117 protein-coding genes and 1 riboswitch (2 of these 118 running past the window's edge) are annotated in these 111,011 nt (G+C 59.4%); of the genes, 41 read left to right on the top strand and 76 right to left on the bottom strand.

The features are described 5' to 3' along the window. Positions 1-288: the 5' end (the start) of an ATP-dependent DNA helicase gene (locus ACJ8QF_RS13250; protein WP_442537573.1), read on the bottom strand. It extends 1,629 nt beyond the left edge of the window; only the first 288 of its 1,917 coding nucleotides appear in the window; the start codon lies at positions 286-288; the stop codon falls past the left edge of the window. 133 nt (positions 289-421) lie between these two features. Here ACJ8QF_RS13250 and ACJ8QF_RS13245 point away from each other — a divergent pair, with 133 nt between their 5' ends. Continuing rightward, positions 422-766: a RidA family protein gene (locus ACJ8QF_RS13245; protein ID WP_004932322.1), complete on the top strand. Its 345-nt coding sequence runs from the start codon at positions 422-424 to the stop codon at positions 764-766. Between the two features lie 63 nt (positions 767-829). On the opposite strand, the gene mdtI is transcribed toward ACJ8QF_RS13245, so the two are convergent. The 4 genes from mdtI to zwf form a co-directional block, all read right to left on the bottom strand. After that, positions 830-1,159, bottom strand: coding sequence for a multidrug/spermidine efflux SMR transporter subunit MdtI (mdtI, locus tag ACJ8QF_RS13240; protein ID WP_004932324.1), 330 nt, complete (start codon positions 1,157-1,159; stop codon positions 830-832). Further along, positions 1,146-1,514, bottom strand: coding sequence for a multidrug/spermidine efflux SMR transporter subunit MdtJ (gene mdtJ / locus ACJ8QF_RS13235; RefSeq protein ID WP_100395680.1), 369 nt, complete (start codon positions 1,512-1,514; stop codon positions 1,146-1,148). The genes mdtI and mdtJ overlap by 14 nt, the downstream gene beginning before the upstream one ends. 552 nt (positions 1,515-2,066) lie before the next feature. Beyond that, a complete protein-coding gene (locus ACJ8QF_RS13230) occupies positions 2,067-2,708 on the bottom strand; it encodes a bifunctional 4-hydroxy-2-oxoglutarate aldolase/2-dehydro-3-deoxy-phosphogluconate aldolase (protein WP_004932329.1) in 642 nt (213 codons plus the stop codon). A gap of 154 nt (positions 2,709-2,862) precedes the next feature. Then, on the bottom strand, positions 2,863-4,338 hold the full coding sequence (gene zwf / locus ACJ8QF_RS13225; RefSeq protein WP_028127476.1) for a glucose-6-phosphate dehydrogenase: 1,476 nt from the start codon (positions 4,336-4,338) through the stop codon (positions 2,863-2,865). A 447-nt stretch (positions 4,339-4,785) separates the two neighbouring features. On the opposite strand from zwf, the gene ACJ8QF_RS13220 reads away from it, so the two are divergent. The 3 genes from ACJ8QF_RS13220 (at position 4,786) to ACJ8QF_RS13210 (ending at position 8,257) form a co-directional block, all read left to right on the top strand. After that, a complete protein-coding gene (locus tag ACJ8QF_RS13220; RefSeq protein WP_004932335.1) occupies positions 4,786-5,658 on the top strand; it encodes a MurR/RpiR family transcriptional regulator in 873 nt (290 codons plus the stop codon). Positions 5,659-5,847: 189 nt separating this feature from the next. Continuing rightward, positions 5,848-7,290 carry a pyruvate kinase gene (gene pyk, locus ACJ8QF_RS13215; RefSeq protein ID WP_004932339.1) on the top strand — a complete coding sequence of 481 codons (1,443 nt, stop codon included), beginning with the start codon at positions 5,848-5,850 and terminating at the stop codon, positions 7,288-7,290. An 85-nt stretch (positions 7,291-7,375) separates the two neighbouring features. Continuing rightward, a complete protein-coding gene (locus ACJ8QF_RS13210) occupies positions 7,376-8,257 on the top strand; it encodes a leucine-rich repeat domain-containing protein (protein ID WP_049186199.1) in 882 nt (293 codons plus the stop codon). 49 nt (positions 8,258-8,306) lie between these two features. Here ACJ8QF_RS13210 and lpxM read toward each other — a convergent pair whose 3' ends face one another. The 3 genes from lpxM to znuA form a co-directional block, all read right to left on the bottom strand. Continuing rightward, entirely contained in the window at positions 8,307-9,275 is a 969-nt protein-coding gene (gene lpxM / locus ACJ8QF_RS13205; protein ID WP_004932345.1) for a lauroyl-Kdo(2)-lipid IV(A) myristoyltransferase, read from the bottom strand. A 149-nt stretch (positions 9,276-9,424) separates the two neighbouring features. Next, positions 9,425-10,747 (bottom strand): murein DD-endopeptidase MepM, encoded by a 1,323-nt coding sequence (mepM, locus tag ACJ8QF_RS13200; RefSeq protein WP_049186201.1) that lies wholly within the window; start codon positions 10,745-10,747, stop codon positions 9,425-9,427. 21 nt (positions 10,748-10,768) lie between these two features. Continuing rightward, on the bottom strand, positions 10,769-11,713 hold the full coding sequence (gene znuA, locus ACJ8QF_RS13195) for a zinc ABC transporter substrate-binding protein ZnuA (protein ID WP_004932351.1): 945 nt from the start codon (positions 11,711-11,713) through the stop codon (positions 10,769-10,771). Positions 11,714-11,791: 78 nt separating this feature from the next. Between znuA and znuC the strand changes: the two genes are divergently transcribed. Further along, the gene (gene znuC, locus ACJ8QF_RS13190) at positions 11,792-12,550 is read left to right on the top strand and encodes a zinc ABC transporter ATP-binding protein ZnuC (protein ID WP_004932357.1); all 759 of its coding nucleotides are present in this window, start codon (positions 11,792-11,794) and stop codon (positions 12,548-12,550) included. Continuing rightward, a complete protein-coding gene (gene znuB / locus ACJ8QF_RS13185) occupies positions 12,547-13,332 on the top strand; it encodes a zinc ABC transporter permease subunit ZnuB (RefSeq protein WP_015378131.1) in 786 nt (261 codons plus the stop codon). The genes znuC and znuB overlap by 4 nt, the downstream gene beginning before the upstream one ends. A gap of 61 nt (positions 13,333-13,393) precedes the next feature. Here znuB and ruvB read toward each other — a convergent pair whose 3' ends face one another. The 7 genes from ruvB to ACJ8QF_RS13150 all read right to left on the bottom strand — a co-directional run bounded on the left by ruvB (position 13,394) and on the right by ACJ8QF_RS13150 (position 18,984). Then, a complete protein-coding gene (ruvB, locus tag ACJ8QF_RS13180; protein ID WP_004932364.1) occupies positions 13,394-14,398 on the bottom strand; it encodes a Holliday junction branch migration DNA helicase RuvB in 1,005 nt (334 codons plus the stop codon). A 19-nt stretch (positions 14,399-14,417) separates the two neighbouring features. Continuing rightward, positions 14,418-15,032 carry a Holliday junction branch migration protein RuvA gene (ruvA, locus tag ACJ8QF_RS13175; RefSeq protein WP_442537572.1) on the bottom strand — a complete coding sequence of 205 codons (615 nt, stop codon included), beginning with the start codon at positions 15,030-15,032 and terminating at the stop codon, positions 14,418-14,420. Between the two features lie 112 nt (positions 15,033-15,144). After that, on the bottom strand, positions 15,145-15,666 hold the full coding sequence (gene ruvC, locus ACJ8QF_RS13170; RefSeq protein WP_004932367.1) for a crossover junction endodeoxyribonuclease RuvC: 522 nt from the start codon (positions 15,664-15,666) through the stop codon (positions 15,145-15,147). Positions 15,667-15,723: 57 nt separating this feature from the next. Then, positions 15,724-16,467 (bottom strand): YebC/PmpR family DNA-binding transcriptional regulator, encoded by a 744-nt coding sequence (locus ACJ8QF_RS13165; protein WP_004932370.1) that lies wholly within the window; start codon positions 16,465-16,467, stop codon positions 15,724-15,726. A 20-nt stretch (positions 16,468-16,487) separates the two neighbouring features. Continuing rightward, positions 16,488-16,934 carry a dihydroneopterin triphosphate diphosphatase gene (gene nudB / locus ACJ8QF_RS13160; protein ID WP_004932373.1) on the bottom strand — a complete coding sequence of 149 codons (447 nt, stop codon included), beginning with the start codon at positions 16,932-16,934 and terminating at the stop codon, positions 16,488-16,490. Continuing rightward, positions 16,934-18,718 carry an aspartate--tRNA ligase gene (gene aspS / locus ACJ8QF_RS13155; protein WP_442537571.1) on the bottom strand — a complete coding sequence of 595 codons (1,785 nt, stop codon included), beginning with the start codon at positions 18,716-18,718 and terminating at the stop codon, positions 16,934-16,936. The genes nudB and aspS overlap by 1 nt, the downstream gene beginning before the upstream one ends. A gap of 74 nt (positions 18,719-18,792) precedes the next feature. Further along, the gene (locus tag ACJ8QF_RS13150; RefSeq protein ID WP_033632845.1) at positions 18,793-18,984 is read right to left on the bottom strand and encodes an FmdB family zinc ribbon protein; all 192 of its coding nucleotides are present in this window, start codon (positions 18,982-18,984) and stop codon (positions 18,793-18,795) included. 254 nt (positions 18,985-19,238) lie between these two features. Between ACJ8QF_RS13150 and ACJ8QF_RS13145 the strand changes: the two genes are divergently transcribed. The 5 genes from ACJ8QF_RS13145 to cmoB all read left to right on the top strand — a co-directional run bounded on the left by ACJ8QF_RS13145 (position 19,239) and on the right by cmoB (position 22,998). Beyond that, positions 19,239-19,817: a hydrolase gene (locus ACJ8QF_RS13145; protein WP_004932381.1), complete on the top strand. Its 579-nt coding sequence runs from the start codon at positions 19,239-19,241 to the stop codon at positions 19,815-19,817. Between the two features lie 53 nt (positions 19,818-19,870). Then, positions 19,871-20,686, top strand: a complete 816-nt coding sequence (locus tag ACJ8QF_RS13140) for a DUF72 domain-containing protein (protein WP_325962359.1) — start codon at positions 19,871-19,873, stop codon at positions 20,684-20,686. Positions 20,687-20,788: 102 nt separating this feature from the next. Continuing rightward, positions 20,789-21,184 (top strand): MAPEG family protein, encoded by a 396-nt coding sequence (locus ACJ8QF_RS13135; RefSeq protein ID WP_004932387.1) that lies wholly within the window; start codon positions 20,789-20,791, stop codon positions 21,182-21,184. Positions 21,185-21,286: 102 nt separating this feature from the next. Then, positions 21,287-22,030, top strand: coding sequence for a carboxy-S-adenosyl-L-methionine synthase CmoA (gene cmoA, locus ACJ8QF_RS13130; RefSeq protein ID WP_004932389.1), 744 nt, complete (start codon positions 21,287-21,289; stop codon positions 22,028-22,030). Then, complete coding sequence (gene cmoB, locus ACJ8QF_RS13125) at positions 22,027-22,998, top strand: tRNA 5-methoxyuridine(34)/uridine 5-oxyacetic acid(34) synthase CmoB (RefSeq protein WP_004932392.1); 972 nt, start codon at positions 22,027-22,029, stop codon at positions 22,996-22,998. The genes cmoA and cmoB overlap by 4 nt, the downstream gene beginning before the upstream one ends. Before the next feature lie 36 nt (positions 22,999-23,034). Here cmoB and ACJ8QF_RS13120 read toward each other — a convergent pair whose 3' ends face one another. The 3 genes from ACJ8QF_RS13120 to cutC form a co-directional block, all read right to left on the bottom strand. Then, positions 23,035-24,879: an FKBP-type peptidyl-prolyl cis-trans isomerase N-terminal domain-containing protein gene (locus tag ACJ8QF_RS13120; RefSeq protein ID WP_442537570.1), complete on the bottom strand. Its 1,845-nt coding sequence runs from the start codon at positions 24,877-24,879 to the stop codon at positions 23,035-23,037. After that, positions 24,876-25,280: a hypothetical protein gene (locus ACJ8QF_RS13115; protein WP_004932398.1), complete on the bottom strand. Its 405-nt coding sequence runs from the start codon at positions 25,278-25,280 to the stop codon at positions 24,876-24,878. The genes ACJ8QF_RS13120 and ACJ8QF_RS13115 overlap by 4 nt, the downstream gene beginning before the upstream one ends. A 430-nt stretch (positions 25,281-25,710) precedes the next feature. Continuing rightward, positions 25,711-26,469 carry a copper homeostasis protein CutC gene (gene cutC, locus ACJ8QF_RS13110; RefSeq protein WP_004932400.1) on the bottom strand — a complete coding sequence of 253 codons (759 nt, stop codon included), beginning with the start codon at positions 26,467-26,469 and terminating at the stop codon, positions 25,711-25,713. Positions 26,470-26,570: 101 nt separating this feature from the next. Between cutC and ACJ8QF_RS13105 the strand changes: the two genes are divergently transcribed. Beyond that, positions 26,571-27,719 carry a MalY/PatB family protein gene (locus ACJ8QF_RS13105; RefSeq protein WP_131164776.1) on the top strand — a complete coding sequence of 383 codons (1,149 nt, stop codon included), beginning with the start codon at positions 26,571-26,573 and terminating at the stop codon, positions 27,717-27,719. Here ACJ8QF_RS13105 and ACJ8QF_RS13100 read toward each other — a convergent pair. Beyond that, positions 27,716-28,282, bottom strand: a complete 567-nt coding sequence (locus ACJ8QF_RS13100) for a VOC family protein (protein WP_004929646.1) — start codon at positions 28,280-28,282, stop codon at positions 27,716-27,718. The two genes, ACJ8QF_RS13105 and ACJ8QF_RS13100, sit on opposite strands and share 4 nt — an antisense overlap. 830 nt (positions 28,283-29,112) lie before the next feature. Between ACJ8QF_RS13100 and argS the strand changes: the two genes are divergently transcribed. Further along, positions 29,113-30,843, top strand: coding sequence for an arginine--tRNA ligase (argS, locus tag ACJ8QF_RS13095; RefSeq protein WP_015378141.1), 1,731 nt, complete (start codon positions 29,113-29,115; stop codon positions 30,841-30,843). Between the two features lie 62 nt (positions 30,844-30,905). Here the strand turns inward: argS and murJ are convergent, their stop codons facing one another. From murJ to rimJ, 4 genes are all read right to left on the bottom strand, one after another. Continuing rightward, positions 30,906-32,441, bottom strand: a complete 1,536-nt coding sequence (gene murJ / locus ACJ8QF_RS13090) for a murein biosynthesis integral membrane protein MurJ (RefSeq protein WP_325961760.1) — start codon at positions 32,439-32,441, stop codon at positions 30,906-30,908. A gap of 106 nt (positions 32,442-32,547) precedes the next feature. After that, complete coding sequence (locus tag ACJ8QF_RS13085) at positions 32,548-33,468, bottom strand: Gfo/Idh/MocA family protein (RefSeq protein ID WP_004929639.1); 921 nt, start codon at positions 33,466-33,468, stop codon at positions 32,548-32,550. After that, the gene (locus tag ACJ8QF_RS13080; protein WP_004929637.1) at positions 33,461-34,108 is read right to left on the bottom strand and encodes a YceH family protein; all 648 of its coding nucleotides are present in this window, start codon (positions 34,106-34,108) and stop codon (positions 33,461-33,463) included. Before ACJ8QF_RS13080 ends, ACJ8QF_RS13085 begins: the two co-directional genes overlap by 8 nt. Positions 34,109-34,117: 9 nt before the next feature. Next, positions 34,118-34,702 (bottom strand): ribosomal protein S5-alanine N-acetyltransferase, encoded by a 585-nt coding sequence (rimJ, locus tag ACJ8QF_RS13075; RefSeq protein WP_004929636.1) that lies wholly within the window; start codon positions 34,700-34,702, stop codon positions 34,118-34,120. Positions 34,703-35,048: 346 nt separating this feature from the next. Here rimJ and mdtH point away from each other — a divergent pair, with 346 nt between their 5' ends. The 5 genes from mdtH (at position 35,049) to ACJ8QF_RS13050 (ending at position 39,740) form a co-directional block, all read left to right on the top strand. Then, entirely contained in the window at positions 35,049-36,254 is a 1,206-nt protein-coding gene (gene mdtH / locus ACJ8QF_RS13070) for a multidrug efflux MFS transporter MdtH (protein WP_021503887.1), read from the top strand. Between the two features lie 73 nt (positions 36,255-36,327). After that, positions 36,328-36,576 carry a hypothetical protein gene (locus ACJ8QF_RS13065; protein ID WP_004929632.1) on the top strand — a complete coding sequence of 83 codons (249 nt, stop codon included), beginning with the start codon at positions 36,328-36,330 and terminating at the stop codon, positions 36,574-36,576. Between the two features lie 127 nt (positions 36,577-36,703). Further along, entirely contained in the window at positions 36,704-37,351 is a 648-nt protein-coding gene (gene grxB, locus ACJ8QF_RS13060) for a glutaredoxin 2 (protein WP_004929629.1), read from the top strand. A 32-nt stretch (positions 37,352-37,383) separates the two neighbouring features. Beyond that, positions 37,384-39,024 carry an ABC1 kinase family protein gene (locus tag ACJ8QF_RS13055; RefSeq protein ID WP_442537569.1) on the top strand — a complete coding sequence of 547 codons (1,641 nt, stop codon included), beginning with the start codon at positions 37,384-37,386 and terminating at the stop codon, positions 39,022-39,024. Between the two features lie 152 nt (positions 39,025-39,176). Further along, a complete protein-coding gene (locus ACJ8QF_RS13050; RefSeq protein ID WP_131164782.1) occupies positions 39,177-39,740 on the top strand; it encodes a lipoprotein in 564 nt (187 codons plus the stop codon). Positions 39,741-39,797: 57 nt separating this feature from the next. Here ACJ8QF_RS13050 and yebF read toward each other — a convergent pair whose 3' ends face one another. From yebF to cspE (ACJ8QF_RS13025), 5 genes are all read right to left on the bottom strand, one after another. Next, positions 39,798-40,157: a protein YebF gene (gene yebF, locus ACJ8QF_RS13045; RefSeq protein WP_004927560.1), complete on the bottom strand. Its 360-nt coding sequence runs from the start codon at positions 40,155-40,157 to the stop codon at positions 39,798-39,800. A 71-nt stretch (positions 40,158-40,228) separates the two neighbouring features. Further along, positions 40,229-40,537 carry a N(4)-acetylcytidine aminohydrolase gene (gene yqfB, locus ACJ8QF_RS13040; RefSeq protein WP_004927562.1) on the bottom strand — a complete coding sequence of 103 codons (309 nt, stop codon included), beginning with the start codon at positions 40,535-40,537 and terminating at the stop codon, positions 40,229-40,231. 39 nt (positions 40,538-40,576) lie between these two features. Continuing rightward, complete coding sequence (locus ACJ8QF_RS13035) at positions 40,577-40,900, bottom strand: YebG family protein (RefSeq protein ID WP_049240288.1); 324 nt, start codon at positions 40,898-40,900, stop codon at positions 40,577-40,579. Between the two features lie 88 nt (positions 40,901-40,988). Beyond that, the gene (gene dbpA, locus ACJ8QF_RS13030) at positions 40,989-42,371 is read right to left on the bottom strand and encodes an ATP-dependent RNA helicase DbpA (RefSeq protein ID WP_131164783.1); all 1,383 of its coding nucleotides are present in this window, start codon (positions 42,369-42,371) and stop codon (positions 40,989-40,991) included. A 147-nt stretch (positions 42,372-42,518) separates the two neighbouring features. After that, entirely contained in the window at positions 42,519-42,728 is a 210-nt protein-coding gene (gene cspE / locus ACJ8QF_RS13025; RefSeq protein WP_004927572.1) for a transcription antiterminator/RNA stability regulator CspE, read from the bottom strand. 246 nt (positions 42,729-42,974) lie between these two features. Between cspE (ACJ8QF_RS13025) and purT the strand changes: the two genes are divergently transcribed. Next, on the top strand, positions 42,975-44,153 hold the full coding sequence (gene purT / locus ACJ8QF_RS13020) for a formate-dependent phosphoribosylglycinamide formyltransferase (RefSeq protein ID WP_004927575.1): 1,179 nt from the start codon (positions 42,975-42,977) through the stop codon (positions 44,151-44,153). A 34-nt stretch (positions 44,154-44,187) separates the two neighbouring features. On the opposite strand, the gene ACJ8QF_RS13015 is transcribed toward purT, so the two are convergent. Both ACJ8QF_RS13015 and ACJ8QF_RS13010 read right to left on the bottom strand, forming a co-directional pair. Further along, complete coding sequence (locus ACJ8QF_RS13015; protein ID WP_015378151.1) at positions 44,188-44,427, bottom strand: YoaH family protein; 240 nt, start codon at positions 44,425-44,427, stop codon at positions 44,188-44,190. Between the two features lie 70 nt (positions 44,428-44,497). Further along, entirely contained in the window at positions 44,498-45,499 is a 1,002-nt protein-coding gene (locus ACJ8QF_RS13010; RefSeq protein ID WP_004927582.1) for a glycosyltransferase, read from the bottom strand. 522 nt (positions 45,500-46,021) lie between these two features. On the opposite strand from ACJ8QF_RS13010, the gene pabB reads away from it, so the two are divergent. The 4 genes from pabB to ACJ8QF_RS12990 all read left to right on the top strand — a co-directional run bounded on the left by pabB (position 46,022) and on the right by ACJ8QF_RS12990 (position 51,636). Then, entirely contained in the window at positions 46,022-47,395 is a 1,374-nt protein-coding gene (gene pabB, locus ACJ8QF_RS13005; protein ID WP_004927584.1) for an aminodeoxychorismate synthase component 1, read from the top strand. Further along, on the top strand, positions 47,392-47,970 hold the full coding sequence (locus ACJ8QF_RS13000; RefSeq protein WP_004927587.1) for a CoA pyrophosphatase: 579 nt from the start codon (positions 47,392-47,394) through the stop codon (positions 47,968-47,970). Before pabB ends, ACJ8QF_RS13000 begins: the two co-directional genes overlap by 4 nt. A 446-nt stretch (positions 47,971-48,416) precedes the next feature. Next, complete coding sequence (gene sdaA / locus ACJ8QF_RS12995; protein ID WP_004927589.1) at positions 48,417-49,781, top strand: L-serine ammonia-lyase; 1,365 nt, start codon at positions 48,417-48,419, stop codon at positions 49,779-49,781. 268 nt (positions 49,782-50,049) lie between these two features. Then, positions 50,050-51,636 (top strand): EAL domain-containing protein, encoded by a 1,587-nt coding sequence (locus ACJ8QF_RS12990; RefSeq protein WP_004927593.1) that lies wholly within the window; start codon positions 50,050-50,052, stop codon positions 51,634-51,636. Between the two features lie 16 nt (positions 51,637-51,652). On the opposite strand, the gene ACJ8QF_RS12985 is transcribed toward ACJ8QF_RS12990, so the two are convergent. After that, entirely contained in the window at positions 51,653-53,197 is a 1,545-nt protein-coding gene (locus tag ACJ8QF_RS12985; protein ID WP_044031058.1) for a TerC family protein, read from the bottom strand. Between the two features lie 562 nt (positions 53,198-53,759). Here ACJ8QF_RS12985 and manX point away from each other — a divergent pair. The 5 genes from manX (at position 53,760) to mntP (ending at position 57,930) form a co-directional block, all read left to right on the top strand. After that, the gene (gene manX, locus ACJ8QF_RS12980; protein WP_004927601.1) at positions 53,760-54,719 is read left to right on the top strand and encodes a PTS mannose transporter subunit IIAB; all 960 of its coding nucleotides are present in this window, start codon (positions 53,760-53,762) and stop codon (positions 54,717-54,719) included. A gap of 56 nt (positions 54,720-54,775) precedes the next feature. Then, positions 54,776-55,576, top strand: coding sequence for a PTS mannose/fructose/sorbose transporter subunit IIC (locus tag ACJ8QF_RS12975; RefSeq protein WP_015378156.1), 801 nt, complete (start codon positions 54,776-54,778; stop codon positions 55,574-55,576). A gap of 15 nt (positions 55,577-55,591) precedes the next feature. After that, positions 55,592-56,434, top strand: coding sequence for a PTS mannose transporter subunit IID (locus tag ACJ8QF_RS12970; protein WP_015378157.1), 843 nt, complete (start codon positions 55,592-55,594; stop codon positions 56,432-56,434). Between the two features lie 54 nt (positions 56,435-56,488). Then, on the top strand, positions 56,489-56,947 hold the full coding sequence (locus tag ACJ8QF_RS12965) for a DUF986 family protein (RefSeq protein ID WP_004927610.1): 459 nt from the start codon (positions 56,489-56,491) through the stop codon (positions 56,945-56,947). 218 nt (positions 56,948-57,165) lie between these two features. Continuing rightward, a riboswitch (yybP-ykoY riboswitch) is annotated at positions 57,166-57,349 on the top strand. An 11-nt stretch (positions 57,350-57,360) separates the two neighbouring features. Then, positions 57,361-57,930 (top strand): manganese efflux pump MntP, encoded by a 570-nt coding sequence (gene mntP, locus ACJ8QF_RS12960; RefSeq protein ID WP_004927615.1) that lies wholly within the window; start codon positions 57,361-57,363, stop codon positions 57,928-57,930. A gap of 62 nt (positions 57,931-57,992) precedes the next feature. On the opposite strand, the gene rlmA is transcribed toward mntP, so the two are convergent. Beyond that, positions 57,993-58,811 (bottom strand): 23S rRNA (guanine(745)-N(1))-methyltransferase, encoded by an 819-nt coding sequence (gene rlmA, locus ACJ8QF_RS12955; RefSeq protein WP_131164785.1) that lies wholly within the window; start codon positions 58,809-58,811, stop codon positions 57,993-57,995. A 161-nt stretch (positions 58,812-58,972) separates the two neighbouring features. Between rlmA and pgeF the strand changes: the two genes are divergently transcribed. Continuing rightward, positions 58,973-59,689: a peptidoglycan editing factor PgeF gene (pgeF, locus tag ACJ8QF_RS12950; RefSeq protein ID WP_440484262.1), complete on the top strand. Its 717-nt coding sequence runs from the start codon at positions 58,973-58,975 to the stop codon at positions 59,687-59,689. Positions 59,690-59,741: 52 nt separating this feature from the next. On the opposite strand, the gene cspE (ACJ8QF_RS12945) is transcribed toward pgeF, so the two are convergent. After that, positions 59,742-59,951 (bottom strand): transcription antiterminator/RNA stability regulator CspE, encoded by a 210-nt coding sequence (gene cspE / locus ACJ8QF_RS12945; protein ID WP_002221949.1) that lies wholly within the window; start codon positions 59,949-59,951, stop codon positions 59,742-59,744. A gap of 41 nt (positions 59,952-59,992) precedes the next feature. Then, positions 59,993-60,109, bottom strand: coding sequence for a DUF2627 domain-containing protein (locus ACJ8QF_RS12940; protein ID WP_002211058.1), 117 nt, complete (start codon positions 60,107-60,109; stop codon positions 59,993-59,995). A 306-nt stretch (positions 60,110-60,415) separates the two neighbouring features. Here ACJ8QF_RS12940 and ACJ8QF_RS12935 point away from each other — a divergent pair, with 306 nt between their 5' ends. Beyond that, positions 60,416-60,706 carry a hypothetical protein gene (locus ACJ8QF_RS12935; protein WP_152733810.1) on the top strand — a complete coding sequence of 97 codons (291 nt, stop codon included), beginning with the start codon at positions 60,416-60,418 and terminating at the stop codon, positions 60,704-60,706. A gap of 84 nt (positions 60,707-60,790) precedes the next feature. Here the strand turns inward: ACJ8QF_RS12935 and ACJ8QF_RS12930 are convergent, their stop codons facing one another. Further along, on the bottom strand, positions 60,791-61,825 hold the full coding sequence (locus tag ACJ8QF_RS12930; RefSeq protein WP_015378161.1) for an MBL fold metallo-hydrolase: 1,035 nt from the start codon (positions 61,823-61,825) through the stop codon (positions 60,791-60,793). 219 nt (positions 61,826-62,044) lie between these two features. Here ACJ8QF_RS12930 and ACJ8QF_RS12925 point away from each other — a divergent pair, with 219 nt between their 5' ends. Then, positions 62,045-62,335 carry a hypothetical protein gene (locus ACJ8QF_RS12925; RefSeq protein WP_004927675.1) on the top strand — a complete coding sequence of 97 codons (291 nt, stop codon included), beginning with the start codon at positions 62,045-62,047 and terminating at the stop codon, positions 62,333-62,335. A 46-nt stretch (positions 62,336-62,381) separates the two neighbouring features. Here the strand turns inward: ACJ8QF_RS12925 and ACJ8QF_RS12920 are convergent, their stop codons facing one another. From ACJ8QF_RS12920 to ACJ8QF_RS12910, 3 genes are all read right to left on the bottom strand, one after another. Next, entirely contained in the window at positions 62,382-63,743 is a 1,362-nt protein-coding gene (locus ACJ8QF_RS12920) for an amino acid permease (protein ID WP_004927677.1), read from the bottom strand. A 175-nt stretch (positions 63,744-63,918) separates the two neighbouring features. After that, positions 63,919-64,155, bottom strand: coding sequence for a DUF4060 family protein (locus tag ACJ8QF_RS12915; protein ID WP_004927680.1), 237 nt, complete (start codon positions 64,153-64,155; stop codon positions 63,919-63,921). A 74-nt stretch (positions 64,156-64,229) separates the two neighbouring features. Then, positions 64,230-64,532, bottom strand: coding sequence for a phage protein NinX family protein (locus ACJ8QF_RS12910; RefSeq protein WP_004927682.1), 303 nt, complete (start codon positions 64,530-64,532; stop codon positions 64,230-64,232). Between the two features lie 170 nt (positions 64,533-64,702). Here ACJ8QF_RS12910 and fos point away from each other — a divergent pair, with 170 nt between their 5' ends. Then, positions 64,703-65,110 (top strand): fosfomycin resistance glutathione transferase, encoded by a 408-nt coding sequence (gene fos / locus ACJ8QF_RS12905; protein ID WP_049186231.1) that lies wholly within the window; start codon positions 64,703-64,705, stop codon positions 65,108-65,110. A gap of 39 nt (positions 65,111-65,149) precedes the next feature. Here the strand turns inward: fos and ACJ8QF_RS12900 are convergent, their stop codons facing one another. Together ACJ8QF_RS12900 and ACJ8QF_RS12895 are read right to left on the bottom strand one after the other, a co-directional pair. Further along, on the bottom strand, positions 65,150-65,425 hold the full coding sequence (locus ACJ8QF_RS12900) for a YebO family protein (protein ID WP_033640075.1): 276 nt from the start codon (positions 65,423-65,425) through the stop codon (positions 65,150-65,152). 81 nt (positions 65,426-65,506) lie between these two features. Further along, positions 65,507-65,665 carry a PhoP/PhoQ regulator MgrB gene (locus ACJ8QF_RS12895; RefSeq protein ID WP_004927688.1) on the bottom strand — a complete coding sequence of 53 codons (159 nt, stop codon included), beginning with the start codon at positions 65,663-65,665 and terminating at the stop codon, positions 65,507-65,509. Positions 65,666-65,826: 161 nt separating this feature from the next. Between ACJ8QF_RS12895 and ACJ8QF_RS12890 the strand changes: the two genes are divergently transcribed. Continuing rightward, positions 65,827-66,060: a YobH family protein gene (locus ACJ8QF_RS12890; RefSeq protein WP_004927690.1), complete on the top strand. Its 234-nt coding sequence runs from the start codon at positions 65,827-65,829 to the stop codon at positions 66,058-66,060. Between the two features lie 40 nt (positions 66,061-66,100). Here ACJ8QF_RS12890 and ACJ8QF_RS12885 read toward each other — a convergent pair whose 3' ends face one another. Next, positions 66,101-66,340, bottom strand: coding sequence for a DUF2766 family protein (locus ACJ8QF_RS12885; RefSeq protein ID WP_004927692.1), 240 nt, complete (start codon positions 66,338-66,340; stop codon positions 66,101-66,103). Positions 66,341-66,524: 184 nt separating this feature from the next. Here ACJ8QF_RS12885 and ACJ8QF_RS12880 point away from each other — a divergent pair, with 184 nt between their 5' ends. Both ACJ8QF_RS12880 and ACJ8QF_RS12875 read left to right on the top strand, forming a co-directional pair. Then, on the top strand, positions 66,525-66,737 hold the full coding sequence (locus tag ACJ8QF_RS12880) for a YccJ family protein (protein ID WP_004927694.1): 213 nt from the start codon (positions 66,525-66,527) through the stop codon (positions 66,735-66,737). 445 nt (positions 66,738-67,182) lie between these two features. After that, positions 67,183-67,569: a helix-turn-helix domain-containing protein gene (locus ACJ8QF_RS12875; protein ID WP_004927697.1), complete on the top strand. Its 387-nt coding sequence runs from the start codon at positions 67,183-67,185 to the stop codon at positions 67,567-67,569. Positions 67,570-67,590: 21 nt separating this feature from the next. On the opposite strand, the gene ACJ8QF_RS12870 is transcribed toward ACJ8QF_RS12875, so the two are convergent. The 5 genes from ACJ8QF_RS12870 to lysM all read right to left on the bottom strand — a co-directional run bounded on the left by ACJ8QF_RS12870 (position 67,591) and on the right by lysM (position 70,474). Beyond that, positions 67,591-67,944 (bottom strand): DUF1304 domain-containing protein, encoded by a 354-nt coding sequence (locus tag ACJ8QF_RS12870; protein ID WP_044031053.1) that lies wholly within the window; start codon positions 67,942-67,944, stop codon positions 67,591-67,593. Positions 67,945-68,371: 427 nt separating this feature from the next. Beyond that, entirely contained in the window at positions 68,372-69,313 is a 942-nt protein-coding gene (locus ACJ8QF_RS12865) for a pirin family protein (RefSeq protein ID WP_015378168.1), read from the bottom strand. A 105-nt stretch (positions 69,314-69,418) separates the two neighbouring features. Beyond that, a complete protein-coding gene (locus tag ACJ8QF_RS12860) occupies positions 69,419-69,583 on the bottom strand; it encodes a hypothetical protein (RefSeq protein ID WP_004934557.1) in 165 nt (54 codons plus the stop codon). Positions 69,584-69,606: 23 nt separating this feature from the next. Continuing rightward, on the bottom strand, positions 69,607-69,762 hold the full coding sequence (locus ACJ8QF_RS12855; RefSeq protein ID WP_004934560.1) for a hypothetical protein: 156 nt from the start codon (positions 69,760-69,762) through the stop codon (positions 69,607-69,609). A gap of 265 nt (positions 69,763-70,027) precedes the next feature. After that, entirely contained in the window at positions 70,028-70,474 is a 447-nt protein-coding gene (lysM, locus tag ACJ8QF_RS12850; RefSeq protein ID WP_015378169.1) for a peptidoglycan-binding protein LysM, read from the bottom strand. Between the two features lie 228 nt (positions 70,475-70,702). On the opposite strand from lysM, the gene ACJ8QF_RS12845 reads away from it, so the two are divergent. Together ACJ8QF_RS12845 and ACJ8QF_RS12840 are read left to right on the top strand one after the other, a co-directional pair. Continuing rightward, the gene (locus ACJ8QF_RS12845) at positions 70,703-70,894 is read left to right on the top strand and encodes a YebW family protein (RefSeq protein ID WP_004934567.1); all 192 of its coding nucleotides are present in this window, start codon (positions 70,703-70,705) and stop codon (positions 70,892-70,894) included. 123 nt (positions 70,895-71,017) lie between these two features. Beyond that, positions 71,018-71,242: a biofilm development regulator YmgB/AriR family protein gene (locus ACJ8QF_RS12840; RefSeq protein WP_197753215.1), complete on the top strand. Its 225-nt coding sequence runs from the start codon at positions 71,018-71,020 to the stop codon at positions 71,240-71,242. Between the two features lie 81 nt (positions 71,243-71,323). Here the strand turns inward: ACJ8QF_RS12840 and ACJ8QF_RS12835 are convergent, their stop codons facing one another. From ACJ8QF_RS12835 to ACJ8QF_RS12810, 6 genes are all read right to left on the bottom strand, one after another. Further along, positions 71,324-72,406, bottom strand: coding sequence for a porin OmpC (locus ACJ8QF_RS12835; protein ID WP_015378171.1), 1,083 nt, complete (start codon positions 72,404-72,406; stop codon positions 71,324-71,326). A gap of 568 nt (positions 72,407-72,974) precedes the next feature. Beyond that, positions 72,975-73,958: a succinylglutamate desuccinylase gene (gene astE, locus ACJ8QF_RS12830; RefSeq protein ID WP_160125567.1), complete on the bottom strand. Its 984-nt coding sequence runs from the start codon at positions 73,956-73,958 to the stop codon at positions 72,975-72,977. Positions 73,959-73,968: 10 nt separating this feature from the next. Next, a complete protein-coding gene (astB, locus tag ACJ8QF_RS12825) occupies positions 73,969-75,309 on the bottom strand; it encodes an N-succinylarginine dihydrolase (protein ID WP_048323896.1) in 1,341 nt (446 codons plus the stop codon). Positions 75,310-75,361: 52 nt separating this feature from the next. Beyond that, positions 75,362-76,834 carry a succinylglutamate-semialdehyde dehydrogenase gene (gene astD, locus ACJ8QF_RS12820; protein WP_197753434.1) on the bottom strand — a complete coding sequence of 491 codons (1,473 nt, stop codon included), beginning with the start codon at positions 76,832-76,834 and terminating at the stop codon, positions 75,362-75,364. Next, positions 76,834-77,868: an arginine N-succinyltransferase gene (gene astA / locus ACJ8QF_RS12815; RefSeq protein ID WP_004934585.1), complete on the bottom strand. Its 1,035-nt coding sequence runs from the start codon at positions 77,866-77,868 to the stop codon at positions 76,834-76,836. The genes astD and astA overlap by 1 nt, the downstream gene beginning before the upstream one ends. A gap of 52 nt (positions 77,869-77,920) precedes the next feature. Then, the gene (locus tag ACJ8QF_RS12810) at positions 77,921-79,135 is read right to left on the bottom strand and encodes an aspartate aminotransferase family protein (RefSeq protein ID WP_015378175.1); all 1,215 of its coding nucleotides are present in this window, start codon (positions 79,133-79,135) and stop codon (positions 77,921-77,923) included. Positions 79,136-79,801: 666 nt separating this feature from the next. Between ACJ8QF_RS12810 and ACJ8QF_RS12805 the strand changes: the two genes are divergently transcribed. Continuing rightward, positions 79,802-80,776, top strand: coding sequence for an alpha/beta hydrolase (locus ACJ8QF_RS12805; RefSeq protein ID WP_325961757.1), 975 nt, complete (start codon positions 79,802-79,804; stop codon positions 80,774-80,776). A gap of 2 nt (positions 80,777-80,778) precedes the next feature. Here the strand turns inward: ACJ8QF_RS12805 and ACJ8QF_RS12800 are convergent, their stop codons facing one another. From ACJ8QF_RS12800 to ACJ8QF_RS12775, 6 genes are all read right to left on the bottom strand, one after another. Continuing rightward, the gene (locus ACJ8QF_RS12800; RefSeq protein ID WP_442537568.1) at positions 80,779-81,747 is read right to left on the bottom strand and encodes an ABC transporter ATP-binding protein; all 969 of its coding nucleotides are present in this window, start codon (positions 81,745-81,747) and stop codon (positions 80,779-80,781) included. Further along, entirely contained in the window at positions 81,737-82,723 is a 987-nt protein-coding gene (locus ACJ8QF_RS12795) for an ABC transporter ATP-binding protein (RefSeq protein ID WP_197753217.1), read from the bottom strand. Before ACJ8QF_RS12795 ends, ACJ8QF_RS12800 begins: the two co-directional genes overlap by 11 nt. Next, positions 82,720-83,652 (bottom strand): oligopeptide ABC transporter permease, encoded by a 933-nt coding sequence (gene opp4C / locus ACJ8QF_RS12790; protein WP_049186240.1) that lies wholly within the window; start codon positions 83,650-83,652, stop codon positions 82,720-82,722. The genes ACJ8QF_RS12795 and opp4C overlap by 4 nt, the downstream gene beginning before the upstream one ends. Before the next feature lie 4 nt (positions 83,653-83,656). After that, positions 83,657-84,613 (bottom strand): ABC transporter permease, encoded by a 957-nt coding sequence (locus ACJ8QF_RS12785; RefSeq protein WP_442537567.1) that lies wholly within the window; start codon positions 84,611-84,613, stop codon positions 83,657-83,659. Positions 84,614-84,661: 48 nt separating this feature from the next. Next, complete coding sequence (locus tag ACJ8QF_RS12780) at positions 84,662-86,317, bottom strand: ABC transporter substrate-binding protein (protein ID WP_049186242.1); 1,656 nt, start codon at positions 86,315-86,317, stop codon at positions 84,662-84,664. A gap of 187 nt (positions 86,318-86,504) precedes the next feature. After that, positions 86,505-87,923, bottom strand: coding sequence for an aminotransferase-like domain-containing protein (locus ACJ8QF_RS12775; RefSeq protein ID WP_004934613.1), 1,419 nt, complete (start codon positions 87,921-87,923; stop codon positions 86,505-86,507). A 144-nt stretch (positions 87,924-88,067) separates the two neighbouring features. On the opposite strand from ACJ8QF_RS12775, the gene ACJ8QF_RS12770 reads away from it, so the two are divergent. Genes ACJ8QF_RS12770 through ACJ8QF_RS12760 form a run of 3 tightly spaced genes read left to right on the top strand, consistent with a single transcriptional unit; the run spans position 88,068 to position 90,645 of the window. Then, positions 88,068-89,468 carry a cytochrome ubiquinol oxidase subunit I gene (locus ACJ8QF_RS12770; RefSeq protein ID WP_004934615.1) on the top strand — a complete coding sequence of 467 codons (1,401 nt, stop codon included), beginning with the start codon at positions 88,068-88,070 and terminating at the stop codon, positions 89,466-89,468. Between the two features lie 2 nt (positions 89,469-89,470). Beyond that, positions 89,471-90,478, top strand: a complete 1,008-nt coding sequence (gene cydB, locus ACJ8QF_RS12765) for a cytochrome d ubiquinol oxidase subunit II (RefSeq protein ID WP_131164797.1) — start codon at positions 89,471-89,473, stop codon at positions 90,476-90,478. 14 nt (positions 90,479-90,492) lie between these two features. Continuing rightward, the gene (locus ACJ8QF_RS12760; RefSeq protein ID WP_004934619.1) at positions 90,493-90,645 is read left to right on the top strand and encodes a DUF2474 domain-containing protein; all 153 of its coding nucleotides are present in this window, start codon (positions 90,493-90,495) and stop codon (positions 90,643-90,645) included. Positions 90,646-90,654: 9 nt separating this feature from the next. Here the strand turns inward: ACJ8QF_RS12760 and ACJ8QF_RS12755 are convergent, their stop codons facing one another. The 18 genes from ACJ8QF_RS12755 to ACJ8QF_RS12670 form a co-directional block, all read right to left on the bottom strand. Beyond that, entirely contained in the window at positions 90,655-90,921 is a 267-nt protein-coding gene (locus ACJ8QF_RS12755) for a hypothetical protein (RefSeq protein ID WP_442537566.1), read from the bottom strand. Beyond that, positions 90,918-91,142, bottom strand: a complete 225-nt coding sequence (locus ACJ8QF_RS12750) for a hypothetical protein (protein WP_016927372.1) — start codon at positions 91,140-91,142, stop codon at positions 90,918-90,920. The genes ACJ8QF_RS12755 and ACJ8QF_RS12750 overlap by 4 nt, the downstream gene beginning before the upstream one ends. 106 nt (positions 91,143-91,248) lie before the next feature. After that, a complete protein-coding gene (locus ACJ8QF_RS12745; protein ID WP_442537565.1) occupies positions 91,249-92,334 on the bottom strand; it encodes an acyl-CoA desaturase in 1,086 nt (361 codons plus the stop codon). Beyond that, positions 92,331-93,413, bottom strand: coding sequence for a fatty acid desaturase family protein (locus ACJ8QF_RS12740; protein WP_442537564.1), 1,083 nt, complete (start codon positions 93,411-93,413; stop codon positions 92,331-92,333). The genes ACJ8QF_RS12745 and ACJ8QF_RS12740 overlap by 4 nt, the downstream gene beginning before the upstream one ends. Continuing rightward, positions 93,406-94,539, bottom strand: a complete 1,134-nt coding sequence (locus tag ACJ8QF_RS12735; RefSeq protein WP_442537563.1) for a sterol desaturase family protein — start codon at positions 94,537-94,539, stop codon at positions 93,406-93,408. The genes ACJ8QF_RS12740 and ACJ8QF_RS12735 overlap by 8 nt, the downstream gene beginning before the upstream one ends. Next, the gene (locus ACJ8QF_RS12730) at positions 94,536-95,153 is read right to left on the bottom strand and encodes a phosphatase PAP2 family protein (RefSeq protein WP_049186252.1); all 618 of its coding nucleotides are present in this window, start codon (positions 95,151-95,153) and stop codon (positions 94,536-94,538) included. Before ACJ8QF_RS12730 ends, ACJ8QF_RS12735 begins: the two co-directional genes overlap by 4 nt. Then, positions 95,150-96,436 (bottom strand): F390 synthetase-related protein, encoded by a 1,287-nt coding sequence (locus tag ACJ8QF_RS12725; protein ID WP_442537562.1) that lies wholly within the window; start codon positions 96,434-96,436, stop codon positions 95,150-95,152. The genes ACJ8QF_RS12730 and ACJ8QF_RS12725 overlap by 4 nt, the downstream gene beginning before the upstream one ends. Further along, positions 96,433-97,239: an MBL fold metallo-hydrolase gene (locus tag ACJ8QF_RS12720; RefSeq protein WP_044031040.1), complete on the bottom strand. Its 807-nt coding sequence runs from the start codon at positions 97,237-97,239 to the stop codon at positions 96,433-96,435. The genes ACJ8QF_RS12725 and ACJ8QF_RS12720 overlap by 4 nt, the downstream gene beginning before the upstream one ends. Then, complete coding sequence (locus ACJ8QF_RS12715; protein WP_131164798.1) at positions 97,232-98,248, bottom strand: NAD-dependent epimerase/dehydratase family protein; 1,017 nt, start codon at positions 98,246-98,248, stop codon at positions 97,232-97,234. The genes ACJ8QF_RS12720 and ACJ8QF_RS12715 overlap by 8 nt, the downstream gene beginning before the upstream one ends. Then, on the bottom strand, positions 98,245-99,252 hold the full coding sequence (locus tag ACJ8QF_RS12710) for a 3-oxoacyl-[acyl-carrier-protein] synthase III C-terminal domain-containing protein (protein WP_049186257.1): 1,008 nt from the start codon (positions 99,250-99,252) through the stop codon (positions 98,245-98,247). Before ACJ8QF_RS12710 ends, ACJ8QF_RS12715 begins: the two co-directional genes overlap by 4 nt. Positions 99,253-99,525: 273 nt before the next feature. Further along, positions 99,526-100,203 carry a respiratory nitrate reductase subunit gamma gene (gene narI, locus ACJ8QF_RS12705; RefSeq protein ID WP_004934642.1) on the bottom strand — a complete coding sequence of 226 codons (678 nt, stop codon included), beginning with the start codon at positions 100,201-100,203 and terminating at the stop codon, positions 99,526-99,528. A 2-nt stretch (positions 100,204-100,205) separates the two neighbouring features. Next, the gene (gene narJ, locus ACJ8QF_RS12700; protein WP_131164799.1) at positions 100,206-100,928 is read right to left on the bottom strand and encodes a nitrate reductase molybdenum cofactor assembly chaperone; all 723 of its coding nucleotides are present in this window, start codon (positions 100,926-100,928) and stop codon (positions 100,206-100,208) included. Then, positions 100,925-102,469: a nitrate reductase subunit beta gene (gene narH / locus ACJ8QF_RS12695; RefSeq protein ID WP_131164800.1), complete on the bottom strand. Its 1,545-nt coding sequence runs from the start codon at positions 102,467-102,469 to the stop codon at positions 100,925-100,927. Before narH ends, narJ begins: the two co-directional genes overlap by 4 nt. Then, the gene (locus ACJ8QF_RS12690) at positions 102,466-106,227 is read right to left on the bottom strand and encodes a nitrate reductase subunit alpha (RefSeq protein WP_442537561.1); all 3,762 of its coding nucleotides are present in this window, start codon (positions 106,225-106,227) and stop codon (positions 102,466-102,468) included. The genes narH and ACJ8QF_RS12690 overlap by 4 nt, the downstream gene beginning before the upstream one ends. 292 nt (positions 106,228-106,519) lie before the next feature. Then, positions 106,520-108,379, bottom strand: coding sequence for a carbohydrate-binding protein CenC (locus ACJ8QF_RS12685; RefSeq protein ID WP_442537655.1), 1,860 nt, complete (start codon positions 108,377-108,379; stop codon positions 106,520-106,522). 11 nt (positions 108,380-108,390) lie between these two features. After that, positions 108,391-109,134, bottom strand: a complete 744-nt coding sequence (locus ACJ8QF_RS12680) for a glycosyltransferase family 2 protein (protein WP_015378195.1) — start codon at positions 109,132-109,134, stop codon at positions 108,391-108,393. Between the two features lie 7 nt (positions 109,135-109,141). Further along, a complete protein-coding gene (locus ACJ8QF_RS12675; RefSeq protein ID WP_004934660.1) occupies positions 109,142-110,197 on the bottom strand; it encodes a glycosyltransferase family 4 protein in 1,056 nt (351 codons plus the stop codon). A 1-nt stretch (position 110,198) separates the two neighbouring features. Then, positions 110,199-111,011 carry the 3' portion of a glycosyltransferase family 2 protein gene (locus ACJ8QF_RS12670; RefSeq protein ID WP_004934661.1) on the bottom strand. 93 nt of this gene lie beyond the right edge of the window, so the window shows 813 of its 906 coding nt (coding positions 94-906); its start codon lies off the right edge, out of view; the stop codon is at positions 110,199-110,201.

The following is a 111,011-nucleotide window of genomic DNA, read 5'->3' as shown; positions in this document are numbered from 1 at the left end:
CTTGCCTTTGTACTTCAGCGCCTTGGCGACGGTGGGCAGATCGCGCGCATACAGCTGATCCTGCAACGCTTTCGAACCGGTCGAGATGATCACTTTGCGATCGGCGCGCAACGCCGGCGCCAGATAAGCGAAGGTTTTGCCGGTGCCGGTGCCGGCTTCCACCACCAGCTCCTGCTTGAAATTGATCGCTTCGGTAACGGCTTGCGCCATCTGCCGCTGCGGCTCACGCGGTTTGAATCCCTTGATAGCCTGCGCCAATGCGCCGTCTGTTGCAAAATCGTCTGTCACGCTGTCTCTCTGCCGGTGTCATTCAGCGGTGATTATGCCAAGCCTGCCGCCCGGCTACCACCCACTTTATCGCCGCGCTTTTTCATCACCGGCTGTGCTACCCTTAGCGGGACTATGATATGGAGATAAGCAAATGAATATCGAAAGAATTGATCCCGATCAGCGCTGGTCCGAAGCCGTGGTGCACAACGAGACCGTTTACTACACCAGCGTGCCGGAGAACCTGGACGATGACGCGACCGCGCAGACCGCCAACGCTCTTGCAGCCATCGACGTGCTGCTGGAACGTGTAGGGTCGGACAAAAGCCGTATTCTGGATGCCACCATCTTCCTGGCCAATACCGCCGACTTCGCCGCGATGAACGCCGCCTGGGACGCCTGGGTCGTCGCCGGCAGCGCGCCGGTACGCTGCACCGTGCAGGCGCAGCTGATGAATCCGAAATATAAAGTGGAAATCAAAATCATCGCCGCGCTGTAAGCCTGAGCGCAGACGAAAAAAAAACCGCAGACGGCAACGCCTGCGGTTTTTTATTGCCCGCTATCAGGACAGTTTAAGGATCACCATCCCCGCCAGCAACAACGCCAGGCCAATCCAACCTTTGGCGTTCAACCGCTGGCCGAACATGATCCAGCCTGCGGCGATGGTGGCGGCGATACCGAAACCGCCCCACAACGCATAAGCGATCGACAGATCGATGCCCTTCACCGCCTGCGCCAGGGCGCTGAACGCGCCGAGCACCGACAGCAGCGACAGCAATCCCAGCCAAATTTTACGGAAGCCGTCCGACATCTTCAGGAAGATGTTGGCGATGATTTCCAGCACGATGGCCAGCCCCAGGAACCCAATGTGGTACAACTCAAACTGTTGCATGGTTGTCACCTCGCGGGCTGGCCTGTTTTCGCTCTTTGCGGGTACCGGATTTCACCAGCATGATGCCGGCGATCAGCGTAGCCAGGCCCAGTACTTTCAGCGCCGAAATGGGTTCGTCGAACCACAGCACGCTGAACAGGGTGATGAACAGAATGCCGATACCTTCCCACAGCGCATAAGCCACGCCCAACGCCACGCGTTTTACCGCCACCGACAGCAACACATAAGACGCGGTGATCATCACGTACATCACGATATGCCCAATCATGCCGCCATTGACGCTGGCGTATTTCATCGACAAGGTGCCGATGATTTCGGTCATGATGGCCAAACCTAAAAAGATCCAATAAATCATAATTTTTCTCCCAAACGGCGAATAACGCGCGCCAAGGCATATTTATCCCGATTTATCTCGTCGAACGGCCGCAGTACGGCGCGCAAGACGCAGAGATCCCTGGGGATAAACTGACCCAAACGCAAAAAGAATGTTTGCCCGGCTGAACGGTAGAGCGAAGGCCTAAGCCCGCTACCTGCACCGGTTAAGGGAGAAAGACGCTATAGCTCGCTGCACCAGTGATGCTCACTGGCAAGGATCGCAGACAGGAAGAGTTGGCACGTAGAGGTTCTGAGGGTAGTTCCGTTAATAGTCATCATAATAGTTCTCTATTATCAGCCGCACACCGTGCGATTTGCCCAATATCCTCATAAAAGTAAAATTTTCAACTGAGATATTTTTACCACAGCCAAAATAAGAAAGCAAACTGCCGTTTTCATCAAAAAGCAGAAAAAAACGGGTTAAAAATAAGAAAGTTAATCGCGATAAAAATTAAAAAAGGCTCAACGGAGCGTTGAGCCTTGCGATATCCGCGGGTGAGCAAATAAGCGCCAACCCCAGGCCTGGCGCGGGTTACAACGCGGCGCCGCTGACGGCGCTGCGCGCCAGTTCAGTGATGCGCGCATAGTCGCCTTTTTCGAGCGCGTCCGCCGGCACCAGCCAGGAACCGCCGATGCAAAGCACGCTTTTCAGCGCCAGATAATCGCGGTAATTGTTTGGCGTAATGCCGCCGGTCGGGCAAAAACGCACCTGCGGGAACGGGCCGCCGATCGCCTGCAGCGCCTTCACGCCGCCGTTGGCTTCCGCCGGGAAGAATTTGAATTCCCGCAGACCGTGATCCATGCCCTGCATCAGTTCAGACACGGTGCTGATGCCCGGGATCAGCGGGATGGGTCCCGCCGTCGCCGCCTGCAGCAAGGCCTCGGTCAGCCCTGGACTGATGGCGAACTGCGCCCCGGCTTCGGTCACCTGCCGCAGTTGCTGCGGGTTGATCACCGTACCGGCGCCGATGATCGCCTCCGGCACCTCTTCGGCGATAGCGCGGATAGACTCCAGCCCGCAGGCGGTGCGCAGCGTCACCTCCAATACCCGCACGCCGCCGGCAACCAGCGCTTTCGCCAGCGGTACCGCCTGCTCCAGCTTGTTGATCACGATAACAGGCACCACCGGCCCCGCCGTCAGGATCTGCTCGGCGCTGGTTTTCCAGTTTTTCATCGTTATTTCTCCATTACTCGCGGTTAACAATGGCACGCCCCTGCCACAGGGCTCCGCACAAATGCGCGGACGTCCGGCCGTACCGTAAGTGATGTGGCCCACGCGCAGATCGCAGGCAAAAAAAAGCCGGCAGACAGGCTGCCGGCATTACGCATTATTCGAACTCGTTCCAGGAGCGGCCGTCACGGGTGATCATCGCCACCGAGGCCACCGGCCCCCAGGTGCCCGCCTGGTAAGGCTTAGGCGCCTCGTTGTCGGCTTTCCATGCGTCCATGATGGAGTCGACCCACTTCCAGGCTTCTTCCACTTCATCGCGGCGCACGAACAGCGCCTGAATGCCGCGCATGGTCTCCAGCAGCAGGCGCTCATAGGCGTCCGCCACGTGCTCCTGGTTGAAGGTTTCCGAGAAGCTCAGGTCCAGCTTGGTGGTCTGCAGACGGTGCTTGTGATCCAGCCCCGGCACCTTGTTCAGCACCTGAATTTCGATGCCTTCGTCCGGCTGCAGGCGGATGGTCAGCTTGTTCTGCGGCAACTGCTGGTAAGAATCGCTGAACAGGTTAAGCGGCGGGTTTTTGAAGTACACCACCACTTCCGAACATTTGGTCGGCAGACGTTTACCGGTACGCAGGTAAAACGGCACGCCGGCCCACTGCCAGTTGTCGATATCCACGCGGATAGAGACGAAGGTTTCGGTGCTGCTGCTCTTGTTCGCCCCTTCCTCTTCCAGATAACCCGGCACTTTCTTGCCCTGGACGAAGCCGGCGGTGTACTGACCACGCACGGTGGTTTCCCGGACATTGGTCTGATCGATGCGGCGCAGCGAGCGCAGCACCTTCACCTTCTCGTCGCGGATGCGGTCGGTGGTCAGATCCGCCGGCGGCGACATGGCGATCATGGTCAGGATCTGCAGCAGGTGGTTCTGGATCATGTCGCGCATCTGGCCGGCCTGGTCGAAGTAACCCCAACGCCCTTCGATGCCCACCTCTTCCGCTACGGTGATCTGCACCGAATCGATGGTGCGGTTATCCCAGTTGGAGGCGAACAGCGAGTTGGCGAAACGCAGCGCCAACAGGTTCAGCACTGTCTCTTTGCCGAGATAGTGGTCGATACGGTAAACCTGGGATTCGTTGAAGAACTCCGCCACCTGATCGTTGATCACGCGTGAGGACGCCAAATCGGTGCCCAGCGGTTTCTCCATCACAACGCGAGCCGGCTCATGGTTCAGCTTGGCTTCGCCCAGCCCTTTGCAGATGGCGCCGAAGGTGCTTGGCGGCATGGCAAAGTAGTTGATGGTGGTGCGGTGCTTCTGATCCAGCATTTTACCCAGTTTGGTAAAGTTCTTGCTGTCGTTGACGTCCAGGTTGCAGAAGTCCAGGCGCGCGCTCAGCGTAGCCCAGAGTTCGTCATCCAGTTTTTCCTTCATGAAGGTGCCAAGCGCTTCCTTGACCACTTCGGTATAGGCTTGTTTATCCCACTCCGCGCGGCCGACGCCGATGATCCGCGTATCCGGGTGGATGTGTCCGGCTTTCTCTAACTGGTACAGGGAAGGCAGCAGTTTACGGCGCGCCAAATCACCTTTCGCGCCGAAAATAACCAGGTCACACGCCTGGGCTGTAGAGGTTACCGCCATGTTCATCTCCTCGTTGCAGGATATTTGTAATTTTCTTACATTACTAATGTACTCTGTTTAACTACGGCCAGCAAACCCGGAGCAAAGCAGAAAAAAAGGCCTCAAGATTCCAGTGGAAAGCGCCAATGTACGCCAACGCCCTCACCACGGGCAAAACTGTAATTTTTCGTCTTTTTTGACGCTCTGTTACCATTATGAAAGTTAGACACAGGTCATATTCTGGTGAAAAAACCCTGCATACGCCGTGTCGAGACTGCCAACGGTTACCAGCACGTAGTATATTTTCACTAAACCGGCATTGATTTCTCCTTTGTTTGAAATCGACATACCCTATCGATTCCAGGTTACAGCCGCTCGTTTGGCGTCTGCTTGCACGGCGAACACGGGCGAAATTCGACACTGTTGCTTGAAAGCCACAGGGATAAAACCATGAGTGACTCTCGTTATATGAATACGCTGGACAAAATCCAGAGCCATCTGGAGCTCCTGAGCAAATCTGAAAGGAAAGTCGCCGAGGTGATCCTGGCCTCCCCGCAGACCGCCATTCACTCCAGCATCGCCACGCTGGCGCGCATGGCCGACGTCAGCGAACCTACCGTCAACCGTTTTTGCCGCCGCCTTGATACCAAAGGCTTTCCCGATTTCAAACTGCATCTCGCCCAAAGCCTGGCTAACGGCACGCCCTACGTAAACCGTAACGTTGAGGAAGATGACAGCGTCGATTCCTATACCAGCAAGATCTTCGAATCGGTAATGGCCAGCCTGGATACAGTAAAGGCAAATTTGGATATTGCCGCAATCAATCGTGCGGTTGACCTGCTCACCCAGGCAAAAAAGATCTCTTTCTTCGGGCTGGGCGCCTCCGCGGCGGTGGCGCACGATGCAATGAACAAATTTTTCCGCTTCAACATTCCGGTGGTCTACTTTGATGACATCGTCATGCAGCGCATGAGCTGCATGAACTCCAGCGAAGGCGACGTGGTGGTGCTGATCTCACACACCGGCCGCACCAAGAATCTGGTGGAGATGGCCCACCTGGCGCGGGAGAACGACGCCACGGTACTGGCTATCACCTCGCGCGACACCCCGCTCGCCCAGGCGGCGACCCTGGCCCTGCTGCTCGACGTGCCCGAAGACACCGACGTTTACATGCCGATGGTGTCGCGGATCGCGCAATTAACGCTCATTGACGTGCTCGCCACCGGATTTACCTTGCGCCGAGGGGCTAAATTCAGAGATAACTTGAAGCGGGTCAAAGAAGCGCTCAAAGAATCGCGCTTTGATAAAGGCGTGGTCATTCCCAACAGTTTTGATTCGTGACCCGACGAAGAAAAAATCGCCGTTCAACAGACATTTGAATGACGGCATCAGAGGCGGTACCCTGTTAACATGCTCATACGGGTAACCCGGGTGAAATATCAGTGTTGTAAAATTACATTTCACGCCTGGTTTCGTTATCCGACGTTATCGCAACACCAATATTTGCTTCACCAGTCAACGGAGTAATACATGTCCAGACGGCTCAGAAGAACCAAAATCGTTACCACCCTGGGTCCGGCTACAGACCGCGACAATAATCTGGAAAAGATCATTGCCGCCGGCGCCAACGTAGTTCGGCTTAACTTCTCCCACGGCAGCCCGGAAGATCATCAGGCTCGCGCTGACAAAGTACGCGAAATTGCTGCCAAGCTGGGGCGTCACGTCGCTATCCTCGGCGATCTGCAAGGGCCGAAAATTCGCGTATCCACCTTCAAGGAAGGCAAAATCTTCCTCAACGTGGGCGATAAATTCCTGCTGGACGCCAACCTGTCAAAAGGCGAAGGCGATAAAGAAAAAGTCGGTATCGACTATAAAGGCCTGCCAGCCGATGTGGTGCCGGGCGACGTCCTGCTGCTCGATGACGGCCGCGTTCAGCTGAAAGTGCTCGAAGTTCAGGGCATGAAAGTGTTTACCGAAGTGACCGTCGGCGGCCCGCTGTCCAACAACAAGGGCATCAACAAACTCGGCGGTGGCCTGTCGGCCGAAGCCCTGACCGAAAAAGACAAGGCGGACATCGTGACCGCCGCCAAGATTGGCGTCGACTACCTGGCGGTCTCCTTCCCGCGTACCGGTGAAGACCTGAACTATGCCCGCCGCCTGGCGCGCGATGCCGGCTGCAACGCCAAGATCGTGTCCAAGGTTGAGCGCGCCGAAGCGGTGTGCACCGACGAAGCGATGGACGACATTATTCTGGCCTCCGACGTGGTGATGGTGGCCCGTGGCGACCTGGGCGTAGAAATCGGCGATCCGGAACTGGTCGGCATCCAGAAGAAACTGATCCGCCGCGCCCGCACCCTGAACCGCGCGGTGATCACCGCGACCCAGATGATGGAGTCGATGATCACCAACCCGATGCCGACCCGCGCCGAAGTCATGGACGTGGCCAACGCCGTGCTGGATGGCACCGACGCTGTCATGCTGTCGGCGGAAACCGCCGCTGGCCAATACCCGGCGGAAACCGTGGCGGCGATGGCGCGCGTTTGTCTGGGTGCCGAGAAGATCCCGAGCATCAACGTTTCCAAACACCGCCTGGACGTACAGTTCGACAACATCGAAGAGGCGATCGCCATGTCTTCGATGTATGCCGCCAACCACCTGAAGGGCGTCACCGCGCTGATCGCCATGACCGAATCCGGCCGCACTGCGCTGATGATGTCGCGCATCAGCTCAGGCCTGCCGATCTTCGCCATGTCGCGTCATGAGCACACGCTCAACCTGACCGCGCTGTATCGCGGCGTGACGCCGGTGTATTTCGACAGCCACAAAGACGGCGTGATCGCCGCCAATGAAGCCGTCAATCGCCTGCGTGACAAAGGCTTCCTGGTCTCCGGCGATCTGGTGATCGTCACCCAGGGCGACGTGATGGAAACCGTCGGCACCACCAATACCAGCCGTATCCTGCGCGTCGAGTAATCCACGCCGCAGACGACATGCCGGCCGGCTCACGTTGGCCGGCATTTTTTTTGCTCTGACACTGCCATAAACGACGGAGAACGCCATGCTCCACCAACGCAATCCAGCCTCGACCGGTGATGCGCTCGATCTCGATGGGCGCGGTCTGACGCAGCTCGACGAATCGCAGCTAACCGGCCACGCGCTGCGCAAAATCAGCCTGTACGACAATCAGCTGACGGCCTTCCCCGCCTCCATCTTGCAACACCGCAACCTGCAGGTGCTGAACATCTCCTGCAATCAGCTCGACCGCCTGCCGCCGGAGATTGGCCTGTTGCAACAGCTTGAGATGTTCGACTTCGGTCACAATCGCGCCAGCGAACTGCCTGAAACATTGGGGCAACTGCACCGGCTGAAATACCTCTACCTGAGCGATAACGGCTTTAGCGACCTGCCGCGTGCGCTGGCGCAACTGCAGCTGTTGGTTTACCTCAACGCGACCGATAACCAACTGACCGCCTTGCCGCAGGCAATACCGAATCTGGCGGCGTTGCAGGAGCTGCGTTTATACAACAACCGCATCGGCAGCCTGCCCGCCGAAATCGGGCAGCTGCGCGCGCTGCGCGAGTTGCATATCATGAAAAATGCCCTGACCACGCTGCCGGCGGAAATGGCTCTGCTCGGCGAGCTTGAGATACTCGACGCGGCCAGCAACGCCATCGCCGAACTGCCGGCAGCCTTCTGCCGGCTGCCGCGGTTGAGCGAGTTGAACCTGCGTTTCAACCAGCTGACGCGCCTGCCGGAAAATATCGGTGAGCTGACGGCGCTGAGAAGCCTGGATCTGCGCGCCAACCGCCTGAGCGACCTGCCGGAAAGCCTCGGTGAACTGAGCCGGCTGCGCAAGCTGGATCTGCGCTGGAATGATTTCACCCACATACCTAAAATCGTCGACATCCTGCGGGCTCGCGGCTGTAGGGTGCACATCTGAAGAGACGCCGGCCAGGTTGTGGCCCTGCCGGCGTTAGCGGTAGAAAGGATTAACGATACAGATCGTCGCGCGAGTAGGGTTCAATCTCCCCTTCTTTGCGCGTCTTCAACAGTTTGAGGATCCAGGTGTACTGCTCCGGGTTCGGGCCCACCAGATTCTCAACCTCTTCGTTCATGCGGCGGGCAATGCGCGGATCGTCCGCTTCGGCCAGATCGTCCATCGGCTCGCGAATATAGATATCCAGCATGCTGGTTTTGCCGTCGTACACCGGGAACAACGGCACGATCGCCGCACGGCATACCTTCATCAGCCGCCCGACCGCCGGCAACGTCGCCTTATAGGTGGCAAAGAAGTCGACAAACTCGCTGTGCTCAGCGCCGTGGTCCTGATCGGGCAGATAGTAACCCCAATATCCCTGGCGAACCGAACTGATAAACGGTTTGATGCCGTCATTGCGTGCGTGCATGCGGCCGCCGAATTTACGACGCACGGCGTTCCACAGGTAGTCGATCAGCTGATTGCGCTGGTTGTGGAACATCGCCGCCATCGGTTGGCCGCGCGCGGCCATCAACATCGCCGGCACATCCACCGCCCAGCCGTGAGGCACCAGGAAAATCACGTTGCGCCCTTCCGCCCGGATCTTGTCCAACACCTCTTCACCGTGCCAACGCACGCGCTTGAGCACTTTCTCGGGCTTGGTGCAGGCCAGCTCCGCCATCAGCACCATCGACTGTGGCGCGCAGGCGAACATCTGGTCGATAATGTGCTCACGGTCGCTTTCCGGCAATTCCGGCAAGCAATACAGCAGGTTGATGCGGGCACGACGGCGCGCGCCCTTCGCCAGCTTGCCGGCCAGTTTGCCAACCGCACCCAGCACCGGATCGCGCAGGCGCGCAGGCACCAGCGAAATGCCGGCCATCAGACCGGTTCCCAACCACACGCCCCAGTAGCGCGGATATAAAAAGGCTTTTTGAAACTGCGGAATGAACTCTACGTTCGATTTCTTCTCGTTTTGCATGCACATGCTCTTGGCTTAGCGATTCGGCTAATCATAATTGCCAGCACCGATTTTGCAATTAACAACCGCGAACCGCCCAGATAAAACAGCATCGGCCCGCAATCAGGCCGATGAAATTAACGGCGCCGAAGCGCCGGAAAAAGGGGGCGTTAATCCAACTGCAGCTGAGGAATCACTTCCTTCACCTGCGCCAGATAATCGCTGCGGTCTTTGCCGCCCAGCCCTTCGGAACGCGGCAGTTTGGCCGTCAGCGGATTCACCGCCTGTTGGCCGGTCCACAGTTCAAAGTGCAGATGCGGCCCGGTGGAACGGCCGGTGTTGCCGGAGAGCGCAATGCGATCGCCGCGTTTCACCTTCTGGCCTGGTTTCACCAGCAGTTTTTTCAGGTGCATATAGCGCGTGGTGTACTGACGACCGTGGCGGATCGCCACATAGTTACCCGCTGCGCCGCTGCGTTTGGCGATCACCACTTCACCGTCACCGACCGCCAGCACCGGCGTGCCGACCGGCATGGCGAAATCGACGCCCTTGTGCGGCGCCACGCGGCCGGTCACCGGGTTCACGCGGCGCGGGTTGAAGTTGGAGGAGATGCGGAACTGTTTCATGGTCGGGAAACGCATGAAGCCGCGCGCCAGGCCAGAGCCCTGGCGATCGTAGAATTTGCCGTCTTCGGCGCGGATCGCATAGTAATCCTTGCCGCCGGTGCGCAAACGCACGCCCAACAGCTGGCTTTGCGATTTCTTACCGTCGAAATGCTCACGCGACATCAGCACGGAGAACTGATCGCCTTTGCGCAGCTTGCGGAAATCGAGCTGCCACTGCAACGCCTTGATCACCGAGTTGATTTCGTTACGGCTCAGCCCGGCGTCGCCGGCGCTGCTGACGAAGCTGCCGTTGACCCGGCCGCTGATCACGTTGTTGCGCCATTCGCCCTGCTGCGCCTCTTTTGACTCCTTGAAGCTGTTGCCGACGCGATCATAGGTGCGAGTTTCGCGGCGGGAAACCTCCCAGGTCAACTGCTGCAAATCGCCTGCGTCGTTCACGGTCCACGACAGCTGTTGGCCGATCTTCAGGTTACGCAGATCGCGGTTTTGCGAAGCCAGCAAAGTGACATCCGACATATCGATGCCGTACTGCGTCAGAATGCTGCCAAGGGTGTCGCCGGTGGAAACCACATATTCATGCACGCCATCATCGCCGGCATCCTTCTGGTCCAGCTCATCCTGCGGGATTTCGTCATCGGGGGTGGGTTGGTCGACATCTATCGGTTCACTGGCTTCAGGGAGCAATGACCGCATCTGGCTGGATTCTAACTCGACGCTCTTGGCGATGGGGTTGTGTTCTGGGTGGTAAACAAAAGGCCGCCAAACAGCGACGGCCAATGTGACGACTGTCAGCGACCCCAGCATGACGCGGTGGGGCCGTGGCAGGTTGTTATACGCCAGAGCGATAGTTCGGACTATCTGCTGCACTCGATATTATCCTCATAAGCTTTACTTCAGGCAGCTCACGTACTGGTTTGACAGCTGAGTCAGGAATTTCCCGTAGCTGTCCTTCTCCAGCGCGATGCCGGTGCCCAGCGGGTCCAGCGTTCCGGAACGCACTTTGGTACCCTTGGCGACGGCATTGATTACGGCCGGCCTGAATTGTGGCTCAGCAAAAACGCATACCGCTTTCTGCTCAACCAACTGTGTTCGAATTTGGTGTAGGCGCTGTGCTCCAGGCTGAATTTCGGGATTGACGGTGAAATGGCCCAGCGGACTCAAACCGTAGTGTTTTTCAAAGTAGCCGTAAGCATCATGAAAAACAAAATAACCCTTACCTTGCACAGGCGTAAGCATGTTACCAACATTTTTGTCAGTTTGCGTCAGCAGATTCTCGAACTGGCGCAGGTTTGCGTCTAATTTGTCCTTATTTTGCGGCATAAGTTCCAACAATCTGTCGTGAATCGCGATCGCGGTCACTTTTGCTATCTCCGGCGACAGCCAAACGTGCATATTGTACTCGCCGTGATGATGCCCGTGATCGTCATCGGCATGGTTATGCGCTTCGCCTGCATGTTCATGATCGTCGTCCTCTTCGCCTTTCATCAGCAGCGGCTTCACCGCCGGCAGTTCGCTGATAGCCAGCTTTCGCGTCGCCGAGATCGGCACCAGCGCCTTGGTCAGGAACGCTTCCATGTCCGGCCCGACCCACAACACCAGGTCAGCGGAACGCAGGCGCTGGATATCGGAAGGACGCAACGCAAAATCGTGCGGCGAAGCGCCGTCCGGCAGCAACACCTCGGTCGGCGTCACGCCGTCGGCGATGGCCGAAGCGATAAAGCCTAAGGGGCGAATCGAGGTCACCACCGCAGCGGAAGCGCTGCTCAGCGGGCCGGCCATCAACAGTGCGCTGGCCAGCAGCGTGCGCTGCAGCCATTTATTTTTCTTTGCCATCATCAGTAATCCCATCGTTTTCATCAACAAGGCGTGATATTATAACATCCGCTTCGTTCTGCAACCTGTAATCTCGAGATGTCTACACTGATAACGCTAAAAAATATCTCCGTCGCCTTCGGCAGCCGCAAGGTGCTGTCGAACATTTCCCTCAGCCTGCAGCCCGGCCGTATTCTCACGCTGCTTGGCCCGAACGGCGCGGGCAAATCCACACTGGTACGCGTGGTGCTGGGATTGGTCAAACCAACCGCCGGCACGCTGGAGCGGGAGCCCGACCTGCGCATCGGCTACGTGCCGCAAAAACTCCACCTCGACGCCACCCTGCCGCTGACCGTCAGCCGCTTTATGCGTCTCAAGCCCGGCGTAAAGAAAGCCGACATTCTGCCGGCGCTCAAGCGCGTGCACGCCGCCCACCTGCTCGACCAGCCGATGCAGAAGCTCTCCGGCGGTGAAAACCAGCGCGTACTGCTGGCGCGAGCGCTGCTGAATAAACCGCAGCTGCTGGTGCTGGACGAACCCACGCAAGGGGTGGACGTCAACGGTCAACTGGCGCTGTACGATTTGATCGATCAGCTGCGTAAAGAGCTGGGCTGCGCCGTGCTGATGGTCTCGCACGATCTGCATCTGGTGATGGCGAAAACCGACGAGGTGTTGTGCCTCAATCAGCACATCTGCTGCTCCGGCGCGCCGGAGGTGGTCTCGATGCATCCCGAATTCATCGCCATGTTCGGCAACCGCGGCGCAGAGCAGCTGGCGGTGTATCGCCACCATCACAACCACCGCCACGACCTGCAGGGAAGAATTGTCTTGAAGAAAACCGGGAGCCGCGAAGCATGATCGAATTGTTACTTCCCGGCTGGCTGGCCGGGGTGTTGCTGGCTAGCGCCGCCGGGCCGCTGGGCTCCTTTGTGGTTTGGCGCCGCATGTCCTACTTCGGCGACACCCTGGCGCACGCCTCGCTGCTCGGCGTCGCCTTTGGTCTGCTGCTGGACATCAATCCTTTCTATGCGGTGATCGCCATTACGCTGCTGCTGGCCCTGGCCCTGGTGTGGCTGGAACGCCGCCCGCAGCTTTCGGTAGATACCCTGCTCGGCATTCTGGCCCACAGCGCCCTGTCGCTGGGTCTGGTGGTGGTGGCGTTGATGTCCAACGTGCGGGTCGATCTGATGGCCTACCTGTTCGGCGATCTGCTGTCGGTCACGCTGAGCGACATCGTGATGATCGCCGGCGGCGTCGCCGTGGTGCTGTTGGTGCTGTGGTGGCAATGGCGCGATCTGCTGTCGATGACCATCAGCCCGGAGCTGGCACACGTCGACGGCGTCAATTTAGCGCGGGCACGCACCGTGCTGATGCTGGTCACCGCGTTGACCATCGGCCTGGCGATGAAATTCGTCGGCGCGCTGATCATCACCTCGCTGCTGATCATTCCGGCGGCGACCGCTCGCCGCTTCGCGCGCACGCCGGAGCAGATGGCGGGTGTCGCGGTACTGCTCGGCATGGTGGCGGTTACCGGCGGCCTGGCCTTCTCGGCATTTTACGATACGCCGGCCGGCCCTTCGGTGGTGCTCTGCGCTGCCGTGCTGTTCACGCTGAGCCTGTTCAAAAAACAACAGGCTTGATTAAAGCCGGGATATGACAAGGGCCGCATCTGCGGCCCTTTTTTATTGGCGGATTAAAAATTTACTCTTCGCGTTCGAGACCAAAGTGCCGGTAGGCGTGCTGCGTCGCCAGACGGCCACGCGGCGTGCGCTGGATAAAGCCCTGCTGGATCAGAAACGGTTCAATCACGTCTTCGATGGTTTCGCGCTCTTCACCGATCGCCGCCGCCAGGTTATCCAACCCGACCGGGCCACCGGTAAACTTGTCGATAATCGCCAACAGCAGTTTGCGATCCATATAGTCGAAGCCTTCGGCATCGACGTTGAGCATATCAAGCGCCTGCGCCGCCACCGAACCGCTGATCACGCCGTTGGCGCGCACTTCAGCGAAATCGCGCACCCGGCGCAACAGGCGGTTGGCGATACGCGGCGTGCCGCGCGCGCGGCGGGCCACTTCATGGGCACCCTCGTCGGACAGCTCCAACCCCAGGCACCCGGCGCTGCGCGAGACGATGTGCTGCAGATCCGCCACCTGATAAAACTCCAGCCGCTGGACAATGCCGAAGCGATCGCGCAGCGGCGAGGTCAGCGAACCGGCGCGGGTGGTGGCTCCCACCAAGGTAAACGGCGGCAGATCGAGCTTAATCGAACGCGCTGCCGGCCCTTCGCCGATCATGATATCCAGCTGGTAGTCTTCCATCGCCGGATACAATACTTCTTCCACCACCGGTGACAAACGGTGAATTTCGTCGATGAACAAGACGTCGTGCGGTTCGAGGTTGGTCAGCATCGCCGCCAAATCGCCCGCCTTCTCCAGCACCGGGCCGGAAGTGGTGCGCAAATTTACGCCCATTTCGTTGGCCACGATGTTGGCCAGGGTGGTTTTCCCCAGCCCCGGCGGGCCGAAGATCAATAAATGGTCGAGCGCGTCGCCGCGCTGCTTGGCCGCCTGAATGAAGATCTCCATCTGCTCGCGCACGTGCGGCTGGCCGACGTATTCAGTCAGCAGCTTGGGACGAATGGCGCGATCGAGGATCTCTTCTTCGTTGATCGGTTCGGCGGAAATCAGGCGATCGGCTTCAATCATTATCTACCTCTTAGCGGCCTTACAAAGCAGCGCGCAACGCGTCGCGGATCAGGGTTTCGCAGTCGGCGCCCGGCTTGGCAATTTTGCTGACCATGCGGCTGGCTTCCTGCGGCTTATAGCCCAGCGCCACCAGCGCCGAGACGGCTTCGGCTTCCGCGTCCGCTTCCGGCGTTTTGTGGGCGGCGGCCGGCAGGCTGATCTCGCTGCTGTTGTTGAACAGATCGCCGTTGAGCCCTTTGAAGCGGTCTTTCATCTCGACCACCAGACGCTCGGCGGTTTTTTTGCCCACGCCCGGCAGCTTGACCAGTGCGGTGATCTCTTCGCGCTCCACCGCGCTGACGAACTGCTGCGCGGACATGCCCGACAGGATAGCGAGCGCCAGTTTCGGCCCGACGCCGTTGACCTTGATCAGCTCGCGGAATAGCGCACGCTCCTGCTTGTCGTTGAAACCGTACAGCAGCTGCGCGTCTTCACGCACCACGAAGTGGGTAAACACGATGGCCTCTTGCCCCAGTTCCGGCAGCTCGTAAAAGCAGGTCATCGGCATGTGCACTTCATAACCCACGCCGTTCGCCTCCAGTAACACCAGCGGCGGCTGCTTTTCCAGAATATTTCCTCTGAGACGACCTATCATTTACCCTCCTGCAGAATTACCGGGCATGGCGCCCTGCCATGCCGTTGCTGGTAAAGCTTATAACATAAAAAAGGCTGGATGAATATCCAGCCTGAGCAATCATCGTTTCGCGTCAGCGCAAACGCCCGCGCGCCAGGTTCAGCCGCCCTTCGCTCATTCGCAGCACGTTCTGGCTGAGGTGGCAGTGGGTGATGGCGATGGCCAGGGCATCCGCGGCATCCGCCTGCGGGTTTGCCGAGAGTTTGAGCAGCGAGCGCACCATGTGCTGTACCTGCGCCTTTTCGGCCGCGCCGGTGCCGACCACGGTTTGTTTGACCTGCCGCGCCGCATACTCGAACACTTCCAGGTTCTGATTCACCGCCGCCACGATCGCGACGCCGCGCGCCTGGCCGAGCTTGAGCGCCGAATCCGGGTTCTTGGCCATAAACACCTGTTCGATGGCGAAGAAATCGGGCTGGAACTGGGTGATGATCTCGCTGACGCCGGCGTAAATCAGCTTCAGCCGCGTCGGCATGTCGTCCACCACCGTGCGGATGCAGCCGCTGGCGATATAGCTCAACTGGCGCCCCTGCTGGCGGATAAGGCCATAGCCGGTGACGCGCGAGCCGGGATCGATACCGAGTATGATCGCCATATCTACATCCACCTTACATGCACGGCGCCGCCGAACGGCGGCGCCCGTTTTACCGAATTACAGCGTCGCCGCTACTTCGTCGGAGATTTCACCGTTATGGTAAACTTCCTGCACGTCGTCGCAGTCTTCCAGCATATCGATCAGGCGCAGCAGCTTAGGCGCGGTTTCCGCGTCCATGTCGGCCTTGGTCGATGGGATCATCGACACTTCCGCCGCTTCGGCTTCGAAGCCCGCCGCGGTCAGTGCGTCTTTCACCGCGCCAAGGCTTTCCCAGGCGGTGAACACGTCGATGGCGCCATCGTCATAGGTCACGATGTCTTCCGCGCCGGCTTCCAGCGCCGCTTCCATTACGCTGTCTTCATCCAGGCCCGGTGCGTAAGTGATCACGCCCTTCTTGGTGAACAGGTAGGCAACGGAACCGTCGGTGCCGAGGTTGCCGCCGCATTTGGTGAAGGCGTGACGCACTTCCGCCACGGTGCGGTTGCGATTGTCGCTCAGGCATTCGATCATGACGGCGGTGCCGCCAGGGCCGTAGCCTTCATAGATGATGGTTTCCATGTTGGTGTCATCATCACCGCCCACGCCGCGCGCGATTGCACGGTTCATGGTGTCGCGCGTCATGTTGTTCGACAGCGCCTTGTCCATCGCCGCGCGCAGACGCGGGTTGGAATCCGGATCGCCGCCGCCCAGCTTGGCGGCCGTGACCAGCTCACGAATAATCTTGGTGAAAATTTTACCGCGCTTGGCGTCCTGCGCCGCTTTACGGTGCTTTGTGTTGGCCCACTTACTATGACCTGCCATAAAAAAATCTCCGAAAAAAACTACTGGACTGAATTGATCACGAACTCTTCAATCGCCTGCTGATTGCTCCACGACTTGGTCAACTTCACGGCCTCTGCCGCCTCAAGCCATTGGTAAGCGTGATGCTCGGTAATCACCGGATCGCGCTCCTCGGGCAACGCCAGACAGAACCAGTGCTCTTTATTGCGCGTGGTTCCCGGCGCATAGCGATGTCGCAAATGGACAAAGAGTTCAAACTCCACGCAGCGCTGGCAATCGAACAACGGCAGGTGCTCTGCTTCGATATCGATACCGACTTCTTCCATGACTTCACGCCGCGCGGCATGCGGCGGCGACTCATCCTGCTCCAGGCTGCCGGTGACCGACTGCCAGAACTCGGTATCGTCGCGCCGCTGTAACATCAGCACCCGACCACTGGATTTCGCGTAAATCACTACCAGGATAGATTCAGGGCGCTTGTAACTCATCACTCGCTCTCTTGTTCCGCACCGGCTTTCTTTACCACGCTGATCGCCAGCTCCTGCAGCGCCGCCGGGTTGGCGAAGCTCGGGGCGTCGGTCATCAGACAGGCCGCCGCGGTGGTTTTCGGGAAGGCGATCACGTCGCGGATATTGTCGGTGCCGGTCAGCAGCATCACCAGACGGTCCAGGCCGAAGGCCAGGCCGGCGTGCGGCGGCGTGCCGTACTTCAGCGCGTCCAGCAGGAAGCCGAACTTCTCGCGCTGTTCGTGTTCGTCGATGCCCAGAATGCTGAATACCATCTGCTGCATTTCGCTGCGGTGAATACGCACCGAACCGCCGCCCACTTCGTAGCCGTTGATCACCATGTCATAGGCGTTGGCGATGGCATTGACCGGCGCGGCGGCCAGCTCTTCCGGGCTCATGTCGCGCGGCGAGGTGAACGGGTGGTGCATCGCCGCCAGGCCGCCCTCTTCGTCTTCTTCGAACATCGGGAAGTCGACCACCCACAGCGGCGCCCAGCTGTCGAGTTGGGTCAGCCCCAGATCGCGACCCAGCTTCAGGCGCAGCGCGCCCATCGCATCGGTGACAATCTTGAAACTGTCTGCGCCGAAGAACAGGATGTCGCCGGTCTGCGCATCGGTGCGCGCCAGGACGGCTTCCAGCACTTCCGCGCTGAGGAATTTGGCGATCGGGCTCTGCACGCCTTCCATGCCGGCGGAGCGGTCGTTGACCTTCAGCCAGGCCAGGCCTTTCGCGCCGTAGATGTTGACGAAAGCGCCGTACTCGTCGATCTGCTTGCGGGTCAGCTGTGCGCCGCCCGGTACGCGGATCGCCGCCACGCGGCCTTTGGCGTCGTTGGCCGGGCCGGAGAACACTTTAAACTCGACGTCCTTGACCAGGTCAGCCACGTCCACCAGCTCCAGCGGGTTACGCAGGTCCGGCTTGTCGGAACCAAAGCGACGCATCGCTTCGGCGAAGGTCATGACCGGGAAATCGCCCAGATCCACGCCCTTCACGTCCAGCCACAGTTCACGCGCCAGCTTCTCCATCACTTCACGCACCTGCTCGGCGGTCATGAAAGAGGTTTCGACGTCGATCTGGGTGAATTCAGGCTGACGGTCCGCACGCAGGTCTTCGTCGCGGAAGCATTTGACGATCTGGTAGTAACGATCGAAGCCGGACATCATCAGCAGCTGTTTAAACAGCTGCGGAGACTGCGGCAGCGCGTAGAATTTGCCCTTGTGCACGCGGCTCGGCACCAGGTAATCGCGGGCGCCTTCCGGCGTCGCCTTGGTCAGCATCGGCGTTTCGATGTCGAGGAAACCGTGGCTGTCCATAAAGCGGCGTACGAAGCTGGTGATTTTGGCGCGAGTCTTCAGACGCTCGGCCATTTCCGGGCGACGCAGATCGAGGTAACGGTATTTCAGGCGCGCTTCTTCGCTGTTGACCTGGTTGGAGTCCAGCGGCAGCGGCTCGGAGCGGTTGATGATCTCGAGCGCGTGGGCGAACACTTCCACTTCGCCGGTGGCCATATCTTTATTGATCTGGCTGTCCGGACGCGCACGCACGGTGCCGACGATCTGGATGCAGAATTCATTGCGCAGGTCATAGGCCTTGTCGAACGCCACTTTCTCGTCCGGGTCGAAGAACACCTGCACGATGCCTTCACGGTCGCGCATATCAATAAAGATCAGGCCGCCCAGATCGCGACGACGATTGACCCAACCACACAGAGTGACTTCCTGGCCCACGTGGGACAGATTCAACTGCCCGCAATATTCAGTACGCATACGCTATCCTTTTACACAGCCGATGCCGCGCCGGGCTACTGCGCCCCTGTCGCGCGGCTGTTATCTGATAAATTCTACTTGTTGCCCGGTTTAAAATCCGTCGCATACCAGCCGGTGCCCTTAAGCTGGAAGCCGGAGGATGAGATCAACTTGGTCAACGCGGGCTGCCCACACGCCGGGCAGTCTGCCAGCGGCGCATCGGAAAATTTTTGCAATTTCTCTAACCGATGGTTGCAAGCACCACATGCATATTCATAAATCGGCATAGGTCGTTGGATTAAAGAGTGTTGAAAAAAGGGAGTCATTATAAAGGAAATTCATCCGCCCGATAAGTGCGAACACAGCATTGTTACTGCACTAAATGGCGCGTTTTTGTCCGAATCAACACATCGGTTAACAAATTTCCCATTAACCTGCGACAGTTTTTTCACGTAGCCTGATTCTCCCCCGGTTTTGCGCCGAACGCAGCTCGCCCGACGCGCCGAACAGTTTTTATCCACTTCGCAACGAGATGAAATCCATGCTGAAACTTGACGCCCAAACCACCGCTCTGGTGCTGATCGATTTGCAAAACGGCATTCTGCCTTACGCCGGCGGCCCGCACAGCGCCGGCCAGGTGGTGGCGAACGCCGCCCTGCTGGCCGCGCGTTTTCGCATGCTGGGCGCGCCGGTGCTATTGGTGCGCGTCGGTTGGTCAGACTCCTTCGCCGAGGCGCTGAAACAACCGGTGGATAAACCAGCTCCCGCGCCCGCCGGCGGCTTGCCGGCCAGCTGGTGGGAATTCCCCGCGCCGCTGGCGGTCTGCGACAACGATATTCTGATCACCAAGCGCCAATGGGGCGCCTTCTACGGCACCGATCTGGACTTGCAGCTGCGCCGCCGCGGCATCAAATCCGTAGTCTTGGGCGGCATATCCACCAATATCGGCGTGGAGTCCACCGCCCGCGCCGCCTGGGAGCACGGCTATGAACTGGTGATCGCCGAAGACGTCTGCAGCGCGCAGAACGCGGAAATGCACCGCTTCGCGTTCGAGCACATTTTCCCGCGTCTGGCACGGGTGCGCGACACCGGCGAAATTCTTGCCGCGCTCGAGCGGTAACGTTAAGTTGTAGCCTGATAAGCCAAGCACAAGTAAAGGAAGACGACGCCGTGATCTACATCGGACTGCCGCAGTGGCAACATTCAGCCTGGAACCGTATCGGGCTGCGTGATTTGGCGGATTACAGCCGCTACTTCAACTGCGTGGAAGGCAACACCACCTTCTACGCGCTGCCGAAACTGGAAATCGTGCAGCGCTGGCGCGACATGACCGGCGACGATTTTCGCTTCTGCTTCAAATTCCCGTCGGACATCAGCCACAAGGCCGCCCTGCGCAACTGCGCCGCCGAGCTACAGGCGTTTTACCACTGCCTGAGCCCGGTGCATCAGCGCATCGGCCAGTTGTGGCTGCAGCTGCCCGCCGCCTTCGGTCCCGATGAGCTGCCGCGCATGTGGCAGTTCTTCGAAAGCCTGCCGCAGGAATTCACTTACGGCGTAGAAGTGCGCCATCCGGCGTTTTTCGCCAAGGGTGAGGAAGAGCGCGCGTTGAATCAGGGGTTACACCAGCGCGGCATCAATCGGGTGATCCTCGACAGCCGCCCGGTGCATCACGCCGCCCCCGATACCGCCGCCGTGCGCGATGCCCAGCAGAAAAAACCGAAGCTGCCGGTACACGCGCTGGTCACCGCCGACCAACCGTTGGTGCGCTTTATCGGCGGTGACCAACTGGCCGATAACCTGCGCTGGTTCGAAGCCTGGCAACAAAAACTGCCGCTGTGGCAGCAACAGCATCAGCCCTATCTGTTTATTCATACGCCGGACAACGGCGATTCGCCCCAGCAGGCGCAAAAAATTTGGCAGCAGTTGCGCCTGGCGATCCCTGATTTGCCTGCACCGCCAGACTGGCCAGAACAAGATGCACTGTTTTGACCTATTAATCTGACCAATAACATCAAATATTTCCCCGCGACAGTGAATACAATGACGGCTATGATGCTGGCTGCCAGTTTTGGTTAGGGAACGGAGTTAAAAATGGTAAGCGCGCTTTATGTGGTGCTCGGCGCATTGTTGTTGATCAAACTCTCTTATGACGTAGTCAGGTTAAGGATGCAGTACCGCGTAGCCTACGGCGACGGCGGTTTCTACGAATTGCAGACCGCCATACGCGTGCATGGCAACGCCGTTGAATACATTCCTATCGCTGCCGTATTGCTGGTGATCATGGAAATGAACGGCGCGGAAATCTGGATGATTCACCTCTGCGGCCTGATGCTGATGGCCGGGCGGCTGGTGCATTACTACGGTTTACGCAACCGCGAGGTTCGCTGGCGCCGTTCAGGCATGGCCGCGACCTATATCTCTTTGTTGTTGATGGTTCTGGCAAATATCTTCTATCTGCCTTGGGATCTGATTTTCAGCCTGCACTGATCCCGTTTTATCATCAGGCGGCCGCGCCGCCTGCTTCCGCTCCGCTTTTTTGCGCTTTTCTGTTAGACTACGCAGCTTCGAATTCTGAACTGATTTGCCGCTATGCCAAACCGCGATACTCTTTTCTCCGCCCCCATCGCCAAACTGGGCGACTGGACCTTCGACGAACGCGTCGCCGAAGTGTTCCCCGACATGATCCAACGCTCCGTTCCCGGCTATTCCAACATCATCTCGATGATCGGCATGCTGGCCGAACGTTTTGTGCAACCCGACAGCCGGGTGTATGACCTGGGCTGCTCGCTGGGCGCGGCGACGCTGTCGATGCGGCGGAATATCAAGGTGCCTGGCTGCCATATCGTCGCCGTCGACAACTCGCCGGCGATGGTGGAACGCTGTCGCCGCCATATTGACGCCTTCCGCGCCGAGACGCCGGTCGAGGTTATCGAAGCCGACATTCGCGACATCGACATCGAAGACGCCTCAATGGTGGTACTGAACTTTACGCTGCAGTTCCTCGAGCCGGCCGATCGCCTGCGCCTGCTGGAGAAAATCTATCGTGGCCTGCGCCCGGGCGGCGCGCTGGTGCTGTCGGAGAAGTTCAGCTTTGAAGATGCCGAAGTCGGCGAGCTGCTGTTCAACATGCACCACGATTTCAAACGCGCCAACGGATACAGCGAGCTGGAGATCAGCCAAAAACGCAGCATGCTGGAAAACGTGATGCTGACCGATTCGGTGGAAGCGCACAAGGCGCGTCTGCAACAGGCCGGATTCGAGCATGCCGAAGTGTGGTTCCAGTGCTTCAACTTCGGTTCGCTGATCGCCCTGAAAGCGGGGGATGCGCAATGATCGAATTTGGTGATTTCTATCAGCGCATTGCCAAGAGCCCCCTCAGCCACTGGCTGGATACGCTGCCCGCGCAGCTGAGCGCCTGGCAACGCGAATCGCTGCACGGCAAATTCAAGCAGTGGTTCAACTCGGTGGAACATTTGCCGACGCTGACCCCCACCCGTCTCGATCTGCTGCACGGCGTGCGCGCTGAGATGGAGCCTGGCCTGTCGCCGGGCCAGCGTGAAGGCGTCGAGAAAATGCTGCGCACCCTGATGCCGTGGCGTAAAGGGCCGTTCTCGCTGTATGGCATCGATATCGATACCGAATGGCATTCCGACTGGAAGTGGGATCGCGTGCTGCCGCACATTTCTCCGCTGGCCGGACGCACCATTCTCGACGTCGGCTGCGGCAGCGGTTATCACCTGTGGCGCATGATCGGCGCCGGCGCACACCTCGCCGTAGGCATCGATCCGATGCAGCTGTTCCTGTGCCAGTTCGAAGCGGTGCGCAAGCTGTTGGGCGGCGATCAGCGCGCCCATCTGCTGCCGCTCGGCATCGAGCAATTGCCGGAACTGGCGGCGTTCGACACCGTGTTCTCGATGGGCGTCCTGTATCATCGCCGCTCGCCGCTCGATCATCTGTATCAGTTGAAAAATCAGCTGGTAGCTGAAGGCGAACTGGTGCTGGAAACGCTGGTGGTGGAAGGCGATCGCCACCAGGTGCTGGTGCCGGGCGACCGTTATGCGCAGATGCGCAACGTGTATTTCATTCCTTCCGCCGAAGCGCTGAAATGCTGGCTGGAGAAATGCGGCTTCGTCGACGTGAAAATCGCCGATATGTGCGTCACCAGCCTCGAAGAACAGCGCCGTACAGACTGGATGACCAGCGAGTCGCTGGCTGAATTCCTCGACCCAAACGACCGCAGCAAAACGGTTGAAGGCTATCCTGCGCCGCTGCGCGCCGTATTGACCGCCAAAAAGCCCTAGCGCTTGCTAATCGGGCCGGCCTGCGCCGGCCTCAACTTACCCGTTGCTGGCATCGACAATCCGCAGCTCATACACCATCGTCGCGTTCGGCGGGATCTGCGGCGCATAGCCCGTTTCACCGTACGCCAACTCCGGCGGCACCACCATCGTCAGCGAACCGTGATTTTTCAGATGGCCGATCGCCTCGCGGAACAACGGCGGATAGGCGGAAAGCGGCTGAGACATCACCTTTCCACTGCGATCCATATCCTGGATCACGCTGCCGTCGGTCAAGCTCTCTTTCACCACGATATCCACCCGCGCGTTTTCCGCAATGGTTTCATCACCCGTATAATCGATGCGATACCAGAAGCCGGAAGGCGATTTCTGCGTGCCCTTCTTCTTTTTGAACTCGGCAACGAACGCTTCGCCTTTGCTGGTTTGCCTCTTCGCCGCCTGGCTTCTGGCGTCGTTTACCGCTTTTTCCGACTCCGCCAATGCGCTGGCCAGCTGCGCATCGCTCAACTGGTAATGGCCGTTGAAGGTATCAATTACGCCCGCCAGCAACACAGTTTTATCGGGTGTGATGCCCCAATTTTTACGCTCCGCCAGCATCGTTTGAATGTCGCGCCCCAGGGCGACGCCGGCAGCATAGCTCTGTTGTTCCGGCTTTTTCTTCAGCGTTTTCACCTCCGGCAACCATTTGGCCCGCGATCTCAGCCCGCTCAATTCGTCTTGCAAAGCTTGCTGAGCCTGATGGGCGGCAGCCAGCTCCGCCGCCGTTTTATCCGCCCGTTGCGTCGCTTCATCCCTCTTCTGCGCTGCCTGCGCGCTTTCCGCCGTCACCGCCGCCAGACGTTGTTCCAGCGTTTTGGCCTGCACGGTTTGCGTTTTGTTTTTTTCCTGCAGTTGCGCCAACTGCCACTGCAGTTCCTCCGTCACTTTGGCGGCTTCTATCGCCTGCTTTGCCAGCGCCGCCTTCAGGCTGTTCTCTTGCTGCTCGGCCTGCTGGCGTTGGCCATCACGCTCTTTTTGCAGCGCTGCCAGTTGCTGCTGAAGTTCCCCCGTCGCTTTGGCGGTCTCGGTCTTTTGCTGCTCCAGCGCCATCTTCAGGTTTTTCTCCTGTTGTTCGGCCTGATGACGTTGGACACCCTGTTCTTTCTGCAGTTGTGCCAGCTGCCGCTGCAGTTCCTCTGTCAACTTGGCGGCTTCGGCCTTCTGTCGTTCCAGCTCAGCGGCGGCCGCTTTTTTGTCCTGCTCATAACGCTGACGCGCTTTATCGTTGGCGGTTTGCGCCGCCGCCAGCTTCTCCTCCCAAACCTGCTGCCGAACGTTTTCCGCCGGTTTAGGCAAGGCCGCCAGCCGTTGTTCCAGCAAGGCAATGCGCCGATCTCGCTCCGCGGTTTGTTGCTTTTGCCGCGCTAACGCGGCTTGCGCTTCGGCGATCTGCGCCTGAGCCTTGCGCTCCTGCGGCGTCAGGTTCAGCGCCTGTCGCACGCCACTGGCGAAGTCGCTCAAGGCGCTCAGATCGGGAGCAGGTGCCGGTTTATCGGCAGCCGTCAGGGATGACGCAACGCGCAGCGCGGTCAGCTCCTGCTGCAGTGATTGAATAGCGGCTTGCTGTTGTTCCAATCGAGTCTCTTTCTCACGCAGCGTCTTTTGCAACTGCGTCAGTTGCTTTCTCTGCGCAGCCGTTTCACGAATCTGAACCGGCCGGGACGCCGGCTTTTGGGTTTCCTGAGATGGGGTAACCACGGTATCAGCCGCCGGTGCGTCCTGCCGCTGATAACGCTCGGCAAACTGCAATAACGCCGGCACATCGTCATCCGCCGCGGCCACCGCCGGCGCAAACGCCAGCGGTATCATCAGGCTCAGTAATGCCTTTCTTGCTCGAGGGGTCATTGGGCGCGTTCTCCGCGCTCAGCCAGGCCGGTCATCATGGCAGAACTGATGTCTGCGCAGAGGCGGCTGGTGCGATAACGATACAGCGCGTCGACGGTTTCCTGCGTGCCCGTATTGACCCGCTGGCGTACCCCGGCATACTGCGCGGCGCCGCTCATCAAGGTATCGAACTCGCGTTTGAATTTCTGATATTTCTCATTATCCATGCCGCGCATGGCATCCAGTTCGCGCTGGCACTGTTGCATGCGCTCGGCCTCACGCTGCCGCTTATCTTGCTCCGCAATTTCTTCTGCGCTGGGCGGCTTACTCAATGTAGAAACGGGCCGCTTGGCGGTCTGGCAGCCGGTCAGGGCCAACGTCAGTAAAAGCGCCGCGGTCCAACAGTGTGCCGTTCGGGTCATTATCATTATCTCCTTGTTAAGTCCGCCGCCAACGCGCTCTGCAATCGAGCTGACGGCTCTCCTCATTGATGCTGTGATGTTCCGGCCATCAGCCAAGCTGTGTTCGGACATGAAAATGCAGACGCAGCATTGAGAGGCATGGCGCCAATCATTTACTGCATCAATACATATCAAAAAATCATTTAATATTATGATATTTAAAGGATTTTAACTCACAAACTTATCAGCAGGACATGACAATCGCAAGAAGAGATGGGGGGTTGGTCGACCGAGATACCAGGTTGAAACGGGCGAATGGTCTTTACAAAACCTAAAAAAAGCCCCGGCAAAACGCCGGGGCCTGGTACTTGCGTGATCGCCGAGGGCTCAGTGACACGCAAAGGGGTCTTACGGCCCGGAAACCGGTTGTCAAACGCGGCTAACTGCGTGCTTATGCGCTTTGCGCCAGAGGATCAACCAAGGCCAGCGCGTTTTTCATCGCCTCCACCATTTCGCCATCCACGCAATAATGGCTAAATTCGTCAAACTCGTTATCGGAGCACATGGTGACGCCCGCCTTGCGATAACGCATGGTCGACGGCACCAGATGGCCGGAAGAGCTGTGCAGTTCATGCAGGCCGATATCGACAAACTTGTGCAGATTGCTGAGGCGCACGCCGGCACCCGCCATGATCACCGGGCCCTGGCTGGCCTGGCGCAAATCGCGCAGCAACGGCAGGCCAAGTTCGGCGCTCTGCTGCTGGCCGGAGGTCAGAATGCGCGCCACCCCCAGCTCGGTCAGTTGCTCCAGCGCCACCATTGGATTCTGGCACATGTCGAACGCGCGATGGAACGTCACCGCCATGCCCTCGCACAGCCTCATCACTTCGCGCATACGCGGCAGATCGATGTGCCCTTCGTCGTCCAGCATGCCAACCACCACGCCGGGGAACCCCATCTCGCGAATTTGGCGGATATCTTGTTTGATCACTTCGAAATCCACCGCGCCGTAGCAGAAATCGCCACCGCGTGGGCGAACGATCGGATGCACCGGGATCGAAACCCGCTCACGCGCCAGACGCAACGTGCCATAGCTCGGCGTCAATCCCCCTTCGCTCTGGCTGGCGCACAACTCGATGCGATCGGCGCCCGCCCGTTCGGCCGTCAGCGCACAGTCGACGCTAAAGCAACAAACTTCCAGTTTTATCATTGTCACCCCCAGATAACGGCCAACATACGGCGGCAATTGTTCATTTCTTCATTTCTCACGTAGGCTCATGCATAGGCATAAACCGGCTCAGGGTTATCACTATGGCATTCAATTTTGATCAATGGGTAGACCGCAGTCACAGTGACAGCGTTAAGTGGGATAAATATCGCGGCAGCGACATCATCCCGCTTTGGGTCGCCGACAGCGATTTCACCTCACCGCCGGCGGTGATCGAAGCCTTGCAGCGCCGCGTAGCACACGGCGTATTCGGCTACACCCACCCATCCCCTGATCTTGTTGAGGTTTTTACCCGCCGCATGGTAGAGCGCTACGATTGGCACATCAAGCCTGAATGGATCATTTTCCTGCCTGGCCTGGTGTGTGGCCTGAACCTGTGCGTACGGGCCTGCACCGAAGAACATCAGAGCACGCTGGCCCCCTCGCTCATTTATCCGCCGTTTCGCAAAGCGGCCAAATTCGCCGGGCGTAAACACCTTCCGGTATCGCTAACAGCGGTCAACCAGCGTTGGGGACTGGATTTTTCCTCGATGCATGATCAGCTCAACGGCAACGAAAAACTCCTGTTGCTGTGCAACCCGCAGAACCCCGGTGGCACCGTGTATCGCCGAGAGGAGTTGTTGCAGCACCATCAGTTCGCTCGCGAACACGATTTAATCGTCTGTTCGGATGAAATCCACTGCGAACTGCTGCTTGAGCCCGGCGCGCGGCATATCCCCTTCGCCACCCTGAATGAAGACGCGGCCCAACGCAGCGTGACGCTGATGTCACCGTCAAAGACGTTTAATCTCGCAGGGCTCGGCGCCTCAATGGCGATCGTTCCCAACGAAGCATTGCGACAAAAGCTGAAACGCGCGCGCAGCGGCATCGTGCCGGAGGTCAATCTGTTGGCGCTGGTGGCGGCGCAGGCGGCTTATCAATACGGACAACCCTGGCTGGATGAGCAGTTGATTTATCTGCGCGCCAATCGCGATCGGCTGACAAAACGTATCAACGCCATGCCGGGATTGACGTTGCTGCCCGTCGAGGCCACCTACCTGGCCTGGATAGACTGCAGCGCGCTGCCGGTAGATAACCCGCATCAGTTCTTCGAACGTGCGGGCGTTGGGCTAAGCGCCGGCCTGGACTTCGGCGATCGGCGCTTTGTACGGCTTAACTTTGGTTGCCGATGGGCCCTGCTCGATGAAGCGCTCGATCGCATGGCGCGCGCCTGTGCGGCGCTGCCTGGCTAACCTTGTTCGCTGGCGACGATGTCTCGAATGGAATACGGATGAAACTTGATCGTGACCGTTCCGTCGGTGATGGCCAGCGTCGGGTTCGGTAGCCGCTCGCCCTCGCCTTTTGGCGAGCTTTGCTTCAGCTTGATCCCCGGCGCCAACAATGCTTCATCGGCAAGGTGGCTCAAAGCCCGAGCGTACAGCGTCTGAGGATCGCCACTGAGCACTAATTCGACGTGTTCCCAGCCTTCGTGCGGATAGCGTTTCTCCCCAGGATACGGCAGCTCGATGCAGTCTATCCGCCACGGCCCTACGGCCAGCGGCTGAGACAAATCGAACAGACAGATAGGCCGCCCGTTGATCATCGATTCGGATAGCAGTGTCCCGCACTGCATCAGCCCCTGGCGCCAACGTTCGGCGGTGGCATTCTGGTGACAGCGCAGGGAGATGTGATCGGCGGTGAACGCGGCCAGGTCAAGCCGCAATTTGGCGGCGAATTGATGCAGCGCCTGCTCGAAACGCGGCAAATCGAGCTTCAGATCGTCAAGCTCGGCAATGGCCTGCAAGGGAGTGGTCATAGAAACCTCAAAACAACGGAGCGCAAAGTTAAACGCGGTAATTTACACGGTGGCGGCAGCGCTCGCCACCGTTACGACGTTTTTCGGCGGCAGTTCAGAATGATTTTTGATTGCGGACGGGGAGAATAAAAAAACCAGTCCCTTATTAAGATGACTGCTTATTAAAGCAACAGAAAAATAAAAAATAAGATTTTTCGCAAGCCATTATACCTTTTCTTCATGACGCTATGATTTAAGTTATTTTGCACAAAACTCTCTGCAGTCCATTGGTCAACTCGATTGAATAGTCTGGTTTAATCAAACCTGATCCACTTATCGAAACCACATAAAACCATAAGCACAACCTATTGTAAAAGAAGATAATAAACCCCATTAATTGATGTGAAACTAAGGATTATCTTAATTTACCCCCGGGCAATTGATTCACCAAGACAACTCAGCTACTTTGGAGGAAATTTAAATTCGAGATGATCATTATGTTATTGCTGACGATATCCTTGGTGTTGATAATTATCGCCGTATACGCCATCTACCGTCATTTCAAATCACGCAGTGCCAACACGCTGGATGCCGGTCGCCGCAATAAAAAGCGCTAGCTTCGCAACTCTCCCCTTCGTACATTCTGTTCAGATCATTCTGCTTTCACCTTCCGGCAATCAACGCGCCGCCCTCGACAACTGTTTCAACGCAGCGGCCGCGCCAACTGCTGACGGGCTCCGTCAGATCGGTTACAATTACAGGCTGTTTTGTGGCGGTCGCCCATCGCGCCCGCCACCGTTGAATCCCGCAGGGGCTGGCTTCAGCCCCTCGTTCGTCATTAAGGTAACCCGGTGAATATTCAGGTTCTTCTTTCAGATAAAGTCAGCCAGGCGCTGATCGCCGCTGGCGCGCCAGCCGATTGCGAAGCGCAGGTCCGCCCTTCCGCCAAGGCGCAGTTTGGTGATTACCAGGCCAACGGCGTGATGTCAGTCGCCAAAAAGCTGGGCATGCCGCCCCGTCAGCTGGCGGAAAAAGTGGTGCAACTGCTGGATCTCGGCGACGTCGCCGGTAAAGTGGAAATCGCCGGTCCCGGCTTTATCAACATTTTCCTGAACAGCGATTGGGTCGCCCGCCAGGCCGATCAGGTGCTGAACGCACCGAAGCTGGGCATTGCGCCGGTTGAGCCCCAAACCATCGTTATCGACTACTCCGCACCGAACGTGGCGAAAGAGATGCACGTCGGCCACCTGCGCTCCACCATCATCGGCGACGCCGCGGCGCGTACCCAGGAGTTTTTGGGCCATAAAGTGATTCGCGCCAACCACGTCGGTGACTGGGGCACTCAGTTCGGCATGTTGATTGCCTACCTGGAAAAAATGCAGAACGAAAACGCCAGCGACATGGGCCTGTCCGATTTGGAACAGTTCTATCGCGAAGCCAAGAAACACTACGACGAAGACGCCGAGTTCGCCGAGCGCGCGCGCGCTTACGTCGTGAAGCTGCAGGGCGGCGATCAGTACTGCCTGAAAATGTGGCGCAAGCTGGTCGACATCACCATGGCGCAAAACCAGCTGACCTATAACCGTCTGAACGTGACGCTGACCGAAGACGACGTGATGGGCGAAAGCCTGTATAACGCGATGCTGCCGGGCATCGTCGCCGATCTGAAAGCCAAAGGGCTGGCGGTGGAAAGCGAAGGCGCCACCGTGGTGTTCCTCGACGAATACCAGAACAAGGACGGCGACCCGATGGGCGTCATCATCCAGAAAAAGGATGGCGGCTACCTCTACACCACCACCGATATCGCCTGCGCCAAGTATCGCTACGAAACTCTGGGCGCCAACCGCGTTCTGTATTACATCGACTCCCGCCAGCATCAGCACCTGATGCAGGCCTGGACCATCGTGCGCAAGGCCGGTTACGTGCCGGAGTCCGTCTCGCTGGAACACCACATGTTCGGCATGATGCTGGGCAAAGACGGCAAGCCGTTCAAAACCCGCTCGGGCGGCACGGTGAAGCTCTCCGATTTGCTGGATGAAGCCATCGAACGCGCCGAACAGCTGATCGCCGGCAAAAACCCGGATATGCCGCAAGACGAAATGAAGACCGTGGCCCGCGTGGTCGGCATCGGCGCGGTGAAATACGCCGATCTGTCGAAAAGCCGCACCACCGACTATGTCTTCGACTGGGACAACATGCTGGCCTTCGAGGGCAATACCGCGCCTTATATGCAATACGCCTATACCCGTGTGGCATCGGTATTCAAGCGCGCCGGGATCGACGAAAGCAGCCTGACACTGCCGCTGACGCTGACCGAAGAGCGTGAGATTGCGCTGGCTACCCGCCTGCTGCAGTTCGAAGAGGTGCTCACCACCGTCGCACGTGAAGGCACGCCTCACGTCATGTGCAGCTACCTGTATGATCTGGCCGGCTTATTCTCCGGCTTCTACGAGCACTGCCAGATCCTGAACGCCGACAGCGAAGAAACCCGTCAGAGCCGCCTGAAGCTGGCGCTGCTGACCGCTAAAACGCTGAAAACCGGCCTGGATACGCTGGGCATCGAAACCGTCGAACGTATGTAAGCCGCACCGTGCGGAAAGTAAAAAGGTCGCCAAGGCGACCTTTTTTTGTTCTTGCATTCGGCTCAGGCGACGCGGCGCGCAAAATCACGCGGGCGGAAGCCCAACCCGGCCAGCACGCCAAAGTAGGCCACCACACCGGCCACCACCACCGCAGCCAAACGCAGCAAACGTTCCAGCATATTGCCCTGATCCCAGGCCGGCATCAGCCACATCACGCCAATCAGCACCGCCGACATCGTCAGCACAGCGATCACCAGCTTAGTGAGGAACAGCGCCCAACCCGGCTGTGGCTGGAAGATCTTCTGCTTGCGCAGCTGCCAATACAGCAGCGAGGCGTTCAGGCAAGCCGCCAAGCCGATCGACAGCGCCAGGCCGGCATGCTTCAGCGGACCAATAAACGCCAGGTTCATCACCTGCGTCATGATCAGCGTGATGATAGCGATCTTGACCGGCGTTTTGATGTCCTGCCGCGAATAGAAGCCCGGCGCCAGCACTTTAACCACGATCAGCCCCATCAGCCCCACCGAGTAAGCCACCAGCGCGCGTTGCGTCATCGCCGCGTCAAAGGCGCTGAACTTGCCGTACTGGAACAGCGAGACGGTCAACGGTTTGGCCAAAATACCCAGCGCGATGGCGCTCGGCAACGCCAGCAGGAAACACAGGCGCAGCCCCCAATCCATCAGGCGCGAATACTCGTCGTGGTTGCCGCTCGAGAAGCTTTTGGCCAGCGACGGCAGCAGGATGGTGCCCAATGCCACGCCCAGCACGCCGGAAGGAAATTCCATCAGGCGGTCGGCGTAGTACATCCAGGACACCGAGCCGGATACCAGGAACGATGCGAAGATAGTGTTGATGATCAGCGAGATTTGACTGACCGACACCCCAAGGATCGCCGGCCCCATCTGACGCATTACCCGCCAGACTCCGGCATCGCCCAATTTGAGGCGCGGCAGCACCAGCATGCCGATCTTGCGCAGGTGCGGCAGCTGGTAGCCCAGTTGCAGCACGCCGCCCACTACCACCGCCCACGCCAGCGCCAGCACCGGCGGGTGGAAATACGGCGCGGCGAACAGCGCGAAGCCGATCATGCTGACGTTAAGCAGCGTTGGCGCAAAGGCCGGGATCGAGAAGCGGTTCCAGGTATTGAGGATCGCCCCCACCAGCGACGCCAGCGAGATCAACAGAATATAGGGGAATGTGATGCGCAGCAGCGCCGACGTCAGGGCAAACTTGTCGGGCGTATCGGTAAAGCCCGGCGCGGTGAGATAGATAACCCAGGGCGCGGCCAACATCCCCAGCACCGTCACCACCGCCAGCACCAGCGTCAGCAGCCCGGAGACATAGGCGATAAAAGTGCGTGTCGCCTCGTCGCCCTGCTGGCTTTTGTATTCGGCCAGGATCGGCACGAAGGCCTGCGAAAATGCCCCTTCGGCAAAGATACGGCGTAACAGATTCGGGAGTTTGAACGCCACGAAGAAGGCGTCCGTTGCCATGCCGGCCCCGAACACCCGCGCGACGATCGCATCGCGGGCAAAGCCCAACACCCGCGAAAACATCGTCATCGAGCTGACGGCAGCCAAGGATTTGAGTAGGTTCATGTGGTTGTCTGATAGGTACCGTAAATATCAACGCCTGCAACAGCAGGCGTCAGTGAAACAATCGGCTCAGTTTACGCATCCGGAAAAGAATAGCTACCGCCAGATGTTACATAGAGTTATCCCGCAGCAAACGCTCGACCACCCGCTGGGCAAGCAGCGCCTGTTCGCCGCCGGTTTCCGGCGCGCTCTGATTGGCGACGGCATCAAGGAAATGCCGCACCGCACCGTCGAAGCCGCGTTGCACCAGCGTGCTTTGCCAGCCCGGCACCGGTTGTTCCAACTCGCCCTGCGCATCTTCACGCAGCCAGTGGCGCATATCGGTCAACTGATACAGCGCGCCGTCTGTCACCGCCTGCACGCTTTCGCGCTGGCTGCCGCCGCGGCGATGCATGCTGGTCGTCACCTGCGTATCGCCGCAGGCGAAGTGATGCTCGGCGTACAGCATTTCGCCTGCGGCGTTGGTGCGCACGCTGCCGCTCAGCAGTTGCTCGCCGCCGCCCGCCAGCCACAGCGCCGTGTCCACCACGTGCAGGTAATCATCCAACAGGGTAAAACGCAGATCGTGCGGGCCGACGCTGTCCGCCCGATGTTTATCCATGCGAATGGAGGCCGGCTGGTTCATTTGCTGCTTGAGCTGCCGGTAAAGCGGCGCGAAACGCCGGTTGAACCCCACCATCAGCGTTTTGCCTCGCCGCTCGGCCAGCTCAAGCAACTGCTCGCCCTGCTCCAGCGTCTCCGCCAGCGGTTTATCGACGTAAACGTGCACGCCGCGGTTCAGCAGCTCGCCTATTACCGAAAAATGGCTGGCGGTGCTGCTGTGAACAAAGACCGCGTCGCACTGTTCGGCCAGGCTGTCCAGCCGGGAGAAACAGGCCATGCGGTAGCTGTCGCACAGCGGCTGCGCTTTTTGCTGATTGGGCGAAAAACCGCCCACCAGCGTCCAATCCGCCGCCTGGCCGAGGATTGGCAGGTAAGCCTTCTGCGCGATACTGCCCAATCCCACCACGCCTACACGCAATTTAGTCATTCGCATCCCTCACCAACAGGTGTTGCAACTGCCGTTTCAGTTCCGCCACTTCGCTTTCCAATGCGCTAACCCTGGCGCTCAGTTCGCCGTCGAACTCGGATTCAAACGCCGCCGGCGGCGCTTTATCAATCTGGCCGCTGAACAGATGCATGAATCGGCTTTCGCGCTTGCCCGGCTCACGCGCCAGGCGCACCACGAACGGGCCATCTTCTCGCGTGGCCAGCTGTTGCAACACCTGTTCGACCTCGCTGACATCACTGAACTCGTGCATCCGATTGGTACGGGTGCGCAGCTCGCCGGGCGTTTGCGCGCCGCGCAGCAGTAAGGTGGCGATCACCGCCAGTTCGGCGGGCGAAAGTTTCAGTTGGCCGAACTCGGAGTTGCAAAACCGCTGTTCGTACTTCACTACCCGGTTGCCGAATCCGCTGAGGGTGCGCAAGAAATGTTTGCGCAGCAACAGATCGAGCAGCTGCTGCACTTCGCTTTCGCTCAGATCCATCACCGGTTCACGGTTGGTTTTTTGGTTACAGGCCAGCGTAATGGCATTCAGCGAAAGCGGGTATTGATCCGGGGTCGTGACCTGTTTTTCCAACAGGCAGCCGATAACCCGAGCCTCTTTGGCGTTCAATTCATATTTCATCGTTTGGCCTCAACGTGGGGGTAGCCACTCTTTATTGGTGTATGCCGTCAAAACGTGGTCTTGCCACTGGCCGTCGATCAGCAGGTAATCCTTGGCGTAACCTTCGCGTTCGAATCCCAGACGCGTCAGCAATGCGCCGCTGCGCTGGTTGTGCGGCATATAGTTGGCCATGATGCGGTGCATGCGCTGTTGGCGCAGCATATAGCGGATGGCGGACTGCAAGGCTTCGAACATCAGCCCCTGTCCCTGCCATTTCTCCCCCAGCGAATAACCGAGGAAACAGGCGTGAAACGAACCGCGCAGCACGTTGCTGAAGTTCGCCACGCCGCGCACTTCCTGCTCTTCTGGATCGAGCAGGATAAAATAGTAGGCGCTGCCCTGCTTTTGCATTTCAGCGATCATCCCCAGACGCGCCTGCCAGCCGGAAGGATAACAATGGCTTTCGTCGCGCACCGGCTCCCAGGGTTTGAGAAAGGCTCGGTTCTCGGCATAATAATCCGCCAGACGATAGGCATCCCGTTCATGCACTAAACGGACCACCATCCGGTCGGTAGTAAGACGTACTTTTGGCGATGCAGAGCGGTAGCCGAACATCATTTCCCCCGCAGTCAAAACGGTTCGATAAGAAGTATTTATTGGGAAGCCGCGTGGATAATCATCCGATGCCGATCTGATGGCATGATTTTATTTTGCCAATAGCGCTTCAGAACCGCACTTCCCTGCATTCAATATAACCGTAGCCCGCCCCCGAGGTAAAACCTCGGTCGCTCAGTAAATCGCCGAATACGCGTTTTACGGCGTTTTTCCGCCCATTTTGCAGCACAGGTAACACCTTGACGATAAAAAAATATTATCTACTCCGCCCCTGTCGCCGTCCGGCAATTGGGTAGAGAATAGTGGGGTTGCCTTCCCCCTCTCTCTTAATTGCTCATGGTGATGCATGTCTCTGGTGTCGCAAGCGCGCAGCTTGGGTAAATATTTTCTGTTGCTCGACAACCTGCTGGTGGTTTTAGGCTTCTTTGTCGTTTTTCCGCTTATTTCGATCCGCTTCGTCGATCAATTGGGATGGGCGGCGCTGATCGTCGGCATCGCGCTGGGTTTGCGGCAGCTGCTGCAACAAGGGCTCGGCATCTTTGGCGGCGCCATCGCCGATCGCTTCGGCGCCAAGCCGATGATCGTCACCGGCATGTTGCTGCGCGCCGCCGGTTTCGCCACTATGGCGATGGCCGATGCCCCCTGGATCCTGTGGTTCTCTTGCGCACTGTCCGCCCTCGGCGGCACGCTGTTCGATCCGCCGCGCACCGCTTTGGTGATCAAGCTGACCCGCCCGCACGAACGCGGCCGTTTTTTCTCGCTGCTGATGATGCAGGACAGCGCAGGTGCGGTCGTCGGCGCGCTGATCGGCAGTTGGCTGCTGCAGTACGACTTCCACTTTGTCTGCTGGGTCGGGGCGGCGATCTTCGTGCTGGCCGCCGGCTGGAACGCCTGGCTACTGCCGGCTTACCGCATCTCCACCGTGCGCGTGCCGATGAAAGAAGGCATGTTGCGGGTCGTGCGCGATCGCCGCTTCCTCACCTATGTCCTGACGCTGACCGGCTACTATATGCTGGCGGTACAGGTGATGCTGATGCTGCCGATCGTGGTCAATGAAATCGCCGGCTCACCGGCGGCGGTGAAATGGATGTACGCGATCGAAGCGGCGCTGTCGCTGTCGCTGCTCTATCCGCTGGCGCGTTGGGGAGAAAAACACTTCCGGCTTGAGCAGCGCCTGATGGCGGGCCTGCTGCTGATGACGCTCAGCCTGCTGCCGATCGGTCTCGCCACCAGCTTGCAGGGCGTATTCACGCTGATCTGCTGCTTCTATCTGGGATCGATCATCGCCGAGCCGGCACGCGAAACGCTGAGCGCTTCGCTGGCCGATCCACGTGCGCGTGGCAGCTATATGGGCTTTAGCCGCCTTGGTCTGGCGCTGGGTGGCGCGTTAGGTTACACCGGCGGCGGCTGGATGTACGATACCGGACGCACGATGAACATGCCGGAGCTACCCTGGTTGCTGCTTGGGGCAGTGGGTTTCGCTACGTTGCTGGCGCTGTACTGGCAGTTCAGCCCGCGGCGCAGTGCATCGATGATGCTGCGCGGCGGTTAACGCCATAGAAATCCGGCCGAATCGGCAACAGCTGCTATCCTGTTAGTAAAAACCCCCACAGGAGCCCGTCGGCATGAGTGAAGAAGCAAAATTACCGCAACTACTCGAACATATGATACTGAACTTGCGCATGATTTATGCGCGTTCCACCCTGGTGGAAAAGGCCCTGGCCCATATCCTCGCCAGCGACGCCGGCCTGAAAAACGATATTATCAAACAGCTGCAGGTCGTCACCGCCGCCAACGAACGTGACAAAATCGACCTGGAAGAAGCTCGCATTCACCTGATCGATGTGCTCAACTCGGTACCGGCCAAGAAATAACGCCCCCTAGCCCGCGCCGGTGCGCGGGCAATATCGCAATAACGCACCATCCAACACACGCACGTCAAGACAGCCTCGATAAGCTGTGGTAACTATTGCTGTTAAAACCTGACAACCCGGAGCAAGCATGAAACTGTTCATTTACGATCATTGCCCATTCTGCGTTAAAGCCCGCATGATTTTTGGCCTGAAACGTCTGCCGATTCGTCTGGTCACGTTGCTCAACGACGATGAGACGACTCCGTTCAATCTGATCGGCCAAAAAATGGTGCCTATCCTGGTCAAAGACAACGGCGAAGCGATGCCGGAAAGCCTGGATATCGTGCGCTATGTCGATAACCTGGACGGCAAGCCGGTGCTGACCGGCCGCACCAACCCGGCCATTGCCGAGTGGCTGCAGCGGGTCGGCGGGTACAGCGCAAAATTGTTGTTGCCGCGTATTGCGCATGCCGATTTCGAAGAGTTCGCCACCGACAGCGCCCGCCGTTATTTTATCGATAAAAAGCAGGCGTCAATCGGTGATTTCGCCGAGCATCTCGCCAACAGCGCCGATCTGATCACCCAGCTGGAGGCCGATCTGCAAACCCTGTCACCGCTGATCGTCTCCGCCGAAGCGGTAAACGGCGAACTGTCCGAGGACGATATCCACCTGTTCCCGCTGCTGCGCTCGTTGTCGATCGTCGCCGGGGTTGCGCTGCCGGAGAACGTGGAAACCTACCGCAACCGCATGGCGCAGCGCTGCGAGGTGCCGTTGCTGCTGGACATGGAACAATAACGTTTGAATAACCCAAAGGATAGGGCGTACTGATGCTGAAAATGGTGCTCGCCACCGCTCGCGATCGGGCGCGGCTGAAGGAAATTACCTCCGTTCTGATTCGTTACGGCCTGCAAGACGTTCTGCGTCTGCTGGGCCTGGGGGCTTTGCTGCGCGGCGCCCGCGCTGGATCCGCCCAACAGGACGCACAAACCCTGCCCGAGCGGCTGCGCGAAGCGCTCGAGGCGCTGGGCCCCACCTTCGTCAAATTCGGCCAGATCCTGGCCACGCGTTCTAATCTTCTGGATCCGGACTGGACCGACGAACTGGATCGCCTGCACAGCCAGGCAGCGGTGTTGCCATGGGAAACGCTGGCGCCGCAAATCATCGCCGATCTGGGGGGCGAGCCCGAGCAGCAGTTTGCCGAATTCGATCGCACGCCGCTGGCCGCGGCATCGATGGCGCAAATTTACCGCGCCCGCCTGCACAACGGCGAACAGGTAGTGGTGAAAGTGCTGCGGCCCGGTTTGGCGAAAACCATCCACGCCGATCTGCGGCTGCTGGCCTCGCTGGCGGAAACCGTCGAGCAGCAGAGCCCCGCGTTGGCACGCTATCGGCCGCGGCAGATGGTCCGAGCGCTGGCGACGGCGCTGAATCACGAGCTGGATTTGACTCACGAAGGGCATAACTGCGATCGCGTCGCCAAGATGTTCGCGCATGAACCCGATGTGGTCGTGCCGAAAATCTATTGGCAATGGTCGTCTCCGCGTCTGTTAGTGCAGGAATACTTGCCCGGCACCGCGCCGGAGAACCCTCAGCAATTGGCGGCGGCGGGCTTTGACGGCCCGCTGCTGGCGCAACGCGGCGCGCGCGCCTTTATGAGCATGGTGCTGGAGCATCGGTTGTATCACGCCGATCCTCACCCCGGCAACGTCATGGCGCTGAGCGGTGACCGCGTCGGCTTTATCGACTTCGGCATGGTGGGCCAACTGTCTGAGCGGCGGCGCAATCAGTTGCTTCTGCTGCTGCAGGCCATTGCCGATCGTCAGTCCGAAGGCATCGTCAACACGCTGATCGCCTGGTCGGACAGCGAACCGCTGGATCTGATGGATCTGGAGCTGGCGGCGCAAAACTTTCTCGACAAACAGGCCGCCGCCACCCTGACGTTGGGCAAGGCTCTGACCGACCTGCTGGTGATGGCGCGTGAACACCAGTTGGCGCTGCCGCCCGATCTGGTGCTGCTGTTCAAGGCGTTAATCACCGCCGACGGCGTGTTGCACCGATTGGATCCGGCCTTCGACATCGTCGCCACGCTCAAACCGATGCTGCAACAAACGGTGCTGCAACGCTATGCCCCTGACGCCGTGCGCCAGCGGTTGCTGGCCCTGGGCGGGGAAGCGCTCGACGCCGGGGAAGAACTGCCGCAAACCCTGCGGCTGTTGGTGCGCCGCCTAAAACGCGGGCAGCTCAATGCCGATATCAACGTCAGTAATCTCGGCCAGTTGAGCAAAGCGCTGGAACGCGCCGCCGTCACCCTGGCTATCGCCATTGTCACCGCCGCTTTCGCCCTGGGCCTGGCGCCTTATCTGATGCACTCCTCACTGCAGCTGTGGGGCATTCCGCTGTTCCCGCTGTTGGGGGCCGCGGCCTGCCTGGCCGGCGTGATCCTCCTGGCGCTGCGATTGCGGCGCTGACGCTTTCGGCGTTATCCGATAGGTGTCGCCCGTTTTTGCGCGCACTATCCTCTGCACATCGCCGCCTGCCGTTTTCACGCGCAGGCGGAACGTTTATAATGATTAATCAATTATCTGCAGCACTTTTCGCCAGCAGTCGCAATGAGGCATTAATGAAGAAGATCCTGATGGGCGCAGCCGCCCTGCTGTTCGCCGGCGTATTGGCCGGTTGCAATCAACTGACCCAGTACACCCTGAGCGAGCAGGAAGTGAATGATTACCTGCAGAAACATAACGACTATCAGAAGCAGATCGGCGTGCCCGGCCTGGTGGACGCCAACATCGTGCTGACGCAGCTGCAAAGCCAGATCGGCCGCAGCGAGCCGGGTAAAGTCACCCTTTCCGGCGACGCCAAGGTCAACATCACGTCGATTCTCGGCCCGCAGGCGGCGGATCTGAAGCTGGCGCTGAAAGCGCAGCCGGTTTACGACCGCGCACAGGGCGCCATTTACCTGAAAGACATGGAACTGACCGATTACAGCGTGCAGCCGGAAAAAATGCAGACGGTGATGAAAGCGCTGACGCCATATCTGAACCAGTCACTGAAGTCTTACTTCGACCAAAAGCCGGCTTATGTGCTGAATCCTGACAACAGCAAAACCGAAGCGCTGGCGAAAAAACTGGCGAAGGGATTGGAAGTGAAACCGGGTGAGTTGGTGATACCGTTCAGCGACTGACGCCGTCTGGGGACATCAAGCCCGCCGCCAGGCGGGCTTTTTATTGCCAAAAGAGCGTTACTGCGGCGCGCTGTAGGCGATCTCGCCGGTGTTGCAGTTGAGCGTCACGTTGTAGGTTTTATCTGCCTTGGTGCCACGCACCGTCAACGGCACCTGCCACACCTGATCCTTGCCGCTGATGGCATCCGGGCTGACCCAGGCGATCGGGGTGGCGGTACCCAGCAGCTTTTTGTCCGATTCCCAGCGCGTGATGCGGTTCTGCAAGAAGTCGCGCTTGACCTGGGCGGCGATATCCGCCGGCTGCAGACCCGCACACTGCCCCACCTTGGCGGCGCGCTGCTCGTGATCCTGCGCCCACACCGCAGTCGATGCTCCCATCATGGCCAACAAGGCGATAGCCAAACCCGTTTTTTTCATATCTCCTCCCGTTGTGATTAGCGCTATCCGGGCGCCCATCCCTGGCTCACAACAGGGTTTCGGCAAAGGGTTTACCGTTTGACGAACTCGATGACAAACAGCGCATCCAGGCCCGGATAGATTTCCTTGATCACCTGCTTCAATTCGCCGAGCGACATGTTCTCCTGCTGTGCGTGGCGTTCAGTCAGCGCGTCCAGGCGCACCGGCGTTACCGACAGCACTTCGATAAAGCAGAAAAATACGCCGTCTTCATTGCGGCTTACGCGCAATACCTCGCCCGGTTCGAAGTGCGACTCACTGGCATCCCGAATGGTGATGGTTTTGCGCCCGGCCAGAATATCTTGCTCAAAGCGGCTGAAGAAAGTTATTTCACGGCTCATTTTAGATCCTTTTTCATCACAACACCGCAACATAAGTCATTATGCCGCTTGCTTTTCTGACGCAGATCCCTCTTTTGAGTTAGAGGCCGCTTTTTTCGCTTTCGCTTCCGCCGGTTTCTTGAGGGTTTCCGCCGGTGAAGCGCCGCGCAGAATCAGACCCAGCGCATCTTTATTCTCTGCCAGGAAGAAGCTCAGCCCTTCGCGCTGTTCGTCGTCCAGGTTCAGCGGCGACTGTTGCAGCCACTCTCCGAGGTTATCCGCCAGATCCAGCATTTTGTCGTAGGCGTCGGCTTCTTTCTTGCTCGCGAAAGTCATTTTTTCCTCACCGTTTCTCACCACCACATATTTAACTTCAACCGCCATGCGTGCGTCCTCAAATACTCAAATAACTGTAATTACATACAGTATAAATAGATAATGGCGGGAGGGCAAACCGCCGCCCGCCTTCGGCTTATTTCAGCAGCCGCACCTTGCAGCTCTTGCCTTTGATTTTGCCCTGTTGCAGCTGTTGCAACGCCTTGCGCGCGCTGGCTTTACGGATCGCGACGTAGGCATGCACCGGGAACATGTCGATTTTGCCCACTTCCGCCGCCGTCAGCCCGGCATCGCCGGTCAGCGCGCCAAGGATATCGCCGGGACGGATCTTCGCCTTGCGGCCGCCGTCGATGCACAGCGTCACCATCTCTGCCTCCAGCGAGCCGTTGGCCGCCCCGCTCAGCTCGGACACCGGCGCCCAATCGACGGTCATCTGCAGGTAGTCTTCAATCGCATGCGCCCGCGCCATCTCCTGCGGCGTGCACAGGCTGATCGCCAGCCCGCTCATGCCGGCGCGGCCGGTGCGGCCGATACGGTGCACATGCACTTCGGGATCGAACGCCAGTTCGTAGTTAACCACCAGCTCCAGCTCTTTGATGTCCAGCCCGCGAGCGGCGACGTCGGTCGCCACCAACACTCGGCAACTGCGATTGGCGAAGCGCACCAACACCTGATCGCGGTCGCGCTGCTCCAGATCGCCATGCAGCGCCAGCGCGCTGATGCCGCGGGCCTCCAGGGCCTCAAGCACTGTCTGACAATCGCGCTTGGTATTGCAGAACACCACGCAGGACGCGGGTTGATGGTAGCGAATGGCCGACACCAGCAGCGCCGGACGCTGCTCGCGCGTGGTCTCATAAAAGCGTTGTTCGATGGAGGTCTGCGCTTCGCCATCGTCCACCTCGACGCTCAGCGGCTGGCGTTGAACACGCTCGCTGATGCGTTCGATGCCCGCCGGATAAGTGGCGGAAAACAACAGCGTCTGACGCTGCGGCGGCGTGTAGCTGATCACATCGTCGATATCGTCGGCGAAACCCATATCCAACATGCGGTCGGCCTCATCCAGTACCAACACCTTCAGCTCGTCCAGCAGCAGCGTTTTCTTGCGCAGATGCTCCTGAATGCGCCCCGGCGTCCCCACCACGATGTGTGGCGCGTGCACCAGCGAGTCGAGCTGCGGCCCCATCGGTTGGCCACCGCACAGCGTCAGAATTTTGATGTTTTGCGTGAAACGCGCCAGGCGACGCAGCTCTTTGCTTACCTGATCGGCCAACTCGCGGGTGGGACAGAGCACCAGCGCCTGTGTGGCAACCTGAGTAACGACGATGTTATTCAGCAAGCCAATACCGAAGGCCGCCGTTTTGCCGCTGCCGGTTTTCGCCTTGGCGCGCACGTCTCGCCCTTGCAGGATAGCGGGCAACGCGGCGGCCTGCACCGGCGTCATTTTGGCGTACCCCAGTTCGTTGAGGTTGGCCAACTGTTCGGCTGGCAGAGGCAGGGAAGAAAAAGAAACTGTGCTCACGGCGATAACTCTTATATGACGAATGGAATGGCGGCGCGCCCGCAGGTTGGCGCCGAATCAGCGGTAAATGATAACAGAGATGGGCGGCGTTACGGGCTGCGGGCATAAAAAAACCCGCCGGCGGCGGGTTTCTTGGCGGCTCAGTCGTTAAATCGCAACGACGTTGGCTGCAGCTGGGCCACGTTGGCTGTCCTGGATGGAGAATTCAACCTGCTGGCCTTCAGCCAGAGTCTTGAAACCATCGCTAACGATAGCGGAAAAATGAACGAAAACGTCTTTAGAGCCGTCGGCAGGCGTGATGAAGCCGAAACCTTTGCTTTCGTTGAACCATTTAACGTGACCAGTGATCTTGCTCATTTGTGTTTCCTTTACTTGATAAACCTGCCTTGACGGCACGAGACGCGAAAACCTTGCTATATATAGGCCTTCTTTCGCCGTCGCTTATTAACGCACAATCGCCCAGGCAGGGCAAATATTTCTGCTTGTTATAAAAACAGTAAGTTAGCAACAAACCTGGCGCGGTGGCTGTGAACGCAATCGTTTTCGTATATACTGCCCGCCGATCATCAATCCGCTTACTTTCACCGATCCAGGTACGAAACTATGTTAACGATTGGAACCGCCCTGCGCCCTTCCGCCACCCGCGTTATGTTGCTCGGCTCCGGGGAGCTGGGTAAAGAAGTCGCCATTGAATGCCAGCGCCTCGGTCTGGAAGTGATCGCCGTCGATCGCTATGCCGACGCCCCCGCCATGCATGTGGCGCACCGCAGTCACGTCATCAATATGCTGGACGGTGACGCGTTGAAAGCCGTTATCGAACAAGAGCGGCCGGACTATATCGTTCCCGAAATCGAAGCGATCGCCACCGCCATGCTGGTGGAACTTGAACGTCAGGGCCACCGCGTGGTGCCCTGCGCCGAAGCCACGCGCCTGACCATGAACCGCGAAGGCATCCGCCGTCTGGCGGCGGAAGAACTTGGCCTGCCCACCTCCAGCTATCGCTTTGCCGACAGCGAAGCGGCTTTCCGGCAGGCGGTCGAGCACATCGGCTACCCGTGCATCGTCAAACCGGTGATGAGTTCTTCCGGCAAAGGGCAAAGCCTGATCCGTGCGCCTGAGCAGCTGCAAAGCGCCTGGGATTACGCGCAACAGGGTGGACGCGCCGGCGGCGGCCGGGTGATCGTCGAAGGGTTGGTAAGATTTGATTTTGAAATTACGTTGCTGACCATCAGCGCCGTGGACGGCGTACATTTCTGCGAGCCGATCGGCCATCGTCAGGAAGACGGAGATTATCGCGAATCCTGGCAACCGCAGCGCATGTCAGCCACGGCGTTGAGCCGTGCTCAGGCTATTGCGGAGAAGGTGGTGAAAGCCCTGGGCGGGTTCGGTCTGTTCGGCGTGGAGCTGTTCGTCTGCGGCGACGACGTGATCTTCAGCGAAGTGTCTCCGCGGCCGCACGATACCGGCATGGTTACGTTGATCTCACAGGATCTGTCCGAGTTCGCCCTGCACGTTCGCGCGTTTCTCGGGTTGCCGATTGGCGCCATCCGCCAGTTCGGCCCTTCCGCTTCGGCGGTGATCCTGCCGCAGCTCACCAGCAGCGATGTGCGTTTCAGCGGACTGGAAAATGCGCTGCGCGGGCACAACCAGCTGCGCCTGTTCGGCAAACCGGAGATCGCCGGGCAACGTCGTCTGGGCGTAGCGCTGGCGACGGCCAACACGACGGAACTGGCGGTGGAGCAAGCGAAACAAGCCGCCGCCGCCGTGACGGTCAACGGCTGATACTCACGGGGCCGCTTGCGCGGCCCCGATAACGTCAATAGTCTTCGTCTTCTTCAGCATCGTCATCCCGCGACGCCTCCGGTGCGGCCTCATGTTGCTCGTCTTCGTCATCGAACAATACCGCAACCTGAGCACCCTGATGCTTCTCGCGAATTTCCTGCGCAACGCGAGCAATGGCCTCACCGCTGCTCATGCCCTGCTCCATCAGTTGATGGATGCGATCCGCCGCTTCCTGCTGCTCCGCGTGATTCAGTAATGGCATACCTGCATGCATGTGTCGTTCTCTCCGGCAAAAGGGAGAAGGAGTATACGCGCTAACGCGGCGGATCCCAACGTCTGGTGCGTCAGGCCGGTTGCGAACAGCCGTTATCGTTGCGCCACTGCTTCAGGCGATGCCGCCACAGCATGACATGCCACCCCTGCTTCAGGCCGCGCGCATTGGCGAACATCGCTCTGTCGATACCGCGCTGATAGAACTCTTCGGTGATCTGATTCTGAGCGGCCGGTTCCGGCTCGCGACGAATGCTGTGGCAAATGCCCAGCGCTTCGCGGGTGATTTGCCAATGGAAAGCCGGACGAATGACGATAGTGCCCGCATAGCGCTGGTTGAGCCGCTCCAGCATTTCGACGATTTTCATATAGTGGCGTTGATACTCCACGTTCGCCTTACCGATGCGCCGACGATTACTGATCGACTTGTCGTGCACCCGTTGACGGTACAGCGGCGTACTTAAATATTTGACCCGTTTGGCATTAAACATAACTTCTGTCGTCCAGGGAATATCCTGGTGATGTAACCCCGGCTCGAAATAAAGCCGATGCTGGCGAATAAAGTCGAGGCGATATATTGCCAGCCATACAACGTGAATAAACTTTCGCGATTCCAGCGCACGTTCAAACCACTGCACGCCACTGATCACATCGGTGGTACGCAAACGCGCCTCGGGAAAAATCGGCTGCAATTCATCTTGGCTGGTGAAATAGCGCTCGCCATTACATTGCATCACGTCTAATTGGTGTTTTTCCGCCTGTTCCAGCAGCGTGGAATACATCTCCGGCGCCAGCAAGTCGTCGGCATCGGGAAACGCCACATATTTGCCTTGGGCAACGGCAAGCCCGGCATTACGCGCGTTAGAAACACCGGCATTGGCCTGATCGATCACACGAATATGCGGATGTACCGCCGCGTAACGGTGCGCGATCTCTCCTGAACCGTCAGTGGAACCATCGTTGACGATGATCACCTCCAACCGTTGCTCGCGCTGGGCCAGCAGCGAGGCCAGGAAAGGCTCCAATAATTCCCCCGCATTGTGCATCGGGACGATCACGCTCAGCATTAACGACATAGTCAGCTCTTCAATGATAATGTAACAAAATAATAATTTTATTTTTCTAAAAGACTCATTCGGCCTGCGTAGGCTTGGGATAAGCGTGAAACACTGCAAATTCCCGCGCTGGCTAATGGGACCGAACTGGCCTTTCTTTCTCAAACCCGCGCCAGAAAAGCGCTGAGTAATTAAGCCATTAATTCCAAAAGGCGGCGACGTTGCTAAAATCGGGCATAGCAACATCTCCCCCGCCTCTAATAACAAGCAGAAATAATAAATTTATGAAATTAACGAATCTTTTTTTATATTTCTCGGGTATTGCGCCCTCGATGAATAGGCTTCCAGTGCATTTGACGTTAAATTTTTAACATATCGAAGTATAATCAATGGCGCAAAAAATGCCTTATTTCAGGTTTATTGAGCTGCCGTTTATGTGAACTGTGCTGCATGTCGCGCATGGCAAAACATGCATGACGTGGCCGTCTATGGCACACTAGCCGCCAGATATCGCCGTCCTCACAGCCAGGTTTATTGACGTTCATGAGCGTAACCGCCCCAAACATAAAATCTTTGCCCTACAGCCGCCGTGCCCTGATGACGCTTTTCGCCCCGCTTTCATCGCAGCCTTGGGCGATGCTGCTGCATTCGGGCTTTGCCGACCATTCGCACAACCGTTTCGATATCCTGGTCGCACAACCGCGCGTGACACTCACCACCCAGGGTGCCGACACGCAAATCGAAAGTGACGGCGTCACCATTCAGTCGCAGGAAGATCCGTTCTCCTTGCTGCAGCAGCAACTGGCGGCGCAAGGTTGGCAGCCGGCGTTTAATCCGGACCTGCCGTTTCAGGGCGGAGCTCTGGGACTGTTCGGCTACGATCTTGGGCGCCGGGTGGAAACCCTGCCGCAGTTGGCCGAAGCCGACCTCGCTTTGCCGGATATGGCAGTGGGCATTTATGACTGGGCAGCGATCGCCGACCACCAATTGCAAACCCTGACGCTGCTCAGCTATGGCGATGTGGAGCAGCGCTGGCGCTGGCTCAATAGCCAAACCGCACCTACAGAACGCCCTTTCACGCTACTGAGCGACTGGCGCGCCAATATGAGCCGGCGACAATACGGCGAGAAATTCCAACGTATTCAGCACTACCTGCGCAGCGGCGACTGTTACCAAATTAATCTGGCACAACGATTCTCCGCCGACTATCAGGGGGATGAATGGCAGGCATTCTGCCGCCTGAGCGCCTGCAACCGCGCGCCGTTCTCGGCCTTCCTGCGCTTGCCGCACAACAGCGTACTGAGCGTCTCTCCCGAGCGCTTCCTGTGGCTGGAGCAGCAGCGTATCCAAACCCGCCCGATCAAGGGCACGCTGCCGCGGCTGGCGGACGCGGAACAGGACGCCGCGCAGGCTCGCCGTTTGGCCGATTCACCCAAGGATCGCGCTGAAAATCTGATGATCGTCGATCTGCTGCGCAACGATATCGGCCGCGTCGCCCAACCTGGCAGCGTACGGGTGCCAGAACTGTTCGCCGTGGAGCCGTTCCCCGCCGTGCATCACCTGGTGAGCACCATCACCGCGACCCTGCCAAACCATACCTCGGCGGCCGAACTGCTGCGTGCCTGCTTCCCCGGCGGTTCGATCACCGGCGCGCCCAAGGTGCGCGCGATGGAAATCATCGAAGAGTTGGAGCCGCAGCGCCGCAATGCCTATTGCGGCAGCATCGGTTACCTGAGCGCCTGCGGCACCATGGACACCAATATCACCATTCGCACGCTCGTCACCGAAAACGGTCGCATCCACTGCTCCGCCGGCGGCGGCATCGTGGCGGACAGCCAGGAGCAGGCGGAATACCAGGAGACCTTCGACAAGGTCGGCCGCATTTTGCCGCAGCTAGGGGAGTATGCCCTGTCGTGATCCCATCGAACTCACCGGCCTCACTGCACGCCTTTATCAGCCGTTTTCAACTGCAGCTGCCGCAGGCGACGCAGATTTCGCACCATGTGCGCCCGGCGGCGGTGCTGATCCCGATCGTCTGCCGCGCCGAGCCGACGCTGCTGTTGACCCGCCGTGCCGACTCGCTGCGCAAACATGCCGGTCAAGTGGCCTTCCCCGGCGGCAAAACCGACGCCGAAGACGGATCGGCGATCGTCACGGCGCTGCGAGAAGCGCAGGAAGAAGTGGCGATACCGCCGCAGGCGGTGACTGTCCTCGGCCAAATGGCGCCGCTCGACAGCAGCACCGGATTTCAGGTTACCCCTATCGTCGGCCTCATCCCGCCGGACGTGCAGTTCCACGCCAATGAAGGCGAAGTGGCGGACGTGTTCGAGATGCCCCTGCGGGAAGCGCTGACCCTGTCGCGTTACTATCCGCTGGATATTCATCGCGCCGGCCATACGCACCGCATCTACCTCTCCTGGTATCACAGCCAGTTTATCTGGGGGCTGACCGCCGCCATCATTCGGCGCCTGGCGCAACAGGTCAGTATTTAGCCCGCATTACGTGATCTGACTCGCAATCTGGCACGGTTGCCGGCCTTCGCGGCGGGTAAAGCGATCGCTATCACTTCATTTGATCGCTTTTTCAACTACCGTTCCGTTTGAATGGTTTTAAAAAAACTGTAAACCCTCTCTTAAACCTTACGAAATACCTGTAAAATACCACCGTCCGAGATAAACCACTGTAGAAACAGGGATTAAGCCGGCGGCGTTCAGCACGGAAAGCTGGCGCGATTACCGCTAATGGAGCTTGGGCGAAAGCGGATACCCCGCACAAGGGTTCGCCCCGGGTAATCAGTAAAAAAAGCGACACCACGGATTATTTAATTTCATGCGAAAAAGGCAGCCGAACCCGCACGGCCCTTTTACAATATCGCTGTTCCCTGCGCGGTTTTTGACCGCCGCAGCCATAACAATACGTCTCTTTAAGGAGTTTTAGCGTGATTAGCGTTTTCGACATGTTTAAGATCGGCATCGGCCCGTCCAGCTCTCATACGGTTGGACCGATGAAAGCCGGCAAACAGTTTGTCGACGATCTGGTAAATAAAGGCCTGATGCCTTCTATCACGCGTGTTGCCGTAGACGTTTACGGCTCACTCTCATTGACCGGCAAAGGTCACCATACCGATATCGCCATCATTCTCGGCCTGGCCGGCAACATGCCGGACACCGTCGATATCGATAGCATTCCGGGTTTTATTCGCGATGTAGAACAACGTCAACGCCTGATGCTGGCCAACGGCCTGCATGAAGTCGATTTCCCGCGCGACGGCGGCATGGTCTTCCGCAGCGACAACCTGCCGCTGCACGAAAACGGCATGCAGATCCACGCCTTCGCCGGCGATAAAGAAGTGTACAGCAAGACCTATTACTCTATCGGCGGCGGTTTCATCGTCGACGAGGAGAATTTCGGTAAGGCCGCCGAGCAAGAACTGCAAATGCCATATCCGTTCAACTCCGCGCGCGAAATGCTCGACCATTGCCGCGAGACCGGCCTGTCGCTGTCCGGCATGGTGATGCAGAACGAACTGGCGCTGCACAGTAAGCAAGAGATCGAGACCTACTTCGGCAACGTCTGGCAAACCATGCGCGCCTGTATCGACCGCGGTCTGAACACCGAAGGCGTACTGCCGGGGCCGCTGCGCGTACCGCGCCGTGCCTCCGCGTTGCGCCGCATGCTGGTGGCGTCGGACAAACTGTCCAGCGATCCGATGAACGTGATCGACTGGGTCAACATGTTCGCGCTGGCGGTTAACGAAGAAAACGCCGCCGGCGGCCGCGTGGTCACCGCGCCGACCAACGGCGCCTGCGGCATCGTGCCTGCGGTGCTGGCTTACTACGATCACTTCATCGAGTCCGTCAGCCCGGATATCTACATCCGCTACTTTATGGCGGCGGGTGCCATCGGCGCGTTGTACAAGATGAACGCCTCCATTTCCGGCGCCGAAGTCGGTTGCCAGGGTGAAGTCGGCGTTGCCTGCTCCATGGCGGCGGCCGGTCTGGCCGAACTGCTGGGCGGCAGCCCTGAGCAGGTCTGTGTGGCGGCGGAAATCGGCATGGAACACAACCTGGGTCTGACCTGTGACCCGGTCGCCGGCCAGGTGCAGGTGCCGTGCATCGAGCGCAACGCCATCGCCTCGGTCAAGGCGATCAACGCCGCCCGCATGGCCCTGCGCCGCACCAGCGAGCCGCGCGTTTCGCTGGATAAGGTGATCGAGACCATGTACGAAACCGGCAAAGACATGAACGCCAAGTACCGCGAAACGTCACGCGGCGGCCTGGCAATCAAGGTGCAATGCGACTGACAGACAACCCCGCCACCCGGCGGGGTTTTTTATGGGTAATCAATTTATTAGCCGCCTTTTGTGACAATGTCACCAGAAAAAATTCTGCATTTCTCTCATCGATCCGGCGGTTAGCCTGCAAATTGACCTTCTGTTTTGCCAAATCGAAATAATTTACTGAGTTACCATCAATCTTGTATAACCTCAGGCTAGAATTAGCCGAGCGCAACTTAAGGATCTATGACCTGACCGTGACTCGGGGCTGGATTACCGAACAAGGATTTACCGGATGTTGATGACCCACCTCGCCGCGTCCCGATATCGTTATTACCGTTGGCTGCTGGCCGGAGCGGTGGGCGCGGCTATTCTGTTGGTATCGCTGTATACCCGTTACTATCAAGAGGTCAAAAGTATCGAGCTGAGCCAACAGACATTGGCCACCCGCACCGTCGGCAAGCTCAACCAGTTGTTGACACCGGCTCAGCTGCAGGCGGAGCGCAGCATGGACATGCTGGACCAGCCCTGCGAGAACGTTTCGTCGACCCTGCGCTTTCGCGCCGCGCAGAATCAGGCGCTACGCGCCATGTTGCTGGTAAAAAACGGCATTATTTACTGCTCCAGCCTGTTTGGTTCCCGTCATTATCAGCTGGCCGCGGTAATGCCGACCTTCGTCAACAGCAACGCCAGGCTGGCGCTGCGCCCTTCGCTGGCGGTGAGTAAAGGCCTGCCCACGCTGGTGATGTGGACGCCATCCCCCCACGATAAAACCAGCGGCGTGCTGCACGTGTTTAATATCGAGCTGCTGTCCAACTTTTTACTCGAGCCGCAGGAGCCTTACGTTCAGCGCGTGGTGCTGAACGTGGCTGACAGCAGCCTGGAATACGGCCGACGTGAAATCCTGAGCCGTGACACCCTGACCAACGATCTGCGCTACACCGCCGGCTCTGCGCTATACCCGTTCTCGATTTCGCTGTTCGGCCCGCAGATCGGCATGCTGGCGCTTTCCGCACTGCCGCGCCATATCCCGCTGGCGCTGCTGATCAGCCTGTTGGCCGCCTATGTGGTCTATCTGCTCACCGCTAACCGCATGAGCCTGTCTTATCACATCGGCCATGCCATCACCCATCGCGAGTTCCGCGTCTATTGCCAGCCCATCATCCATAGCGACACCGGGCGCTGCGCCGGCGTCGAGATGCTGCTGCGCTGGAAAAAGAAGCGGCAAGGGTGGATCTCCCCCGACGTGTTTATTCCGCTGGCCGAGCAGCATGAGCTGATCATTCCGCTGACCCGTTATCTGATGAACACCGTGACGGAAAATCTGCAGCTGTTCCCGCCGCGACCGTCGTTCTACATCAGCATCAACGTCGCCGCCGAACACTTTAAAACGCTCAACATCATCGACGATATCCGCCGGATTTGGCTGCCGGCGCATCCGATGCCGTCACTGATGCTGGAGCTGACCGAACGCACCGCGCTGTCGGCGATCCAGCATGACCAGATCCGGACGCTGAAAGACATGGGGATCATGCTGGCCATCGACGATTTCGGCACCGGCCACAGCTCGCTGAGCTACCTGAAGAACCTTAGCCCGGACGTGTTAAAGATCGACCGCGGGTTTACCGCGGCCATCGGTACCGACGCGGTCAACGCCACGGTGACCGATACCATCATTACGCTGGCGCAGCGCCTGAAGCTGAAGCTGGTGGCTGAAGGGGTAGAAACGGCGGAACAGGCCGACTATCTGCGCTCACGCGAAGTCAATGCCCTGCAGGGGTATTATTTCGCCAAGCCGATGCCGATCCACGTTTTCCCGCTGTGGTTGCAGCAGTACGAATCGCGCGTCAGGAAAACGGAAGAGAATACGCCGGAGGCCTGAGCCTCCGGCGGGTGGGTTACGAATGCGCCGGTTCGTCGAAGACGACGCGGGTGACACGCACCAACTCGATGCGATAGTCGGAGACCTCGACGATATCGAAACGCAGGTGGTTCAGTTCAATGGTGTCCCCCACCACCGGCATCTGGCCGTAGTGGGCTAACAGCAGCCCCGCCAGAGTGGCGTAGTCTGCGGTTGGGCTGACCAGGTCATCGCAGGCCAGCGCCTGTTCCAGCGAGTGCAGGTCGGTCCCGCCTTTGACCAGCCAGCCGTCGCCTTCCGCCACGATGTCCGGCGTTTCATCTTCGTCCGGGAACTCGCCGGCAATCGCTTCCAGCACATCCAGCGGCGTCACCAGCCCCTGCACCACGCCGAACTCGTTGGTGACCACCACCAGACGCCCTTTGGCGCGGCGCAGCACCGCCAGCAGCTTGATGACATCCATGGTTTCCGGCACCACGATCGGCGGCGTGCGGGCGGCAAACTCGGCGATATCTTCCCCTTGCTCCAGCGCCACCAGCAGATCCTTGGCGCGTACCACGCCGACGATCTCATCCACAGAGTCGCGACACACCGGGAACAGGCTGTGCGGCGTATCCAGCAACTGTGCGCGCACCTCCTCACGGGAGCGTTCGCAGTCGACCCAGGAGATGTCAGTGCGCGGCGTCATCACGCTGCGCAATGAGCGCGAGGCCAGCGTCAGCACGCCGCTGATCATATAACGCTCTTCCGCCGCAAAGGTTTCATCCCTCGGCAACGCCACCGCGTCGTCCGCCTGCTGCGCACGCTGCTGCCCCATCAGGCGCATGATCGCTTCCGCGGTGCGCTCGCGCATCGGGCGACGCGCCTGATGCTTGATAAAGTTGCGACGCGCGATCTGATTGAACAATTCAATCAGGATCGAGAAGCCGATCGCGGCGTACAGATAGCCTTTAGGAATATGCAAGCCGAAGCCTTCGGCGATCAGGCTCAGACCGATCATCAACAGGAAGCTCAGGCACAGCACCACAATGGTCGGGTGCGCGTTGACGAAGTTGGTCAACGGCTTGGATGCCAGCAGCATCACCGCCATCGCGATCACCACCGCCGCCATCATCACCGGCAGATCGTTCACCATGCCCACGGCGGTGATCACCGCATCGAGCGAGAACACCGCGTCAAGGATCACGATTTGCACCACCACAGCCCAGAACTTGGCGTAACCGCGGTTGGCGCCATCCTGGTGCGTCTGCCCTTCCAGCCGTTCATGCAGCTCCATGGTGGCCTTGAACAGCAGGAATACCCCGCCGAACAGCAGGATAAGATCGCGGCCGGAGAAGCTGAAATCGCCGACGCTGAACAGCGGCGTGGTCAGGGTTACCATCCAGGAGATCACCGACAGCAGGCCCAAACGCATCAGCAATGCCAGCGACAGGCCGATGATGCGCGCCTTATCGCGCTGCTTAGGCGGCAACTTATCGGCCAAAATGGCGATGAATACCAGGTTGTCGATGCCCAGCACAATTTCCAGCACCACCAGCGTAAGCAACCCCGCCCAAATAGAGGGGTCCATTAAAAATTCCATATCAGACTCCAGAAAAAAGTGGGAATGAGCGCACGCCGCTCAGACGTGACGATGCCGCCGCTGCATGGGCGCAGTCGACAATAGCAAAGTGACGGGATGGGATTACCGGGAGATGGCCGAAGGGCCGAACAGCATATGCAACGCCAGCAGGTGGCGGGTGAAACCTGGAAAAACAGTTACTTCGGTGACAGTCCATAGGGAGGGCTGAGGCCCTTCACTCCTTAGTGATGAAAGAGGAAATTACTGTATCAGGATTTTTCTGGGGGACAAAGCGGCTTTTTCAACGGCGGTTTAGGGTGACGCCACGCCATATCGTCTGCGACAGCTAAGATTTCTCCGAGCATTCAATAGCGGAGCAGCGTCACAAAAAATATTTTTTCACTCACTAAAATAAATCTCGCGTTCGTGAAGTATCACGCACAGGCATTTGATACTGCGTGAGAAATGTTAGGCGTGCGTTTCTTTTTTTCTACCATAATGTATCTGAACCGCGGAAGTGACTGCCAAGACGGCGCGGAGAAACGACACAAACCGCGCCTGGAGTTCAACGAGGAGGTAGCGAGTGGCAATAGCTATTATCATCGGCACACACGGGGCTGCAGCGGAACAACTGCTGAAAACGGCGGAGATGCTATTGGGCGAGCAGGACAACGTCGCCTTTATAGACTTCGTTCCCGGTGAGAATGCCGAAACGTTAATCGTCAAATACAACGAAAAAATCAGTGGGTTGGATACCAGCGGCGGCGTGCTGTTCCTGGTGGATACCTGGGGCGGCAGCCCGTTCAACGCCGCCAGCCGCATTGCGGTCGACAAAGAAAACTATGAGGTCGTCACCGGGGTCAACATCCCGATGCTGGTGGAAACCTTCATGGCGCGGGACGACAACCCCGCTTTCGATGAACTGGTGGCGCTGGCGTTGGAAACCGGCCGAGAAGGCGTGAAAGCGCTGAAAAAACCGCAGGAAGAACCCGCAAAACCCGCGGCGCCCGTCGCCAAAGCCGCTGCCCCTCAGGCGCCGCTGGGGCCGAACGACCACATGAAAATCGGCCTGGCGCGCATCGATGACCGCTTGATTCACGGCCAGGTCGCCACCCGCTGGACCAAAGAGACCAACGTCAGCCGCATTATCGTCGTCAGCGATGAAGTCGCCGCCGATCATGTGCGAAAAACTCTGCTGACCCAGGTTGCCCCGCCGGGCGTCACCGCCCACGTGGTGGACGTGGCGAAGGCCATCCGCGTGTGGAACAACCCCAAATACGCCAATGACCGCGTGATGCTGCTGTTTACCAATCCGACCGACGTCTGGCGTCTGGTGGAAGGCGGCGTGGATATTCAATCCGTCAATATCGGCGGCATGGCGTTCCGCCAGGGGAAAACCCAGGTGAACAACGCCGTTTCCGTCGATGAAAAAGATATCGAAGCGTTTAAGAAACTGAACGATCGCGGTATCGAGCTGGAGGTGCGTAAGGTCTCGTCCGACAGCCGGCTAAAAATGATGGACCTGATTAACAAACTCAATTAGTGGCGCCAGCCGCTGATTATTTTACTCAGAGCTTTTTTGGTCATAGGAGAAGTGCAATGGAGATCACCACTCTTCAGATTGTGCTGATATTTATCGTTGCCTGTATCGCCGGGATGGGTTCCGTCCTCGACGAGTTCCAGTTCCACCGTCCGCTGGTCGCCTGTACCCTGATCGGCTTCATTCTCGGCGATATGAAAACCGGCATCATCATCGGCGGTACGCTGGAAATGATCGCCCTCGGCTGGATGAACATCGGTGCGGCGGTCGCGCCGGATGCCGCCCTGGCGTCCATCATCTCGACCATCCTGGTCATCGCCGGCGGGCAAAGCGTCGGCGCCGGTATCGCCCTGGCCATTCCGCTGGCGGCGGCCGGCCAGGTGTTAACCATCATCGTGCGAACCCTCACCGTGGCCTTCCAGCACGCAGCGGACAGCGCGGCGGAGCGCGGCAGCCTGCGCGCCATCAGCTGGATCCATGTCGGCGCCCTGCTGCTGCAGGCAATGCGTATCGCCATCCCGGCGGTCATCGTCGCCATCTCGGTGGGCACCGCCGGGGTGCACGCCCTGCTCAACTCGATCCCGGAAGTGGTCACCAGCGGCCTGAACATCGCCGGCGGCATGATCGTGGTGGTCGGTTACGCGATGGTGATTAACATGATGCGCGCCGGCTACCTGATGCCGTTCTTCTATCTCGGTTTCGTTACCGCCGCCTTCACCAACTTCAACCTGGTGGCGCTCGGCGTCATCGGCGTGGTGATGGCCGTGCTGTATATCCAGCTCAGCCCGAAATACAACAAGTCTCAGGTTGTCCAGGCCGGCCCGGCTAACGCGAACGATCTCGATAACGAACTCGACTAGGAATAGGTGAGAGAAATGGTTGATACAACTGCTCAAAAGAAACTCACGCCGGCCGATATTCGCGGCGTATTCCTGCGTTCGAACCTGTTCCAGGGTTCATGGAACTTCGAACGCATGCAGGCGCTGGGTTTTTGCTTCTCGATGGTGCCGGTGATCCGTCGCCTGTATCCGGAAAACAATGACGATCGCAAACAGGCGATCAAGCGTCACCTGGAGTTCTTCAACACCCACCCTTACGTGGCGGCACCGGTACTCGGCGTGACCATGGCGATGGAAGAGCAACGCGCCAACGGCGCACCGATCGACGACGCCGCAATCAACGGCATCAAGGTTGGTTTGATGGGGCCGCTGGCGGGCGTCGGTGACCCGATCTTCTGGGGCACCGTGCGACCGGTATTCGCCGCGCTTGGGGCGGGCATCGCCATGAGCGGCAGCCTGCTCGGACCGATCCTGTTCTTCGTGCTGTTCAACCTGGTGCGCCTGCTGACCCGCTATTACGGCGTGGCCTACGGTTACCGTAAAGGGGTGGACATCGTCAACGACATGGGCGGCGGCTTCCTGCAGAAACTGACGGAAGGGGCGTCCATTCTCGGCCTGTTTGTCATGGGCGCGTTGGTGAACAAGTGGACGCACGTGAATATCCCGCTGGTGGTGTCCAAGATCACCGACCAGACAGGACATACCAACGTCACCACGGTGCAGACCATCCTCGACCAGCTGATGCCGGGCCTGGTGCCGCTGCTGTTGACCTTCGCCTGTATGTGGCTGCTGCGTAAAAAAGTCAATGCGCTGTGGATCATCATCGGCTTCTTCGTCATCGGTATCTTTGGCTATTGGATTGGCCTGCTGGGCCTGTAATCGTTCGAAACGGCCGGGGGGCAACCCCCGGCTTTTTTATGTGTGGAGCAAGAGATGTCACTGACCGACGCCGTACTGATGCTGTTTATCGCCCTGCTGTTGCTGTATTCGCTGTACGACGAATTCGGCATGGATCTGCTGAAAGGCAAAACGCGGCTCAAAGTGCCGCTCAAACGCCGCAACCGCCTCGACAGCCTGATTTTCGTCGGCCTGATCGCCATTCTGATTTACCGTAACGTCACCGCCAACGGCGCGCTATTAACCACTTATCTGCTTATTTCTTTGGCGCTGCTCGCCATCTATATTGCTTATATCCGCTCGCCCAAAATGGTGTTTAAAGCGCACGGTTTTTTCTTCGCCAATGTTTTTGTCGAATATAACCGCATTAAAGCCATGAATTTATCGGAGGACGGCATTCTGGCCATCGACCTGGAGCAGCGCCGGCTGTTGGTTCAGGTGACGCACCTGGATGACCTGGAGAAGATATACAATTTTTTCGTTGATAATCAATAAATAAAGGGGAATTAATTTTATTCTCGCTCAAACCTTGCGCTGTCTGTGGATAATTAATCGGCAGCGCCATTTCATTTCTGACTATTATTTCTGCAACATTGTTACCCGCGTCTACATTATATTCCCACATGAACTCAGATTAATGAAAACGAGTCTCAATTAAGAACAAAAATCGCGCCAGAATAAAGTTGTCGGTACCGGAAATAATATGGTATGGTTGCGCCGTCATTGGGGAGTAGCCGGTTTCTGGAGAATAAAACGCCAGAAACGCCCGTATCAACATACTCGTTTCGCCGTATGAAACGTGGTGCGGGCAGCCAGGTAAGGTTGGCGAGACCATAGACACGTAACTCCGTCGTTTGGTTGGGGGTGGGTTACGTGTATATGGAGCCACCCGGCCGAGGCTATTTCACATGAACCTTTCAGCAACGCTTATTCTCGCTTTCGGCATGTCCATGGATGCGTTCGCCGCTTCTATCGGCAAAGGCGCCAGTCTGCATCAGCCCCGTTTCCGCGAAGCGATCCGCACCGGCCTAATCTTCGGCGTGGTCGAAGCAATCACCCCGCTCATCGGTTGGGCCATCGGCCTGTTCGCCAGCCAATACATCATGGAATGGGATCACTGGGTCGCCTTCTCGCTGCTGTTCATTCTCGGCATGCGCATGATTGTCGAAGGGGTGCGCAACAGGCCCGACGAAGAAGAGAAGGTCAAACGCCACGGCTTCTGGATATTGGTGGCCACCGCTATCGCGACCAGCCTGGACGCCATGGCGATCGGCGTCGGTCTGGCCTTCCTGCAGGTGAACATCGTGCACACCGCAATGGCCATCGGCTGCGCCACCATGATCATGGCAACGTTGGGCATGATGATCGGCCGCTTTATCGGCCCGCTGCTGGGCAAACGCGCCGAAATCCTCGGCGGCGTGGTGTTGATCGGCATCGGCGTCAACATTCTGCTGGAGCACCTCGGCTACCTGGCCTGAGGCGACCGAACTGCAAAAAAACCTGCCGCGGCAGGTTTTTTTGTTTCTGAGTTCAAGGCCTCTTAAGCGCGACGTCGGTACAACGCCAACACGAAATCCGTCTCGCACACAAACTCGCCGCCCTCCGCCAACCGCTGTTGCACCTCCGGCGTAGCGCGCCAGGCGAACGGCGTCATCTGCAGCAGATTGGCGGCCTGCGCGCCCGGTAGGGTCATCGTATAGGCCAGCGCCTCTTTGCGCTCGCAGTCGAATCCGTCGAACTGTTCATCCTGTTCGGCATGCAGCTGCACCTGCTGGTACACCTGCTCTTTCAGCTGGTACAGATGACGCGGGCCCGGCGAAACCGTCAGCACCACGCCGCCCGGCTTCACTACCCGCGCCAGCTCCTCCGCCTTGCAAGGCGCATAAATGCGCAAGACCGCGTCCAACGCCCCGTCGGCGAACGGCAAACGGTGACTGGAGGCGACGCAGAACGAGACCGCCGGATAACGTTTGGCGCCATAACGGATCGCCACCTTGGCGACATCCAGCCCATAGACCGCCATATTGCGCTCCTGAGCCAGCCGTGCGGCCACGGCTGCGGTGTAATACCCTTCCCCGCAGCCTATGTCCAATAACGCGCCTGAATCGGCCGCCAGCGCCGAATCCAGCCACTCGGCTACCTGCGCTTGCAACGGCTGATAATATCCACCGTCGAGAAACGCGCGCCGTGCCTGCATCATTTCCGCGCTGTCTCCCGGCTGCTTCGATCGTTTGTGCTGCACCGGCAGCAGATTGACGTAGCCTTCTTTGGCTTGATCGAACTGATGATTGCCGTCACAACGCCAGTGTTGTGATGAAAAATACAGCGGTTGATGACACAGGGGGCATTGATAAGACATGAATGGGCTTCCAGAAAGACAGGGCGCGGCTAGTCTAAAGAAGGCGTCGGCTTGATGCAAGGCGCATCCCCGCTCGCTTTCGCCGCCAACAACACCTGGCCAAGCGGGGAAAAAGCTGGCTACACTGAGAGTCTGTTTTCTCATGCAGGTGAACATAACTTATGAGCGATCGTTCCGCGCTGCTCGATGCGGTGCCCCACATTCAGCACGGCTTCGGCAGCAAACTCGCGCTGCTGCCCGGGCATCTGCTGCCCTACAGCGCCACGCTGCCGGAAAAAAAACAGGTGCACGGCACCCGCATCGTCGATGTGCTGCAGCCGGCGCAGGCATGCGGCGAGGCCGATGGTTTCTATACTCGCCAGCCCGGCATTCTGCTCACCGTACTGACGGCGGACTGTTTGCCGGTGCTGTTCAGCCGCCGTGACGGCAGCGCCATCGCTGCGGTACACGCCGGCTGGCGCGGGCTGCTGGACGGCATTCTGGAACAGATGGCAGCACGCATTCGCCAGGACGGCGACACCGCCGATTGGGTCGCCTCCATCGGCCCTGCCGCCGGCCCGTGCTGCTACGAAGTCGATGAAGCGCTGGTGGAGAGTTTTAAACAGCGCCTGCCGCTGCCCGCCACGCTGATCAGCCCGCATTACCGGCATCTCGATTTGGCCGCAATTGCCGAATACAAGCTGGCGGCGCTCGGCTTCGCCGCCGTTGACCGCGCCGGCAGTTGCACCATCTGCACGCCGGACGTCGACCCACAGCGGCCGCAGCGCTTCAAATACACCAGCTATCGCCGCAACAGCCACCGGCGCGCGCAGGATCCGACGCATCCGGGGATCAAAGGCCGCAACCAGTACGCCGGCATCATCATCGCCGCCGGATGACGGAAACGAAAAAGCCCGCGCGAAGGCGGGCTTTTTGTACAGCTGACGCTGATTAGATAGCAGTAACGTTTACTGCAGATGGACCTTTCTGGCCATCTTGGATTTCGAACTCAACGTTCTGGCCTTCAGCCAGGGTTTTGAAGCCGTTACCCTGGATTGCAGAGAAGTGTACGAACACATCTTTGCTGCCGTCAGCCGGGGTGATGAAACCGAAACCTTTAGACTCGTTGAACCACTTAACTTGACCTTTGATCTTTGCCATCTTGAGTATTTCCTTTGGATTGTTTAAACCGCCCGAGGGCGTTACATAGACAAACTAGAGTCGTTACTGCTTGAGGCACTAAGATAAGGATCGGCAGAGAAGCGGTATTCAACGCTAACGTCTTTACTCAGAACTTCTTTACTGAAAATGCCACACATATACAGAACTGTACCTCGTTTTACCCAGATGCGTTATCACATACTCTGTATGCGATGGCAAGCCATTTTTAGTCACTGAACGACATGTCGCACATATTTGAAACGGTCGAGCGCAACATTTGCTTAAATAGGCCAAAAGATGTTGAAGCATCGGCTATTTTCTGCTTGCCAAAATCACTGCGCCAGACCCCGCATTCTGCTGGAGTTTTAACAAAACTTTCATCGTATTGACGCCTTTGCGTCTCATCATTTCCGCTTTTTTGCCGCTTATAGCGTTAAAAAATTTGAATCTTTATGGAATTTGATATGCAACATCTGAATATCGATGAACGGGGGCCAATTTATTCATCGCTCCTCCGACCATTTACCGCCGGAAAGCCCATTCATCATCGGCTTTCCGCCCTGCCGCCAAACGGCGCGGGCGAGAACGGCGCACGGGTCGGCGGCAACGTCTCCGCCCTGCACAACGGATGCATAAGCATGCAAAGCGCCGGCACATCTTCCGCTGCCTGTGATTTCATCATAAATAATCCGAATGTCATTAACCTCAATAGCCGGAATAATCTTATCAATAACGAAAGTTCAACGTTGAATTAAATCCTGAAAACACGGGGGTTATTTGAATCACCACCCGCACTTATCAATTCTGCTAATTACAGCTGCGCTTTCAAACCATTGACTTTATTCATCCCGCTGCGCCGCCGGGTGATTAGGTAACGCAGGCGATGAGCCCTGCAACGCGATGCGCTCGCCAATCTTCAGCGGGAGGAATTGATGCTGCTCCAACCCCGCCTCGCTCAGGGCCAGGTTCAGCTGCTGCGGCGGTTCGTCCAGCGATTCATCCGCCAGTTCGAATACTCCCCAATGGATGGGAATAGCTCGCGGCTGATTCAGCTCGCGATACAGCGCCACCGACTGCTGCGGATCCATATGCTGCTCCTGCATAAACCAGCGCGGCGCATAGGCGCCGATCGGCAGCGCAGCCACGTCGAACGGCCCCAGCCGTTGACCGATCTCCGCCAGCCGTTCCGAATAACCGCTGTCGCCGGAAAAATAAAACCGTAGCGCCGGATGGTGGATCACCCACCCGCACCACAGCGAGCGATTGCGATCCCACAGCGTGCGCATGCTCCAGTGCCGCGCCGGCGTGGCGTAGACCGTCAGCTCGCCCAGTGACAGGCTCTGCCACCAGTCCAGTTCATGCACCTTCAGCCGGTAGCGGCGAAACCAGCGCTTCAACCCCAACGGCACGATGAACTCGGCCTGTGGGAAACGCCGCGCCAATTGCCGCACCGTGCGCCTGTCGAGGTGGTCATAATGGTTATGGGAGATCAGCACCACATCCACCGCCGGCAGTTGCCCCACCGTCAACGGCGGCGGCGTTCTGCGCTTTGGGCCGTAAAAGCTCAGCGGCGATGCACGTTCGGACAATACCGGATCGATCAGGATATAGCGGCCACTCAATCGCAATAGCATCGAGGCATGCCCCAACCACCAGACGCTGTCGTCGCTGCCACTGAGATCGGCAGGTTGCCACCAGCGCTGGGTAAATTGCGCATAACCCTGCTGCGGCGGCCTGGGCAGCCCCTGCCGCTTGCGTTCATCTTGCCAACGCCGAAGATCGCCCTCCTGACGCCGCGAAGGTTCCAGGTTGCGAAATCCCTCCGGCGTATGATGCGCCTTGGCCGCGTCGTAATAACGGTTGATTCTTTTCATCCTGCCTTTTCTCCCGACCACAGCGCCCTGCACGGGCATGACTTTCAGTGTAACAAACCCGATGAAGCTCGCACTTTGTCAGCCGTGCGCTGCATCTCGGGACCTTTTGCCGTATGCTGTTGTCTCACTCCGGTGGAAAGCCAGGGCCGCCAAGAGCCCGTTAAGACTCTCTTAAGATCTTTGTGATTGACTTGTAGGGCATACAGAAAAGGAGAAGTTATGAGTCGTTCTACATCCCGCAAATCAGGCATCGGCCTGGGGCGTCGTATTCGCAGCGCGCTGCTGGCGCAGAAGCAATACTGGAAAATGTATTTCGCCATGAAGCTGCGCCGGCTGCGCGTGCCTGCACCGTTGGTACTGCTGGGCGGTTCGCTGCTTGGGTTCTTCATGCTGACTCTGCTGATGCTCAGCGTAGTCGCCATCGACGTTATCAGCACCCTGCTGCTGCTGTGCCGGAAACTGTTGGGGCGGGGTCACGGTGAGAGCCGCGCCTTTATGCCGCGCGGCTAACGAGAAAAGAAGCGGAGGCGGGCAATACGCCTCCGCAGCACGCAGATTAACGCTTGGCGCCTTTGCGGCGCGTCAGCATGAACCCGCACCACAGCACCGCAACCCATACCGGCATCAGCAACACCGAAATGCGGATCCCTTCGCTGAAATACATGATCACCAGAATCAGGCCGAGGAACGCCAGGCACAGGTAGTTGCCGAACGGATACCACAGCGCCTTAAAGCTGGGGATGACGCCCTGGCGGTTCTTGGCGGCACGGAACTTCAGATGCGCCAGGCAGATCATCACCCAGTTGATCACCAATGTTGACACCACCAGCGCCATCAGCAGCTCAAACGCCTTGCCGGGCATCAGGTAGTTGATCAGCACGCCGATCGAAGTAATCAACGCCGACAGCGCGATGGACAGCACCGGCACGCCGCGTTTATTCACGCGCGTCAGCACCTGCGGCGCATTGCCCTGGCTGGCCAGCCCGAACAGCATGCGGCTGTTGGCATAAACGCCGCTGTTGTAGACCGACAGCGCGGCGGTCAATACCACTACGTTGAGCACCGTTGCCACCAGATTGCTGTTCAGCGCATGGAAGATCAGCACGAACGGGCTGCCGCCCTCCACCACTTGCCCCCACGGATAGAGCGAAAGCAGCACGGTCAGCGAGCCGATATAGAAGATCAGGATGCGGTACACCACCTGATTGGTGGCTTTGGGAATGCTGCGGCGCGGATCGGCGGCTTCCGCCGCGGTGATGCCGACCATCTCCAGCCCGCCGAACGAGAACATGATCACCGCCATCGCCATCACCAGCCCGGAGAAGCCGTGCGGCATAAAGCCGCCCTGCTGCCAGAGATTGGTGATGCTGGCCTGCGGCCCGCCGTTACCGCTGGCCAACAGCCAGGCGCCGAAGACGATCATGCCGACAATCGCCACTACCTTGATGATGGCGAACCAGAATTCGGTTTCGCCGTACAGGCGCACATTCACCAGGTTAATCAGGTTGATCAGCACGAAAAACAGCGCGGCGGAGGCCCAGGTGGGGATCTCCGGCCACCAGTACTGAATGTAGATGCCGACGGCGGTCAATTCCGCCATGCCGACCAGAATGAACATTGCCCAGTAGTTCCAGCCGGAAAGGAAGCCGGCGAAATCGCCCCAGTATTTATAGGCAAAGTGACTGAAAGAGCCGGCGACCGGCTCCTCCACCACCATTTCACCCAGCTGGCGCATGATTAAAAACGCGATAAAACCGCCGATGGCGTAGCCCAGCAGCACGGCGGGGCCGGCCATTTTAATGGTTTGCGCAATGCCGAGAAATAAACCGGTACCGATGGCGCCCCCGAGGGCAATAAGCTGTATGTGTCTGTTTTTTAAACCGCGTTTTAGCGGAGTATCCTGATGCTGACCGCCCATCTTATCCTCATATGGCGTATACCCTTGCCGCTATCGGCCAAGATTTCACCAATCAATAAATGTATCTGCGGGCGGCTTTTTAACACTTAACCCCGTGAGCATCAAGGAGAAGCGCCCCGAGACGGCAGGCCGGAGCGCGATTTTTTTACCGCGAGAAAGCGGATAACGGCAGCGTTTAGCCAGGCATACCGCACAGTTTGGTCAGATTGCGCGCGCCGATCATCAGCGTGGCGACATAAGATTGGCTACGCGTGACCACTTCCACCGCCACGCGATCGTTTTGATATTTTATCAGGTAGGTCGAGGGCCAGCCCTGACGGCGCTGGCCGAAGCTTTCGGCATGACGATCGATCGCCGCATGGGCAATCACCAGATGAGACAAGTTTTTATCACCTTTGATAATGCGCTTCATAAACAGCCTCCGCCAACGACAGCTCTGTTATTAGAAAAAGGAGAAACTCTTACCAATCACCGGTATTGTTCGACTCAGTTAGCCTGTCGGCTCATCAGGAAGCAGATCATCGCCGCGCGCAGCGGGCTGGCGCTGTCCGCCTGCCATTCACCGCCCTGAGTGCTCATGCGCGCCTGCCACTGCGGGCTGTCGCTTTGGTTGTCGGGGTTCAGACTGATTTTGTTGGCGCAAATGATCGGCCAGGCATCGGAGGGATTCTTGCAGTAATCTTTACCTTTCACACCACCGTAGGGATACCACTTGTCCGGGTTCTCTCCGGTCAGCAGCGCAATGCTGCGGTTCACTTCGGCATCGCTTTCTTCGTACCATTTAATCATCGGCTTCATCCATCTTTCGTAAGGTTCGCGCTACATTACGATGTCTGTACGACAGTTTTATGACAGCGCCGCCGGTTTTCACATTATCTCTACTAATGCTTTGTGCCCTTTATCTTTCCTTAGCGTCTGCGTAAACTTTTCTCCCTGTTCAGCGCCCGGAGTACGCATGCATGTTGACCGGCCTTAACCATCTGACGCTCGCCGTCAGCAATCTCGATCGCAGCTTCGATTTTTATCGGCATCTGTTGGGATTTATCCCGCACGCCCGCTGGCAAGGCGGCGCCTATCTGTCGTTAGGGCCGTTGTGGCTATGCCTGTCGCTGGATGAAGCGCGCATGCAACAACGCGAGCGCGATTACACCCATTACGCCTTCAGCGTCGCGCCGGAACACATTGAGCAGGTCAGCGAGCGGTTGCGCCAGGCCGGCGTCGAAGAGTGGAAAAGCAATCGCAGCGAAGGCGAATCACTCTATTTTCTCGATCCCGATGGGCATCAATTGGAGATCCATGCCGGCGATTTGGCCAGCCGCCTGGCGGCATGCCGGGAAAAGCCGTATCAGGGCATGGTGTTTTACTGAGGCGCCCCGGCGACGCTGCCGTCGGCCGGGGCATCATGCTCAACGTTCGGGGATGAAACCTTTGAAATCCAGCGCGGGGTTGAGATCGTCGTCAGCAGCAGCGGCGCCGTCTGCGCCGGCGCGGTGCGCCATACGCTTCAACAGCGCCGTTTGCTGGCGTTGTTGCTCGGCAATCTCCTGCAGCAGGCGAATCTGCTCATTGGCGCGCACGCTGGCGCGATTCACCAGGAACCAGACCCACAGCCCGGCCAGCAACGCCACGGCGGCGAGGGCCAGCGACAACAGGCCGTTCTGGCCAAAACCTAAATCGTACATGGACAACCCTATCTACTGCGAAATTCAGGCCGCCATCTTAACACTCGCGGCGGCCGTGCGAACATCCCTGCCAAAAATTGCTTACCAGGGCACGAAGCGGGTCACCGAACAGATGCCCAACGCAAAATTTCCACCATCGTCGCAATAGCTGTCCAGCGCCAGCAGGTAGAAAAACAGGCAGGCAGCGACGGCCGTCATTATCACGAGGATTTTTTTTCGCAACAAATTTAGCAGCCTCATTGTTATCTTGGTAATCTATCGCGCATGTTATCACAGCGAAGTTAAACGAAGTTTAACTTTCCGTTTAGATTTCTGGCTATCGCCCGGTTTTCAGACTGTTACCCTTGCCCTCGCATAGGCGCCGTGGCTAGATGAACCCTCAGGGATAACGAGGAAATACGATGAGCAAATTGATTAAGTGGGTATTGGTGTTGGCGGTCATTTACGGCGGCTTTTTGATCTCGGGCTACGGCGTGCTGATCGGCAGCAACAAAAACGTTGGCGGGTTGGGGTTGCAGTGCAAATACCTGACGGCGCGCAACGTGGCGATCGCCCAGTACGTGAATGGCGACAACGGTTTCATCGGCGTAGCCGACTGCCCGCTGTTCAAGAAAATCGAAACGGTGGTGGATTAACCGCCACCGCCCGACGCCGCCGCTTTGCGGCGGCCCCGCCTCAGTTGCGGGTAAACTTCATCTCGATCAGCGCAATCGCCTTGTCAATCGCTCGGCGGGTCACCGGATCGGCGCCGGCAGGATGCGTGGAGAAATCGATGCTTTTGAGCTGACCCGCCATCTTGTCGCGCACTTCGGTCGGCGCAATCACGTCGATAACGTCCAGAATCTGTTTGATGACCAGTTGGCAAGCGACCAGATCGGAAGCCAGTTCCTGCTCGTTGCTCAGCATGTCAGACATAATAAATTTCCTTCTTGATTCAAACGCCGCACAGAATAGCATGGCGTCCGCGCCATTGCCCGCACTCCCCGTCTTTTTCCCCATTCTGCGCACCGGCGGGCAAAAGCCTGCGGCGGATTGGCCTATACTTGCTGCATGGCGGTGGTAAAAACCACCCGCAAGCCACAACCAACAGGAGAAAGTTATGGCGAATCACAATGTGAAATCCTGGGCGACAGTGCGTGAAACTTCGGTGGAAATCGCCGAAGCCATTTTTGAGCTGGCAGGGAACGATGAAGTGTTGGCGCAGAAAATCTGGGAAGAAGGCAGTGATGAGGCGTTGGAAAAGGCCTTTGCCAAAACCACCGCCGACCAGCTTTATTGGGGAGAGGAAACCGTCGAGCGGAAAAACGTTTGAGCGGTTACGCAACAAAAAGCCCGGGTTTCTGACCCAGGCTTTCCCGATTAGCGCTCGCCCCGCTCAGCGGCGTGCATGTCTTCTTGCTCTCACGGTTCTTCACCTCCCACACCTTCCGCATTCTTCATGCTCATCACCGGCGTCGCCATAAAAGCGCCGACGCCCACGATTACAACCAGAGTAATAATCACTGTCATTAACATGCGATCACCCCATCAACGTTGAGTTGTTACGGCTGACTCTGTTTTGGCGGTTCTTGCTGCGGCTTTCTTTGCGTCCCCCACCGCGGCGGCGACAGTCTCAGATTAGCCGTTTTTCCTTTCGGCTGACAAGCGGCGGTCAAACGGTTTTTCCGAATAATTGCCCCCGTCACCGGCGGCATTTTTGTCGACGGCGGCAAGTTGTGTATACTTCACCGCTATGTAGGTCTCACACTGACGCACTGATGATACAAGAACACCACCTCTCGTTGGTCTGCGCCCTCAGCAAATGGGTCGAAACTCACCTCGGACGAGTGATCCATCTCGAAGAGCTGGCCGAGTACTCCGGCTACTCGCTGTGGCACATGCAGAAGCTGTTCAAAGAAGCGACAGGGATTTCGCTCGGTAAATACATTCGCGAACGCCGTCTGGCCGGCGCGGTCTATCAACTGCGCAGCAGTGAAGCGTCGATCTTCGACATCGCCCTGGACTTTGGCTTCGGTTCACAGTCCCACTTCACCTACATGTTCAGAAAGCGTTTTAATATCACACCCTATGATTTCCGCCAGGATTTGAGCGTTGATCTGCACATCGATCCGCCGTTGCACGTCATTCACCAAAAATCCGCCTGAAGCCCGCCGCAAATCGGCGGGTTAACGCGCCCCCCAGACCGCCAGCATCGCGATCGCGGCCGGCAGCGCCTGCACCCACAGAATTTTGCGGCTGGCGCTCAACCCGCCGAACACCCCGGCCGCCAGCACACACCCGAGAAAGAACAGCTGCAGTGCCATATCCCCACGCCAGTAACTCCATACCAACCCCAACGCCAGAAAGCCGTTGTACAACCCCTGATTGGCGGCCAACACCCGCGTGGCTGCGGCGAACTCCGCCGTTGTGCCGAATGCGCGCCTGCCGAGGGGCGTACGCCACAGGAACATTTCCAGCACCAGGATATAAAGATGGAGCGCTGCGATGAGCAGCAGCAAAATATCGGCAAAGAACTTCATGATGGTTCCAGTCGTTTATTGAAGATGCCATCAATTATAAACGCCTTCGCTCACCTCCCCATCGGCGGAGATAAAAAAACCCGCCGAAGCGGGTTTATGCAGGAGTCATTTTTTGAGGTTAGTTTAATACGGCGACCAACAATGCCGCGACAGAGACCCAAAACAGCGCCGTGGCAACCACGACATGGGACAATCTTGCACGATAAAGTACCTGGCTCATAATGACCTCACTGACATCTGACTAACGGGAGACAACCTGACTTCCTGAGGATTATCCTAAACTTCTTCTCACTGTCGTTATATGCGCCAGATCACTTTTCCGCCGAGAAACCTTATATTGTCGTAAAGCTGGAGCCGCGATCACATTAATTACGCCTTATTAGAGCGAAATAAGCCGAATAATCGCGGCGATTATATCCTAACGCTATCAAACATCGTTCCAGGGCAGGCGCGGTGCGGTCATGCGCTCACCAGAATAACCGCTAACCGGCGGGAAACGCGGCGCGCCTTGTTCCCAATCATGCTGAGCCCGAGTAATTTCAGCCTTGGTATGGCCAACGAAATTCCACCAGATAAGGATCTCTTCGTTTAATGGCGCCCCACCGATGAGTAATCCCCGGCTCCCCTTCCGTGCATTTAACCCAATAGAGTTATTCTTTATGCCCAAATAGGCGAATTCATCAGGTGAAAAGGTTTCACCATTAAGTTCAAATGCACCAATAAGGGGCAAAAAGCCGATTTCATAATCATCGCGCAACGGCAATTCGATTCTTGCCGCTTCTTCCCATTCCAGATCAATGGCGATTAATGGCGAAAGAGTGAACACCGGTGAACAATAAGCGCCAAATTCCCCAACCAACAAACGATGATTCACGCCGTTATTCTGCCACTGCGGCAAGTCAGGATAATGATCGAAGCGTGGTGCCATGTCGGCATGTTCGGCCGGCAGCGCGATCCATAATTGCGCAGCATGCAATCGCCGTTGCTCACCCACCGACTGTTCCGTATGCGCAATGCCGTGCCCTGCGGTCATCAGGTTAACCTGACCCGGGCGAATCACCTGCTCACTGCCGAGGCTGTCTCGGTGCAGCACCTCACCTTCTATCATCCAGGTGAACGTTTGCAGCCCGGTGTGCGGATGCGGCCCCACATCCATGCCGGGCGAAGTGCCGTTGAATACCGTCGGCCCGGCGTGATCGAGAAAACACCAGGCGCCGACGGTGCGCCGCTCCCGGGTTGGCAACGCGCGGTTGATCGGAATGCCCCCCACTTCGGCGTTACGCACGGCAATACGTTGTATCTGGCGCACGCCGTCAACGACGGGGCACTCGCGTGAAGGTGAAGAGAGCGTAGGACGTGGCTGACTCATCGCAAAGACCTCCTGAATGGCGCCGATTCGCCAAGGGTACCCGCCCAAGCTTAACACAGGACAGCTCCCCCGCAGAGCGGCGACGTGCAGGCACGTTCGCGCGGTTCAGGGGGCTTTGATATAGCAGCTCTTGATGTCTATATCGTCATGCGCGTGCCTGAGATCGGAGAAATAGGTCACGCCAAAGAGAATTGATACCACCAGCAGCACGGACACCAACAGGCCGATGATCGCCAGCAGTTTGGTTTCATCATGGAGATTAGGCTCCATTTTATCTCCCCTAGTTAATCGCGTCAGGTCACCCACAGCGTGACCGCCAGCGTAAAGATAATCAGTGAGCAGGACGCCACCGCCAATACGACGATCGCAAATTGCGCATCACCCAAGGTTTCTCGATAATTTTTATCCGTTGAGGCGTTACGCTCTTGTTTCACTAAATCAGTTTTCACTCGTTCAACTGCTGCATTGCTGTTTGACGGGGCAAAACATCCCCTCAGAATAAGGCGCCAACGTCGCTGACTTGGTCGCTCCGGCCTCAACCGGGGGATGACGCTATCAATTTTCCCCATCAGGGTCAACACCGCGCCTGCCGGCGAGCGAGCAAGTACACAGGGGAGATGTAACTGGCATGGAGAACGCAAGGAAATAAGAGACGCCGATTGCAGAGGGCAAAAAAAAGCCCGGTACGTGACCGGGCCAGGGTAGACCGACGCGTTATTGCGGGATACGCAACACCTGCCCCGGATAAATCTTGTCCGGGCTCGACAGCATCGGCTTGTTGGCTTCGAAAATCTTGTTGTACAGATTGGCGTTGCCGTACATCTCTTTCGAGATCGCGCTCAGCGTATCGCCCTTCTTCACGGTATAGAAGCGGCTCTCGGCGTCGGATTGCGCTACCGCCACCTTGTCTTCCACACCGCTGATACCCGCCACGTTGCCGATAGCCACCAGGATCTTCTCTTTTAACTCCTGGCTGACGGCGTCGCCGGTCACTACGGCTTTACCATCGACCACCTGCACATTCACTTTGTCGGTGCCCGGCAGGCCGCTCTTATCGAGATGCTCCTTGAGTTTGGCGCTTTGATCTTCGGCGGAGGCATTGCCGGTGACTGTATCCCACAGTTTTTCGCCCGCTTCTTTGACGAAGTTAAACAAGCCCATATTCACTCCTTTTGATGGTTGCAGTAATGCGTTTAAGTAAGGCTTGTTAAGCTTAGCATCGACAAAAGGATATGCCATCCGCTCACGGCGTCAGAAACGGGTAGAGTATTCCGAAAGTGTCGTCAGCGGCGTTTCCATGGCGATTAATCGTGCAATGATGCTGAAAAATCGCGCTTTTCTACCTACACTGTTGCAGACAAGGTAACTCGACGAAGGAGGCGTGCGACGATGTACGCATTGGTGATGTTTGTCTGTTATCTGGATGGCGGCTGCAGTGAAATGGTGGTCGATATATTGCGCGACGAGCCGCAATGCCTGGTCGCGATGAAGGAACAGAACTTGCGACACGCCGGCTGTTATCCCATGGAAGAGTTTATCGACGGCTTCTGGTTGCCAGCCAGCGAATATTCGGATTTTTAACCTGCTCCCCGCGCAATGCTGAGGAATTTCTGATTTCATCGGAAACTTCGTCTTCCTCTGAGGCATAAGGCCGCTGTTTTGCTAAATTGCGGCTCCCGAAGAAGAGAGAGACAGAGAAAGGTCATGCCAGCATCGGCTCATTCCAACGAGCAATATGAAACTCTGCTGCGCGACGTCAGCCTGGCGTTAGGCGACGCAGTGTTGCAGTTAATCCAAAAACATAAAAAGGTATCCGGCGGCAATATTCTTTCACAGCTGGTGACAGAGATAGAGCGAGAGCAGGATCAGCAACGTTTCGTCGCACTGCGTTCCGCCATTGAACTGGTCGGGCTGGCGCCCAAAGGCTGAGATCCCGATAAAACAAAGGCAGGGCTTGCGCCCTGCCTGATTACCAATCCCGACACAGGATGAAGGTAATGAAATTGCAGATTAGAAACGATACGTCAGGCTGACGGCAACGATATCATCGTTGGCCAGTTTCAGTTTGTTATCGTCGCTCAGCTGGTTGATTTGATAATCGACGTAGGTGTACATATTTTTGTTGAAGTAGTAAGTCGCCCCCACTTCCACGTATTTCACCAGGTCGGCATCACCGATCCCTTCGATATCCTTGCCTTTGGACTGCACGTAGGCCACGGAAGGACGCAGGCCGTTCTCGAATTGATACTGAGCCACCACTTCGAAGTTTTGTGTTTTATTGGCGAAGCCGGAAGTGCCGTTGACGCTGATCGGCGTCATGTTACGGGTTTCGGCATACATCGCAGCCAGGTAAACCTGGTTGGCGTCGTATTTCACCGCGGTGGTCCAGGCGGTAGCGCTGTCACCCTTGCCATACTGCAGCGCTTTCTGAGCGCTGGTGCGGTTGGAATCGGAGAACGCCGCCGCTACGCCGATGCCGGAACCGCCGATATCCTGGTAGTCCAGAGACAGGCCGTAACCGTCGCCGTTTTGCTTGGTCACGCTGCGGCCGTCACCGTCGTTTTTACCCTGATACTGCACAGCCAGGTTCAGGCCTTCCACCAAACCGAAGAAATCACGGTTGCGGTAGGTGGCCAAACCGTTGGAACGGGCGGTCATAAAGTTATCGGTATAGCTGTAGGAGTCGCCGCCGAATTCCGGCAGCATGTCGGTGTAAGCCTCGGCGTCATACACCACGCCGTAGTTACGGCCGTAGTCGAAAGAACCGTAGTTGCCGAATTTCAGCCCCGCGAAGCCCAGACGCGTTTTGGTGCCGGCGGTGCCCTGCGCTTCGTCGTGATTGGCCTGGACGTTGTATTCCCACTGGCCGTAGCCCGTCAACTGGTCATTGATTTGCGTTTCGCCTTTGAAGCCCAGGCGAACATAGGTCATATCACCGTCGTTGGACTTACTGTCGCTGAAATAATGCTTGGCGTTAACGCGGCCGTACAGGTCGAGTTTATTGCCATCCTTATTGTAGATTTCAGCCGCGTTGGCAAAGGAGGTGATCGCCCCGAGGGCGACAGCTAAGGCTAATACACTGCGTTTCATCATTTATTTTCCTAGATATTATAATTAGAACCCTGCCCGTCACGCCCAATTTATAATTTGGGCTGTGATTTTATCTTTTGGTATTTTATGAGCTCCCCTAATGCCGGGGTGATGTGACATTAGCATCATGAATCAAAACTTAAAATCAAAAAGTTCATGAAACAACGAGGAGAAAGCATGTTTATGTGTAACTAAATATTACAAAAAAGAAATCACTCAACCCATTGAATATAAGAATTTTTTATCACATAAGTTATAACCAAAACGGTGCAATGCACCATTATAGTGCAATTCAGTTTCGTTTTGCGTGCTTTCTGCGCGATTCAAAAGTAACAACAAGATTAGCATGGTTATTAAAAACGTTACTTATTTCACATTTTTATCTTAACAAACTCACCAGGTAATTAAGGCTTTCAGATAACGACCTGGCACTGCCTTCTATTCATTCGCATAAAGACGCGGATTAGTAACGAATAAAATTCGCCTTACGGGAATAAAAATAGCGGGAAATAGCAGATTAAAATAATGAAAGGAATAACGGCGGCGCGCTGACGGCGCCACCGTGGATAAATCAATACAGCGTAGAGCGGGAAACTTCGCTCAACAACATGCCGGCACGCAGGCCCAACGCCACGCTGGGGTTAGGGAACAGTATCCACGCCCCCTCCTGGCCCACGCGATAGTCCTCCTGCGGCTGCTCGCACAGCAACATACCCGGTTGCAGTTCGGTGAAGTTGGCCGTGTCATCGTCCAGATGCAGTTTGAAATCTTCGCTGTGCTTGATCAACGAGTGCATCACACGAAAAACCCGAATCTCGGCGCCCGCACGCGCCGGCAGCGCCCCTTCGCTGACCGCCGCCCGCAGAGCGCGATCGATGGCGGCGAACTGCTGCAGATCATTGCTGCCGAACGGCCGCGCCTTGCCCAGCTCGAGCGTACAGCTCGCCGCATTGAGATGTTCGCTGGAGTAATGGCTAAAAGTCCCGCCCGGCGCACTGTGTACCACCAACGCATCCAGATCGGCGGCATCCAGCAGCTTCAACATCGGCTCACTGTACGGGCGTTTCTGAAAGGGCAGAATGCCGAAACGTGGCAAACGCGATTCACGGATGGCGGTGTGCAAATCGTAATGGAAACGCGCCGCCTGCTCCCCATCGAAAAAGGCGGCGAGCGCACGCTCCAACTGCTGCGCGCGCACGGTTTCGCCACTGGCGGCGAAGTTGCGGTAGCGGCCGCCGAACATGCGGTTCATGTCGCTGTGCAGATAACGCTTGCCGGCTCGCATCGCCGCCGGGTTGCCCAGCACCACCAACAGTCGCACCGTCAGCGGCAACCGGCCGGCAAGGAGATCGCCGACCAGCTGATTGAGCAGTTCAATCGGCGCGGTTTCATTGCCGTGCACGCCCGCCGACATCACCATCGCCTGGCGGTAAGGCTGTCGTGGCGTAAGCTCCAGCACCCCTTCCCCCTGCCAGCGCCACCGCAGCTGCGGTGTTTCACCTTGCCATTCGACGGGTTCGGTCCCTTCCAGCGTCAGGGGCAGTAGATCGATCATGCTGCCTCCCTTAGCGTTGGAACGGATAAATGGCGCCGAGACCGAGGATCGACGTCAGCGCATCCAGCGCCTCGCGCCCTTCGCGCAGCAGCAGCGGATCGGCCAGGTCATCCTGCGTCAGGCGGTCGCGGTAATGACGATCGACCCACTCGTTCAACGTTGCGAACAGCCGATCGTTCATCATCACGCGCGGATTGACCGCTCTCAACTCTTGTTCGTTGAGCGCCACCCGCAACCGCAGGCAGGCAGGGCCGCCGCCGTTGCGCATGCTTTCACGCAGGTCGAACACGCGGATTTCATCGATAGGGCCGCCGCTGCCGACCATGTCGTTGAGGTAACGCCACACGCCGGCGTGCTGACGCGACTCCTCCGGCACGACGATCATCATCTTGCCGTTCGGTTTGGTAAGAATTTGGCTGTTGAACAGATAGGTCGCCACCGCGTCCGCTACCGAGACGCGCTCTGTCGGCACTTCGATCGCTACCAGCTCGCTGTCCAGCGTCGCCATCTTGCGGCGCACTTCATCCAGCGCCTGTTGCTGGCGGTAAAACGCCTGCTGATGATGGAACAGCACGTTCTGGTTGCTGACCGCAATCACGTCGTTATGGAACACGCCCTGATCGATCACCGCCGGGTTTTGCTGCACGAAGACCGTATGCTGTTCATCCAACTGGTGCAGGCGAGCGATCGCCTCGCCGGCTTCGCGCGTCTGGCGCGCCGGATAACGCGCCGGCGCCGTTTCGCCGCCGAACTCCTGACGCCCATAGACGAACACCTGCACGCTGCGCTTAGCGTAATCACCGCCCAGACGGTTATGGTTGGCCGCCCCTTCGTCGCCGAACAACGCCACCTGCGGCAGCGCCTCGTGGTGGGCGAAATGCCGATCGTCGCTGAACATCGCCCGCAATACGGCGGTGGTGGTTTCCGCTTCGATGGCGCGGTGGAATTTGTTGTTCAGGTTGGCGGCGGTGAAGTGCACCTTGCCGTCGGCGCTGTCCGCCGAAGGCGAGACGGTGGCCGCATTGGCGGTCCACATGCAGGACGCCGAGCTGAGCGCCGACAGCAAGCGCGGCGACTGACGCATCGCCTGCGCCAGCACCGCCTCATCGCTGCCGCTGAAACCCAGGCGACGCAGCATCGGCAAATGCGGCCGCTCCTGCGGCGGCAAGACCCCTTGCTGGAAACCGAGATCGGCCAGCGCCTTCATTTTCAGCAAACCTTGTTTCGCCGCCAGCTTCGGGTTCGATACGCTGTTTTGATGCTGTGTCGACGCCTCGTTGCCGAACGACAGCCCGGCATAGTGGTGCGTCGGCCCCACCAAACCGTCGAAATTGACTTCATATCCTGACATGTTCATCCCCTGGGGATAGCGTGCGGCAGCGCCATCGCGCCGCCGCAGACGATTAACGGAACGACAAGCCCGGCGAGAGCGTGGCCGGCAGCGACAGGCTTTCGCTTTCCAGCGAAGCCATCGGCCAGGCGCAATAGTCCGCCGCATAGAAGGCGCTTGGGCGATGGTTGCCGGAGGCCCCCACGCCACCGAACGGCGCCGCGCTGGACGCCCCGGTCAGCGGCTTGTTCCAGTTGACAATGCCGGCGCGCGCTTCCAGCAACAGCCGCTCGAACAGCTCGCGCTGCGGCGAGACCAGCCCCACCGACAGGCCGTAGCGCGTCTGATTGGCGAGCCGCAGAGCCTCGTCGAAATCGCGGTAACGCACGATGGTGGTCAACGGCCCGAAGTACTCTTCGTCCGGCACGCCGGCCACGCCGGTCAGCTCGATGATGCCCGGGCTGAGCAGCGAACTGCCCGGCTCCAGCAGACGCATGGCCAGCAGCGATTTGCCGCCCAGCGCCAGCAAGCGCTGCTGCGCTTTCAGCATGTTTTCCGCCGCGGCAGCCGACACTACCCCGCCCATGAACGGCTGCGGTTCGTCATCCCAACGGCCGACGCGCAGTTCGCCCGCCACCTGAACCAAACGCGCGATAAAGGCATCGCCTTCCGCCCCTTGCTTCACCAGAATGCGACGCGAACAGGTGCAACGTTGACCGGCGGAGATAAACGCCGACTGGATAGCCAGGTTGACCGCCGCGTCGCGATCCTCGAAACCGTCGACGATCAGCGCATTGTTGCCGCCCATCTCCAGCGCCAGGATCTTCTCCGGCTGCCCCGCCAATTGGCGATGCAGGTGATAGCCGGTGCCGGCGCTGCCGGTAAACAGCAGACCGTCGATATCCGCACTGGCCGCCAAGGCTTCGCCGGTTTCGCGGCCGCCTTGCACCAGATTGATCACCCCGTCCGGCAGACCGGCCTGCAGCCACAGTTTCAGGGTCTCCTCGGCGGTCAGCGGCGTCAGCTCGCTCGGCTTGAATACCACGCAGTTACCGGCCAACAGCGCCGGCACGATATGGCCGTTCGGCAGATGGCCGGGGAAGTTGTAAGGCCCGAATACCGCCAGCACGCCGTGCGGACGATGGCGCAACACCGAAGCGCCGTCGGCCATCGCCGTCTGGCTAAATCCGGTGCGCGTCTGATAGGCCTGCAGCGAAATGCCCACCTTGCCGATCATCGCCTGAATTTCGGTCAGCGTTTCCCAGCGCGGCTTGCCGGTCTCGCGGCTGATGGTTTCCGCCAGCGACTGTTTGTGTTCTTCCAGCAAGGTGGCGAAGCGTTTCACCAGCTGTTCACGCTGCTCGAACGGCGTGCGCGCCCAGGCGGGGAACGCGGCGCGCGCAGCTTCGCAGGCGGCGGCGACGTCATCGGCGTCAGCGGCGTTGGCGCGCCACAGCGGCTGATTGCTGACCGGGTCGGTCTTGCCAAACTCGGCGCCGCGGCCCTGCCGCCAGACGCCATTAACCAACAGAGCAGGATGGGACATCATGCTTTCTCCTGTGCAATAAGGGGGAGCACCCGCACCGGGCTGCCCTGTTCGACGCCCAGCGCCGCGGCGGTGGCGGCGTTGATATGCAGGCGGTCATCATACAGATCGGCATTGACCAACAGTGCGCGGTAATTCTGATAGTTGTCGTTGGCCACCAGATGCACCGGCGCATCGGCGCGCATCGGCGTGTCATCCAGCACCACTTTCACCAGGCGGCTCTGCTTCACCGCGCGGATATGGTCGATCTCCGCTTCCAGCGTCGGGCCGCCGTCGAAGATATCGACGTAGCCCTGATAACTCAGGCCTTCCGCCTCCAGCAACCGGCGCGCCGGCAGGGTTTGCGGGTGCACTTCGCCAATCACCTTCTGCGCATCTTCGGCCAGGAAATCGACATACAACGGGTGTTTCGGCATCAGCTCGGCGATAAACGCCTTTTGCCCGGTGCCGCTCAGGTAGTCCGCCTTGGCGAACTCGATGGAGAAGAAACGGTGACCGACGCTCTCCCAGAACGGCGAACGGCCGTTTTCATCGGAGAAACCGCGCATCTCGGCGATCAGACGCCGGGAGAAGCGTTCACGGAACGCGGCGATAAACAGGAAACGCACCTTCGACAGCAGTTTGCCGTTCTCGCCGTGGCGATAATCCGGATCGAGGAACAACGTACACAGCTCCGAATGGCCGGTATGGTCGTTGCTGAGGAACAGCGTCGGCACCGATTTATAGACGTTCAGCTGTTTGGAGGCGTGCACCTGCGTGCCGACGCGGAAGCTGTACCAGGGTTCCGCCAGGCCGACGGCCACTTCAATTGCGCAGACCCCCACCGCCTGCCGGCGCTCGCTGTCTTCCAACACGAACAAATAACACTGGTCACTTTGCGGAAGTTCGCCTTGCCAGGTTTTTAACGCCCGCTCAATGCGCGCCGACAAGGTATCTTCATTCTGCGGCAGTGAAGTGAGACCGATGCCGGATTTACCGGCAAGCGTCAGTAAATCCGCCAGATCGCGACGCTCTATAGGGCGAATAATCATCATAATGCGAACCTCTTCTGAATCAGGCTGCGCCGGTGAAGGCGCAGCCCGCTGATTAGCTGCAAATGCGCGCCACGGCGCGCGCGAATCGCGCCAGCCCCTCTTTCACATCCTGCTCAGGGATGATCAGCGACGGCGTGAAACGCACCACGTCCGGACCGGCGATCAGCGCGATAACGCCTTCTTCGTTGGCCAGTTGGGTGATCTGCTTCGCTTTGCCGGCATAATCTTTCTTCAATTGGCAGCCGATCAGCAAACCGCCGCCGCGGATCTCGGCGAAGATCGGGTACTGACGGTTGATATCGTTCAACCCGTCGATGAACCACTGGTGACGTTGCTTGACGCCTTCCAGCACTTCCGGCGTGTTGATGATGGAGAACACTTCCCCCGCCACCGCCGTCGCCAGCGGGTTGCCGCCGTAGGTGGTGCCGTGGGTGCCGACGCCCAGCGTTTTCGCCAGCGCATCGGTGGTCAGCATCGCGCCGATCGGGAAGCCGCCGCCCAGCGCTTTGGCGGTGGTCAGCACGTCCGGCACCACGCCGTACTGCATGTAGGCATACAGATGGCCGGTGCGGCCGACGCCGGTCTGCACTTCGTCGAAGATCAGCAGCGCGTTATGACGATCGCACAGTTCACGCAGCCCCTGCAGGAAACTGGCCTCCGCCGGCAGCACGCCGCCCTCGCCCTGAATAGGCTCGACGATCACCGCGCAGGTGCGATCGTTGATAAGCTCGGCCGCTGCGGCCAGATCGTTATACGGCGTATGGGTGATGCCGCCCGGCAGCGGCGCAAAATCCTGCGAATATTTCGGCTGGCCGCCGGCAGAGACGGTGAACAGCGTGCGGCCGTGGAACGCGTTGTTGAACGCCACAATCTGATCTTTACCGGCGCCGTGCTGGTCGTGCGCGTGTTTACGCGCCAGTTTCAGCGCCGCCTCGTTGGCTTCCGCACCCGAATTACAGAAGAACACCTTGTCGGCGAACGTGGCGTCGATCAGTTTTTTGGCCAGACGCAGTACCGGTTCGTTGGTATAGCCATTGCCCAGATGCCACAGTTTGCCCGCCTGTTCCACCAGCGCCGCCTTGACCGCCGGGTGCGCATGGCCCAGCGCGTTAACCGCGATGCCGCCGGCGAAATCGATGTAAGACTTACCCTGCTGATCCCACACCTGCGATCCTTCGCCACGCACCAGAATAAAATCGGCAGGGGCATAAACCGGGACCATCCAGTCATCGAAAGACTGGCGGGTAACTGCGATTGGCTGTTCCATAGTGACCTCATAATCTCAGCAAAGGCTGAATTTTGACTGTAAGGGCCGCTCAAGCCCGGTTAGGCCGCCACAATGCAAAAAAATCGTTGTTCAAAACCGACTTTCGCGGCGGAGAAAATGCTGTCCCTTACCGCTGATTTAGAAACAAATCTGTTACATAAAATCGGTTTTTCACTATTTATGGCGTATATCCGGTCCCTGAGCGGGGAGTAAATGTTAACGAGCAGTTAAAATACATGTCGTTTGATAAAGAGTGTAGAGCAGCTATCGTGCCAAAACGGGATTTTTGCCGGATTTTGCTATTTTTTACGTTAAAACAACGGCTTATAATGAATATTTATTCATTTTCTATGCATTGGTAATGCATAAATTAAAAAATAAGGCCTAAAATCATCATTGCGTGCGAAATCCTATTCAATTACGAAAAACTTCAGGATTTCTGATCGGGCTCGCAAAAATAATTTCCCCCAATTTGCTCGCTATCACACTTTTTGCCCCCATCGGGTGCAGCGGCGCGCCAGCATGGTGCAACGCGGCAGCGACGCAGAGGCGCCACCCGCTATGCTCGCGAAAAAGGAGCCGCGCTGACCGCGGTTCGTGCTTTGTACGCCAGCGACTACACTGTGATCCTGACCGCCCCTTCTCTTCTGCGCACAAGGAGCCACCATGCCCAAGAAAACCGTCGATCTCAGCCAGCCGCACACCCAACACGACATCCGCGCGTTTCTCGACGCGCTGAATGCCGGTGGCGGTAAACCCATGGAGCAGATGAAGCCCAAAGAAGCGCGCAGGGTTTTGGAGGACGTGCAACGCAGCGTCGAGGTGCCGCTGCGCGAGGTGGAAATCAGCGAGAAAACCATCCACGTTGAGGGCCAGGATATTCTGCTGCAGTTGGTGCGGCCGGCCAGGGTCAAGGAGGCGTTGCCGGTATTCATGTTCTTTCACGGCGGCGGCTGGGTGCTGGGCGATTTCCCCACTCATGAACGGCTGGTGCGCGATCTGGTTTACAGCTCCGGCGCGGCGGCGGTATTCGTCAACTACCCGCGCTCCCCGGAAGCGCATTACCCTCAGGCGATCAATCTGGCCTACGCCGCCACGGAATGGGTGGCCGAGTACGGCGAAAAAATCAATGTCGATGGGTCACGGCTGGCGGTGGTCGGCAACAGCGTCGGCGGCAATATGGCGGCGGTGGTCAGCCTGATGGCCAAAGAGAAAGGCATACCGGCGCTGCGTTGCCAGATCCTGCTGTGGCCCGTCACGCACGCCCACTTTGATACCGATTCCTATCATCAGTTCGCCGAAGGCCATTTCCTGACCCGCAACATGATGAAGTGGTTTTGGGACAGCTATGCGCCCGATAAGGCGCAGCGCAAAGAGATCTACGCCTCGCCGCTCAACGCCACGCCGGAACAGCTGCGGGGCTTGCCGCCGGCGCTGGTGCAGACCGCCGAACTGGACGTATTGCGCGATGAGGGGGAAGCTTACGCGCGTCTGCTTGACGCCGCCGGCGTCGAGGTCACCGCCACCCGCTACAACGGCCTGATCCACGATTACGGCCTGTTGAATCCGCTCGCCCACGTCCCGGCGGTGCATTCGGCGATCCACCAGGCCGGGCGCGCGTTGAAGCACTACCTGTCCTGACGCTAGCCAACCACGTGGCACGCCACCTGATGGCCGGGCGCCACGCTGCGCAGATGCGGCGCCTGTTCACGGCATTGCGCCGTGGCCAGCGGACAGCGGGGATGGAAACGGCAGCCGCGCGGCGGGTTGGCGGGATTGGGCGCTTCGCCACCGGCCACCCACGCCGGCGAACGGTGCGCATCCAGCGTCGGCACCGCCGCCAACAAGGCCTGCGTGTAGGGATGCAGCGGTTGGCGAAACAGCGAATCGCGGTCGGCGCTCTCGACGATCTGCCCCAGATACATCACCGCCACGTCCTGGCACAGATGCTCCACCACGCCGAGATCGTGCGAAATAAACAGCAGCGTCACCCCCTGCCTTTCCTGCAAATCGGAAAACAGATTGATGATCTGCGCCTGAATCGACACGTCGAGCGCCGATATCGGTTCATCGGCGACGATAAATTCCGGTTGCAGGATCAGCGCGCGTGCGATGCCGACGCGCTGCCGCTGGCCGCCGGAAAACTCATGCGGAAACCGCCCGTAATGCTGCGGCGACAGCCCGCAGATCGCCAGGGTATCGAGCACCCGTTCGCGCAGTTCCGCCTTGTTTGCCAGGCCATGCTGCAACAGCGCTTCGCCGATGGCGTCGCCCACGCGCAGACGCGGATTCAGCGAGCTGTACGGATCCTGAAACACCAGCTGCATTTTCGGCCGCAGGGCGCGCAGCGCGTCTTTGCTGAGGCTATCCAGCGCCTGCCCTTTGAACATCACCTCGCCGGCGGTTTTATCGTGCAGGCTGAGCAGCGTGCGGCCGACGGTGGTTTTGCCACTGCCGGACTCGCCCACCAGCCCGAAAACGCGGCCCTTGCGAATGCTGAAGCTGACGTCGTCCACCGCCTTCAGCTGGCCGGTGGTTCGCCCGAACAGCCCGTCGCGCAGCGGGAAATATTTCTTTAATCCTTTCACTTCCACCAGGGGTTCAGTCGACATTCAGGCGCCCTCCCGCGTTGAGGAAGCAGGCGGATTGGCGCTGCGGTGTGCCGTACAACGGCGGGATACCGTCGCGGCAGCGCGCGGTGGCCTGCGCGCAGCGCTCGGCAAACGCACAGTGTTCAGGCAGCCGCGCCAGATCCGGCACCTGGCCGGGAATGGAGTACAAACGGCGACGCCGCTGCCCCGGCACCGGCCGCGAGGCGATCAGCCCCTGAGTATAAGGGTGCCGCGGTTCGGCCAGCACTTCCCGCGTCGTTCCCTGCTCGACGACGCGCCCGGCGTACATCACCGCCAGCCGATCCGCCATTTGTGCGATCACCCCAAGATCGTGGGTGATCAAGATCATCGCCATATTGTGTCGCCGGCTCTGCTCGCGCAGCAACGCCAGGATTTGCGCCTGTACCGTGACGTCGAGCGCCGTGGTCGGTTCATCGGCGATCAGCAGCGCCGGACGGCACCCTATCGCCATGGCGATCATCACGCGCTGCAGCATGCCGCCGGAAAGCTGGTGCGGGTAGCAGCGCATCAGCGCCTCCGCGCGCGCCAACCCCACTTCCTCCAGCAGTTGCACCGCCTGACGCCAGGCCGCTTTCGGCGACAGGGCCAGATGACGAATCAGCGGCTCCAGCAGCTGTTCGCCGAGCGTCAGCACCGGATTGAGCGCGCTCATCGGCTCCTGAAAGATCATCGCCAACCGGTTGCCGCGCAAATCAGCCATCTGCGCCGCCCGCAGCGACAGCAGGTTTTGTCCTTCAAAACGAATCTCGCCGCCGTCTACCTGCGCCAGCGGCTGCGGCAACAGCCCCATCAGCGCCATGGCGGTCACGCTTTTGCCGCAGCCCGATTCGCCGACGATCCCCAGCGTTTGCCCGGCCTGCAGTTCCAGGCTGACCTGCTGCACCGCCCGCACCGGCCCCTGCTCGCCCTGAAACGACACCGACAGTCGGTCGAACGCCACCAGCGGTTGACTCATCGTGTTACTCCATTCATTTTCGGATCGAGCGCGTCCCGCAGGCCGTCGCCCAGGATATTGATCGCCACCACGGTGACGAAGATAGCCAGCCCGGGCGGCATCCACAGCCAGGGCCGGCGCTGAAAGTCGATCAGGCTGTTGGCGGCGTCCATCATGTTGCCCCACGACGGCGTCGGCGGCACCACGCCCAGCCCAAGGTAGCTCAACGCCGATTCGCTGAGGATGGCGTTAGCCACCGCCATGGTGGCCACCACCACCAGAATCGGTACGGTGTTGGGCAACAGATGGCCGAAAAGGCGCCGCCGGGTGGAGAGCCCCAGCACTTCGGTGGCCAGCATGAAATCCCGCTCGCGCAGCGACAGGATCTGGCCGCGCACCAGCCGCGCCAATGACGGCCATCCCAACAGGCTAAGCATGATCATCACCATGTAGATGCGGTAGTCCGGCGACACGTCGAGTTCGGTCAGCATCGCGCCCATGATGATCAACAGCGGCAGGCCGGGAATGGTCATCAGCAGATCGGCGAAGCGCATGATCAGCCGGTCCGCCACGCCGCCCAGATAACCGGAAAGCGCCCCCAGCACGTAGCCCAGCGTCACCGACAGCAACATCGACACCAGGCCGATGGTCAGCGATATCCGCCCCGCCAGCAGCAGCCGGGTGCAGATATCGCGACCGAGAAAGTCGGTGCCCAACCAGTGCGCGCCGCTCGGCGCCTGATTGATATTCAGCACATCGCCGGCATCGTCGCGCCAAGGCGACAACGACGGCCCAATCAGGCACAGCAACGCCAACAGCACCAGCAACGCCAGCGAAATCATCGCCGGCCGGTGGCGGCGCAGCCGTCGCCAGGCCTGCGCCGCGGGCGGTGGCGACAGTTGCGCCTGGCGCCAGCGGCGACGGCGGCCGAAAAACAACGTAGCCAACATCGTGTTACCTCAATCGAATGCGTGGATCGGCGTAGGCGTACAGAATGTCCGCCAGCAGATTGCCGAGAATGGTCAAGGCGGCCAGAAACAGCGTGAACCCCATCAATACCGGATAATCGCGCGCCGCCAGCGAATCGATATGGATGTGTCCGGCGCCCGGCCAGTTGAAGATTTTTTCGGTGATCAGTGCGCCGGAGAACAATCCCGGCAGCTCGAACCCCAGCAGGGTGATGATCGGCAATAGCGCATTGCGCAGCGCGTGTTTGAGGATCACCGTTTTCTCCCTGAGCCCTTTGGCGCGCGCGGTGCGAATATAGTCCATGCGGATCACCTCCAGCATGCTGGCGCGGAAATAGCGCGTCAGGCTGCCGGCCTGCAGCATCACCAGCGCCAGCACCGGCAACAGCAGATGCGCCGCCACCTCCAGCGCCCAGGCCAGCCCGCTCGCCTCGCTGCCGGTGCGCAGCATGCCGCCCGCCGGCAGCCAGTGCAGATCGACGGCGAACCATTTGATCAGCAACAGGCACAGGAAGAACGTCGGAAACGACATGGCGGCGAACACCGCCACGGTGATCAGATGATCGAACAGCGAATAGGGTTTCATCGCCGAGATCACTCCCACCGCCAGCGCGATGCCCCAATACAACACCATCGCCACCGCCGCCAGCAGGAACGAATTCCAGATGTATTGGTTCAGCAGCGTGCTGACCGGGATCTGGTACTGCAGTGAAAAGTCGAGGTCGCCCTGCAGCAGCCGGCCAAGCCAGTGCAGATAGCGGCTGAACAACGGCTGATCCAGCCCGTACAGCGCCCGCAGCTCGGCGGCGCGTTGCGCGGTCAGATTGATGTTGCCGTCGATAAAATCGCCGGGCGCCAGGGCGAAAATGCAAAAAATCAGCAAGGAAGCCAACAGCAGCATCGGGATCGTCTGCAGCAGACGGCGCAGGATAAAATTTCTCATCGCGGGTTCCATCGCCGCCGCCCGGAATGGCGCGGCGGCGTCAGGGCGTTACGGCGCCGGTTTGACGTTCGGCAGGCTGCCGACCAATCCGTTATAGATATCCGGTTTAAAGCCGGTGACGCGCGCGCTGCTGGCGCTCAAAATTTCGCGGTTGCCGAGCAGGATCACCGGCGGATCGTCCGCCAGCACCTGATACAGCTGATGGTACAGCGGCTTGCGCTGCGCGATATCCAGCGTGGCATTGGCTTTGGCGATCAGCGCGTCCACCTGCGGGTTGTGGTAGCCGGTCTCGCTCTCGCGGCTGATGAAGTCGCGTACGCCGTCGTGCGGATCGTTCAGCGTGCTGGTGCTGAGGGACGCCAGGTCGTAATTGCCCGCCTTGCGCTGCGCCAGCAGCGCGTTGAAATCCAATACCTGCGGTTTCAGCACCACGCCGAGCCGGCGGTAGTTATCCTTGGCGATCGGCACCAGCGCGTCGTTGATCAGCTTTTTGGTCACCAGCAGCGTCAGCTCCAGCTTTTTACCGTCTTTCTGCCGGATGCCGTCCGCCCCCGCCTGCCAACCGGCCTCGTCCAACAGCTTTTTGGCCTTATCGAGATCGTAAGCGTAAGGATTGATGCCGTTCGCGTCATAGGCCCAGGAGATCGGCGAAATCGGCTGGTTGGCGACTTTGCCGTAACCCTGATACACCACGGCGATCAGCTTTTGCCGATCCAGGCCGTAAATCAACGCCTGGCGCACCCGCTTGTCCTGCAGCGCCGGACGCTTGAGGTTGAAGTCGATGCGGCTGTAATCGCTTGAGCTGTAAAGGTTGATATTGGCGAAGCCGAGCAGCTTGAGCTGTTCGATATCGTCCGGCTTGGCGGTAAAGGCGTCGTAGTCGGTCTCACCGGTCTGGAACAGCTGGAAGTTGGTGGCCGGGTTGGTGACGCGGTAGATAAAGCGCGCCATCGGCGGCGTACCGAGGTAGAAGTTCGGATTGGCGTGGAAGCGGATCTCCTGCCCCGGCACGTACTTGTCGTAAATATAGGGGCCGTTGCCGAGCGGTTTGCCGTTCAAGGCGCGCACGCCGTCGAGCTTGCCCCGCTGATAGTCTTTGCCGTAGTAAGCCCGCGACAGCACCGGGCCGCCGATCAGTTGCAGCGTGGTGGCGCCCGGTTGCGTGGTGACGATCTGAATGGTGCGATCGTCGATCACCTTCAGGCCGCTGATGCCGGCGGCGGTGCCGTTTTTATACTCGGCGCCGCCCTGAATGTGCGCCGGCGTGATGTCAGTGTCGCCGTCATAGGCCGGATCGTGCAACAGCGTCAGGGTAAAGGCGATATCGTCGGCCTTCAGCGGCGAGCCGTCGCTGTAGACCAGATTAGGCCGCAGCTTGATGGTGTAGGTCAGATTATCGGGGCTGACCTGCCAGGACTCCGCCAGACGCCCTTCCGGCTTGCCCTGGCTGTCCAGGCCGATCAGGCGGCTGAAGATCACGTCGGTGACGTTCTCGTCCCAGCCGTTGGTGAACAGATACGGGTTGAAAATCCCCTGCGGTTCCGAGATGCCCGCCACCACGGTGTCTTTGCGCAGCTTGGCGGCGGCCGGCACCCGGCTGGCGTCGCTGGCTGGCGTGATGCCTTCGGCCAGCGTTTCCGCCTGCGCGCCGGCGCTCAATCCCAGCGCGCAGATCAACGCCAGCGGCGTCAACCGATAACGCAACAGTTTGTTTAGCTTGTTTTTTATTCTACTCACCCACTGCCCCTCGTCTACCCGTTGATAAAAATGTGACAAAATTTATCGCAGAGTAATGGGCGGCTGGAGGGCTGTCTAACAACGAAACCGGCATTCCATTGCCGAAAAAAGCATTATGAATTTTTCTGGGGCGAAGCGGCGTGAAAAACGCGACTCAACCGGCCGCCGCCAGCCCCCGGATAAGTTTGGCTAAGGTTTTGATCGCCTCTTCAAAGCGGTCATTCCATTCAAAAGAGGCGTTGAGACGGAAGCAGTGGTTGAAATGGTCGCCGGTGGTGAACATGCGCCCCGGCGCGATGCTGATACCCCGGGAAAGGGCCCGCCGGTACAGCTCCATCGACGACAGCGCCGGATCCAGCTCCAGCCACAGGAAGTAACCGCCGTCGGGCTGGCTGACCTTTACCGTCGGCGGGAAATGGTGGGCAATCGCCTGACGCATCGCGCTTTGGCGCTGGGCCAGCAGGCGGCGCAACCGCCGCAGGTGGGTGTCGTAGCCGCCGTGCAGCAGATAATCCGCCAGCGCCATCTGGGTCGGCACGCTGGTGGAAACGGTGCTCATCAGCTGCAAACGCTGGATCTGCTGCGCATAACGCCCCGCCGCCACCCAGCCAACGCGAAAGCCCGGCGCCAGGCATTTGGAAAACGACGAGCAGTGCAGGATTTGGCCGCCGCTGTCGAGCGCCTTGGCCGGCAGCGGCCGTTCGGCGCTGAAGTACAGCTCGCCATAGACATCGTCTTCGATCAGCGAGATCTGCCGTTCGCGCAGCAGCGCCACCAGACGCTGTTTGTTGGCTTCCGGCAGGGTGGCGCCCTGCGGGTTCTGGAAGTGGGTCATCAGCCAGCAGGCTTTGATCGGATACTGCTCCACCGCCTGCTGCAGCGCGTCCAGATCGATGCCGTCCTGCGGATGGGTGGCGATCGCCACCGCCTTCAGCCGCAGCCGTTCCAGCGCCTGCAGCGCGCCGTAAAACGCCGGCGACTCGATCGCCACATAGTCGCCCGGTTGGGTCACCGCCTGCAGACTGAGGCTGAGCGACTCCATCGCCCCGGCGGTGATAACGATTTCGTCCGGCGCAACCTGCATGCCGCTCAGCGCATAGCGTTGGGCAATGTGCCGCCGCAGCGCGTCGTTGCCCGGCGGCAGGTTGGCCAGCGAACTGTGCGGCGTGAACTTGCGCGCTACGCTGCTCAGCGCCCGCGCCAGCTTCGGCTGGGCGAACAGCGTGGCGTCGGGAAAGGCCGAACCGAAAGGCACGATGTCCGGATCCTTGCAGGCCTGCAGCACGTCAAAAATAAAGGCGTTGATGTCCACCTGCTCGCTCAGCAACAGTTTTTCGCCGCGCGAAGGCTGAGGCAGCGGCTGCGGACGCGCCGCCACGTAGTAACCCGACTGCGGCCGGGCGACGATCCACCCCTGGCTCTCCAGCAGTTGGTAAGACTGCACCACCGTCATCAGGCTTAATCCGGCGCGTTTGCCGCTCTCGCGCAGCGAAGGCAGCTTGTCGCCCGCCCGCCACACCCGGTTCTGGATCTGTTCTCTAATCTGCTGCGCAAGCTGTTCGTATCGGGTCATAGCTCTTAACTGTTATATAAAAAAGTAAAATAACTGTCACTATTATAGTCACTGTACTTCGTGATTAACTTCACGCCAAGCTTTTCACATAAAAATGACAGCTATACTCAAGAGGTTAATTTATGTTCAACCCTAGGAGGCGCCATGCTGGGTCTTGATGCACTGGAACTCGCCAGAATACAGTTCGCCTTCACCGTGTCTTTCCATATCATTTTCCCCGCCATCACCATCGGTTTAGCCAGCTACCTGGCGGTGCTGGAAGGATTATGGTTGAAAACGCACAATGAAGCCTATCGTGAGCTTTATCACTTCTGGTCAAAGATTTTCGCCGTTAACTTCGGCATGGGCGTGGTATCCGGGCTGGTGATGGCTTACCAGTTCGGCACCAACTGGAGCTTCTTCTCCGAGTTCGCCGGCAGCATTACCGGGCCGCTGCTGACTTATGAAGTGCTGACCGCCTTCTTCCTCGAAGCCGGTTTCCTCGGCGTGATGCTGTTCGGCTGGAACCGCGTCGGCCCAGGGCTGCACTTCTTCGCCACCTGCATGGTGGCGCTCGGCACGCTGATCTCCACCTTCTGGATCCTGGCCTCCAACAGCTGGATGCAGACCCCGCAGGGACACGAAATCATCAACGGCCAGGTGGTGCCGGTCGACTGGCTGAAGGTGATCTTCAACCCGTCCTTCCCGTATCGCCTGCTGCACATGTCCACCGCCGCCTTCCTCTCCTCGGCGTTCTTCGTCGGCGCGTCGGCCGCCTGGCACCTGCTGCGCGGCCGCGATACGCCGGCGATGCGCAAGATGCTGTCGATGGCGATGTGGATGGCGCTGATCGTCGCGCCGGTGCAGGCGCTGATCGGCGATGCGCACGGCCTGAATACGCTGAAACATCAGCCGGCGAAGATCGCCGCCATCGAAGGCCACTGGGAAAACCCGCCGGGCGAAGCCACGCCGCTGATCCTGGTCGGTTGGCCGGACATGCAGCGTGAAGAGACCCGCTTCAAGCTGGAGGTGCCCTATCTCGGCAGCCTGATCCTGACGCACAGCCTGACCGAGCAGGTACCGGCGCTCAAATCCTTCCCGCCGGAAGATCGCCCCAACTCCACCGTGGTGTTCTGGTCGTTCCGCATCATGGTCGGGCTGGGCATGCTGATGATCCTGGCCGGGGTGTGGAGCCTGTGGCTGCGCTGGCGCGGCGGGCTCTATCAGTCGCGCCCGTTCCTGTACTTCATTCTGTGGATGGGCCCATCCGGACTGCTGGCGCTGCTGGCGGGCTGGTTCACCACCGAGATCGGCCGCCAGCCGTGGGTGGTGTATGGCCTGCTGCGCACCAAGGATGCGGTCTCCGCGCACGGCGATCTGCACATGAGCATCAGCCTGCTGGCGTTCATCATCGTCTACTGCTCGGTGTTCGGCGTGGGTTATTCCTACATGATGCGCCTGATCCGCAAAGGGCCGCAGCCGCATGAACACCAAGAAGACAATACCGAGGGCCGCCCGGCGCGTCCGCTGTCCGCGGTCAACGACACTCTGGACGACAGGAGCTGAACATGGGTATCGATCTTCCGCTGATTTGGTTTGTGATCATCGTGTTCAGCACCATGATGTATGTGGTGATGGACGGTTTCGATTTGGGCATCGGCATCCTGTTTCCGTGGGTGAAAGAGAGCGGCGATCGCGATCTGATGATGAACACCGTCGCCCCGGTGTGGGACGGCAATGAGACCTGGCTGGTGCTGGGCGGTGCGGCGCTGTTCGGCGCCTTCCCGCTGGCCTACTCGGTGATCCTTGACGCGCTGGCGATCCCGCTGACGCTGATGCTGATCGGGCTGATTTTCCGCGGCGTGGCCTTCGAGTTTCGCTTCAAGGCGACGCCGCAGAAGCGCCATATCTGGGACAAAGCGTTCATCTGGGGCTCTCTCTTCGCCACCTTCAGCCAGGGTGTGGTGGTGGGCGCCGTGATCAACGGTTTCCCGGTCGAAGGCCGCACCTACGCCGGCGGCGCGCTGGACTGGCTGACGCCTTTCGCGCTGTTCTGCGGGCTGGGGCTGGTGGTAACCTACGCCCTGCTCGGTTGCACCTGGTTGGTGATGAAAACCGCCGGCGATCTGCAGGCGCGCATGTATTACCTGGCGACGCCGCTGCTGGCGATCCTGTTGCTGGTGCTGGCCGCAGTCAGTATCTGGACGCCGATCGCGCATCCGGAAATCGCCGCCCGCTGGTTTACGCTGCCGAACCTGTTCTGGCTGCTGCCGGTGCCGCTGCTGGTGCTGCTCAGCGCCTGGGGCATTCAGCGCGGGGTAAAACGCGGCGCGCACTACTCGCCGTTCATGCTGACGCTGTTGCTGGTGTTTCTCGGCCTGAGCGGGCTTGGCATCAGCATCTGGCCGCACCTGATCCCACCGACCATCAGCCTGTGGGACGCCGCCGCGCCGCCGCAGAGCCTCGGCTTTATGCTGGTGGGCGCGCTGTTCATCATCCCGATCATCCTGGTCTACACCTTCTGGAGCTACTACGTGTTCCGCGGCAAGATCAGCCATGAGCACGGCTATCACTGAGGAGGGAGGACGCTATGCAAGATAAAACGGCAGCCGCCGCTCCGGCGCCCTGGTGGAAACGCATCGGTTGGCTGGTGATCATCTGGAGCGCCAGCGTGCTGGGGCTGTTCGTGGTCGCCTCGCTGTTCCGCCTGCTGATGACCGCGGCGGGCATGAAGTCGCATTAACGCGGCGCCTTATCTGGCCGCGCTGTTGGGAAAGTAAAAAGAGACCACCAGCATGACCAGCGGCAAGGCGCCGATCTTCACCAGCTCGAACACTTGACCGAGCGCTTCGTTTTTGTCCCAATACGCGTGGGCGGCGAATACGCCCACGCTGACCGCAAATATCCCGCACAATACCTGGCGCGCCAGGCGCAGCCGCTCCATTTCGTCGAAGACCAACACCTGCTCCAGATAAACCTGGCTGGCTTCATCGCGCAGATTATGGCTTTCGATGCTCATGGGAAGATCTCCACGACCCGTCCCACCGCTTCGAGCTGTTCGCCATTCTCTCGTACGATGCCTAGAGACGTACCATCCTGTTTCATCCAATACTTATCGGCAATGGCGATCAGTGCAAACGCCATTTTGATAACCTCGGTTTTTTCCATCCCGTGACGCCGGGCGATATCGTTCAGATCATCATCAATTTTGTTCGATAACCGAATCGGTAAACTCCGCATACTCCACCTCCTGTGGTCGTTGATTCACCGGGGGAAAGTCTACTGGAAGGGTAAATGTCGTTCAATTAGTGAACTGCTTAACGCCTCGCATAACCCGCATGCAACGCTAGTGCGGCTTGCGCCCCATCGCGCTGAGGAAACGCTGCTGCAGACGCAACAGCTCCTCTAGTTCAAGCAGCCGGTAGTCGATGCCGAAACGCGGCGCCACCTCGCCGATAATGCGGCTCAGCGCCGGGTAATGGCGGTGGCTCCAGTGCGGGAACAGATGATGCGTCAAATGCAGGTTCGCCCCGCCGAGCCAGTACCCCAGCCAGCGCGGCCGGGTCAGCCAGTCGAAGGTAGTGGCGAACACATGATGATACCAGCCGTGCGGCATTGCGCCTTGTTCTGGCGCCTGGTAGAAGTTGGCCTTGGCCCAGTGGGTACCGATGATGAGCATCACGAACAGCAGTGAAGAAAGCATCTGGCTCAGCAAATAGACCAGCAGAATTTGCCCGATGCCGATAGCCGGCGGCAACAGCCAACATGGGATCGCCAGCGCCAGCAGCAGGTGCGCCGCCTTCCCCGCCAGAAACCCGATCCAGCCACGCACGCCCTGCTGCGCCATCCGCGCCGCCACGCGGGTGCGGCCCGCCCTGTCCAGCCAGTCGAACAGCCAGATGTAGTACGGAAAAGTCAGCGCCGCCACCAGCGGCCAATAGTAACGCTGCGCGCGCATAAAGGGCCGCCAGCGCTGGAACGGCGTTTGCCGCAGCACGCCGTTGGCGTCGATATCGGGATCGTAATCTTCGATGTTGTTATGGGCATGGTGGAACAGCACATGCCGCACGCGCCAGCAGTCGGGATCCAACCCCAGTGGCACGCTCACCAGGGTGTTCAGCCAGCGGTTGGCCCAGGGCCGACGGAAGAACGCGTTGTGTGAGGCGTCGTGCACCACGTTCACCGTCAGGAACATGCCGATAAAGATAAAACCGAAGTAACAGGCGAAAAACGCCCAGCCGTTATGCTGCTGCAGGCTCAGCCCGTAACACAGACCGCACAGCGCCAGCAGCAGCGCGACCTTCGCCAGCATGCCGCCGTCGGCGAAACGGTGATCGCCGTTGGCCGCCAGATAATGCTGGGCGGCCTGCATCAGCGCGCGGTGCAACCCGTTGTCGTCGCGCCGATAGGCTAACGGACGCAGCGGTTTCATGGCTGCCCCATCCGCCGCAAGAAGCGCTGTTGCTGCGCCAGCAGTTCGCGATAGCCGATGCAGCGGTACGCCATGCCGTGCCGCTGCGCCACCTCCGCCACCGCAGCAGCCAGCGCCGGGTAGTGGCGATGATTCCAGCCGGGAAACAGATGATGCGTCAGGTGATAGTTCAGCCCGCCGGTCAGGTGCTCCAGCCAGCGCGGTTCGGGCTGCCAGTCGCAGGCGGTGGCGAAATTGTGCCGATACCAGCCTTGCGGCATGCTGCCGCCCGTCGGCGCCGGGTAAAACTCGGCCTGCGCCCAATGGGTGCCCAGCAGCAGGAACACCACCAGCAGCGAGGCGCACATCTGACTGAGCGCGTAAGCCAGCAACACCCAGCCCCAGCTGATGCCGTGCAAGTGGCCCACGACCAGCGGCGCCACCAGCACCAGCGCCAGATGCGCGAGCTTGCACAGCACGAACAGCGCCCAACCGCCGCGCCCCGCCAGCACGCGTTTTTCCCGCAGCGGCGTTTTATCGAGCCGATCGGACCAATCGAAAATCCAGGCGATATAGGGCAGCGAGAGCGCAGCGATCAGCGGCCAGTACAGATGCTGATAGCGCATATGCGGTCGCCAGCGCTGGAACGGTGTCTGGCGGAAAAAGCCGTTCTCTTCGGTATCCAGATCGTAATGTTCGACGTTGGCGTAAACGTGGTGGTAATCCACATGCCGCGTGCGCCAGTAGTCCGGATCGACGCCCAGCGGCAGCGTCACCAACCGCCCCACCAGCCGATTGGCCCAGGGCGCGCGCAAGAAGGCGTTATGCGAAGCATCATGGTTGACGTTGACATTGAGCAGCATGCCCATGGTCACGAACAGGAAATAGCAGAGGAAAAATGCCCAGGGCTGATGCTGCAGCAGGCTCAGCGCGTAAAACCCGACGCACAACGCCAGCAACAGCGCGGCCTTGGCCAACCGCGCGGCATCGGCATAGCGATGGTCGCCCGCCAGGCAGGCATGCGCCGCACGTTTGAGATCGCGATGGAATGCCTGTTCGCCATCGGCGGGAAAACGCAGCGGCGGCAGTGATTCAGCCATGCGGTTCCTCCACGGCGGCCGGTGCGGCTACTCTTCCCCAGCCCAATGCGACGCACAGGGCATGCAACGCCACGGCGGCCATGGCGATATGCCAATAGCGCTGCGGCCAGCCGAGATAGCCGATAAACAGCAGCGGCATGCCCAACGCGACCAGCAACCAGACGGCGATCGCCCACGGCCGCCCTTCCGTCATGCCGCCCAGCGCCACCGATCCCAACGCCAGCAGCGCCAACAGCGCCATTTGCGGCCAACTGATGTCGCTATAGCCGTAACCGTATTGGTAGACGTAACCGACCACCAGCGAGAACAACAGCATGGCGCCGCTGAAGACGCTGAGCGCCGAACGGCGGTCGCGTGGCCGGCCCGGCGCCGGGCGCCATGCCAGGCGCAAATAGCGCAGGAACGGCAGATTGCTCGCCCAGAACGGGTTGGCGGACGGCCTGTCGCCGCCGACGCCATAGCTGAACGGCGTGCTCGGCAATGCCGGGCAAAAGGTGCCGAACAGCTTGTCCCAGAAGATAAAGCTGCCGCCGAAGTTCTTATTGGAATAGGCCATGTCCTTGACGTGATGCACCCGGTGATGCGCCGGCGTGACCAGGATTTTTTCCAGCACGCCGAGCTTCGGCGTCAGCGCATTGTGGTTAAACAGCTGAATGCTGTAATGAAAAATAGAGACCGCAACGAACACCGACAGCGGCACCCCCGCCAGCGCCAGCAGCAAAAAGAACGGGATCGACGTCAGCGACGAATACCAGGAGTTGCGCACCCCCAGCGACAGATTAAAGTGCTCGCCCTGATGGTGCACCACGTGCACCGCCCACAGCAGGCGGAAACGATGGTGCAGACGGTGCAGCCAGTAGAAACCGAAGTCCCACGCCAGCAGGGCGAACAGCCACATCAGCAGCGGCGGCCAGGCATCCAGCAGCCCCAGGCTGAAATGCGCGGCCACGTAGCCGTAGCAGGTGATCTCCAACCCGCGGAACAGCCACAGCATGATATGGCCGGAATTCAGGTTGAACACCAGATCGTGCCAGTTGACCGGCTCGCGACGCCCCCACTGCAGCGCCACCGCCTCGGCCACCACGATGAACAGCATGAACACTATCGGCAACGCCAGATCGCTCATCCCATTTCTCCTTTAACCACGCGCCGGCGCAGGGTGTTCATACGCAGGGCCAGCCAGCCGGCGAACAGCGCCAGCAGCGCGCCGCCGGCCAAATCGACAAACAAATGGCGGCGCAGTTGCAGAATCGAGAACGCGATCGCCGCACCCCACAGCATCCACAACGCCGTGCGCACTTTGCGCTCGCCGTCGCTCAGCGCCCACACCGCCAGCACCGTCAGCGCCATATGCAACGAAGGCAGGCAGTTCTGCGGCGAATCCACCTGGGTTAACGCCGCCAGCAGCTGCGCGCTGATCCCGACGCCATCGTTCTGTGGATAGGCCATGGTGGTCGGCCACAGCAGGTAAACCGCCCCGGCGCCCAGCGCGGTGAGCTGCATCGCCCGCGTCAGCCATGTGATCCGCGGCAGCGGCGCCAGCAGATAGCCCGCCGGGACAATGAGGAAGAACGACAGGTAGAGCCAGATGGCCGCCGGGTTGAACGGGATCGCCCGGTCAAGCGCCGACGGCGGCAACAGGGTTCCCGCCCCCTGCAGGCGATCGGTCAGACTATACACCACCCCGACCGTCCCCCAGCCGAGCAACATGTGCCCTAGTCTGAACAGCGTATTTTTCATGCTTCCTCCGCCTGGCGCACGATGCGCCGCCGCTTGCGATCGAACTGCGGCAGCACCGCCTGTGCCGTCAACCGCCATTCGAGGCGCTCGGTGGCGATGCCCTGGCGAGCGAACAGCGCGATCAGCTGCGCCTGACAATGCGCCAACGCCGCCGGGCTGCAATCGGCAATCAATTCCAACCGCCGTTCGCAGCGCTGGATCAGGCGGTAATCGCTGCTCAGCGGCAACGCATTGGCGATCGTTCGGCTGCAGGCATCGGCGAACACCGCCTGCGGTTGCCGCTGCGCATCGGGCAGCATCAGTTGATCGTCGCGCCGCCCCTCGATACGGGCGATCGCCCGCGTCGGCTGCCCGCACGGGCAGGGTTCCTTGCGCAGCACCAATACATCGTCCAGCCGATAACGCACGATCGGCTGCGTGCTGCGGGTAAAGTCGGTGATCAACGGCGTAAAACGCAGTTCGTCGATCCACTGCGGTTCGATATGCAAAAACTCTTCGTTCAGATGCAGCGTACCGTGCGCGCAAGTCGCGGCAAGAAATCCTTCGGTGGCCTGATACACTTCGCCGACCGCCGGAAATACCTGCAGCAGCAGGCGGCGGTCCTGCTCTTCAAGCACCTCGGCCACCGAGATCGCTTTTTTGACCGGCAACTTCACCTGCCCGGCCAGCACCGCCAGCGCCAAGGCGCGCAGCACCTGCGCCGGGGCCACGATGATGCTGGGCGCCTGCCGTTCCAATGCGGGCAAATGCTCGCTGAACGGTGCAAGCAGATCGTAAAACGCCAGGCTCAGCCAACGATTGTTCACGCTGTGATAGAGATTATTGTCCGCCCGCAGAAACAGCGCAACGCGCTCGCCGGCCAACAGACCGTCCGGCAGCATCTTCGCCAGCATGCCGCCGGCCCACACCTGCTGTTCGCGCGGGCTGACGACAAACACGCCGCGCTGCCCGGAGGTGCCGGACGACAATCCGACGCTGTAGCTCCCGATCTTCGGCGTGAAATCGCGATCCGCCTCGCTGCGCTGCGCGCAGGCCAGCACCGCATCGCGCTGCAGCCCGGCGGTGTTCATCCGGTCGAACTGCGCCATCATCAGCGCCTTGTCCATCTGCGGCCATTCGGCGAACGGCCGGCGACTGAAGCGTTGAAAATAGGGGCTCTTGCTCAGCACCCGACGGGCAAAGCCCGCGAGCTGCCGGGCCTGATGCGCCTCCAGCGCCGCACGATCGCCAAAGCGCAGGCGCCGGGCGCGGAAATAGTGCCAAAGGGTCATGAACGGGATCACAGGTCCCCCTCGTGGCACAGCAAAATGTTGACCTGGCCGCCCGCCCACAGCTGGTTGAGCCGCTCCAGCGTGCGGGTGTACGCCACCGCGTCGTCCATCACCAGATTGGCCAGGCGCGAAGGCCCGCGCAGCGTCTGGTAACTCTGCGGCGACCAGGCGGCGTCGCTGGCCAGCAGCGTCCAGCCGGCATCGGTGAGAATAAAGGCACCGATATGGCCGGCCGCATGCCCCGGCAGCGGCACCAGCACGATCTGCCCTTCGCTGCCCGGCAGCGCATAGCCGCGCTCGAACGGCGCCAGCAGCGCAGGCAACGCCACCGAGGGAAAAGCTTCCATAAACTGCAGGTTGCTCTCGAAATCCGCCGGGATCAGGCCGGGAATAAAGGCGCGCTTCAGCGCCGCGAAACCGCGCAGCCCGCGGGTTTGCTGCCAGCCTTCGCCGGAGCAAATAAAGTCGAGTTGGCTGAAATCCTGCAGCCCGGCGATGTGATCGGCGTGAAAATGCGAGACGATCAGCGCCTGAATATCCCCCTCGGCGTAACCGGCGGCGCGCAGCTGATGCGCCAACGACTCGGCGGGATCGAAATAGACCGGCGTCATGCGGCGATACAGGCTGAACACCCCCGACTGCGTGTGCTGCTGAAAATAATGCGCGTAGCCGGTATCCCACAGCCAGCGGCGCTCCCCCACCTCCAGCAGATAGGCACGCGCCGGGAATTTGCACACCCGGAACCCGGCGCCGCGCAGCGCCATGCAGCCGATATGCGTGCAGTAACCCACTTCAAAAACGGTGACCTTAGCCATGCTGTATGCCTCCTTGCCGCCGCAGCCACTCGCCGGTCAGACGAATGCCCTCTTCCATCGAATAACGCGGCTGATAGCCCAGCTCTTCGATCGCACGGGTCTGGCTCAGCGTCATGTCAAAATGCACCGCCGCCACGCTGTAGCGCGTCAGCAGCGGTTCCTTGCCGCTCAGCGCCGCCCACAGCTCCATGCCGCCGGCCAGCGTATGCAGCAGCGGATAGGACACGGCCTGCAGCCGGTAGCGCAGCCCCAGTTCCTGACGCAGCAACGCATCCAGCATCTCCGCCAGCCGCTGCGGCTGGTGATTGGTAATGTTGTAAACGGCGCCGGACGGCAACCCGCGCTGCCGGCTGGCCAGATCCATCGCGTGCACCACGTTGGGGGCGAAGGTCAGGTCCAGCAGCGCTTGCCCGCCGCCGGGCAGCCGCAGCACGCCGCGATCGCGTTCGAGCTGCTGCAACAGCCGCGGCACGATCACCCGATCGTGTGGGCCAAACAGGCCGCGCGGCCGCAGCATAATGTAGGTGGTTTGCGGGTAGGTCTTCGCCTGCGCCAACAGGCGTTGTTCAGCCGCATACTTGCTGGCGGCATAGTGATTGGCGAAGCGCCGGGCGCGGTAACCTTCGTCAAGATCGTAATGCGGCTGAAAATCGAAGTAGATTGCCGGCGTGGAGATATGCACAAAGCGCCGCACGCCGCAGCGCCCCGCCGCCTCCGCCAGCCTCTCCGTCGCCGCGGCGTTGATGCGGTGAAACTCCGCTTTGCCGCCCCAGGGTGAAGACTTGGCCGCGCAGTGCCACACCCACTCGCAGTCGGTGACGAGCTGCCGACACTGCTGCGGCGTGGCCTGCGCCAGATCGAGCGCGCAAAACTCGGCGCCCAGCCGACGCAACGCTGCGCCGGCCCGCTCGTCGCGGCCGGTGGCGCGCACCTGATGTCCGGCCTCCAGCAGCCACTGCGCCGCGTTGAGTCCCAGCCCGCTGGTCGCCCCGGTGACCAGCACCCTCATGGCAGCAACACCATGCCGGCCAGCGCCAGCCCGGCGGCGGTGCCGATCAGCATCACCGGCTGGCCGGGGTTGAAGCGCCCGGTGGTCACGGCGGCATGCAGCGCCGTCGGGATGGACGCCGCCACCTGATTGCCATGGTGGCGGTAGATATCCACCAGCGCCTCGCTGGAGACATGCAGCCGCTTGCGCATATGTTCGAGCGACAGATGGCTGGCCTGATGCGGCACCACGGTGGCGATCTGCGCCAGGGTCAGGCCGCTGGCGCTCAGCAGCCGGTCGAGGTAATCCTCAATCAGCGCCGACGCCTGGCGGAACAGCGGCTTGCCCTGCATATGAAACAGGAAGTCTTGCTCGCACATGCCGGCGCGCGGGTTGCGCCGCGTGCCGCCGGCGCGGATCTCGCACAGTTCGCTGCCGGCGGGATAGGTTTCCACCAGGCTGGCGAGGATGCCGCTGGCGCCGTCGCCGCGCTCCACGATGGCGCAGGCCGCGCCGTCGCCGAAGATCAGCGACGACTCTTCGTGCTGCCAGTCGATGCCGCGTGAAGCGAGATCGGCCGAGACGATGGCGATGCGTCGATACGTCCCGGCGTTCAGCAGCCCCGCCGCCACCTGCAGCGCAGAGATAAAGCTGACGCAGCTGCTGTTGATGTCGAAGCCCGGCGTGCCCGGCGCCAGCCCCGCCACCTTGAGAATATGCGCGGCGGTGCACGGCAGCGCCTGCACCGAAATCGCCGAGGCGGAGATCAGCAGGTCAATGGAGGCTGCCGGGAGGGCGCTGCGAGCCAGCGCGTCTTGCAGCGCGGCGGCGGCGAGTTCGGCCTGGCTGGCATCGTCGGCGGCGTGATAGCGGTAAACGATGCCCGAGCGTTTTTCAACGTAGCCGGCCGGTTTCCCCAGACGAGCATCGAGCGTAGAAGAAGCCACGCGGTTGGGCGGCAACGCGGCCCCGGTGGCTATGATTTTCAGAGGCAGCGGCTCGGGTGAACGAAATTGAGTGGTCATTATTGTTATTGATTAACCTGACTATCCATAAAGCGATTCTCCCGCACGACGCGAAGGCCACGCGGATCATCCCCGGTTTTTATATCCCAAAATGCCTTTCATCAAGGCGGTATCTCTTGTTATCGGCTACCACGGGCCGACGTCCGTCGGCGCAAGCATAAGCGTAACATGACTGAGATATTCAGTTTACGACAAGGCGGGGAGAATGGGCAGACGGCGGGCAAATTATCGGAATAGCGCCGCCGCTGGCGATCAGCGGCGGCGAGGTCAGGCTCAACGGCGGTTGCGCACCAGCTGGTAACGGCGGGTCAGGTATTCCACCGGCGCACTCCAGATATGCACCAGGCGGCAGAACGGGAACAGCACGAACAGCGTCATGCCCAGCACCATGTGCAGCTTGAAGATAAGCGCCACCCCTTCGAGATGCGCAGAGGCGCCGGCGTGGAAGGTCACGACCGCCTGCGCCCAGGCCACCAGCTTCATCATTTCGCTGCCGTCCATATGCTGGGCGGAGAACGGAATGGTCAGCAGCCCCAGACACACCTGCACCACCAGCAACGTCAGGATCAGGATGTCGGCGAAGCTGCTGGTGGCGCGCACCCGCGGGTTGGTCAACCGGCGTTTGAGCAACAGCGCGCCGCCGATCAGCGTCATCAGGCCGCAGGCGCCGCCGGCGATCATCGCCAGCTTCTGCTTCACGTCGATCGGCAGAAAGGCCTCATACATCCAGTGCGGCGTCAGCATGCCGAGGAAATGGCCCGCGAAGATGCCGATAATGCCGATGTGGAACAGGTTGGACGCCAGCCGCATGCCTTTTTTATCCAGCATCTGGCTGGAGCCGGCGCGCCAGCTGTATTGCCCGTAGTCGTAGCGCAGCCAGCTGCCGATCAGGAACACCGCGCCGGCCAGATAAGGGTAGATGTCGAAGAAGAACTGATTCAAAAATTGCATGATTAGCGTCCTTTGATTCCGGTTAACGCATCCGTCAGGTCCAGATACTGTGGCGCCACCGCGCCGGCGAAGCGCCGCTGGTGTGCCGTCTGCTGGGCGGAGGCGCAGCCCTGTTCGCCGAGAAACTTGACCTGCTCCTCTTCCCACACCGCATCCAGCGCCTGCGGCGTATCGTCGCGCGCCTCTTGCGCCACCTGCGTCTCCAGAGCCTGCGCCTGTACCTCGCTGCCGGACAACGCCAGCAGCAAATCGAACAGCACCGCATACGGGCTTTCACGCTGCTGCAAGCGCGCGCCCAGCAGCGCCAGGATCGGCGCGATGTCCTGCAGCCCTTCGCGCGCCTGCGCCGCGTTGCGGCTGGCCAGATACTCCAGGTACAGCGGCAGGAAATCCGGCAGCTCGCGGCTGTCGATCTCCAGCCCGGCGGCGCGGTACTGCGCCATCAGGTCAACCATCGCCTGGCCGCGATCGCGCGATTCGCCGTGCACGTGTTCAAACAGCAGCAGCGAGGTGGCGCGGCCGCGATCGAACAGTTCGCAATAATCGGCCTGCGCGTCCAGCAACGGGCGCGCGCACAGGCGGCGGATAAACAGAATCAGCTGCGCGCTGTGGTGCAGATCCAACTCGCTGGCCGGCTCCAATGCTTCGATCAGCGCCTGCTGATGGTCAAACAGCGCCTGCTCCGGGTAATCCAGCAGGCGGGCGATCACTTTCAGGCTGATCATGAGGCATCCTCCGGCCGCGCGGTTTTCGCGGTCACGTCGATGGCGTCAATGCGGCGGCTGTTGAACAGGTTGAACTTGCCGTCGCTGCCGTGGCAGCCGTCGCCGAAGCTGAAACCGCAGCCTTTGCTTTCCGGGAAGGCTTCACGCGCCAGTTCGCGGTGGCTCGACGGCACCACGAAGCGATCTTCATAATTGGCGATCGCCAGGTAGCGATACATTTCCTGCGCCTGCGCTTCGCTCAGACCGACCTGCTCCAGCGCGCTGGTGTCCACCACGCCGTCGACGGTTTCCGCCCGCTTGTAGTGGCGCATCGCCAGCATGCGCTTCAGCGCCAGCAGCACCGGTTCGGTATCGCCGGCGGTCAACAGGTTCGCCAGATACTGCAGCGGGATGCGCAGGCTCTCGACGTCCGGCAATACGCCGCTGTGCGCCAGCTCGCCGGCGTCGGCGGCAGACTGAATCGGCGACAATGGCGGCACGTACCACACCATCGGCAGCGTGCGGTATTCCGGATGCAGCGGCAGCGCCAGCTTCCAGTCCATCGCCATTTTGTACACCGGCGACTGCTGAGCGGCTTCAATGACGCCCTGCGGCACGCCGTCCGCCAGCGCCTGAGCAATCACCTTCGGATCATGCGGATCGAGGAAGATATCGAGCTGGCTCTGGTACAGATCCTTGTCGTTCTCCACCGCCGCCGCCTGCTCGATGCGATCGGCGTCGTACAACAGCACGCCGAGGTAGCGAATGCGGCCGACGCAGGTTTCCGAACACACCGTCGGCTGCCCGGCTTCGATGCGCGGGTAGCAGAAGATGCACTTCTCGGACTTGCCGCTCTTCCAGTTGAAGTAGATTTTCTTGTACGGGCAGCCGGTCAGGCACATGCGCCAGCCGCGGCACTTGTCCTGGTCGATCAACACGATGCCGTCTTCGCCGCGCTTGTAGATCGCCCCGCTCGGGCAGGTGGCGACGCAGGCCGGGTTGAGGCAGTGCTCGCACAGGCGCGGCAAATACATCATGAAGGTGTTTTCGAACTGGCCATACATCGCCTTCTGCAGGTTGTCGAAGTTTTTGTCCTGCGAGCGTTTTTCGAATTCCCCGCCGAGGATCTCCTCCCAGTTCGGGCCGCTTTCGATCTTGTTCATGCGCTGGCCGGTGATCAGCGAGCGCGGGCGCGCCACCGGCTGGTGCTTGCCCTGTTTGGCGGTGTGCAGATGCTGGTAGTCGTAATCGAACGGCTCGTAGTAGTCGTCCAGCGCCGGCACATCCGGGTTGGCGAAGATTTTCGCCAGCACGCCGACGCGGTTGCCCATGCGCGGCTCCAGCTTGCCGTTGATTTTGCGGATCCAACCGCCCTTCCATTTTTCCTGATCTTCCCAGGCGTGCGGATAGCCGACGCCGGGTTTGCTTTCCACGTTGTTGAACCAGGCGTATTCCATGCCTTCGCGGCTGGTCCAGACGTTCTTGCAGGTGACCGAACAGGTGTGGCAACCGATGCACTTGTCCAGATTCAGCACCATGCCGACTTGCGAACGAATTTTCATTTGTGGTTCTCCTGCTGACTGCCCTGCGCGTAGTCGTTGCCTTCATCGTCCAACCAATCAATGCGGTTCATCTTGCGCACCACCACGAACTCGTCGCGGTTGGAGCCGACGGTGCCGTAGTAGTTAAAGCCGTAGGCCAACTGCGCATAGCCGCCGATCATGTGAGTCGGCTTCGGACAGGCGCGGGTCACCGAGTTGTGGATGCCGCCGCGTTGGTTGGTGATCTCCGAGCCCGGCAGATTCACGATGCGCTCCTGTGCGTGGTACATCATGGTCATGCCGGCCGGGATACGCTGGCTGACCACCGCGCGCGCCGTCAGCGCGCCGTTGGCGTTGAAGGCCTCAATCCAGTCGTTGTCCGCGATGCCCAGATCTTTGGCGTCGTCTTCGCTCAGCCAGACGATCGGCCCGCCGCGCGACAGCGTCAGCATCAGCAGGTTGTCGCTGTAGGTGGAGTGGATACCCCACTTCTGGTGCGGCGTCAGGAAGTTCAGCGCCTTCTCCTTGTTGCCGTTCGGCTTGCTGTTGAGCAGCGGCTGGGCGGCGCGGGTATCGATCGGTGGCCGGTACGCCAGCAGGCTTTCGCCGAAGGCGCGCATCCACTCGTGGTCCTGATACAGCTGCTGGCGGCCGCTGAGCGTGCGCCACGGGATCAGCTCGTGCACGTTGGTGTAGCAAGCGTTATAGGAGACGTGCTCGTCTTCCAGGCCAGACCAGGTCGGGCTGGAGATAATTTTGCGCGGCTGCGCCTGAATGTCGCGGAAGCGAATTTTCTCGTCTTCCTTGTTCAGCGCCAGATGCCGGTGATCGCGGCCGGTGACGTTGCTCAGGGCTTCCCAGGCTTTCACCGCCACCTGGCCGTTGGTTTCCGGCGCCAGCGACAGGATCACTTCCGCCGCGTCTATCGCGCTCTCGATCTTCGGCCGCCCCGCCGCCGGGCCGTCGGCCTTGACGTAGTTAAGCTGCTTGAGGAAATCGACCTCGGTCTGGGTGTCCCAGCTGATGCCCTTGCCGCCGTTGCCCAGTTTGTCCAGCAGCGGCCCCAAGGAGGTAAAACGCTCGTAGGTGGCCGGGTAATCGCGCTCCACCGCGATGATGTGCGGCGCGGTTTTGCCGGGGATCAGTTCGCACTCGCCTTTCTTCCAGTCCCGCACGCCGTAAGGCTGCGCCAGTTCGGCGGCGGAGTCGTGCTGAATAGGCAGGGTCACCACGTCGGTTTCCTGGCCCAGATGGCCGACGCACACCTCGGAGAAGGCCTTGGCGATGCCCTTGTAAATCTCCCAGTCGCTCTTCGAGTCCCAGGCCGGATCGACCGCCGCCGACAGCGGATGAATGAACGGGTGCATGTCGGAGGTGTTCATGTCGTCTTTTTCGTACCAGGTGGCGGTCGGCAGCACCACGTCAGAGTACAGGCAGGTGCTCGACATGCGGAAATCGAGCGTCACCACCAGATCCAGTTTGCCTTCACCGCCCTGCTCGCGCCATTCCACTTCCTGCGGCTTCACGCCGCCCTGCTGGCCGAGATCTTTGCCCTGAATGCCGTTTTCAGTGCCCAACAGGTATTTGAGCATGTATTCATGGCCCTTGCCGGAAGAGCCCAGCAGGTTGGAGCGCCAGACGAACAGGTTGCGCGGGAAGTTCTGCGGATTGTCCGGCTGCTCGGCGGCAAAGCCCAGCGCGCCGTTCTTCAGGCTGTCGACGGTAAATTCGACCGGCGATTGGCCGGCCGCGCGGGCCTGCTCCGCCAGGCGCAGCGGGTTGGTGCCCAGCTGCGGCGCCGACGGCAGCCAGCCCATGCGCTCGGCGCGCACGTTGAAGTCGATCAGGCTGCCGCCGAAGCGCGACTTGTCCGCCAGCGGCGACAGCAGCTCGTCGGTGCCAACGGTTTCATAGCGCCATTGGCTGGAATGGTTGTAGAAGAACGAGGTGCTGTTCATGTGGCGCGGCGGGCGCTGCCAGTCGAGGCCGAACGCCAGCGGCAGCCAGCCGGTTTGCGGCCGCAGTTTTTCCTGGCCGACGTAGTGCGCCCAGCCGCCGCCGCTCTGGCCGACGCAACCGCAGAAGATCAGCATGTTGATCAGGCCGCGGTAGGTCATGTCCATGTGATACCAGTGGTTGACGCCGGCGCCGACGATGATCATCGAACGGCCATGGGTCTTCTCGGCGTTTTGCGCGAATTCGCGGGCAATGCGGATGATGTTGTGGCGCGACACGCCGGTGATCTGCTCAGCCCAGGCCGGGCTGTAAGCCTTGACCTCGTCATAGTCGGCGGCGCAGTTGGCGTCGCCCAACCCGCGCTCCAGGCCGTAGTTAGCCAGCGTCAGATCGTACACGCTGGTCACCAGCGCTTCGCTGCCGTCCGCCAGCTGCAGGCGTTTCACCGGCAGCTTGTGCAGCAGGATCTCGTCCAGCGCCACGCTGTTGAAATGCTCGCTGTCGGCGCCGCCGAAGTACGGGAAACCCACCTCGGCGACGTCGTCATGCCTGCCCAACAGGCTGAGCTGCAGCTCGACTTCCTGTTGCGCCTTGCCTTCGCGCTGTTCCAGGTTCCACTTGCCCTTCTCGCCCCAGCGGAAACCGATGGAGCCCTGCGGCGCCACCAGCTCGCCGCTGCGGCTGTCGATAGCGACGGTTTTCCATTCGGGATTGTTTTCCTGGCCCAATCCGTCCACCAGATCGGCGGCGCGCAGCAGGCGGCCGGCGGCGTAGTGGCCGCCTTCACGCGGCTCGAGCAGCACCAGCATCGGCATGTCGGTATAGCGACGCACATAGTCGCGGAAGTAGCCGACTTCGCGATCGAGATGGAACTCTTTCAGCATCACGTGGCCCATCGCCAGCGCCATCGCGCTGTCGGTGCCCTGCTTCGGATTCAGCCAGTGGTCGCACAGCTTGGCGACTTCGGCATAGTCCGGCGTCACCGCCACGGTTTTGGTGCCCTTGTAACGCACTTCGGTAAAGAAGTGGGCGTCCGGGGTGCGCGTTTGCGGCACGTTGGAGCCCCAGGCGATAATGTAAGAAGAGTTATACCAGTCGGCGGACTCCGGCACGTCGGTCTGCTCGCCCCAGGTCATCGGCGAAGCCGGCGGCAGATCGCAATACCAGTCGTAGAAGCTCAGGCAGGCGCCGCCGATCAGCGACAGGTAGCGGGCGCCGGCGGCGTAGGACACCATCGACATCGCCGGGATCGGCGAGAAGCCGATAATGCGGTCCGGGCCGAAGGTTTTGGCGGTGTAGACGTTGGCGGCGGCGATCAGTTCATTGACCTCCTGCCAGCTGGAGCGGACGAAACCGCCGCGGCCGCGCGCCACCTTGTAGCTCTTGGCTTTTTCCGCATCGCCGACGATAGAGCCCCAGGCTTCGACCGGATCGCTGTGCTGCGCTTTCGCTTCGCGCCACAGCTTGAGCAGGCGCTTGCGCATCAGCGGGTATTTCAGCCGGTTGGCGCTGTACAGGTACCAGGAGTAGCTGGCGCCGCGCGGGCAGCCGCGCGGTTCATGGTTGGGCAGATCGGGCCGGGTGCGCGGATAGTCGGTTTGCTGGGTTTCCCAGGTCACCAGACCATTCTTCACGTAGATCTTCCAACTGCAGGAACCGGTGCAGTTCACGCCGTGGGTGGAACGCACCACTTTGTCGTGCTGCCAACGGCTGCGGTAGCCGTCTTCCCAGTCGCGGTTGGTGTTCAAGGTCTGGCCGTGATCGCCAGAAAAAGGCTCCGCCAACTGCTTGAAATAGCGGAAACGGTCTAAAAATTTGCTCATCCGGAATGCTCCTGAAGGCTCTTGTCGTTATAAGAAGACATGCTCAATCTGCCGCCAGCCTACTGACGGCCAACCGGCGGCAAATTGATTGCGATCAAGAGAAAGCGGGAGGCGCCGCGCGCGTCGGCTGAGAAATACCACCAAAGTATAGGGGTGAAACATTAGGTTAATTGATTGAATTACAATAAATAAAATGGAGCATTAGGGTAAAGGCGAACGGGCGGGAGGCAAGACGAGGTATTTGGGGGTAGGACGCGGGAGAAACCTCCCGCGTGACGTTCACTCGATGCTTTCAGCGTTGAAGCCACAGCGTCGCGGTGCCCACGGCGGGCAACGCCAGCGTGATCTCCGCACCCGCGCCCTGCTGCCGCCAGCCCGCCGGAAGGCGCAAGCGGGTGCTTCCCTCTCGATAGTAAGGATTGGCTACCAGCAGCAAGGCGTGATCGCCCAGAACAAACATCCGCGCCGGCATTTGCGGGTCGCTTCCCGCCAGCGGCGTCGATTTTCCCGTCAGCAGATAAGGGGTGAAGGCGGCGATTTGCTGCGACACGGCAGCCACACCGCGCCAGGCGGCGTCAAACTCCCGTTGGTCGAAGCGGCCGGTTTTGCGTTTGTAAAACAGATCGGTATAAGAATAAAACAACAGCCCCTTGGCGCCGCCGATCAGCGCCTGCCAGGCCTGGTTGCGGATTTCCACCTCTGACGGCGGATGCGGCTTACGGCGGGCGTCATAAGCGGCGTGATCCATGATTTGCATCACCACCCAGGCTCCGCGTGCCTGGCGGGCGGCCTGCACCGTCAGTGCGGTATAACGCGTGGTGCGCGTCAGATCGCTATCGTTCCCCACCGGATAAGGGTCGGTCGCCAAAATGTCGCTGCTGTTGAAGTGAGCGTCCAACTCCCCGGTTTTGTTCAGCACCTGGAAAGTCGGATGATCGCCGTCAAGTCGCTTTATTTGCAGGTTTTTTTCCTCGATCTTATCGAGATATTCCGGCCCCAGCTCATCGTTGATGTACCAGGCAAGCAGGTTGGGCTGAGAGCGCAAACGCTGCACGTACCAGGCAGTCAGCGCCGCGTAGTCGCCACCGCGGACGGCCGGCGCGAAGCGGCTGCCGCGGTACTGATCTTTGACGGAGTAAATGACCAACAGCCCGCGCTTGCGTGCGTTGCGGAAAAAGGCGTATGGATCTTTCTTTTCCCCGTAATCATAATTCAGCACCGTGTTGAATCCCGCCGAGGCGATGCGCGCCAAATGCTCATCGGTAGCCACGTTGGCGTAAATGCCCAACGGGAAAAGCCGTTGACCGTCGCGCAGGGTAAAACCTTCGCTGTCGATCGCCACTTTGGCCGCAGGCTGCCCGACGCGAAAAGACAGCTCGCTGCCCTGAGCCTGGCGGGATTGTGGACCGGTAACCTGCTGACGCAGGCGGTATTCACCCTGGGCCAGGCCGGCCGGCGGTTGGTATTCGATACGGCGTTGTCCTTCAACCTGATAACGGTCGCGGCTACTGTGAACAACCTGCCCCTCGGCATTGAGCAATTCGCTGTCGACCTGCAAATGCTGCGGCTGCGAAGTGACGACCAGCGTGTCAACCTTCCCCTGCGCCGACGCGCCGAGCTGATACAACGCCGGCGTAGGCGCTCGAGCACAGGCATAGGCGTCGTCAAACCAGGCGGTACCGGTGCTCCCCTTACGCAGATAAACGCCAAAAGTGATTCGCGCCGCCTGCGGCGGCACGGTATAGCTGGCGTTCACCTGCCGCCAGCCGCTGTCGCCGGTCACCCCAGCCGGATAGCTGCCTTCCAGAAAGCGCCCCTGCGCATCAAAGCTCTGCAGATAAACCCCAGCGCCGCCGTCGCGGCTTTGCCCGCGTACGCCGCGAGTCTTGAGCCAGACGCCGAAATCTATCGTCTGTCCGGGCACAACCTGCAGCGCCTGGTTGAAGGTACGGTATTGCGCTACATCTGCATTGTCATAACGCAGACTCCCCCTGCCACTGTGCGTATCGCCGTCGGCCTGCGCGCCCTGCGCTCGCCAGCCGCTGAGCCCCTGCTCAAAGCCGGGGTTGGTCAACAGATTGGGTTGGCAGTTCTGCGCCAGAGCCGCTGCGCCCCACAAGGCGCAACAGCCCAGAGCCGCCCGCCGATACATCCCCCTCATGGTCATTTCCTTTTCACCACGGCATTGAACAGATAGGTGGCGAACAAATAGCAGGATTTCTGGTACGACAGCCCCAAATGCTGACGGTAAATCCGCCATTGCCAGTCCGCTGCGCGGATTTTGTTGCCCGACAGCGAATGGGTAGACAATCGGTAACAGGCCAGCGGTTCGGGAATGCAGTAGGCCAGGCCGTTACGCGCCTTCTGCAGCACCGCCAGCCACATCAAATAGTCCTCATGCCCCACTTTTTGCTGATACACCTTGCCGATGCGCTTCTGGTTATAGATGCCGGTGAGATTGCCGATCCAGTTGCTTTTCAACATGTCCTGATAGCCGATAAGCTCATCCGCACCACGGGTGTTTTTGATCAACTTCAGATCGTCTTCGAAGGTGTAATAATGGGAACACACCACGTCATAGCGGCGGGTTTGCAAAATGCTCGCCTGGCGCGACAGCTTGTTGGGGAGCCATACGTCATCACTGTCGCAGAATGCGATATAATCCCCGCTCGCCGCCTCAATGCCGATGTTGCGCGTTTCCGCCACGCCCTGGTTATGCTCATTGCGTATATAGGTGAGGCGATCGTGGATAAACGGCCGCACCACCTCGGCGGTGTTGTCGGTGGACGCATCATCGATCACATACAGGTGATAGTCGGTAAATTGCTGGTTCAGCACACCAAGAATCGATTCTTTGATTGAGTTTGCCGCGTTGTAGGCGGGCATTATCACGGATATCTTTTCCATTCGGTCCTCACTCAATGAGCTGTTGCCACTGGGGATAAATACGTTCGGGAGAAAAACGGCGAGACTTATCAAGCGCAGCGACAGAAAAGCGATCGCGCAGAGCCGGATCGCGCATCAGTTCGAGCACGCCTTCGCTGAAGGCGGCGGCATCGTCATCGGGCACCAGATAGCCGTTGACGCCGTTGTCTATCAGCTCGGCCGGGCCGGTCTTGCAGTCGTAGGCCACCAGCGGCAGGCCGAAACTCATGGCTTCGATCAGCACCATCGGCAACCCCTCATAGCGCGACGTCATCACGTACAGACTGGCCTGGCGATAATAGGCCGCCACGTCGGCGGTGGCCGGCAGCAGGCTCACCTGCTGCTCCAGCCCGGCGCCTTCAATCTGCCGTCGCAGTGCGTCGCGCTCAGGGCCGTCGCCAATAATCAACAGCCGCCAATCCGGCATCTGCGCCGCCACCCCTCGCCACAGCGCGATCAGACGATCGAAGCCTTTCTGATTGCTCAACCGCCCCACCGCCAGCGCCACTTTTTCCTGCAGCGCCGGCGTCGGCGCCTGTGCGCCGAACGGCGAAACGTTCTCGATCACCCGGCATTTCCCGGCGCCCACCCAGCGAGCGATGGCGTCGCTATCTTGCCGTGTCAGGAAAATCACGCGATCGCTCAAGCGGTAAACCAACAACTTCAACCATTTAAATACGCGCGGATACTGGTGAAAGCTGACGTGTTCGCTCAATAACAGCCGGCTGCGGGCACAGAACAAACGTAGAAAAGGCGTCATCACCACCGACAGTTTTCCCATGGAAACGGTAATGATCACATCCGCGCGTTCACGCCGCAGTGCCAACGCCAGCCGCCATGGCCAGAACAGCGAATCGCCGCCGCCACAGCGTAGCCGGACGTTGCTCGCCAGCGGAAAGAAGCTCCGTTCGCCACACAGCGAAAACACCGCCACCTCGTAATTCGGCAGACGCGCCAGCGCATTGGCCAAACCGCTGGCGACCCGTTCAGTGCCGCCCTTGCCCGCCATATTTTCGATGACGATGATTACCTTGCGTGCTTGCATATCATCTCCTGAATCCCTGGCGCACATTGCGCAACAGCCGGCCGCCAACCGAGAACAACCCCAGCCTCGTCAGACAATCGCCATACCATTTGATCATCTTGAACTTGCCGCTCAGGCTGTGCCGCACGATGCGCGACGAGTAATAATTGAACGCCTGGGCGTTTTCCGAATACAGCGAGGCCAGCAGGTGCTTGCAGGCAAATCCGCTGATATGGCGATCGCTGGGGCTGAGGAAGGTATTGATAAAGCGGTCGCTGGCCTCCAGATTAAGCTTCGCCGTCATGCGTCCGTAGCGCCCCACGTCGAGAAACACCCCGCCGCCGGCGTCATGCGCCACTTGCGCGCCCAAATTGGTGGCGTTGACCAGAAAGCCCCAATCCTGATGCTTGTTGAGAAACTCGGGAAATAAAAAGCGGCGATCGCTTTTTTTACGCATGCTGATGGTGGATGACCGAATATCGCCCATTTCCAGAAAAAGAAAATCCTCGCCGGAAGAACCGGATTTGTAGTGGAAGTTGAAGTCGCGTACCGAATCGCCGCTCACTTCGGCATAATTACCGAAGATAATATCAATATGGCGATCTTCATGCTTCTTCATGCGGCGAATAATATAGTTGGTAGTGAAGTAATCATCCGAATCGAGAAAAAACACGATCTCCGATTGCGCTAAATTGGCGCCCAGGTTGCGCGATACCGCCGCATTGCTCTTTTGTTTTTTCTCATGCAGCATCACGTTGCTATTAGTCGCCGCTATCTGGCGAATATATTTGATATCATCCTCGTCAGAGCAATCATCAACCAAAATCACCTGATA

This window comes from Serratia sp. CY81684 (assembly GCF_052166595.1).
GTDB lineage: Bacteria > Pseudomonadota > Gammaproteobacteria > Enterobacterales > Enterobacteriaceae > Serratia > Serratia nematodiphila.
Note: the sequence above shows the minus strand (reverse complement) of the source record. Positions and strands in the feature narration are given on the sequence as shown.

Coding starts and splice junctions, on each gene's coding strand:
- mdtH (WP_021503887.1), top strand. CDS start 35,049: ATGTCTCTGGTGTCGCAAGCGCGCAGCTTGGGTAAATATTTTCTGTTG.
- ACJ8QF_RS12880 (WP_004927694.1), top strand. CDS start 66,525: ATGGCGAATCACAATGTGAAATCCTGGGCGACAGTGCGTGAAACTTCG.
- ACJ8QF_RS12965 (WP_004927610.1), top strand. CDS start 56,489: ATGTCACTGACCGACGCCGTACTGATGCTGTTTATCGCCCTGCTGTTG.
- cutC (WP_004932400.1), bottom strand. CDS start 26,469: ATGATAAAACTGGAAGTTTGTTGCTTTAGCGTCGACTGTGCGCTGACG.
- ACJ8QF_RS12715 (WP_131164798.1), bottom strand. CDS start 98,248: ATGAGGGTGCTGGTCACCGGGGCGACCAGCGGGCTGGGACTCAACGCG.
- mntP (WP_004927615.1), top strand. CDS start 57,361: ATGAACCTTTCAGCAACGCTTATTCTCGCTTTCGGCATGTCCATGGAT.
- ruvC (WP_004932367.1), bottom strand. CDS start 15,666: ATGGCGATCATACTCGGTATCGATCCCGGCTCGCGCGTCACCGGCTAT.
- ACJ8QF_RS13120 (WP_442537570.1), bottom strand. CDS start 24,879: ATGACCCCTCGAGCAAGAAAGGCATTACTGAGCCTGATGATACCGCTG.
- ACJ8QF_RS13035 (WP_049240288.1), bottom strand. CDS start 40,900: ATGGCGGTTGAAGTTAAATATGTGGTGGTGAGAAACGGTGAGGAAAAA.
- ACJ8QF_RS13220 (WP_004932335.1), top strand. CDS start 4,786: ATGAATACGCTGGACAAAATCCAGAGCCATCTGGAGCTCCTGAGCAAA.
- ACJ8QF_RS13055 (WP_442537569.1), top strand. CDS start 37,384: ATGCTGAAAATGGTGCTCGCCACCGCTCGCGATCGGGCGCGGCTGAAG.
- astD (WP_197753434.1), bottom strand. CDS start 76,834: ATGTCCCATCCTGCTCTGTTGGTTAATGGCGTCTGGCGGCAGGGCCGC.
- ACJ8QF_RS13015 (WP_015378151.1), bottom strand. CDS start 44,427: ATGCATGCAGGTATGCCATTACTGAATCACGCGGAGCAGCAGGAAGCG.
- ACJ8QF_RS12845 (WP_004934567.1), top strand. CDS start 70,703: ATGTACGCATTGGTGATGTTTGTCTGTTATCTGGATGGCGGCTGCAGT.
- ACJ8QF_RS12840 (WP_197753215.1), top strand. CDS start 71,018: ATGCCAGCATCGGCTCATTCCAACGAGCAATATGAAACTCTGCTGCGC.
- nudB (WP_004932373.1), bottom strand. CDS start 16,934: ATGAGTTACAAGCGCCCTGAATCTATCCTGGTAGTGATTTACGCGAAA.
- astE (WP_160125567.1), bottom strand. CDS start 73,958: ATGATCGATCTACTGCCCCTGACGCTGGAAGGGACCGAACCCGTCGAA.
- ACJ8QF_RS12915 (WP_004927680.1), bottom strand. CDS start 64,155: ATGAAGCGCATTATCAAAGGTGATAAAAACTTGTCTCATCTGGTGATT.
- ACJ8QF_RS12990 (WP_004927593.1), top strand. CDS start 50,050: ATGTTGATGACCCACCTCGCCGCGTCCCGATATCGTTATTACCGTTGG.
- ACJ8QF_RS12800 (WP_442537568.1), bottom strand. CDS start 81,747: ATGTCGACTGAACCCCTGGTGGAAGTGAAAGGATTAAAGAAATATTTC.
- lysM (WP_015378169.1), bottom strand. CDS start 70,474: ATGGGCTTGTTTAACTTCGTCAAAGAAGCGGGCGAAAAACTGTGGGAT.
- ACJ8QF_RS13050 (WP_131164782.1), top strand. CDS start 39,177: ATGAAGAAGATCCTGATGGGCGCAGCCGCCCTGCTGTTCGCCGGCGTA.
- znuB (WP_015378131.1), top strand. CDS start 12,547: ATGATCGAATTGTTACTTCCCGGCTGGCTGGCCGGGGTGTTGCTGGCT.
- ruvA (WP_442537572.1), bottom strand. CDS start 15,032: ATGATAGGTCGTCTCAGAGGAAATATTCTGGAAAAGCAGCCGCCGCTG.
- mdtI (WP_004932324.1), bottom strand. CDS start 1,159: ATGCAACAGTTTGAGTTGTACCACATTGGGTTCCTGGGGCTGGCCATC.
- ACJ8QF_RS12730 (WP_049186252.1), bottom strand. CDS start 95,153: ATGAAAAATACGCTGTTCAGACTAGGGCACATGTTGCTCGGCTGGGGG.
- ACJ8QF_RS12940 (WP_002211058.1), bottom strand. CDS start 60,109: ATGTGTGGCATTTTCAGTAAAGAAGTTCTGAGTAAAGACGTTAGCGTT.
- ACJ8QF_RS12930 (WP_015378161.1), bottom strand. CDS start 61,825: ATGAAAAGAATCAACCGTTATTACGACGCGGCCAAGGCGCATCATACG.
- ACJ8QF_RS12975 (WP_015378156.1), top strand. CDS start 54,776: ATGGAGATCACCACTCTTCAGATTGTGCTGATATTTATCGTTGCCTGT.
- aspS (WP_442537571.1), bottom strand. CDS start 18,718: ATGCGTACTGAATATTGCGGGCAGTTGAATCTGTCCCACGTGGGCCAG.
- ACJ8QF_RS12795 (WP_197753217.1), bottom strand. CDS start 82,723: ATGAGTCAACCGCTGGTGGCGTTCGACCGACTGTCGGTGTCGTTTCAG.
- fos (WP_049186231.1), top strand. CDS start 64,703: ATGTTGACCGGCCTTAACCATCTGACGCTCGCCGTCAGCAATCTCGAT.
- ACJ8QF_RS13135 (WP_004932387.1), top strand. CDS start 20,789: ATGGTAAGCGCGCTTTATGTGGTGCTCGGCGCATTGTTGTTGATCAAA.
- ruvB (WP_004932364.1), bottom strand. CDS start 14,398: ATGATTGAAGCCGATCGCCTGATTTCCGCCGAACCGATCAACGAAGAA.
- purT (WP_004927575.1), top strand. CDS start 42,975: ATGTTAACGATTGGAACCGCCCTGCGCCCTTCCGCCACCCGCGTTATG.
- ACJ8QF_RS12910 (WP_004927682.1), bottom strand. CDS start 64,532: ATGATTAAATGGTACGAAGAAAGCGATGCCGAAGTGAACCGCAGCATT.
- ACJ8QF_RS12720 (WP_044031040.1), bottom strand. CDS start 97,239: ATGGCTAAGGTCACCGTTTTTGAAGTGGGTTACTGCACGCATATCGGC.
- ACJ8QF_RS12680 (WP_015378195.1), bottom strand. CDS start 109,134: ATGGAAAAGATATCCGTGATAATGCCCGCCTACAACGCGGCAAACTCA.
- rlmA (WP_131164785.1), bottom strand. CDS start 58,811: ATGTCTTATCAATGCCCCCTGTGTCATCAACCGCTGTATTTTTCATCA.
- ACJ8QF_RS12865 (WP_015378168.1), bottom strand. CDS start 69,313: ATGAGTCAGCCACGTCCTACGCTCTCTTCACCTTCACGCGAGTGCCCC.
- ACJ8QF_RS12770 (WP_004934615.1), top strand. CDS start 88,068: ATGCTGGGTCTTGATGCACTGGAACTCGCCAGAATACAGTTCGCCTTC.
- ACJ8QF_RS13115 (WP_004932398.1), bottom strand. CDS start 25,280: ATGACCCGAACGGCACACTGTTGGACCGCGGCGCTTTTACTGACGTTG.
- ACJ8QF_RS13150 (WP_033632845.1), bottom strand. CDS start 18,984: ATGCCGATTTATGAATATGCATGTGGTGCTTGCAACCATCGGTTAGAG.
- astA (WP_004934585.1), bottom strand. CDS start 77,868: ATGATGATTATTCGCCCTATAGAGCGTCGCGATCTGGCGGATTTACTG.
- ACJ8QF_RS12740 (WP_442537564.1), bottom strand. CDS start 93,413: ATGGCTGAATCACTGCCGCCGCTGCGTTTTCCCGCCGATGGCGAACAG.
- opp4C (WP_049186240.1), bottom strand. CDS start 83,652: ATGTTGGCTACGTTGTTTTTCGGCCGCCGTCGCCGCTGGCGCCAGGCG.
- ACJ8QF_RS12785 (WP_442537567.1), bottom strand. CDS start 84,613: ATGAGAAATTTTATCCTGCGCCGTCTGCTGCAGACGATCCCGATGCTG.
- ACJ8QF_RS13085 (WP_004929639.1), bottom strand. CDS start 33,468: ATGACTAAATTGCGTGTAGGCGTGGTGGGATTGGGCAGTATCGCGCAG.
- ACJ8QF_RS12920 (WP_004927677.1), bottom strand. CDS start 63,743: ATGGGCGGTCAGCATCAGGATACTCCGCTAAAACGCGGTTTAAAAAAC.
- ACJ8QF_RS13210 (WP_049186199.1), top strand. CDS start 7,376: ATGCTCCACCAACGCAATCCAGCCTCGACCGGTGATGCGCTCGATCTC.
- ACJ8QF_RS12890 (WP_004927690.1), top strand. CDS start 65,827: ATGAGCAAATTGATTAAGTGGGTATTGGTGTTGGCGGTCATTTACGGC.
- lpxM (WP_004932345.1), bottom strand. CDS start 9,275: ATGCAAAACGAGAAGAAATCGAACGTAGAGTTCATTCCGCAGTTTCAA.
- ACJ8QF_RS12760 (WP_004934619.1), top strand. CDS start 90,493: ATGCAAGATAAAACGGCAGCCGCCGCTCCGGCGCCCTGGTGGAAACGC.
- ACJ8QF_RS12935 (WP_152733810.1), top strand. CDS start 60,416: ATGCAACATCTGAATATCGATGAACGGGGGCCAATTTATTCATCGCTC.
- mdtJ (WP_100395680.1), bottom strand. CDS start 1,514: ATGATTTATTGGATCTTTTTAGGTTTGGCCATCATGACCGAAATCATC.
- ACJ8QF_RS12775 (WP_004934613.1), bottom strand. CDS start 87,923: ATGACCCGATACGAACAGCTTGCGCAGCAGATTAGAGAACAGATCCAG.
- grxB (WP_004929629.1), top strand. CDS start 36,704: ATGAAACTGTTCATTTACGATCATTGCCCATTCTGCGTTAAAGCCCGC.
- ACJ8QF_RS12745 (WP_442537565.1), bottom strand. CDS start 92,334: ATGAAACCGCTGCGTCCGTTAGCCTATCGGCGCGACGACAACGGGTTG.
- ACJ8QF_RS12860 (WP_004934557.1), bottom strand. CDS start 69,583: ATGGAGCCTAATCTCCATGATGAAACCAAACTGCTGGCGATCATCGGC.
- ACJ8QF_RS13230 (WP_004932329.1), bottom strand. CDS start 2,708: ATGAAAAACTGGAAAACCAGCGCCGAGCAGATCCTGACGGCGGGGCCG.
- yqfB (WP_004927562.1), bottom strand. CDS start 40,537: ATGAGCCGTGAAATAACTTTCTTCAGCCGCTTTGAGCAAGATATTCTG.
- znuC (WP_004932357.1), top strand. CDS start 11,792: ATGTCTACACTGATAACGCTAAAAAATATCTCCGTCGCCTTCGGCAGC.
- ACJ8QF_RS12875 (WP_004927697.1), top strand. CDS start 67,183: ATGATACAAGAACACCACCTCTCGTTGGTCTGCGCCCTCAGCAAATGG.
- ACJ8QF_RS13145 (WP_004932381.1), top strand. CDS start 19,239: ATGCTGAAACTTGACGCCCAAACCACCGCTCTGGTGCTGATCGATTTG.
- ACJ8QF_RS13245 (WP_004932322.1), top strand. CDS start 422: ATGAATATCGAAAGAATTGATCCCGATCAGCGCTGGTCCGAAGCCGTG.
- ACJ8QF_RS13165 (WP_004932370.1), bottom strand. CDS start 16,467: ATGGCAGGTCATAGTAAGTGGGCCAACACAAAGCACCGTAAAGCGGCG.
- ACJ8QF_RS12810 (WP_015378175.1), bottom strand. CDS start 79,135: ATGGAACAGCCAATCGCAGTTACCCGCCAGTCTTTCGATGACTGGATG.
- cydB (WP_131164797.1), top strand. CDS start 89,471: ATGGGTATCGATCTTCCGCTGATTTGGTTTGTGATCATCGTGTTCAGC.
- ACJ8QF_RS13105 (WP_131164776.1), top strand. CDS start 26,571: ATGGCATTCAATTTTGATCAATGGGTAGACCGCAGTCACAGTGACAGC.
- pyk (WP_004932339.1), top strand. CDS start 5,848: ATGTCCAGACGGCTCAGAAGAACCAAAATCGTTACCACCCTGGGTCCG.
- ACJ8QF_RS12690 (WP_442537561.1), bottom strand. CDS start 106,227: ATGAGCAAATTTTTAGACCGTTTCCGCTATTTCAAGCAGTTGGCGGAG.
- narH (WP_131164800.1), bottom strand. CDS start 102,469: ATGAAAATTCGTTCGCAAGTCGGCATGGTGCTGAATCTGGACAAGTGC.
- pabB (WP_004927584.1), top strand. CDS start 46,022: ATGAGCGTAACCGCCCCAAACATAAAATCTTTGCCCTACAGCCGCCGT.
- cmoB (WP_004932392.1), top strand. CDS start 22,027: ATGATCGAATTTGGTGATTTCTATCAGCGCATTGCCAAGAGCCCCCTC.
- ACJ8QF_RS13080 (WP_004929637.1), bottom strand. CDS start 34,108: ATGAAATATGAATTGAACGCCAAAGAGGCTCGGGTTATCGGCTGCCTG.
- ACJ8QF_RS12750 (WP_016927372.1), bottom strand. CDS start 91,142: ATGCGGAGTTTACCGATTCGGTTATCGAACAAAATTGATGATGATCTG.
- ACJ8QF_RS12900 (WP_033640075.1), bottom strand. CDS start 65,425: ATGTACGATTTAGGTTTTGGCCAGAACGGCCTGTTGTCGCTGGCCCTC.
- ACJ8QF_RS12885 (WP_004927692.1), bottom strand. CDS start 66,340: ATGTCTGACATGCTGAGCAACGAGCAGGAACTGGCTTCCGATCTGGTC.
- rimJ (WP_004929636.1), bottom strand. CDS start 34,702: ATGTTCGGCTACCGCTCTGCATCGCCAAAAGTACGTCTTACTACCGAC.
- murJ (WP_325961760.1), bottom strand. CDS start 32,441: ATGAACCTACTCAAATCCTTGGCTGCCGTCAGCTCGATGACGATGTTT.
- yebF (WP_004927560.1), bottom strand. CDS start 40,157: ATGAAAAAAACGGGTTTGGCTATCGCCTTGTTGGCCATGATGGGAGCA.
- ACJ8QF_RS12805 (WP_325961757.1), top strand. CDS start 79,802: ATGCCCAAGAAAACCGTCGATCTCAGCCAGCCGCACACCCAACACGAC.
- cspE (WP_002221949.1), bottom strand. CDS start 59,951: ATGGCAAAGATCAAAGGTCAAGTTAAGTGGTTCAACGAGTCTAAAGGT.
- ACJ8QF_RS12675 (WP_004934660.1), bottom strand. CDS start 110,197: ATGCAAGCACGCAAGGTAATCATCGTCATCGAAAATATGGCGGGCAAG.
- cmoA (WP_004932389.1), top strand. CDS start 21,287: ATGCCAAACCGCGATACTCTTTTCTCCGCCCCCATCGCCAAACTGGGC.
- ACJ8QF_RS12735 (WP_442537563.1), bottom strand. CDS start 94,539: ATGAGCGATCTGGCGTTGCCGATAGTGTTCATGCTGTTCATCGTGGTG.
- ACJ8QF_RS13100 (WP_004929646.1), bottom strand. CDS start 28,282: ATGACCACTCCCTTGCAGGCCATTGCCGAGCTTGACGATCTGAAGCTC.
- narJ (WP_131164799.1), bottom strand. CDS start 100,928: ATGATCAGCCTGAAAGTGATCGCCCGCCTGCTGGATTACCCGGAGCAG.
- ACJ8QF_RS12710 (WP_049186257.1), bottom strand. CDS start 99,252: ATGACCACTCAATTTCGTTCACCCGAGCCGCTGCCTCTGAAAATCATA.
- znuA (WP_004932351.1), bottom strand. CDS start 11,713: ATGGCAAAGAAAAATAAATGGCTGCAGCGCACGCTGCTGGCCAGCGCA.
- ACJ8QF_RS13010 (WP_004927582.1), bottom strand. CDS start 45,499: ATGTCGTTAATGCTGAGCGTGATCGTCCCGATGCACAATGCGGGGGAA.
- ACJ8QF_RS12755 (WP_442537566.1), bottom strand. CDS start 90,921: ATGAGCATCGAAAGCCATAATCTGCGCGATGAAGCCAGCCAGGTTTAT.
- ACJ8QF_RS12895 (WP_004927688.1), bottom strand. CDS start 65,665: ATGAGGCTGCTAAATTTGTTGCGAAAAAAAATCCTCGTGATAATGACG.
- ACJ8QF_RS12835 (WP_015378171.1), bottom strand. CDS start 72,406: ATGATGAAACGCAGTGTATTAGCCTTAGCTGTCGCCCTCGGGGCGATC.
- cspE (WP_004927572.1), bottom strand. CDS start 42,728: ATGAGCAAGATCACTGGTCACGTTAAATGGTTCAACGAAAGCAAAGGT.
- ACJ8QF_RS12870 (WP_044031053.1), bottom strand. CDS start 67,944: ATGAAGTTCTTTGCCGATATTTTGCTGCTGCTCATCGCAGCGCTCCAT.
- astB (WP_048323896.1), bottom strand. CDS start 75,309: ATGTCAGGATATGAAGTCAATTTCGACGGTTTGGTGGGGCCGACGCAC.
- ACJ8QF_RS12685 (WP_442537655.1), bottom strand. CDS start 108,379: ATGTATCGGCGGGCGGCTCTGGGCTGTTGCGCCTTGTGGGGCGCAGCG.
- ACJ8QF_RS12985 (WP_044031058.1), bottom strand. CDS start 53,197: ATGGAATTTTTAATGGACCCCTCTATTTGGGCGGGGTTGCTTACGCTG.
- zwf (WP_028127476.1), bottom strand. CDS start 4,338: ATGGCGGTAACCTCTACAGCCCAGGCGTGTGACCTGGTTATTTTCGGC.
- ACJ8QF_RS12925 (WP_004927675.1), top strand. CDS start 62,045: ATGAGTCGTTCTACATCCCGCAAATCAGGCATCGGCCTGGGGCGTCGT.
- ACJ8QF_RS12970 (WP_015378157.1), top strand. CDS start 55,592: ATGGTTGATACAACTGCTCAAAAGAAACTCACGCCGGCCGATATTCGC.
- pgeF (WP_440484262.1), top strand. CDS start 58,973: ATGAGCGATCGTTCCGCGCTGCTCGATGCGGTGCCCCACATTCAGCAC.
- ACJ8QF_RS13065 (WP_004929632.1), top strand. CDS start 36,328: ATGAGTGAAGAAGCAAAATTACCGCAACTACTCGAACATATGATACTG.
- narI (WP_004934642.1), bottom strand. CDS start 100,203: ATGCAATTTTTGAATCAGTTCTTCTTCGACATCTACCCTTATCTGGCC.